This is a genomic window from Phycisphaerales bacterium AB-hyl4 (assembly GCA_041821185.1).
GTDB lineage: Bacteria > Planctomycetota > Phycisphaerae > Phycisphaerales > Phycisphaeraceae > Natronomicrosphaera > Natronomicrosphaera hydrolytica.
Genome location: JBGUBD010000009.1, coordinates 57,672 through 159,361 on the forward strand (window position 1 = coordinate 57,672; position 101,690 = coordinate 159,361).

At 62.3% G+C, this 101,690-nt stretch carries 75 protein-coding genes and 1 riboswitch; of the genes, 45 read left to right on the plus strand and 30 right to left on the minus strand.

The genetic code is table 11. The features are described from left to right. Positions 1-18 precede the first annotated feature (18 nt). Positions 19-495: a peptidylprolyl isomerase gene (locus ACERK3_14440; protein ID MFA9479484.1), complete on the minus strand. Its 477-nt coding sequence runs from the start codon at positions 493-495 to the stop codon at positions 19-21. Between the two features lie 34 nt (positions 496-529). Further along, complete coding sequence (locus ACERK3_14445; GenBank protein MFA9479485.1) at positions 530-931, minus strand: secondary thiamine-phosphate synthase enzyme YjbQ; 402 nt, start codon at positions 929-931, stop codon at positions 530-532. 191 nt (positions 932-1,122) lie between these two features. Between ACERK3_14445 and ACERK3_14450 the strand changes: the two genes are divergently transcribed. Further along, positions 1,123-2,052 carry a glycosyltransferase gene (locus ACERK3_14450; GenBank protein ID MFA9479486.1) on the plus strand — a complete coding sequence of 310 codons (930 nt, stop codon included), beginning with the start codon at positions 1,123-1,125 and terminating at the stop codon, positions 2,050-2,052. A 140-nt stretch (positions 2,053-2,192) separates the two neighbouring features. Here ACERK3_14450 and hflX read toward each other — a convergent pair whose 3' ends face one another. Beyond that, complete coding sequence (gene hflX, locus ACERK3_14455; protein MFA9479487.1) at positions 2,193-3,551, minus strand: GTPase HflX; 1,359 nt, start codon at positions 3,549-3,551, stop codon at positions 2,193-2,195. 119 nt (positions 3,552-3,670) lie between these two features. On the opposite strand from hflX, the gene ACERK3_14460 reads away from it, so the two are divergent. Next, entirely contained in the window at positions 3,671-4,783 is a 1,113-nt protein-coding gene (locus ACERK3_14460) for a PA0069 family radical SAM protein (GenBank protein MFA9479488.1), read from the plus strand. An 81-nt stretch (positions 4,784-4,864) separates the two neighbouring features. Here the strand turns inward: ACERK3_14460 and gyrB are convergent, their stop codons facing one another. From gyrB to efp, 4 genes are all read right to left on the minus strand, one after another. Further along, on the minus strand, positions 4,865-7,471 hold the full coding sequence (gene gyrB, locus ACERK3_14465; protein MFA9479489.1) for a DNA topoisomerase (ATP-hydrolyzing) subunit B: 2,607 nt from the start codon (positions 7,469-7,471) through the stop codon (positions 4,865-4,867). Positions 7,472-7,682: 211 nt separating this feature from the next. Beyond that, complete coding sequence (locus ACERK3_14470) at positions 7,683-10,004, minus strand: hypothetical protein (protein MFA9479490.1); 2,322 nt, start codon at positions 10,002-10,004, stop codon at positions 7,683-7,685. After that, on the minus strand, positions 10,001-10,456 hold the full coding sequence (gene dtd / locus ACERK3_14475) for a D-aminoacyl-tRNA deacylase (protein MFA9479491.1): 456 nt from the start codon (positions 10,454-10,456) through the stop codon (positions 10,001-10,003). The genes ACERK3_14470 and dtd overlap by 4 nt, the downstream gene beginning before the upstream one ends. Positions 10,457-10,597: 141 nt before the next feature. Continuing rightward, positions 10,598-11,158, minus strand: coding sequence for an elongation factor P (gene efp, locus ACERK3_14480; protein MFA9479492.1), 561 nt, complete (start codon positions 11,156-11,158; stop codon positions 10,598-10,600). 229 nt (positions 11,159-11,387) lie between these two features. Between efp and ACERK3_14485 the strand changes: the two genes are divergently transcribed. The 6 genes from ACERK3_14485 (at position 11,388) to ACERK3_14510 (ending at position 20,147) form a co-directional block, all read left to right on the plus strand. Then, positions 11,388-13,343 (plus strand): ArnT family glycosyltransferase, encoded by a 1,956-nt coding sequence (locus ACERK3_14485; protein MFA9479493.1) that lies wholly within the window; start codon positions 11,388-11,390, stop codon positions 13,341-13,343. Between the two features lie 69 nt (positions 13,344-13,412). After that, complete coding sequence (locus ACERK3_14490) at positions 13,413-14,645, plus strand: glycosyltransferase family 2 protein (GenBank protein ID MFA9479494.1); 1,233 nt, start codon at positions 13,413-13,415, stop codon at positions 14,643-14,645. A 36-nt stretch (positions 14,646-14,681) separates the two neighbouring features. After that, on the plus strand, positions 14,682-16,745 hold the full coding sequence (locus tag ACERK3_14495) for an ATP-dependent DNA helicase (protein ID MFA9479495.1): 2,064 nt from the start codon (positions 14,682-14,684) through the stop codon (positions 16,743-16,745). A 39-nt stretch (positions 16,746-16,784) separates the two neighbouring features. Next, complete coding sequence (locus ACERK3_14500; protein ID MFA9479496.1) at positions 16,785-17,417, plus strand: UbiX family flavin prenyltransferase; 633 nt, start codon at positions 16,785-16,787, stop codon at positions 17,415-17,417. A gap of 89 nt (positions 17,418-17,506) precedes the next feature. Further along, positions 17,507-18,706: an alginate lyase family protein gene (locus tag ACERK3_14505; protein MFA9479497.1), complete on the plus strand. Its 1,200-nt coding sequence runs from the start codon at positions 17,507-17,509 to the stop codon at positions 18,704-18,706. 76 nt (positions 18,707-18,782) lie between these two features. After that, positions 18,783-20,147 (plus strand): NAD(P)/FAD-dependent oxidoreductase, encoded by a 1,365-nt coding sequence (locus tag ACERK3_14510; protein ID MFA9479498.1) that lies wholly within the window; start codon positions 18,783-18,785, stop codon positions 20,145-20,147. 15 nt (positions 20,148-20,162) lie between these two features. On the opposite strand, the gene ACERK3_14515 is transcribed toward ACERK3_14510, so the two are convergent. The 3 genes from ACERK3_14515 to ACERK3_14525 all read right to left on the minus strand — a co-directional run bounded on the left by ACERK3_14515 (position 20,163) and on the right by ACERK3_14525 (position 23,293). Further along, on the minus strand, positions 20,163-21,299 hold the full coding sequence (locus tag ACERK3_14515; protein MFA9479499.1) for a 3-dehydroquinate synthase: 1,137 nt from the start codon (positions 21,297-21,299) through the stop codon (positions 20,163-20,165). 425 nt (positions 21,300-21,724) lie between these two features. Further along, positions 21,725-22,414 (minus strand): PEP-CTERM sorting domain-containing protein, encoded by a 690-nt coding sequence (locus ACERK3_14520; protein MFA9479500.1) that lies wholly within the window; start codon positions 22,412-22,414, stop codon positions 21,725-21,727. Between the two features lie 87 nt (positions 22,415-22,501). After that, positions 22,502-23,293: a hypothetical protein gene (locus ACERK3_14525; GenBank protein ID MFA9479501.1), complete on the minus strand. Its 792-nt coding sequence runs from the start codon at positions 23,291-23,293 to the stop codon at positions 22,502-22,504. Between the two features lie 613 nt (positions 23,294-23,906). On the opposite strand from ACERK3_14525, the gene ACERK3_14530 reads away from it, so the two are divergent. The 7 genes from ACERK3_14530 (at position 23,907) to ACERK3_14560 (ending at position 34,315) form a co-directional block, all read left to right on the plus strand. After that, a complete protein-coding gene (locus tag ACERK3_14530) occupies positions 23,907-25,244 on the plus strand; it encodes a M20/M25/M40 family metallo-hydrolase (GenBank protein MFA9479502.1) in 1,338 nt (445 codons plus the stop codon). A gap of 258 nt (positions 25,245-25,502) precedes the next feature. Further along, positions 25,503-26,708: a substrate-binding domain-containing protein gene (locus ACERK3_14535; protein ID MFA9479503.1), complete on the plus strand. Its 1,206-nt coding sequence runs from the start codon at positions 25,503-25,505 to the stop codon at positions 26,706-26,708. Between the two features lie 2 nt (positions 26,709-26,710). Next, positions 26,711-27,439 (plus strand): type II secretion system protein, encoded by a 729-nt coding sequence (locus ACERK3_14540; protein MFA9479504.1) that lies wholly within the window; start codon positions 26,711-26,713, stop codon positions 27,437-27,439. 110 nt (positions 27,440-27,549) lie between these two features. After that, positions 27,550-30,180, plus strand: a complete 2,631-nt coding sequence (locus ACERK3_14545; GenBank protein ID MFA9479505.1) for a heparinase II/III family protein — start codon at positions 27,550-27,552, stop codon at positions 30,178-30,180. A gap of 56 nt (positions 30,181-30,236) precedes the next feature. Then, positions 30,237-31,604: a hypothetical protein gene (locus tag ACERK3_14550; protein MFA9479506.1), complete on the plus strand. Its 1,368-nt coding sequence runs from the start codon at positions 30,237-30,239 to the stop codon at positions 31,602-31,604. Between the two features lie 39 nt (positions 31,605-31,643). After that, positions 31,644-33,011, plus strand: coding sequence for a DegT/DnrJ/EryC1/StrS family aminotransferase (locus ACERK3_14555; GenBank protein MFA9479507.1), 1,368 nt, complete (start codon positions 31,644-31,646; stop codon positions 33,009-33,011). Continuing rightward, positions 33,008-34,315 (plus strand): neutral/alkaline non-lysosomal ceramidase N-terminal domain-containing protein, encoded by a 1,308-nt coding sequence (locus ACERK3_14560; GenBank protein MFA9479508.1) that lies wholly within the window; start codon positions 33,008-33,010, stop codon positions 34,313-34,315. The genes ACERK3_14555 and ACERK3_14560 overlap by 4 nt, the downstream gene beginning before the upstream one ends. A 169-nt stretch (positions 34,316-34,484) precedes the next feature. Here ACERK3_14560 and ACERK3_14565 read toward each other — a convergent pair whose 3' ends face one another. From ACERK3_14565 to ACERK3_14625, 13 genes are all read right to left on the minus strand, one after another. Next, the gene (locus tag ACERK3_14565; GenBank protein MFA9479509.1) at positions 34,485-34,604 is read right to left on the minus strand and encodes a PEP-CTERM sorting domain-containing protein; all 120 of its coding nucleotides are present in this window, start codon (positions 34,602-34,604) and stop codon (positions 34,485-34,487) included. A gap of 74 nt (positions 34,605-34,678) precedes the next feature. Continuing rightward, positions 34,679-35,122 (minus strand): hypothetical protein, encoded by a 444-nt coding sequence (locus tag ACERK3_14570; GenBank protein ID MFA9479510.1) that lies wholly within the window; start codon positions 35,120-35,122, stop codon positions 34,679-34,681. Between the two features lie 451 nt (positions 35,123-35,573). Beyond that, on the minus strand, positions 35,574-35,633 hold the full coding sequence (locus tag ACERK3_14575) for a hypothetical protein (protein ID MFA9479511.1): 60 nt from the start codon (positions 35,631-35,633) through the stop codon (positions 35,574-35,576). Continuing rightward, complete coding sequence (locus ACERK3_14580) at positions 35,633-35,980, minus strand: LamG-like jellyroll fold domain-containing protein (GenBank protein MFA9479512.1); 348 nt, start codon at positions 35,978-35,980, stop codon at positions 35,633-35,635. Before ACERK3_14580 ends, ACERK3_14575 begins: the two co-directional genes overlap by 1 nt. Before the next feature lie 105 nt (positions 35,981-36,085). Further along, positions 36,086-36,547, minus strand: coding sequence for an HIT family protein (locus tag ACERK3_14585; protein MFA9479513.1), 462 nt, complete (start codon positions 36,545-36,547; stop codon positions 36,086-36,088). A 208-nt stretch (positions 36,548-36,755) separates the two neighbouring features. Further along, entirely contained in the window at positions 36,756-40,328 is a 3,573-nt protein-coding gene (locus ACERK3_14590) for a hypothetical protein (GenBank protein ID MFA9479514.1), read from the minus strand. 171 nt (positions 40,329-40,499) lie between these two features. Then, positions 40,500-41,960 carry a Tfp pilus assembly protein FimT/FimU gene (locus ACERK3_14595; protein ID MFA9479515.1) on the minus strand — a complete coding sequence of 487 codons (1,461 nt, stop codon included), beginning with the start codon at positions 41,958-41,960 and terminating at the stop codon, positions 40,500-40,502. Positions 41,961-41,965: 5 nt separating this feature from the next. Then, complete coding sequence (locus ACERK3_14600; protein ID MFA9479516.1) at positions 41,966-42,871, minus strand: prepilin-type N-terminal cleavage/methylation domain-containing protein; 906 nt, start codon at positions 42,869-42,871, stop codon at positions 41,966-41,968. Further along, positions 42,868-43,782 (minus strand): prepilin-type N-terminal cleavage/methylation domain-containing protein, encoded by a 915-nt coding sequence (locus ACERK3_14605; GenBank protein MFA9479517.1) that lies wholly within the window; start codon positions 43,780-43,782, stop codon positions 42,868-42,870. Before ACERK3_14605 ends, ACERK3_14600 begins: the two co-directional genes overlap by 4 nt. Before the next feature lie 3 nt (positions 43,783-43,785). After that, the gene (locus ACERK3_14610) at positions 43,786-44,463 is read right to left on the minus strand and encodes a type II secretion system protein (GenBank protein MFA9479518.1); all 678 of its coding nucleotides are present in this window, start codon (positions 44,461-44,463) and stop codon (positions 43,786-43,788) included. Then, positions 44,460-45,011, minus strand: a complete 552-nt coding sequence (locus tag ACERK3_14615) for a hypothetical protein (protein MFA9479519.1) — start codon at positions 45,009-45,011, stop codon at positions 44,460-44,462. The genes ACERK3_14610 and ACERK3_14615 overlap by 4 nt, the downstream gene beginning before the upstream one ends. Positions 45,012-45,131: 120 nt before the next feature. Beyond that, entirely contained in the window at positions 45,132-46,418 is a 1,287-nt protein-coding gene (locus tag ACERK3_14620) for a type II secretion system F family protein (GenBank protein ID MFA9479520.1), read from the minus strand. Between the two features lie 122 nt (positions 46,419-46,540). Continuing rightward, on the minus strand, positions 46,541-48,271 hold the full coding sequence (locus tag ACERK3_14625; protein MFA9479521.1) for a GspE/PulE family protein: 1,731 nt from the start codon (positions 48,269-48,271) through the stop codon (positions 46,541-46,543). A gap of 1,212 nt (positions 48,272-49,483) precedes the next feature. Here ACERK3_14625 and ACERK3_14630 point away from each other — a divergent pair. From ACERK3_14630 to ACERK3_14645, 4 genes are all read left to right on the plus strand, one after another. Next, on the plus strand, positions 49,484-51,334 hold the full coding sequence (locus ACERK3_14630) for a TrkH family potassium uptake protein (protein ID MFA9479522.1): 1,851 nt from the start codon (positions 49,484-49,486) through the stop codon (positions 51,332-51,334). A 106-nt stretch (positions 51,335-51,440) separates the two neighbouring features. Next, entirely contained in the window at positions 51,441-52,106 is a 666-nt protein-coding gene (locus ACERK3_14635; GenBank protein ID MFA9479523.1) for a TrkA family potassium uptake protein, read from the plus strand. 170 nt (positions 52,107-52,276) lie between these two features. Further along, positions 52,277-52,373, plus strand: a riboswitch (TPP riboswitch). An 87-nt stretch (positions 52,374-52,460) separates the two neighbouring features. Next, on the plus strand, positions 52,461-54,335 hold the full coding sequence (thiC, locus tag ACERK3_14640) for a phosphomethylpyrimidine synthase ThiC (GenBank protein MFA9479524.1): 1,875 nt from the start codon (positions 52,461-52,463) through the stop codon (positions 54,333-54,335). Positions 54,336-54,388: 53 nt separating this feature from the next. Continuing rightward, the gene (locus ACERK3_14645) at positions 54,389-54,574 is read left to right on the plus strand and encodes a CPXCG motif-containing cysteine-rich protein (GenBank protein ID MFA9479525.1); all 186 of its coding nucleotides are present in this window, start codon (positions 54,389-54,391) and stop codon (positions 54,572-54,574) included. Between the two features lie 76 nt (positions 54,575-54,650). Here ACERK3_14645 and ACERK3_14650 read toward each other — a convergent pair whose 3' ends face one another. Continuing rightward, complete coding sequence (locus tag ACERK3_14650; GenBank protein ID MFA9479526.1) at positions 54,651-58,232, minus strand: glycoside hydrolase family 2 protein; 3,582 nt, start codon at positions 58,230-58,232, stop codon at positions 54,651-54,653. Positions 58,233-58,462: 230 nt separating this feature from the next. Next, positions 58,463-59,899 carry a sigma-54 dependent transcriptional regulator gene (locus tag ACERK3_14655; GenBank protein ID MFA9479527.1) on the minus strand — a complete coding sequence of 479 codons (1,437 nt, stop codon included), beginning with the start codon at positions 59,897-59,899 and terminating at the stop codon, positions 58,463-58,465. Positions 59,900-60,056: 157 nt separating this feature from the next. Between ACERK3_14655 and ACERK3_14660 the strand changes: the two genes are divergently transcribed. The 7 genes from ACERK3_14660 (at position 60,057) to ACERK3_14690 (ending at position 68,684) form a co-directional block, all read left to right on the plus strand. Continuing rightward, positions 60,057-61,004 carry a Gfo/Idh/MocA family protein gene (locus ACERK3_14660; protein MFA9479528.1) on the plus strand — a complete coding sequence of 316 codons (948 nt, stop codon included), beginning with the start codon at positions 60,057-60,059 and terminating at the stop codon, positions 61,002-61,004. Further along, entirely contained in the window at positions 61,001-62,326 is a 1,326-nt protein-coding gene (locus ACERK3_14665; protein MFA9479529.1) for a DegT/DnrJ/EryC1/StrS family aminotransferase, read from the plus strand. Before ACERK3_14660 ends, ACERK3_14665 begins: the two co-directional genes overlap by 4 nt. A gap of 3 nt (positions 62,327-62,329) precedes the next feature. Then, entirely contained in the window at positions 62,330-63,547 is a 1,218-nt protein-coding gene (locus ACERK3_14670; protein ID MFA9479530.1) for a DegT/DnrJ/EryC1/StrS family aminotransferase, read from the plus strand. 4 nt (positions 63,548-63,551) lie between these two features. Continuing rightward, positions 63,552-64,475, plus strand: coding sequence for an amidohydrolase family protein (locus ACERK3_14675; GenBank protein MFA9479531.1), 924 nt, complete (start codon positions 63,552-63,554; stop codon positions 64,473-64,475). 68 nt (positions 64,476-64,543) lie between these two features. Continuing rightward, positions 64,544-66,037, plus strand: a complete 1,494-nt coding sequence (locus ACERK3_14680) for an ADP-ribosylglycohydrolase family protein (GenBank protein MFA9479532.1) — start codon at positions 64,544-64,546, stop codon at positions 66,035-66,037. A gap of 365 nt (positions 66,038-66,402) precedes the next feature. Continuing rightward, positions 66,403-67,578 carry a GntR family transcriptional regulator gene (locus ACERK3_14685; GenBank protein ID MFA9479533.1) on the plus strand — a complete coding sequence of 392 codons (1,176 nt, stop codon included), beginning with the start codon at positions 66,403-66,405 and terminating at the stop codon, positions 67,576-67,578. Positions 67,579-67,856: 278 nt separating this feature from the next. Next, on the plus strand, positions 67,857-68,684 hold the full coding sequence (locus tag ACERK3_14690) for a hypothetical protein (GenBank protein MFA9479534.1): 828 nt from the start codon (positions 67,857-67,859) through the stop codon (positions 68,682-68,684). Between the two features lie 45 nt (positions 68,685-68,729). Here ACERK3_14690 and ACERK3_14695 read toward each other — a convergent pair whose 3' ends face one another. The 5 genes from ACERK3_14695 to ACERK3_14715 all read right to left on the minus strand — a co-directional run bounded on the left by ACERK3_14695 (position 68,730) and on the right by ACERK3_14715 (position 77,420). Continuing rightward, positions 68,730-70,073 (minus strand): hypothetical protein, encoded by a 1,344-nt coding sequence (locus ACERK3_14695; protein MFA9479535.1) that lies wholly within the window; start codon positions 70,071-70,073, stop codon positions 68,730-68,732. 142 nt (positions 70,074-70,215) lie between these two features. Next, entirely contained in the window at positions 70,216-72,156 is a 1,941-nt protein-coding gene (locus ACERK3_14700) for a hypothetical protein (GenBank protein MFA9479536.1), read from the minus strand. A 144-nt stretch (positions 72,157-72,300) separates the two neighbouring features. Continuing rightward, positions 72,301-74,721 carry a DUF6785 family protein gene (locus ACERK3_14705; GenBank protein MFA9479537.1) on the minus strand — a complete coding sequence of 807 codons (2,421 nt, stop codon included), beginning with the start codon at positions 74,719-74,721 and terminating at the stop codon, positions 72,301-72,303. Positions 74,722-74,883: 162 nt separating this feature from the next. Further along, the gene (locus tag ACERK3_14710) at positions 74,884-76,434 is read right to left on the minus strand and encodes a TIM barrel protein (GenBank protein MFA9479538.1); all 1,551 of its coding nucleotides are present in this window, start codon (positions 76,432-76,434) and stop codon (positions 74,884-74,886) included. Beyond that, complete coding sequence (locus ACERK3_14715; GenBank protein MFA9479539.1) at positions 76,431-77,420, minus strand: Gfo/Idh/MocA family protein; 990 nt, start codon at positions 77,418-77,420, stop codon at positions 76,431-76,433. Before ACERK3_14715 ends, ACERK3_14710 begins: the two co-directional genes overlap by 4 nt. Before the next feature lie 232 nt (positions 77,421-77,652). Between ACERK3_14715 and ACERK3_14720 the strand changes: the two genes are divergently transcribed. From ACERK3_14720 to ACERK3_14810, 19 genes are all read left to right on the plus strand, one after another. After that, positions 77,653-78,549, plus strand: coding sequence for an AraC family transcriptional regulator (locus tag ACERK3_14720; GenBank protein ID MFA9479540.1), 897 nt, complete (start codon positions 77,653-77,655; stop codon positions 78,547-78,549). 462 nt (positions 78,550-79,011) lie between these two features. Further along, the gene (locus ACERK3_14725; GenBank protein ID MFA9479541.1) at positions 79,012-80,154 is read left to right on the plus strand and encodes a GntR family transcriptional regulator; all 1,143 of its coding nucleotides are present in this window, start codon (positions 79,012-79,014) and stop codon (positions 80,152-80,154) included. Positions 80,155-80,167: 13 nt separating this feature from the next. After that, on the plus strand, positions 80,168-80,974 hold the full coding sequence (locus tag ACERK3_14730; GenBank protein ID MFA9479542.1) for a PEP-CTERM sorting domain-containing protein: 807 nt from the start codon (positions 80,168-80,170) through the stop codon (positions 80,972-80,974). Positions 80,975-81,079: 105 nt separating this feature from the next. Continuing rightward, complete coding sequence (locus ACERK3_14735) at positions 81,080-81,892, plus strand: PEP-CTERM sorting domain-containing protein (protein ID MFA9479543.1); 813 nt, start codon at positions 81,080-81,082, stop codon at positions 81,890-81,892. 106 nt (positions 81,893-81,998) lie between these two features. Continuing rightward, complete coding sequence (locus ACERK3_14740; GenBank protein ID MFA9479544.1) at positions 81,999-82,772, plus strand: PEP-CTERM sorting domain-containing protein; 774 nt, start codon at positions 81,999-82,001, stop codon at positions 82,770-82,772. Positions 82,773-82,895: 123 nt separating this feature from the next. Further along, positions 82,896-83,594 carry a type II secretion system protein gene (locus ACERK3_14745; GenBank protein MFA9479545.1) on the plus strand — a complete coding sequence of 233 codons (699 nt, stop codon included), beginning with the start codon at positions 82,896-82,898 and terminating at the stop codon, positions 83,592-83,594. Between the two features lie 87 nt (positions 83,595-83,681). Then, positions 83,682-84,353, plus strand: coding sequence for a prepilin-type N-terminal cleavage/methylation domain-containing protein (locus ACERK3_14750; protein ID MFA9479546.1), 672 nt, complete (start codon positions 83,682-83,684; stop codon positions 84,351-84,353). 135 nt (positions 84,354-84,488) lie between these two features. Beyond that, a complete protein-coding gene (locus ACERK3_14755) occupies positions 84,489-86,720 on the plus strand; it encodes a glycoside hydrolase family 20 zincin-like fold domain-containing protein (GenBank protein ID MFA9479547.1) in 2,232 nt (743 codons plus the stop codon). A 369-nt stretch (positions 86,721-87,089) separates the two neighbouring features. Then, a complete protein-coding gene (locus ACERK3_14760) occupies positions 87,090-88,706 on the plus strand; it encodes an amidohydrolase family protein (GenBank protein MFA9479548.1) in 1,617 nt (538 codons plus the stop codon). Positions 88,707-88,837: 131 nt separating this feature from the next. Beyond that, positions 88,838-89,647: a M55 family metallopeptidase gene (locus ACERK3_14765; GenBank protein ID MFA9479549.1), complete on the plus strand. Its 810-nt coding sequence runs from the start codon at positions 88,838-88,840 to the stop codon at positions 89,645-89,647. 139 nt (positions 89,648-89,786) lie between these two features. After that, positions 89,787-90,983 (plus strand): ROK family protein, encoded by a 1,197-nt coding sequence (locus ACERK3_14770; GenBank protein MFA9479550.1) that lies wholly within the window; start codon positions 89,787-89,789, stop codon positions 90,981-90,983. After that, a complete protein-coding gene (locus tag ACERK3_14775) occupies positions 90,980-92,128 on the plus strand; it encodes a hypothetical protein (protein ID MFA9479551.1) in 1,149 nt (382 codons plus the stop codon). Before ACERK3_14770 ends, ACERK3_14775 begins: the two co-directional genes overlap by 4 nt. Continuing rightward, positions 92,118-93,092: a polysaccharide deacetylase family protein gene (locus ACERK3_14780; GenBank protein ID MFA9479552.1), complete on the plus strand. Its 975-nt coding sequence runs from the start codon at positions 92,118-92,120 to the stop codon at positions 93,090-93,092. The genes ACERK3_14775 and ACERK3_14780 overlap by 11 nt, the downstream gene beginning before the upstream one ends. Before the next feature lie 51 nt (positions 93,093-93,143). After that, a complete protein-coding gene (locus ACERK3_14785) occupies positions 93,144-94,277 on the plus strand; it encodes a hypothetical protein (protein ID MFA9479553.1) in 1,134 nt (377 codons plus the stop codon). Next, entirely contained in the window at positions 94,264-96,135 is a 1,872-nt protein-coding gene (locus ACERK3_14790) for a hypothetical protein (GenBank protein MFA9479554.1), read from the plus strand. The genes ACERK3_14785 and ACERK3_14790 overlap by 14 nt, the downstream gene beginning before the upstream one ends. After that, a complete protein-coding gene (locus tag ACERK3_14795) occupies positions 96,132-97,376 on the plus strand; it encodes a Gfo/Idh/MocA family protein (protein ID MFA9479555.1) in 1,245 nt (414 codons plus the stop codon). Before ACERK3_14790 ends, ACERK3_14795 begins: the two co-directional genes overlap by 4 nt. 12 nt (positions 97,377-97,388) lie before the next feature. After that, positions 97,389-98,384, plus strand: a complete 996-nt coding sequence (locus tag ACERK3_14800; protein MFA9479556.1) for a hypothetical protein — start codon at positions 97,389-97,391, stop codon at positions 98,382-98,384. Further along, positions 98,381-100,105 (plus strand): hypothetical protein, encoded by a 1,725-nt coding sequence (locus tag ACERK3_14805; protein ID MFA9479557.1) that lies wholly within the window; start codon positions 98,381-98,383, stop codon positions 100,103-100,105. Before ACERK3_14800 ends, ACERK3_14805 begins: the two co-directional genes overlap by 4 nt. A 105-nt stretch (positions 100,106-100,210) precedes the next feature. After that, complete coding sequence (locus ACERK3_14810) at positions 100,211-101,326, plus strand: sialidase family protein (protein ID MFA9479558.1); 1,116 nt, start codon at positions 100,211-100,213, stop codon at positions 101,324-101,326. Positions 101,327-101,690: the final 364 nt, after the last annotated feature.

Sequence of the window (101,690 nt, forward strand, 5' to 3'; positions counted from 1 at the left end):
AACTCGAACAGGCGAGCTTCACGCGCGCGTGGCTTTGATGATGCGTGGCGGGTTTTGCGGTCGGCCGGCTTGCGCGTCGGCGAGCGGGGTCTGGCCGAGTTTGTCGACGATGTCCAGGCCTTCGACAACTTTGCCGAAGGCGGTGTACTGGTTGTCGAGGTGCTGGCAGTGTTCGCGTCCGAGGCAGACGAAAAACTGCGAGCCGGCGGAGTCGGGGTCGGCAGTGCGTGCCATCGAGAGCACGCCCTTTTCATGTTTGCGATCGTTGAACTCGGCGTTGACGGTCCAGCCGGGGCCGCCCGTGCCGTCGCCGCGCGGGCAGCCGCCCTGGATGACGAAGCCGGGGATGATGCGGTGGAAGGTCAGGTCGTCGTAGAAGCCGTCGTCGACGAGCTTGAGGAAGTTGTCGGCGTGGCCGGGGGCGACGTCGTTCCACAGTTCGAGCAACAGTGTGCCTTCGGACGTTTCCAGTTTGACGCGAGGGTAGTCGGGCATGTGAAATCCAGGGTCAGGAGTCAGGGAATCGTAGTCAGTTGGTGTTGTGCACGGCGACGTGCAGCTTGCGTGTGCGCGGGCCGTCAAATTCGCAGAACCAGATGCCTTGCCACGTGCCGAGCACGAGTTCGCCGTCGCGGACGAGGACGGTGACGCTTGAGCCCATCATGGAGGCTTTGACATGCGAGGCGGAGTTGCCTTCGCCGTGCCGGTAGAACGGTTGGGACCAGGGCACCATTTTATCGAGTTGAGCGAGCATGTCGTGGACGACGTCGGGGTCGGCGTTTTCGTTGATGGTGATGCCGGCGGTGGTGTGGGGCACGTAGGCGAGGGCCTGGCCGTCACGGACGCCGGCGTCGCGGACGGCCTCGCGGACGTGGTCGGTAACGTCGAGCATTTCGTCGCGTTGATGCGTTTTGACCGAATAGCTGCGCATGGCCGACATGATACGCGCTTGCGGCGGGGCTTGCAGGCGTCGGGACGTCACTTCTTATCGGCCGCGGCAGAGGGGCGGGAATTTATGCCGAAAATGCCGTCTGGGGTATTCAGTCGGGTCACGCCGTTGCCGATAGATGGGTGGATCGAGCGTTTCCTGCGTTCTTTGTGTTCCTTGAGGGAGGTACAACCATGTCGACGCCCCGTATCAGTGTGATCATTCCGTGTCGTGATGAGGTGGTTGGGCTTGAGCGAACGCTTTGCAGCGTGATCGATCAGGGCTATGAAAATATTGAATTGCTCGTCGCGGACGGCGGATCGGTCGACGGCAGCGTCGAGCTGATCGCGGAGTATGCGGAGCATATCGCGTGGTGGCATAGCGGGCCCGACACCGGCCCGGCCGACGGGGTGAACCTGGCGATGCGACACGCGACGGGCGAGATCGTCGGCATCCTCCACGCGGGCGACCTTTATCTGCCCGGCGCGCTGGAAGCCGTGATCGAACGCATGGTCGGCGAATCGCGCAGCGACTGGGTGGTGGGCCACGGTGTCCGTACCGATGGACAAGATGGCGAGCAGGGGCGATACGATGCGGTCGCGCCGGCGTCGCCGGTGTCGTTTCTCATGCATGACACGGGGCAGTTGCCGACGTCGGCAGTGTTCTATCGAAAGAGCCTGCTTGAGCGGCATGGCCCGTTCGACGTGCGGTTCCGCTTTGCCTGGAGCTATGAGATGCATGCCCGGCTGATCATCGCCAACCGTCGGCCGACGGTGGTGGGGCGATTGCTGGTGGCGCATCGCGAAGACGATCGCGACAACGACTCTATCAATCGCACACTGCGCCAGGGCATCGAGTACATCGAAGTGGCCGAGCGCTTTGGTGAGCATCTGCCAATCAAGCAGCAGTATGCCCTCTGGCGAAACACGGACGAACGTCGACGCATCTACGCGCTGGCGGAAGCGGAAATGAAATCGGGGCTGGCGAGGCGGCAATTGTGGCAGCGGCTGCTGCGTCGGCCGTGGTGGCTGGCGAGCCCGAGCTACCGCCGTATGTTGCTGCATGGCACGGACAGCCGCGATGACAAAGGCCACGATCACGACCAGACACGCCACGCGGCGTAATGCCATGAGGCTATTGAATCATTGAGTGCTCGGGTGGTTTGGTGAAGTGAAACGGGACGAGAAAGCACCTACTTTGTATAAAATCTCCGCCGCCCGTTGAAGAGCTTCGCCAAACCACCAGATCGCTCAAAATGTAAAGGTCACCTTCCCCAGCCGCGGGTGGGGCCGTCGCCGGGCAGGCCGGCGTTTTGCGGTGCACCGGCGAGGCGGGCGGTTGTGCCCATCGCGCGGAGTTGATCAAGCTGACGGGCGCCGATGCGGACGCTCATGGTGACGTCGTCGCCTTCATATCGGCGGTTAATCACACTTGCCCGATTTTCGAGAAAGTTGATCGCCTTGCCGTCGCCGGTGTGCATGGTGATGTCGAGTTGATCGAGCTGGCCGCGCACGGCTTCGCGTACGCGTTCGACGAGCTGGTCGAGGCCTCGGCCGGTCTTTGCGCTGATGGCGATGCTGTCATGGTGCTCGCTTTGAAACGCGTCGATGTCGGAGGCGTGTTCGATCGCGTCAATCTTGTTGAGTACGAGCAGACGCGGCTGCGCGTCAGCGCCGATTTCATCGAGCACTTCCATCACTGTCTCAAGTTGCTGCTTTGCGCGTGGGTGAGCCACGTCGAGCACGACCAGCAGCAGGTCGCTGTGCACAGCTTCTTCGAGGGTCGCGCGGAAACTGGCGACGAGGTGGTGGGGCAGGTCGCGGACGAAGCCGACCGTGTCCGAGAGCATGGCCGTGTCGCCGCCGCCGAGGTTCCACTTCCGCGTGCGTGTCGAGAGCGTGGCGAACAGCTTGTCGTCGGCGTAGGCTTCGCCTTCGGTCAGCGTGTTGAAGAGTGTGCTCTTGCCGGCGTTGGTATAGCCGACGAGGCCGACGGTGAAGTAGTCGAGGTTTCGCGCGGCGACTTCGCGTTCCTTACGGCCCTGGATCTGCGTGATTTCTTTTTTGAGTTCGCTCTTTTTTCGCTGCACGATGCGGCGGTCGATTTCGAGTTGCTGCTCGCCGGGGCCGCGCGTGCCGATGCCCGCCGGCGCACCGCCGACGATGCGTTCGAGGTGGGTCCACATCGCGCGGAGGCGCGGGTAGGTGTACTCAAGTTGAGCGAGCTCGACCTGAAGCTTGGCTTCGTGCGTGCGGGCGCGGGCGGCGAAGATGTCGAGGATCAGCTCGCTGCGGTCGAGCACTTTGCGTTCGACGATCTTCTCGATGTTGCCGATCTGCGAAGGCGAGAGGTCGTTGTCGAAGATGATGACGTCGGCCTTGAGTGCGCTGGCCATGTCGCGCAACGCTTCGACCTTGCCCTTGCCGACGAAGGTGCTGGCGTTGGGCTTTTGACGCTTTTGCATCAGCTCATCGACGACGACCGCGCCGGCGGTGTCGGCCAGGGATCGCAGCTCGCCGAGCGGGTCCTGCGGATCGCGGCCGTCGTCGGGCAGCAGGCCCGCGGCGAGGATCGCGCGTTCGCGCTGGACACTGAGTTGTTCACGGTTGATCTGTGTGGGCATGGTGGAACTTCGCGTATCGTGAATCGTCTCGTCAGTGTAGCGAGGGATGCGGCCTTTCGCGGCGCTTTGGTCCGGTTTTGGGGTAGACGGGTTAAAGCAGTTCGGTTAATGTTTGGGTTATGGATGAGGCGTTTGAGTATTGCGACGGCCTGCCGAACGGCCCGGTGCGTGGGCGCGGAGCGGGGCTGAATCCGGGCAACCGGTTTGAAGACGTTCGGCTACACGTCCTCGGCGAGCACCTGGACGCGGTGCTGGTGGAGCATGATGCACAGCGGCAGGTGACGACGCGCGTGCTGCGTGACCAATCGCGCACGCTGATCAACTACGTCGACCCGGCGAAGAGCCCGGACATTGGGTTTCGATGGACAATCAATCCATACCGGGGTTGTGAGCATGGCTGCATCTATTGTTACGCGCGGCCCGGCCATGAGTATCTGGGGCTGTCGAGTGGGTTGGATTTTGAGACGACGATCTTGGCGAAGCTGGACGCGCCGGCGTTGCTGGAGCGTGAGTTGGACAAGGCGACGTGGCAGGGCGAGCCGATCGTGATGGCGGGCGTGACGGATGTGTATCAGCCGATCGAGGCGAAGCTGCGGCTGACGCGGGGGCTGCTTGAGGTGATGGCGCGGTGTCGGCAGCCGGTGAGTCTGATCACGAAGAACAAGCTGATCCTCCGCGATCTCGATCTGCTGATGGAACTGGCGAAGCATGATGCTGTGCACGCGGCGGTGAGTCTGACGACGCTGGATGCGACATTGGCGCAGCGGATGGAGCCGAGGGCGAGCCATCCGCGCGATCGGCTTGAGGCGATACGGCAACTCAGCGCGGCAGGCGTGCCGGTGACGGTGATGGCAGCGCCGATCATTCCCGGGCTGAACGATCGTGAGTTGCCCGCGCTGTTGAAGGCGGCGGCGGAGGCGGGCGCGACGTCGGCAGGGTATGTGCTGCTGCGGCTGCCGTACCAGATCAAGGCGCTGTTTCTCGATTGGCTCGCGCGGCATTACCCGCAGCGGGCGGGGAAAGTCGAGAGCTTCATTCGGCAAGCACGCGGCGGCGAGTTGTATGAGGCGACGCACGGCAAGCGCATGCGCGGTGAAGGGGCGATGGCGGAACAGATCGGCGACGTGTTCCGGCTATTCAGGCGGCGGTACGGGTTGACGGGACAGCGACACGCGCTGTCGAGCGATGCGTTTGTGCGCCCGAACCGCGATGGGCAGATGTCGCTGTTTTGACGTTTAGCGCACGCTGTCCACGACGCGGCTTTGCGCGCTCCGCGCCACCGCGTGGGCGCGGGGGCTAAGCCGTTGATGCGATCACACGTCGAGGTTCTTCACGTCCAGCGCGTGCTCTTCGATGTACTTGCGGCGGGGTTCGACTTCCTCGCCCATGAGAATGCTGAACAGCTTTTCGGCTTCGCTGGCGGCGTCCCAGGTGACGCGGAGCAGGACGCGATTTTCGGGGTTCATGGTCGTGTCCCAGAGCTGGTCGGGGTCCATTTCGCCCAAGCCCTTGAAGCGTTTGATCTCCATGCCGCGCTTGCCAGCGTCGAGCACCATCGGGACGAAGTCAGCCAGGTTGACGACCGCGTCAATGTGGGGGTTGCCTTTGAGGTCGATGGTGTGCAGTTCGAAGCGGGTGGGTTCGAGTTCGCCGGTGACGGATTCTTTGCGTCCGATGGTGTAGTCGTCGGCGGAGAGGCCGACCTCATCGAGACGGGCGAGCAGTTGTTCGAGCGGTTTGACCTCGTGCAACTCGTGGCGGACGGTGCGGCGGGCGGGGGCGGGTGTTGCATTGCCGTTGGATGATTGGCCGTTGGCCGATTCGCCTGTGACACGGTCGAGTTCGGGGTCGGCTTCGTTGAGGCCATGCTTTGCGCGGAAGGCGTCTTCGTCCTGTTCGGACCAGAAGAAGTAGTCGCCGCCGACTTCGGTAAATTCGAGGCTGTGGGGGACGGCGAGGTGGATGCGGGGGAAGCGGCGTTCGCCCTTGGGGTCGTTCTCGCGGAGGGTGAGCAGGTGCCCAAACACGACGCCGCGGCGTTCGAGGGTGTGCACGAGGTCATTGACGCGTTCGAGGGTTTTGAAGAGGGCGAGCAGTTTTTCGCCGGTGATGCGCTGCTCTTCCGTGCGATCTTCGCGGAAGGCGATCAGCGCGGCCTGGTCGAGGCCGAGCTCGGTGAGCACGTTCTTCATCGTCTTTTCGTTGAGGACGAACTCGCTCTTCTTGCCGCGGGCGATCTGGTAGAGCGGCGGCTGGGCGATGAAGATGCGGTTCTGGCGAATCAGGTCGGGCATCTGGCGGAAGAAGAATGTCAGCAGCAGCGTTCGGATGTGGCTGCCGTCGACGTCGGCGTCGGTCATGATGATGACCTTGCCATAGCGGAGCTTGTCGGGGTTGAAGTCGTCGGCACCGATGCCGCAGTTCAGCGCCTGGATGATGACGCGGATTTCCTCGAAGCCGAGGATCTTGTCGAGGCGGGCCTTTTCGACGTTGAGGATTTTACCCTTGAGCGGCAGGATGGCCTGCGTGCGGTGGTCGCGGCCGGCCTTGGCGGAGCCGCCGGCGGAGTCACCTTCGACGAGGTAGATTTCGGAGTTGGCGATGTCTTTGCTGGTGCAGTCGTAGAGTTTGCCGGGCAGTCCGCCGGCGTCGAGGGCGCCCTTGCGGCGGGTGAGCTCGCGGGCCTTGCGTGCCGCTTCGCGGGCTTGCGCGGCCATGACGCCTTTCTGGACGACGCGCTTCGCGTCGTTGGGATGCTCTTCCAGCCAGGCGGTGAGGCGTTGTCCGACGCTGGTGTTGACGAAGCCTTCGACCTCGGCGTTGCCGAGCTTGGTTTTGGTCTGGCCTTCGAATTGCGGGTCGGAGACTTTGACGGAGACGATGGCGACGAGGCCTTCGCGCAGGTCGTCGCCGGTGGGTGCGGAGTCGCCCTTGAGCAGGTTGGTGTTGCGGGCGTAGGAGTTGAGTGTGCGGGTGAGGGCGGTCTTGAAGCCGGAGAGGTGCGTGCCGCCTTCGACGGTGTTGATGTTGTTGGCGAAGGTCAGCAGCGTTTCGTTGTAGGAGTCGTTGTATTGCAGGGCGATTTCGACGACGAGGCCTTGTGCTTCGTCATCGACGCGGAAGTAGATCGGGTCCTGGTGGATGACGTTCTTGCCGTCGCTGAGGGCTTTGACGAACGCGGCGATGCCTTCGGGATAGTGGAAGGTTTCGGTTTTGTTGGTCGCTTCGTTTTCGAGGGTGATGGTCAGGCCGGGGTTGAGGTAGGCCAGTTCACGGAAACGGGTGACGAGGGTGTCGTAGCGGAAGGTGATGTCGGGGAAGACTTCGTTGTCTGGCTTGAAGGTGACTTTCGTGCCGGTTTTCGTGCGTTCGCCGATGACGTGAAGTTCTTCGGAGACTTTGCCGCGTTCGAAGCTCATGGCGTAGAGCTTGCCGGCGCGAGCGATTTCGATTTCGACGTATTCGGAGAGGGCATTGACGACGGACGCGCCGACGCCGTGCAGGCCGCCTGAGGTTTTGTAGGCGTCGTGGTCGAACTTGCCGCCGGCGTGCAGGACGGTGAAGACGATTTCGACGGTGGGTCGGCCGTTGAGGTTGGGGTTGGAATGCGAGTAGGGGCCGACGGGGATGCCGGAGCCGTCGTCGGTGATGGAGCATGAGCCGTCGGCGTTGAGCTTGACGGCGATGGCGTTACAGCGGTTGGCCATGTGCTCGTCGATGGCGTTGTCGGCGATCTCGTAGACGAGGTGATGGAGGCCGCGGGCGGTGGTGTCGCCGATGTACATGCCGGGGCGTTTGCGGACGGCGTCGAGGCCTTCGAGAACCTTGATGCTGGACTCGGAGTAGTTGTGGCCGTCGGCGTTGATGGCGGGTGCGGCTTGGGGGGTCGTATTGGTGTCTTGGGAGGGCCGGTCTTCCATGCGTGAGGCTGCCTCTGCCGCGTGATTTGCGGGGAAATTGGTTGGATGCCCGGCCGAAAAGACGCGGTCTGACCCGGCCAGGCCAAGACAGGTATTTTAGCCGAAAAAGGGGTGTTTCGCCACTCGCGAGATGGGCTGAGCAGGGGGGCACCCACGGATGGAATCCGTGGACTTCGATTGCAGGGCGCCGTGGTTGATGGGGGGATTCGTGTTAAACGGAGGCGGCACGCCAGATTCGAGCCTGGCGGGGGGGGAGGGTGAGGGTGCTGGTGGGTTTGGCGGCGGCGAGTTCCTGCCAGGGACCGGGCGGGAGCTTGAGGGTGGCGGGGGCGAGGTCGACCGCTGTGTCGGCGAAATTGGCGAGCACGAGGTAGCGGTGGTTGTCGAGGCCGCGGAGGAACACGCCGCGCAGCCGATGGCCGTCGGCGTCGTGCTGGATGGTGCGGTCGATGTGGCGGTCGGCGAAGAGGCGGGTGGCGGCGGCGTCGACGCTGGCGAGGGCGGCCCAGCCGACGTCGAGCATGACGCTGTCAGGGCTGAAGGACTGGGTGGCGGTCTGGCAGTGCCAGTTGAACTGCTCGACGTGCAGCGAGCGGAGGTAGGGGAGGCTGCCGGCTTGCGGTTGAGCGAATCGGCGGAGGGTGAGGCTGTTTGCGCCGTAGAGGCCGACGACGCCGAGGCGATCGTCGATGTTGGCCCATCGGCTGTTGAGCGATTCTTCGGCGTCGCGTTTCGGCGGGCTTTGGAGCGTGCTCTGGCCGACGGCGGTGGTGAGGCGACGTTGGCGGTCGTTGTATAGGTCGTTGATCAGTTGGAGGCCGAGGCCGCGGACCTCGGCGGCGAAGGCTCGCTTGTCGCAGGTGCGGGCGTACTGGAGGCCGACGAGGGTGTGGCCGTCGGGCAGTGCGGCGAAGGCGAGGTCGTGGTCGGCGAGGTCACTGCCTTGCCAGCCGTCTTTGAGGGTGAGGTTGACGCCTTCGCGGACGCGAGCGAGGGTGGCGAAGCCGGCGTCGTAGGGTTGGATGTGGTGGGCGGTGGTTTTGCGATAATTGGCGGAGCCGGCGGTGATGTTGTCGTCATCGCCGACGAATCGGATTCGGCCGGTGAGGTTGTATTGCCAATCGGACATGGCGCCGTCGTCGGGCGGCTGGCAGATGGCTTGCGTGCCGGAGTGGGCATGCCATGCGACGGAGGCGAATCGGGTGGGGCTGCGGTGGACGGCGTCGCCGTGCTCGGGCTCATGCCACGTGCCTGCGAGCGAGGCTTCGTAGCCGGGGTCGGCGAGTTCGCGCTGCGGCTGAGTCGGTTGGGTGAGCGGGGCGTAGGCGATGAGCTGGCTGAGTGCGCAGGCGCGGTCGGATTCGAGGCGGGTGTAGTAGTAGGGGCTGGCCTGGGCGAGGTGAGCGAGGCGTTTGCCGTAGAACGAGCCGTCGTCGTTGTCGTCGGCTTCGCGCTGTATGAGCTGGATCTGTGCGTCGAGCAGCGCGGCGGCGTAGGGCTCGTCGAAGCATTCGGCGGCGTAGAGCAGGGTGGGGACAAGGAATTCCTGGCAGTAGGCATAGCGGACGCGGCTGTCGCCGCCGATGCGGGCGAGTCGGCCGTCGGCGAAGACGAGCTTGCGGACGACCTGCCAGAGTTCGCGTTGTCGGTGGTGGAGGCTTTCGGGCGTGGGCTTGCCGAGCGTCTTGAAATCGAAGTGGAGCATGGCCGCGTTGGACTGGCAGATGACCATGTAGCCGACGTTGGAGTAGCCGTGGTGGTCGAGGGCGTAGTGGTCGAAGAAGCTTGCGCCGACGAAGCGGTCGCGGACGGGCTTGCCGGCGACGATGGTTTCGTTGTGCTCGTCGGCGGCGATGCTGACGCCGTTGATGAGAAACTGGTGGGCGCGCTCGCGGAAGGCGTCGGCGTCGGGCAGGTCGGGGTAAAGCTCGGCGACACGCCAGAGGAAGCAGCCGTTCCAGATGTTCGACTCCGGGTCGTTCATGCCGGTGTGAGCCCAGCGGTGGGCGCAGATGCCTTTGTGTTTGCCTCGGCCGTAGTCGTTCAGCAGGTAGTCGGCTTCGCTGAGCAGGACGCGGCGCCATGCGGCGCGGTCGGCGTCGGTGAGGTGCGGTTCGAGGGCGGGCATGACGTGCATCATGCGTTCGATGGCGAGGGCGGTGATCCAGGTCTGGCCCCATCGGTTGCCGTCGGTGAGGGTGACGTCGGGGTAGTCGCCGGGCTCGTTTTCGCTGGCTTTGTGGCTGGCGAGCGTGAAGCGAAAGGCGGCGAGGGCACGTTGGAGGGCACGGTCGCGTTTGATGTGTGCGGGGGTGTCGTCGGCGTTGGCGAGGGTGGCCATGGCGGCGACGTACTTGAGGTTGGTGTGGAGGCCCCAGTGGTTGTAGCCCGTGCCGTAGCAGCCGAGGTCGGGCTGGTCGGGGATGTCGTACCACCATTTTTCGCTGGCCTGTGCCCAGCGTGCGAGCAGGCGGAAGGCGGGTTCAAGGTTGAAGGCGGCGGTGCGATTGGCGTCGGCGTTGGACTGGGTCATGCGGAGAGCTCTGCGGAATCGAGCCAGAGGGTGACGGGCCCGTCGTTATGGATTTCCACGTCCATCATGGCGGCAAATCGGCCGGTTGCAACATGGCGGACGCCGAGGGCTTTGAGGCGTTCGGCGAAATAATCGACGAGCGGCTCGGCGTCGGCGGGGTCTGCGGCGTGGATGAAGCTGGGGCGTCGGCCTTTGCGGGCGTCACCAAAGAGGGTGAACTGTGAGACGACGAGGGCGTCGCCGACGACGTCGAGGAGGGAGCGGTCGAATCGGCCGCGGTCATCGGGGAACAGGCGGAGGTTGACGATTTTCTCGGCGAGGCGGTCGGCCTCGGCGCGGGTGTCGCCCTGGCCGACGCCGACGAGCAGGACGTAGCCTAGGCTGATCTGGCCGAGGGTGTCGCCGTCGACGGTGACCGACCCTTGGCTGACGCGTTGGAGCAGGACACGCATGGGGGAGGCTCGGGAGCGAGGTGACGGTTGGGGATGGAGCGCGCCCGTTGTGGGGGGGCGGGCGCGCTCCGCTGCGCTTCGCGGCTAAGTTGGCGTGCGTTCGTTCGTGTGCAAACTGTGGTTCCGGTCGCGTCGGCCGGGTCAGTTGGAGACGCGGCTGAGGTAGTCGCCCGCTTCGGTGTTGACGCGGATGACGTCGCCGATGTTGATGAAGGCGGGGACCTTGGTTTTCAGGCCGGTTTCGAGCGTGGCTTCTTTGAGCTGGTTGGTGACGGTCGCGCCTTTGATGCCCGGGGGCGTGTCGGTGACTTCAAGGTCGACGGCGGCGGGGAGGTCGACGCTGATGACGTTGCCGTTGTAGACCAGGCCGGTGATCTGGCTGTTGGGCTTGACGTAGAGGAGGCTGTCGCCGAGCACGTCGGTGGGGATGGTGTGCTGCTCGTAGGACTCGTTGTCCATGAACACGGCGCCGGTGGCGTCGGAGTAGAGGTACTCCATGTCGCGTTTGTCGAGGTTGATCTGGTCGACGTCTTCGCTGGAGCGGAAGCGTTTTTCGATGGTGCCGCCGGAGACGAGGTTTTTGAGCTTGACCTGGGCGTAGGCGGGGCCTTTGCCGGGCTTGACGTGGTCGTAGCTGGTGACGAGGAAGATCTGGCCGTCCATGTTGATGGCCATGCCGGGGCGTAGGTCCTGGGACTTCACGATAGCTGCTCCTGAGGGCGTTGTGGTGTTTCTTCGGATGGTGATGACGATTCAGCGAGCCGGGCATTATCGCGGAATCGGGGAGAATTATCAAAAATCAGATTGCCGCCCCTTGATCCGGGGGATGTGGCATGGAAAATCCCCGCGAGGCGTCGCAGTTCAAGAAGCTTGCGAGCCGTTGGGGTCGGGCGTTCAGGCGTGGGCGCATGATGCGGGGTAGATGCGGGACATGCTTAATAATGTTCGCCCGCTGACAAGGCGTGAACTGACGTTGCTGTTGCTGATCGTTTTCGCAGGCGTGGGCTTGCGTGCGGTGCATATGCCGCAGACCCGGTTGTGGGTCGACGAGGCGGAGTCGGCGATCAACGCGTTGACGATTCTCGAGCACGGCTACCCGGTCGATACGTATCAGGGCCTGCCGAAGTATGAGAACGTGCTGATTCGGCCGTGGGAGGATCATCCGGAGTACGAGTTTCGGGATGTGAGTTACTCCAGCCGGGGTGTGCCGGTGTATCACGCCTGGCTGCCGATGTATGCGATGGCGGGCAGTATGAAGGCGATGGGCGTTCGGCCGGACCCGGTGCACGAGACGCCGCGCGTGCTGCATTCGGCGGATGACATGCGATTGCGCACCGTCGCGGCGCGGCTGCCGGGGCTGGTGTTCTCGGCGGTGTTTTTGTTTTGCATGTTTCAGCTTGGCCGACGGATGGGCGGCGAGGCGGCGGGGTGGGCGGCGCTGGTGATCTGCGCGTTTGCCGCGACGAACGTTTATCTGGGTGTGCAGGCGAGGTACTACTCGGCGACGCTGGCGTTCACGGCGATGAGCCTGTTGTGCTTGTGGCTTGTTCTGCATCGTGGGCGCTGGCGTGATTTCGCACTGGCGGGGTTGGCGTTGAGTCTGCTGTTTCATACGCACATTCTCTCGGCGTTCATCGCGGCGGTGATGTTCGCGGTGACGTCGCCGTGGATGCTTCGACATGAACGTGTGCTGGCGAAGCTTGTGCTCTGCGGTGGGATGCTGACGGTCGCGGCGCTGCCTTGGATTGTGCTCACCGATTTTCTCGGCACGGCCACGGGGCTGCCGAGGGCACGGGAGTTGATGGACCTGCCGCGCGATCTGTTCGCGTTTCCGCTCGATCGGCCGTTGGTTTTTTCGGTGTTGATGTTCGGGCTGTTGGCGGCGGTGGCGAGTTGGTTGCTGCGTCATCGGCTGCCGTTGCGGTTTCTTGAGCCGTTTCATCGGAGCATGCCCGCGTACATGCTGTTGGCGGTGTGGAGCGTGACGGCGTATCTGGCGTTTACTTTGTTGATTCCCGCAGCAAGTTATTTCACGCAGCGACTGTCGTTGATGTTGCAGGTGCCGGTGTTCCTGTTGATGGCGATGGTTTTTGTGCACATGGCGGCGATGATCGTGCCGCGTTATGCGGGGTTGTTGGCGTGTGCGGGGCTGTTGCTGCTGTTGGCGACGACGGATCGCCTGGCGTTGCCGCATGAAGCATGGGGAAAGAATTCGGGGCCGATGGCGGCGCTGGTAAATCGGCTGAGCCTGGAGACGTTCGAGCCTGGCACGCGGATTTATTCGACGCCGAACAGTCACTTTGTTGTGGCGTATTACACGGGTTTGCCGGTGCAGAGCGTGGCGCCGGTGCGGCGGTCTTTTTTGAATGAGTATGACGGGCCGATCGTGCTCGTGGAGTTTACGGACGTGCCCCCGCGGCCGCGCGAGCGCGTGCTGGAACGCGATGCCGAGTCGGCAGGGCGTTCGCTTTCAAGCGACGAAATTGATCAGGCGATACGACAGATTCAGATTCATTTGATGCGCGATCAATGGGCGTCGCGGGTTGGCGAACTTGGCCCGCAGCTTGACCCGCCGCCTGAGTGGTTGAATGCCAGCGTGGAAGACGTGCGGCGACGGTGGGACCTGAACATTCGGCGCGACACGCGCCGGTATAGCCACGTGCTCGTGTTCCGCGGCTACACGGTTCGGCATTACCCGGACTGGTGGCAGACGTTTTTCTATCGGTTCGTCGAGCCGGAGCAGCGGATGGGGGAGAACGTCAACTATGCCGAGCGTATCCGTCACGGGCGTTCGATCATGATGCCGCACGTTGGATGCGTGCTGCATCTGGCTGACCAGCCTGTGCCCGAGGCCCGGCTCGCGGCGGACGACGTGAATGATGAATAACGAGTCGGTCGGCCGGATGCGTTTGCAGACAAGTTCGAAAACACCACGAAATGAAAATGGAGTTTTAACATGGTGGCGACGACAGTCACACGGAAGCAGACCGGTCAGCACGATACAGACGTCGACAACGAGCAGGGGAAAGACGCCGTGGAACTGTCGATTGTGATGCCTTGCCTGAACGAATCGCGGACGCTGCCGGTGTGCATCGGCAAGGCGCAGCGGTTCATGGCGGAGTATGGCGTGGTGGGCGAGATCGTCGTCGCGGACAACGGCAGTACGGACGGCTCGCAGAAGCTCGCGGCCGATCTGGGGGCGCGCGTGGTGCATGTGAAAGCGAAGGGCTACGGCGCGGCGCTGGCGGGGGGGATCGAAGCGGCGCGGGGGGAGTACGTCATCATGGGCGACAGCGATGACAGCTACGACTTTTCCGCGCTTGCGCCATTCGTGGGCGAGTTGCGGCAAGGGTATGACCTGGTGATGGGCAACCGCTTTGCCGGGGGTATTGCGGATCGAGCGATGCCGCCGATGCATCGCTACTTCGGCAACCCGGTGCTGAGCTTCATCGGCAGGCTGTTTTTCAAAAGTCGATGCGGTGATTTTTACTGCGGTCTGCGGGGGTTTCGCAAAGATGCTTACGAGCGGATGAAGCTTCAGTCGTCGGGGATGGAGTTTGCACTGGAGATGCTGGTTAAGGCGACGATGTTCGGCATGAAGGTGACGGAAGTGCCGACGACGCTTTCGCCTGACGGTCGAGGGCGCGAGCCGCACCTTCGACGGTGGCGCGACGGCTGGCGATCGCTGCGGTTTTACCTGCTGTTCAGCCCGCGGTGGTTGTTCTGGTATCCGGGGCTGGCGCTGATCGTTTTTGGGCTGGCGATGGCGGCGTGGCTGGCGCCGGGGTCGCGGAGTGTGCTGGGGGTGACGCTGGACCTGACGACGCTGGTGTTCGCGGCGGCGGCGGTGATGGTGGGCGGGCAGGCGGTGTTGTTCGGCGTCTTTGCGAAAATGCTGGCGATTCGAATGGGGCTGCACCCGCCGAACCCTCGGCTGGAGCAGCGACTCGGCAGGGCGACGCTGGAAGGCGGGCTGATCGTCGGCGGGGGGCTGATCGTGCTCGGCGTGATTGGCGCGGCGGTCGTCACCGGGCAGTGGTTTGTCAGCGGGTTCGGCGATATGGACCCGACGCAGACGCTGCGGCTGGCCATCCCCGCGACGCTCGCGGCGGTGTTGGGGATGCAGCTGAGCTTCGCTGCGTTTTACCTGGGCTTTATCGATGTGGTGGGGCGCGGCCGAGCGGGTTGAACGCAGCGGCGGCATCGTTGCGGCTACACTGTGGGGGTGAGTTTCAAACCCGGTGACATTCTCCAGCCCGACGGCCCGGTGGCGCGACGATTGGGCGATCGATTCGAGCAGCGAGCCGAGCAGGCCGCCATGATCGACGCGGTGCGCCGCACGCTGAGCGACGGCGGCAAACTGCTGGTCGAGGCGGGCACGGGGGTGGGCAAGTCGTTTGCCTATCTGCTGCCGGCGATCGAGCGCATCGTCGCGTCGCGCGAGGCGGGCAAGCGGAAGCAGCGCGTGGTGGTGTCGACGCATACGATCGCGCTGCAGGAGCAGATCGTCGAACGCGATGTGCCGCTGCTGCAATCCGTTCTGGGCGAAGAGTTCTCGGCAGTGCTGGTGAAAGGCCGGGGCAATTACGTTTCACTACGCAGACTGGCGAACGCGTCCAAGCGACAGGGCGACCTGTTCGCGGACGAGGAGTTGCTGCGCACGCTGCACGCGGTGGAAGACTGGGCGTATGAGACGGTTGACGGTTCGCTGGCGTCGCTGCCGCAGTTGGGGCGGATGCTGCCGAACGTGTGGGAGAAGGTGCAGTCGGACGCGGGCAACTGCATGGGTCGGCGGTGCCCGACGTACAACAAGTGTTTTTACCAGCAGGCCCGCAGGCGGATGGAGAACGCGGACCTGCTGATCGTAAACCATGCACTGTTTTTCAGTGACCTGGCGCTGCGTAGTGAAGGTGTGGGGTTTCTGCCACCTTACGATCATGTGATTCTCGACGAGGCGCACATGGTCGAAGATGTGGCGAGCGATCACTTCGGCTTGTCGGTGACGGAATCGCAAGTGCGGTTTCTGTTGAACGCATTGTTCAACGCGCGGACGGGGCGCGGCTTTCTTGCGGGTTTGAAGAAGGCGGAGCCGACGTTGTTGCAGCGATCGGTGGAGCAGGTGGGGCATGTGGAGATGGCGGCGAACGCGCAGTTTGACGACCTGGTGATGTGGCAGGGCAAGCACGGTCGATCGAACGGGCGGATCGATGAGTCGAACATCGTGAGCAATACGCTTGGTCAGCCGATGGAAGATCTGGCGATTCTGCTGAATCGGCTGCGCGAAAAGGTGGGCGATGAGGAGTCGGACCGGTATGAGCTGGCAGGCTACATTTCGCGCTGCCGATCGGTGGCGGGGAGTCTGACGGCGTTGTTGGAGCAGAGCGAAGCGGATTGCGTTTACTGGCTTGAGGCAAGCCGATCGGGGCGGTTTCGGCGGGTGGAGCTGGCGTGTTCGCCGGTGGATGTGGGGCCGCGTTTGCGCGAGCACTTGTTTGAAGCGACGGGGCCGGAGGGCGAGCCGGTCGGCGTCGTGCTGACCTCGGCGACGATGGCGACGCGCGAGCAGAAGGGTGCGGAAGGCAAGAAGAGCGACCCGTTCGGGCATGTGCGGTCGCGACTGGGGTGTGAGTCGGCGGAGGCGTTGATGCTGGGCTCGCCGTTTGATTACGCGACGCAGGCGGAGCTGGTGGTCGATCGCAGCTTGCCCGAGCCGAACGATCCGCAGTACATGGAACAACTCGGGCCGGCGATTCTTCGACAGCTTGACCATAGTGATGGCGGGGCGTTTGTGTTGTTTACGAGTTATCAGATGTTGCGTCGATGTGCGGAATGGCTGCGGCCGCATATCGGTGAACGGGACATGCCGATGCTGGTGCAAGGTGATGGCGTGCAGCGGTCGGCGTTGCTGGAGCAGTTTCGCGAGCATCGGCGGAGCGTGCTGCTTGGCACGGACAGCTTCTGGCAGGGGGTGGACGTGCAGGGCGATGCGTTGCGGAACGTGATCATCACGCGATTGCCCTTCGCCGTGCCGGATCGGCCGTTGATCGAGGCGCGGATGCAGCGGATACGCGATCGCGGGGGCAACCCGTTTGTGGAATATTCGTTGCCGGAAGCGATATTGAAATTCAAGCAGGGCTTCGGCCGACTGATCCGGTCGCGGAAGGATCGCGGCCGCGTGGCGGTGCTGGACCCGCGCATCGCGACGAAGCGGTATGGTCAGCAGTTTATTGAGGCGTTGCCCGAGTTGCCCGTGCGACATCTGGACGCGGCGGGCCAGAGCGGGGGATGAGCGGATGACAATGGGGTATTGGAGTTGAACGTGGCCGAAGTGAATCACCCTGAGCGCATTGTGGTCGGCATCAGCGGGGCGAGCGGTGCACCGTACGCGCGGCGGATGGTGCAGTTGTTGCTGGCGGCGGGTGTTGAAACGCACCTTGTCGTGTCGCCGTTGGGGCAACGGTTGTTGCATGACGAGCTTGGCATGGAAGGGCTGGACCTGGCGATGCTCGCCGGCGGCGAGGCGGGCGGGCCGACGCCGACGGGCCTGGTGCTGCACAATCATCGCGACGTGGGGGCGACGATTGCGTCCGGCTCGTTTCGACATGATGGCATGATCGTCGTGCCCTGTTCGAGCAATACACTGGCGGCGATCGCTTCAGGCAGTGCGCAGAATTTGATGCACCGCGCGGCGCATGTGACATTGAAAGAGCGTCGCCGACTGGTGCTGGTCCATCGCGAAGCGCCGTTGAGCCTGGTCGACATTCGCAACATGCAGGCGGTGACGGAAGCCGGCGCGATTGTCTGCCCGGCCAGCCCGGGGTTTTATCTGGGGCCACAGACGGTTGGGGATCTGGTGGATTTTGTCGTGGCGCGTGGTCTGGATCTGCTGGGCGTGCCGCATGAACTGCATGTTCGCTGGGATGGCAAGGCGCCGCCGCGGCCGACGGCTGAGCGGCCGTAGGTTGGGGAGGGGCTGTGTGTGCTCTGTTTGACGTGTGTGCAATTTGAAAAGAAGCGATGGCAGGCAAGCGAGATCCGTGGGAATCATCCATGAAAACTTTTACTGACCAGACGGATTCGACGGACCATACGCCGCTTGGTGTGTTGACCTTGCCGAGCGATTATGAAAGTGTGTTGGCGGCGAGTCGGCAGCGAATTGAGGCGGGGGACGCTGCGTTGCGGAAGGCGTACGACGCGTTGATCGCTCGGGCGGATGTGGCGTTGTCGGAAGGGCCTTACTCGGTGGTGGATGACGATGCGATCCCGCCCAGCGGCGACCCGCGCGATTACATGAGCCAGGGGCCGTACTGGTGGCCCAACCCGGATACGGACGACGGCTTGCCTTACGTTCGGCGCGACGGGCAAACAAACCCGGACTATTACGGCGGTGATCACTCGATCAGCTTGAAGATGGTTGCTGCGGTGTATCCACTGACGTTGGCGTGGTATTTCACTGGCAACGCGGCGTATGCCCAGCATGCGACGCGACTGCTTCGCACGTTCTTTCTCGATAACACGACCAGGATGAACCCACACTTGAACTACGGCCAGGGCATTCCCGGCATCTGCGAAGGCCGTGGCATCGGGATCATTGATACACACCACCTCATCGCCATTGTTGAAGTCGCGCCGCTGTTGGCTTCATCTGACGCGTGGACGGACGCGGACATGCAGGGGTTGCGGGCGTGGTTTCAGCAGTATGTAAACTGGCTGGACGAAAGCCCGCTGGGTAAGAAGGAGCGTTCGGAACACAATAATCACGGCACGTGGTTCGACGCGCAGTTCGTGGCGTTCAGCCTGTTCGCGCAACAACCTGACCGGGCCCGCGCGGTGCTGGAAGAGGTGGGGCCGCAACGGATCGTGAAGCATATTGGCCCGGACGGCCGACAGCCGCATGAACTGGCGCGCACACTGTCGTTCACCTATAGCGCTTATAACATTCAAGGCCTGGTGACGCTTGCATCGCTCGGTGAACGCGTTGGGGTGGACCTTTGGCAATATGAAGGCGAGGATGGCCGATGTCTTCGCAAGGCGATTGAGTTTGTCATGCCTTACTATGCGAACGTGGAGGCGTGGCCTTACCCGCAGATCAAGCCGGCAGTGCGGTACAAGCTCGCGGCGGTGCTGCGCGTGGCGAGGCATGTTTATCGCGATCCCGCGTTCGAGCAGGCGTTGTCGACGGCGAACGATGAGAATTGGCGCTCGCATCCGTTTGTGCTGCTCTACCCGCCGCTTGAATCCACGGAGTGAAGCCTACAATATGCCGATCGCGTCGCGGGATTGAGATCGTGTTCAGCAGGGTGGGGCCGCATTGGTAGCGAGAAGCATGTCGCAATCAACTCCCAGGGTGTTCATTGTCGGTGGCGGCTTCGCGGGCCTAGCCGCGGCTCGCGCGCTGGCGAATGCGCCTGCGCGGGTGACGATCGTCGACTATCGCAACCATCATGTGTTTCAGCCGCTGCTGTATCAGGTCGCCACGGCCTCGCTTTCGCCGGCGGACATCAGTGAGCCGATCCGCACCATTGTTCGCGATCAGCGCAACTGCCAGGTCGTCATGGCCAAGGTCGTCGGTGTTGATGTGGCGCGGCGGCGACTGCTCATCGCCGGCGGCTACGTGGAATACGACTACCTCATCCTGGCGGCGGGTGCGACGCACTCCTACTTCGGCCACGATGAATGGGCCAACATCGCACCCGGGCTCAAGACCATTGACGACGCGATCGAACTGCGTCGGCGTATCCTGCTTGCATTCGAGTCGGCGGAATACGAAGGCGATGACGAGGCCCGCCGGGCGGAGTTGACGTTCGCGATTGTCGGAGCCGGCCCCACCGGCGTCGAGTTGGCCGGGGCGATCAAAGAAATCGCCGGGAAGACCATTCCGCAGGACTACCGCTTCATTGATACGACCACGACGCGCGTCCTGCTTTTCGAGGGGGTCGACCGTGTGTTGCCGACGTTTCCGCCGAAGCTTAGCGACCATGCCAAACGCGACCTCGAACGGATGGGTGTCGAAGTTCGGCTGAATCAGATGGTGACGGATATCTCCGACAAGGGCATTACCGTTGGCGAAGAGTTCATTGCTGTGCGCAATATCTTTTGGGCAGCGGGTGTCAAAGCGAGCTCGATTGGCGAGTCGCTTGGTGTGCCGCTGGATCGATCGAACCGTGTCATCGTTGAGCCGGACCTTTCGATTCCAGACCATCCGGAGGTGTTCGTGACGGGCGACATGGCGGCAGCGCGATCGGCGGACACGGGGGAACCCGTGCCCGGCGTTGCGCAAGGTGGTATCCAGATGGGACGCTACGCCGGGCGCGTGATTGCAGACGAACTGGCCGGGCGATCCACACCCGCGGATCGCAAAGCGTTCGTCTATCGCGACAAGGGCTCGATGGCTGTCATCGGCAAGGCAAGTGCGGTTGCGGCAACGCGGCGGGTCAACATCGGCGGCTTTATCGCCTGGCTGTTATGGGCCGGCGTGCACATCGCGTTTCTTGTCGGCTTTCGCAATCGCTTCCAGGTGCTGTTGCGCTGGTTTTGGAACTGGCTTTTCAATGCTCGCGATGCCCGCTTGATCACGGGTGACGCTCCACTTGATGTGCATACGCCGCGCCCGCGAGAGTTCGTCTACCAGCCGTCGCCGGAGGATGGGGCAGACGCTTCGTCGCCACCGCGTGATGAAACGTCTTCCTGATTGTGGTTGCGTTGTTTACTTGTCAGCCGTCAGTTGTTTGATTGCGCGTTCCAGATGTTCGCGGTCTATTTCGTGTACATCTACCGTTCGTCCGATGGCGGTCGGCAAGGTGAGCGTGAGTTGGCCGCCGAGGTGTTCGCGGAATTCTTTCAGGCCGACCCATAGTGATTCAACGTCTTCCAACAAGGGGTTTGCCAGTTCAAACCCCAGCTTGGCCAGGCATTCGAAGATACGCTTCGCGTCATGTTCGCCGAGCAGATCGACCTGTCGTGCGTACGCGGTGTCAAGAGCGATGCCGATCGCCACGGCTTCGCCGTGCGGCAGGGTGTAGTCGCTCATGGTCTCCAGCCGATGCGCCGACCAATGGCCGAAGTCCAGCGGCCGGGCGTTGCGCAATTCGAATGGATCACCACCTTCGGCAATGTGCTTCACGTGCAGTTCGGCCGACCGTTCGATGATGGGAACGCCGCGTTCAAAACTCATCGCGGCGATCGCTTCTGCGTCCGCAGCGATGCGGTCGAACAATGCCGCATCCTTGAGCAACGCAACCTTTACCGATTCGCTGAACCCACTTCGCCATTGACGTGAACTCAAACCAGCAAGCAACGAAATGTCATTGATCACCGCATGGGGCACGGCGAACGTGCCGAGAAAGTTCTTCTTACCGTAGGCATTGACGCCATTTTTCACACCGATGCCCGCATCACCCTGCGCGAGTGTGGTGCTCGGCATGCGGATGAGTCGGATGCCCCGGTGGGCGATCGATGCGGCAAAGCCGACGCAGTCCAGGACAGCCCCGCCGCCGACGGCGAGGATGTATGACTGGCGGTCGATATCGTGGTGGTTGATCGCGGAGAGCACCTGCTCAACATGCTGCCAGTCATTCTTGCATGCTTCGCCGGCGACGATCGGCCGAACGTCAGTTGCCAGCGTCATCCGATCGCCATGAGCATCGGCGTAACCTTGCAATCGTGCCGAGAAGTCGGGAAAAGCCTGCAAGACGCCTTCGTCGACAAAGGGCAGCACTCTGACCGGCCCGGCAGTCGTGCTTTCGAATGAATCGCGCAGAACCGGGTTGGCGATCGCCAACGCATCGTCGGTGAACTGGATGCGATGCAGCAAGCGCAATGCGATTTCAACGTTCGGCTTCATGCGGTGTTCCCAACGCGTAACGACTTCGCTCAGCCGTTGAACCACTTGACGCGGCCGTCGCCGGGGACATGATGTTCACGCCCGGGGAGACCGCTTTCTCGGCCGTATCCAGGTCATGACCATGGACACTCCCCAGGCCCCCAGCCTCGGCTACATCCAGACCGTACGCGAAGCACTGGATATGACGCAAGCTGTCTTCGCGAAGGCGCTGGGTCGATTGGTTATCGGTGTGAAGAAATACGAAGTCGGCGACACACGCCCCGTTAGAGAGGTAAGGGATACGATCATAAAACCACAGCGCCCTCGCTCGTTGTGGCGAGCAAGGGCGCTGTTTGGGGGGGCAGTCTGTGATTGATGGCGACTCAGAAGCTTGCCGAGCGGGCCTGGCCGTACGTCGAAGGGGGTGGTCCACCCCGCCTCCCCCGTCATGCACGGCGTCGGCGTGCTGTCAGCAGGAGGACGCCGGTGCCGAACAGCACCATGCTCGCGGGCTCGGGCACCAGGACGAATCCGTTGATGAAATAGGAGTCGGTGGTATTCGGATCGAAAGCGAGGGTGATCTCACCATTGCTGTCTGGCGTCAGGTTGCTCCACGTCAGGACGACGCCGTCGACCCATCCGTCGTAGTACGAGTTGAAATTGACGCCATTATGGGGGGTGGCGTCCGCCGCGAGGCCGTTGGCTGTGATCGTTGCGACGCGTGCGCCGGAGCTTGCCCGGGCGCTGATCAGGTTGAGGCTGTATGACACGCTCGAGTTGAGATTCCCCAGGACGATGTACTTCGTGGTGGCAGTGGACCAGAAGTAGTCGCGGGCGACGTCTTCGTAGATCGTGTCGGCGTAGGGCGTGCCGCCGGTTGCCTGGTCCATGCTGCTGGTGGCCCAGGTCGCCCCCCCGCTGCTGGCGACGAACAGCAACGTCGTGCCATCGCTGAGCACGATCGGGTTGTCATGATCCGGCGCGGCGACGGTCTCCCAATCGCCACCGGCCACATGGGCGTCGTTCATGTCCACCATGAGGGCCGCTTCCGTCGAGGCGCTCGTCAAGCCAAGCGTGACGGCCAGCGCCAAGGCGAGACCACTTACAGACGATTTTCGCAAGATGCAGGTTTTCAACGTCGAATCCTCCATTGAGTAGTGAAAAGACGTGGCTGGGTCCAGTGGGTACGCAGCCGATCCCCCGAAATGCAGGCCGTAAGTCCGTTATTCCCCTGAGGGCGATGCGGGGGTGTCATCGGTGGTGTTGGAATCGTCGGCGTCGGAAGCTTCGGACGCGTTGGTGATGTTGATGTTGTCGATCGCGCCGGTGAGGTCGTTGGCGGCGCCGATCTTGCCGAACCAGATGGACTGGAGGGCCTTGTCGCTGTCGGCGTTGATGTCGAGGTTGTCGAAGCGGATGCGTGTGGGTTCGCCGTCGCTGTCGAGGATATGCCAGTCGAATCGGCCGGCGTCGAGGTCGATGGTGGCGTGAAAGCGGTACCACTGGCCGAAGGCGAGGGTTTGCGAATCGCTTGTGCCGCTGAAGCGGTTCACGTCGGCTTCCGTGCCAACGCGAAAGCGTTGGTCACTTTGTCGTATGGCGGTGAGCTTGAAGAGCGTGGTTTGTGAGCCGGCGTTCGCGCCGTCGGTGGCGTTCGCGTAGAAGAAGGAATTGCTGCCGGTGGCGCTTTCAAGGACGAAGTCGAAGGCGAGGGTGATGACGCCTTCGGTGAACGATGGGCTGTTGTCGATGGCGCTGGCACGATCGGTGTTGACGGTGCTGAAGCGGAGGGTCTGGGTATCGTTGCCGGGGGTGGCGCCGGCGGCGGCGGGTCCGATTTCCGACTGGCCGTCCATGAGCACGGTGCGCCAGTTGCCGAAGGCGTTGTTGGCGTTGCGGGTGAGGATGGTCGGGCTGTAGTCTTCGAAGGTTTCTTCGTACTGCGAACCGTGGGCGTGGCCGACCTGCTGTATCGACAGTAAAATAATCGAAATAACAACGATCAAATGCTTCATGGTTCACCGTGTTAATGCCGAAAGCGTGGTTGTCGCGTGGTAGCCTCGATCAATGGAAGTCGATCAGCAGGCGTCGACGGTTCCGCTAAGTCGGCGTGCTAGAAAAACCAACTCGCGTGCAGGGATCGAATTTTCCGGGGCTGGCCGACAGGGGTAAGGTAGAAGCCTCGATGCCATCCTTGGTTTCCTGGTCAGCTTCGCTCGTTCGGACTTCGCTCGTTCGAATCTGTCACGCGGTATCACAATTGCTGATGCTCATCCCTCGATGATTGACTCCAATCATGCCACGGAAATCTGATCAGGTCAAGAGTAAAATTTCAAGCCCAGAGCGGTTCGGCCGTAGCGACGAAAGTGGCGTGGACATCGCTTTGACCTTTTGTATATAACGCAAAACGCTTAAAAATAGTCATTTACGTGTATGTTTGCGGTTGGTTAGATGCGGTGCGAGGTGGCCTTCTTGTGGCAGTTTTGATACAACCAGAATGTAGGAAGATTCGCCATGGTGTGGTCTTTGGGGACTGGTGGTGGGTTGTTTTGCGTTTGCTGTTACAACAGTTGGCCGATGAGTTGCTGGAGATCTGCCCGGCCGAGTGCCTCATTGGGAAAGCTTCTCATGCCTGAAACACATTCCGGTTCGTCGATGTACATCGCGGCGTTGCAGGGGCGTTTGGAGCGGATGCTGCCTGAGGCGCTGGATGTGTTGCGCGAGATGGTGAACACGAACTCGTTTACGCGGAACGCGGCGGGGGTGGATCGTGTGGGCGACCTGACGTGGCAGTTGTTTGAATCGCTGGGGTTCACGGCGGATCGGCCGCAGGCGATCGACTGCACGATGGAGGCCCGGCCTGCGATGGGGCGACATCTGTTGATGACACGGCCGGGGCGCAGCGGGTTGCGAATCGGGCTCACGGGGCATCTGGATACAGTGTTCACGGAGCAGGAGGAACGCGAGCACGATTTCCGCTGGCGGGAAGAAGGCGAGCGGATCTACGGCCCGGGCACGGTGGATATGAAGGGGGGCAATGTGCTCAGTTGGATGGTGCTCGCGGCGATACGCGAAGTGCATCCGGCGTTGTTCGACGAAGTGACGTGGGTGGTGATGTTCAACGCGGCGGAGGAGGGGCTGGACAGCGACTTCGGCGTGCATGCGCGGCGGTGCCTGGGGCCGGGGGTGAGTCCGGGGGGGAATCCGGGGGTGAATCCGGGGGCGCTTGCGAACCTGGTGTTCGAAGGCGGGCATCTGGTGGAGGGCGAGCATCGCCTGCTGGTGAAGCGAAAAGGCAGTGCGCGACTGCGAATTCGTGCGCGGGGGCGGGGGGCGCATGCGGGGGTGTGGCATGAACGAGGGGCGAACGCGATCGTGCAGTTGATCGACTGCCTGGGGCAGACCGCGAAGCTGACGGACTACGAGCGGGAACTGACGTGCAACATCGGCGTGATTCGAGGTGGCATGGCACCTAACCGTGTGCCGGACTTCGCCGAGGCGCTGGTGGAGTTGCGTGCGTATGACCCGGCGGTGCTTGAACAGGCGATCGCGGAGGGGCTGCGGATCGACGGCATGTCGACGGTGTGCAGTGCGGCGGACGGCTACGCGGCGCGGGTGGAGGCGCATTGCGAAAAGCATCTGCCGCCTTGGGCGAGCAACGCAGGGTCGGATCGACTGGCGGCGATGTGGCGTGAGGCGGGTGCCCGGCTGGGCATGGCAGTGGTGGGCACGAGCCGAGGGGGGTTGAGTGATGGCAATCACACGTACGATGTGGTGCCGACGCTGGACGGGCTCGGGCCGGCGGGGGGCAACTCGCACAGTTGCATTCGGGCGGCAGACGGTTCGGTGGACCAGGAATTCATGCTGCCGAGCACGTTCGTGCCGCGAGCGGCGATGACGGCGCTGGCGGTGGAGCGACTGGTCGCCGAGGCGGGAAAGGCGGGCAGGGGTGGGGGCGTCGTCTGATACTATCAAATTTTGCGGGTGATCGGTCGCGTGTGGTCTGGGTGTAAGGCCCTATATTTTCAGGATTTTATCGGTATTTGGTGGCGGTTGTCGTTGGTGGGCGGTGGTGGCGATCTGTGAGAAAATGATTGCGGTGGGGCTGGTGGGGCAGTATGATACCACCAGATGGCGTCGCGGCCGGCTCAGTCGATATTGAGCGTTTGCGACGCGTTTGTGTGGGATGTCCGGTCGGGTTCTTAACGAGGAAGATGTCTGATCATGTCCAACGGCGAAGCGATAACCCGCTCGGAATCGGTCGCGGCGGTGCTGCGGACGGCGATCGAGCGCGGGACGTGGGCGGTTGGCGCGCGGTTGCCTTCGACGCGGCAGCTTGCGTCGGACCATCAGACGAGTTTGTCGACGGTGCACAGCGCGCTGCGTGAGTTGGAGATGCTGGGTATGGTCGAACGGCGGGCGCGCAGCGGCATTCGCGTGGCGCGTCGGCATCCGACGATGGCGGGGCCGCGGGGCGGGTCGGCGACGACGACGCGGCAGGTGGCGGTGGTGCTGGTGCGCTGGCGGGAAGATTACAGCGATTCGTGGTCGCATGAAGCGGTGATCGAGACGCAGCATTGCATCGCGGCGGCGGGGTTTCATGTTCTGCCATTGTTTGTCGATCCGCACGCGGACGATGCGCTGGACCAGTTGAAGCGGCATTTAAGTGATGCGTCGGCGTCGCTGGCGGGTGTGATCCTGATCAACTCGTCGTTGTTGCGGGACGTGCCGAGCTGGCTTGATGGGCAGGAGACGCCCTGGGTGTACCTGAACAAGCCGAGCGAGCAGGCGGTGTCGAATTATGTGGGGATTGATTACTCGGCGAGCTTTGCGTTGGGACATTGCCTGGCGCGGATGGAACTGAGTCGGATTCTGGCGTTGGGCTTGACGCCGACGGGTTCGCCGACGGGGCGGGCGAAGCTGACGGAGCTGATTCGCGGTTACATGGCGGCGAGCGGTCGGACGCCTGAGTTGCAATGCTGGTCGAGCGCGGATGATCCGGACCGGGCGGCGCGGTTTGCGTTTTTGTGTGATCGGCTTGAGCAGCCGAATCGGCCGGAGGTGATCTTCGGCAGTTCGGACGCGGCGGCGCTGCAGGCGTTGCGGGCCTGTCGGCAGGTGGGGCTGGACGTGCCGGGCGACGTTCGGCTGGTGGGCGGGACGGGGGTGAGTTTCTCGGCGCATACGAGCCCATCGCTGACGGTGATTGGTCAGACGGCGCGGCAAGCGGCGCGCGTTGCTTTGGACATGTTGCAGGAAATGGTCAAATCCGGCGAGAAACGTCTACCGGCGCGTGATGTGCCGGCTCGCCTGGCAATCCGTGATTCACTTCCCATTCCGGATGCCGTCCTCGAAGCGTTACCTGAAACGCTGCATTCATTGGTAGGCCTGCATCCACTCTCACGGCGTCCAGCGTCGAAAGGAGCTTGAGTATGTCTGTTCAACGAACTTCTGGTTTCACACTAATTGAGCTACTTGTTGTCATAAGCATCATAGCTTTGCTTATTGCAATTCTGCTGCCGGCGCTTGCCGCGGCGCGGGAGTCGGCGCGGCAGATTCAGTGCGTCAGTGGGATGCGCCAGATCGGGCTGGCGAATGTGATGTACCAGAACGATTTTGATGACCGTTTCGTACCTTACCAGGGTGAGCATGGTCCGATCGGGACCAATGCGCCGGGGCCGGATCACTGGACGTGGCCGGGCATGCTGACGTTGCGGTTGGAGTTGATATCCGACCGGGAGGTGATGGCGTGTCCGTCGAGCGAGCGTACTCGTCCTTGGGCGAATACGAGGTTGTGGCGGTCGGGTTTCTGGCGGTATGTGCATTATGGGGTGAATAATCGTTACCTGCATGGCGGGCATGATGTCAGCAGTCGCGATGATCATGTTTCGGCGCGGATTTCAGAACTGACACGGCCGTCGCGAACGATCAGCATGGTGGACTCGCGTCATGCGAGTAACCAAACGTTGGGCAACTATTATGCGAACCCTTACAACAACGGCAGCCGAGCGGAGGCCCGCCACGCCGGTGGTGCGGTCAGCGTGATTTGGGCCGATGGTCATGGTTCGACCGTTCGTACGCCGAACCCGAACAATCCGTATACGGAAGACGGCCTGACGCGGGCGCTGCACCACGATCCCAACAACTGGGAAGTGGAGTGAACAGCTCGCGAGGCGGCCTGCGACGGCGGGTATGTGCCGACGGCGGCCGTCGCGGGCGAGTGTGTGTGGTGTTTGCATGAACGGGGCAGATTGACTGTATGAGGAATGACATGGCCACGACGCGCGAACTGATTGTGGGCCTGCTCATCATCGTGATGATGGTGGCGGGCTGGGGGGATGTTGCGATGGCGACGGACACGCCGCGGCCGCGGTGGACGATGGAAGGCGATGTGGCGGAGGTGAAGTCGGAGCTGGCCGCGTGGCTGACGCTGGATGCGCGGACGGTGCGAGCCCGGGCGCAGGGGCGCGAGGCGGAGGCGTTGTTGAGCCTGGCGGAGAAGCTGCTGCTGCTGCGTGATGCGACGGACGAGGCGGGGCATGGCGAGCGGGCGGCGGCGTTGCTGGATGTGGCGCTGGCGGAAGTGGACGACGACCCGGCGGGGCAGATCACAACGGGCGGATCGCGCGATGAGGTGAACCTGGCGGTGCGCGATGCGGCGTACCTGCTGGCGTTGCGGTATTACGCGACGGGCGACGAGGCGGACGCGGACGCGGTGCGGCGGATCTTGCTGCGCTTTGCGGAGGTGGTGCCGGAGTGGCCGTTGTGGGATCGGCAGGGCGAGCAGCGGGCGCAGGATGATGCGCGATACTTTCGCGAATGGGACGGCCGGGGGATCTGGGGCACGTGGTTTCACATGGACCTGGAGCGGACGGCGGGCGTGTTGCGGGCGTATGACCTGGTGTATGACAGGCTGTCGGACGATGAGCGATCAGCGATTCGCGAGGGGCTTTTCGATCATCAGGTGCAGTTGATTGAGCGATGGCCGGTGGCGTATACGAATATGGTGGCGCACCGGATCATCGGGCTGGCGCAGTTGGGGCTGACGCTGCCTGAGCCGAAGTATGTGCACCTGGCGGTGAAGTATTACGAGAACATGTTGTATGTGTCGTTTTTTCCGGATGGGTTTTTCCGTGAGGCAAGCCCGTCGTATCACACGATGCCAGCGACGCGGATGCAGCGGCGGATACCGAGTTTGTTGAAAGGTTACAGCGACCCGCCGGGCTATGAGCATCCGGAAACGGGTCGGCGGTTTGATGAACTGGACCTGGTGGCGAAGTATGCGCGGCATCATGAGCGATGGTGGCAGGCGTGGGATGTGCTCACGTTGCCGAACCGGACGACGCTGGCGGTGAACGACGCGGTGGCGGGGCGGACGGCGTGGTGGTCCGAGCGCGATCTGGATGTGACTGAGCCGAGGCTGCTGGGCACGACGGGCATTGGTGTGCTGGGGCATGGTGCTAGTGGCGAGCAGATGGAGGCGTATTTGCTGTTTGCCGGGTCGCATGGGCATGAGCATTACGACGTGTTGAACCTTGCGTGGTGGGCGCATGGGCGGGAGGTTTTCAGCGAGACGAACTATCGGCCGGTATCGGGGTCGGACTCGACGCGGGAGTGGCATACGAGTAGCGCGGGGCACAATCTTGTGGTGATCGACGGTGCGAATCAGCACGGCCGATTCCGCGGTCAGCAGCGTGAGCTTACAGAAGATGACGGGCTGCGCGGGATGGATACGTGGCGGTGGCGAAACGCGTCGATGAACCAGGGCGAGCTGCTGCTGTTTGATCCGTCGGCCGACGAGATGCAGGTGATCGAGGCGGAGGGTGAGCGGGCGTACTACCCGACGGCGAAGCTGTATCGACGTACGTTGGCGATGGCGACGTTGGGGGATGGTGACGGTTACCTGCTGGACATCTTCCGGGCGCGCGGCGGCAGCGAGCATGATTATGTACTGCACGGCGGGTTGGATGAGAAGTATGAGCTTACGCATACCGTGGCGACCGAGCCGACGGAGGGGACGGCGCACAAGTACATCGCGTTGAAGGAGGCGGGATGGGCTGCGCCGCCGACGTCGTTCACGTTTGCGTATGAGGATGGTGTGCGGACGACGTCGCATGTGGTCGGGCCGACGAGTCTGGATGCGAAGGGTGAGTATGGCGTGCGATTTCTCGCGGGCGAAGCGCCGGCGATGCGGCGGGTCGGCTCGGCGCCGTTTGTGATGTTGCGTCGGCATGGCGGGCGCGAACTGGCAGAGCCGGGTGCGGAAAACACGTTTGTGCTGGTGCACGAAGCGCACCGCGATGCGGCGAAGGTCGCGTCGGCGGAACTGGTGTCGATGACATCGGACGACCCGGAGGCGGTGGTGGTGCGGGTAACGTTGGCGGATGGGCGGGAGGATGTTTTCTTCAGCACGCTGAGCGACGGTGAGATTCGACTGGCGGACGGGACTGTTTTTGAAGGTCGGCTGGGCTGGCAGCGGCGTGGCACGGACGGGCGCGAGACGTTGCGCGTGTTTGACGGTCGACGGCTGACCAACGCGGCGGGCGATGGTGTTCAGGGTGTGGAGCCGTTGCACGGTCGGGTGATGGCGACGCAGCGGGTGGAGGCGGGTGATGCGCGTGAAGCGCTTGTCGTCGATCGGCCGTTGCCTGATGACGGAAGCCTGGTGGGGCGAACGGTGCACGTTGCGTTTGGCGATGAGATGACGTGGTCGTACCGGATTCGGTCGGTGGAGAATGATGCGAACGGCTCGGCGGTGGTGGAGCTTGAGCACGAGCCGGGCTTTGAGATTCGTGAGGATGGGGCGCTGGCGAAGATGCTGTTTTATCCGGGGTGGGGCTTTCGCGAGGCGGCGACGTTTCGCATTCCGGTGGGCGGGGTGTGGAAATCGGATGGGGATTGAGCGTTGATGTGTTTGTTATCGCGAGTAGCGATTGTTCTGGAAAGGTGTGTTTGACCATGATCAGTTCGACATCAGACATTTATAGCGTTGGCATTGCCACCGTTGACATTACGCCGCCGGTGGGTACGCCGTTGGCGGGATTTGGTGATCGATCGATTCATTCGTCGACGGCGGTGTATCACCCGCTGCGTGCGGTGGCGGTGGTGGTGGACGATGGCGAAACGCCGATGTTGCTGCTGAGTGCGGAGTGGATTGCTTTCAGCGGGATGAGCGAGCGTGTGCGGGGCCGACTTGCGGAGGTGACGGGTTTGCCGACGTCGTCGATCATTCTGTCGGCGACGCATACGCATTGCGGACCGGTGATGAAGCCAAGGGATGTGGTGACGCACGGCCGTGTTGATAACGCGTACCTGGATCATGCGGTGGAGCGGATGGCGCATGCGGCGGAGATGGCGTGGAAGCATCGCATCGCGGCGCGGCTGCGCAGCGGCGTGGGGCATTGCAGCCTGGCGATGTATCGGCGTGTGCCGGACCCGGCGAACCCGGGGCGGGTGTTGCGAGCGATGCGGCCGAACCCCGATGGGCCGACCGATCATGAAGTGGGCATTGTGACGATCGAGTCGCTGGACGGGATCGTGCGGGGCATCCTGTTCAACTATGCCTGTCATCCGACGTCGCGAAACGGTTTGATGATCGGCGGCGACTATGTGGGTTTTGCGTACGACTATTTGCAGGAGGCGTTCCCCTACGCGCAGCCTTGCTTCGTGCAGGGGTGCGGCGGCGATCAGAAGCCGCGGCCGGCGGACTCGAAGGGTAATACGTTCGGCTTGCGCAAAGTTGAGCAGGTGCGTGAGATCGGATTTGAACTGGGGCAGGCGGTGGAGCAGGCGATTGCGAACGATTCGCTTGACACGGTGACCGGCGCGATTGCTGTCAAGCAGGCGATGGTCGAGTTGGAGACCGAGCCGCTTGACCGGTCGCTTGTGAAGTCGGAGTTGACGAACGACGCGCGGCCGACGAAGCAGCGGTGGGCGCGGTATCACCAGGAGCGGATCGAGCAGGGGCTGCCGGAGGAGCGGGCTGTGCCGTTTGAGGTGCAGACGTTGCGGTTTGGTAAATCGCTGGCGATGGCGACGTTCGCGGGTGAGATGAGTGTGGAGCATGGGTTGCGGTTGAAGCGTGACCTTCGGCCTTACTTCAAGCATGTGATTCCGATGGCGTATACGAATGAGCTGGTGGGCTACGTGGCGTCGAAAGACCAGTTTGCGGAGTATGGCTACGAGGTGCTGGATGCGAACCAGAACCGAAAGCGCACCGGCCGATTCGTTGAAGAGACTGAAGACCGGATCCACGACGTTTGTGCCCGGCAGTTGCTGGGCAAGACGTTGCCCGTTGCGTCTGCGATGGAGGCGGCAACGAGCTGATTGATATTGCAACGAAGTTTATGAAAGAGGAGCCGAGCGATGACTTCCACGACTGCTGCGCGCGCTGCGACGGGTGCGAAAGGTCTGGCGATACAGGGTGCTGAGCCTGCGCTGCCGCCGAGCGAGGGTGATGAACGTTTGTTTCATTGGCCCATCGTGACCGCGGAGGATGAGCAGGCGGTGCTGGACGTGATGCGGGCGGGCACGATGTCGGGCACGTCGATTACAAAGCAGTTCGAGGCCGAGTATGCGACGTGGCAGGGGTCGCGGCATGCGCTGTGCACGTGCAACGGCACGGCCGGGCTGACAGCGGCGATGTGGGCGTGTGGTGTTGGCGTGGGTGATGAGATCATCTGCCCGACGATCACGTACTGGGCGAGCGCTTCGCCGGCGTTGATGCTCGGGGCGACGGTGAACTTTGCGGATATTGATGCGAAGACGCTTTGCATCGATCCGAATGACATTGAACATCGCATCGGCCCGCGGACGCGAGCGATCGTGGTGGTTAATTATGCCGGGCATCCCGCGGACTACGACCGGATCATGCCCCTTGCTCGCAAGCATGGATTGAAGGTGATCGAAGACAACTCGCATGCGCAAGGCTCGATGTACAAGGGCAAGATGTGCGGATCGCTGGGGGATATTGCGGCGGCGAGCCTGATGGCGGGCAAGGCGTTTCCCATCGGCGAAGGGGGCATCATCACGACTGACGACCCGAAGCTGTATGAGCGGTGTGTAGCGTTCGGCCATTATGAACGCACGGGCGTGGCGAGCAACTACAACCCGGTTGATCAGCAGGTGCATGATGAAGGATTGCTGCGGTTCAAAGGCTTGCCGATGGGGGCGGCGAAGCATCGTTTGAACCAGATGTGTGCGGCGATGGGACGGGTGCAGTTGAAGTCTTACCCGGCTCGGATCGTGGAGATTCAAAAGGCGATCAACCGATTCTGGGATCTGCTTGACGGTGTGCCGGGGTTGCGGCCGCACCGGATCGACGAGCCGAACTCGTCGATGGGCGGTTGGTATTTTGCGCGTGGGCTTTACACGCCGGAAGAGCTTGGCGGACTGTCGGCCGAGCGGTTTTGCGAAGCGGTGCGAGCCGAGGGTGTGAAGGATTGTGCGCCGGTGTTAAACCGCTTGCTGCACACGCATGCTTATTTTCATGAGGCGGATGTGTTTGGCCATGGCAAGCCGACGGCGGTAGCGTTTGGTCAGCGCGATGTGCGGCAGGGGCCGGGCACGTTGCCGGTGGCTGAGCAGATGGCGGGGCGCGTGGTGGACGTGCCGTGGTTCAAGCATGATGACGCGGCGCGCATCGAGCAGTACGCCGCGGCGTATCGCAAGGTGGCCGAGCACGCGCATGAATTGCTTGAAGCGGACAAGGCTGCGCAGGGAGCGGCGGGATGATGCTTCGCGCGGGCACGGCCGACTTTGATGTGACGCCGCCGGTGGGCTATCGACTACAGGGGCATGCCAAGCGCATCTGTCCGTCGGCCAGTGTGCATGATCCGCTGATGGGCAGGGTGTTGACCCTGTCGGATGGATCGCGACGGGTGGCGATCGTGACGTTGGACCTGCTGTACTTTCTGCCGACGTTTTACGATCGCGTGAGGCGGCGCGTGCGCGAGAAGCACGGGGTCGCGGAAGATGCGCTGGTGCTGGCTTGCTCGCATACGCATACGGGGCCGTTCGTGATTCCGCCGACGGATGAGGCGTGTGAGGACTACTTGGAAGATTACGTCAGCCTTCTTGAGAAAAAGCTCTGCGGCGCGGTGGGGCAGGCGATCGGCGAAGAGCGGGCGTGTCAGCTTCGTTTTGCCAGCGGTGAGGTCGATATCGGCATTGTGAATCGGCGAGTGCCGACTGCTCGCGGCGTGCGGACAGCGGCGAACCCGGGCGGCCCGGTGGACCTGACTTGTCCGGTGGTGCGTGTGGATGACGCGGCCGGCCGACCGATGGCGGCGGTGTTTCAGTATGCCTGCCATCCGACGACGCTCGGGGCAACGGTGGATGCGATCTCCGCGGACTATCCGGGCGCGGCGTGCCGCGTGGTGGAAGCGAACTACCCCGGCTGCACGGCGATGTTCTTAAATGGTTGCTGCGGCGAGGTTCGACCAAGAATCGTCAATGAACAAGGCGACTTCGTGGGCGGCGGCTTTGATGATGTGCAGCGGCTGGGGTGGTTGCTCGCCGCCCATGTGATGGCGTGCATGGAAAACGCAAAGCCGATGCAGTCGACAACGCTTGAGAGTCGACTGGCTCGGCATCGTTATGCTTTTGATCCGGAACTGATGCCGGTTGATGACGCGTCGATGCAGCGCTGCCGATCGGTGTTGGGGGAGCGTAATCCCGGCGAAACGGCGGCGATTGCGCAATGGAGCGAGCGGTGGCGCGATCGTTGTGTGGGGCAGTCGTCGCTGCCGACGGATTACATCGAAGGCGACGTGCAGGTGTTACGCGTCGGCGACGCGTCGTTGGTGGCGCTGACGGGTGAGGTGATGGTGGATGTGGCATTGTCGCTGCGCGAGCGAAGCCCATCACCGCTGCTGATAGCAGGGTATGCGCAGGGCGCGATCGGCTACATCCCGACACGGCAGGCGCTTTTGGAAGGGGGGTACGAGACGCAGGCCTATCTCTGGTGCGATTATCCCGGTTGTTTCGCTGGTGATGTGGCGGAGCGATTGGTCGAGCGTGTACGGTCAATGTTGTGATTTCGGCTTCATGATTCCGGTATCGATCAGCGGGCGGATGTGCTTTCAGTCGGTTGATCGCGAATCGCCTGCATAAACACAGAGCGAACTGTTTCCGGCTCGCCCTGTGACTTCGTTCACTATCTGGAAACTGAGGATGACGAGCCTACTTGTCATAGGCCTTGTTACCTCATCGATTTCGACGTCGGCGCCCGCCGAGCATGACCAGCCCGCCGATCGCCAGCAGCCCCAGCGACGCGGGCTCGGGGATCGCGGTAGTGATGGTGGTGCTCTCAAAGCGAGCGCTCATGGAATCACCAATCCAACCCCGCTCGTTGCTGGCAGTCACGACGCGAGGGCTTCAACTCGTATCGGTTGAGCGCATCAACAGGCAGTTGCTCGCTCGTCCGCTGTACCGGGTACTTCTCGGGGCCTTCTACCGCCTTCCAGACGCTGGTTGACCATGACGGCGCGGCAACGACATGCTCCTGCACGCCGATCACCGAACGCCCCTTCGCGCACTTCGCAGGCCGTTACAGACTTGCCCGTATGATCGATCATGCCGATCCGCCGATGGCCCTGCTCCAATATATGTGTCAGTGCCACCCGGCCGAGTTTCACGCGATCGCTGACAACAGCGTCCACGTCCAGCGATGCTGGCAGCGTGTCCACGAGCACATACGACACCCCCCGCCGACGTAGCTCACGCAGTTGCTCCACAATCTCCGGCAGCGGTGGGGGATAAATGATCGCCCCGGCCACGAACGACGAGTCCAGATTTCGCAGCAGGTCGACTTCCTGCTTGAAGTCAAACTCCGCTGACTGCATCAACAGCCGCGGCGAACTGTTGCCGAGCCTTTTTCACGCCCCGGATGATCTTGGGCATCTGGTCGAAATCCAGGCCCGGGAGGACCAGCGCAATCCCCTGCCGTTCCTGCTTCGGCGAAGCGACGTAAATGCCATTGGCGATGCGATCGTTTTCTGAGCGATACTGTGGCGAGCCAGGTAGAAGTCTTCGCCGTTCATGGCCGTCGCAACTTACGCATTGGAACGCATTTCCAAGCGTTGAGAGGGGTGCTGCCACCTTCATCTGGTAGAAAGTGGTAGTCGTATTGGATCTGCTGCACCGCAGAGAAAAAACCAGCTTCGGTAGGGCAGCGGTGATGACTTTGTCTGGTGGTGAGAATCGCTGGCGAAATCCGCCAGTGGTCGAACCACGACAACTACCGATCAACAAAAGGCCCCCGCCACCGGTCGGCCGGCACAGCTTTCCGATTAATCAGGCAACTGTGCGCTTGCGTCGCATCAGGACAAGCAGGCCGCCCGTGCCGAGCAGCATCAAACTGGCCGGTTCGGGCACAGCCAGGAGTTGGTTCTGGTTCTCAGTGCTGTATTCGACAGTCGCACTTCGTCGATCAGGCCCTCCCACGATGACGCCGACCCGTTGTTCCAATTGCCGATCAGGAAAGTGCTGTCCGCATCATACAAGGAGGTATCGAACCCGCTCACCTCGCTGCTGACCAGTTCACCATCATCAGTCAGGTATTGCACCCAGAACGTGACCGTGCCGCTGTTGTACACAGCCGCCACGCAGTAATCTTTCCCTGCTTCGAGCGTATCTTCAGTCGCGAAAGTGCTGTTCTGATTAGTGCTCGAAACGCCGTCGGCACTGCTGCCGAATCGCAATTGGCCTGTATTTTTGTCACACCCAGAAACAGCTCCGATTGAGACGTGCTTGAACCCAAGAGGCAAGGACGAGGGGGCCTCATGTACCACACCTCCCGTTGCGAATCATGCCCGGCCAAGTCGCCCGGCGATCTTCGTCCGCAAATCCCGACCCATCTCATCGCCAAGCTGCCCCGCGTCCCACGTCAGGTCCAACCCACCGTCCGCCGACTTGGGGATGATGTGAAAGTGCACATGCTTCACCGCCTGGTGTGCCAGCTCCCCATTATTTTGAAGCACGTTGTACGCAGACGTGCCCGTCACGTCGCGGATCGCCCCCGCCAGCCGCGGCGCGATCTTCATGCACGCCGCCGCCAGTTCGCCCGGCATCTCATCCAGCGTGGCGTAATGCGCTTTCGGGATAATCAGCGCATGCCCCGCCGACAACGGCCCGACATCCAGAAACGCCAGCACCTCATCATCTTCATACACGCGATGGCAGGGGATCTCCCCCGCCGCGATCCGACAGAAAATACAATCCGCGTCCCGCCGCTGCTGCTGCTCACCCATCGCTCGATCCTTTCTCATACCCTTTCCCTATCAATCACCGGCCCATCATTCACCCGCCAAAGCCCACGGATGGCATCCGTGGGTCCGGCCGTGCCCCCATCGCCCGCGCCCGCCCGTTGCCTGAACAAAGGGCCCACCGACGACGTCCTCCCGTCACCGGCGGGCCCGCTGTTGTCATTCAACACACCCCCGGCGATTCGCAATCACCGCCGGGGGGCAGTCCACCTCACCGCACGGTATACGGCCGAGCCCCCGGCAACACCGCCCGCACCCGCACCTGACCATCGCGAGCGTTCCGCTCAAACACCGCAATCACTCGCGCCGCATCCGCAATCCCCACCTCCGGGGCCACCGCGAAACCATCTTCCTGCAGGTCATACGCCCGCACGTAGATGTACGCCGCAAAGTAGTCGCTCCGCGCCGACCCGACCTGACTCAACCAGCGAGCAAGCTCCATCCGGTCGGCCTGCGAAAGGTCTTCGTCGTCGTCTTCCAGCAACAGGAACAGTTCACCAATGTTGCCAATGCCAGGGTTCTCGCGTAGCTGGTCGACTTCGACATCTCGTCCCGATTGCGACAGGATAAGGTTGCGGCGATTAGCCGCTGTCCCTTCGCGGTATGTCACGATCCATTCAGCAATATCTTCACGCTGGGCCTGCTGTTGAAGTGGCAGCACCTGTTCCAACAGATGCTGCGGCATCGTGTTGAGGTTAACCAAGCCCGGCACCATTGCGCCGCCTTCCTGGAAACTCAACCCAGCGGCGACCGGGCTCAACGTCGTGAACCTGTCGATCATCATCGCCGCGTGTGTGACAAGCAGGTTGTTTTCCTCGGGAACATTCGGATCACCGATCACTCCCAATGCCGGATCGAAGTTGAGTTTGAACACCTTTTCAAAATCACTGTAGTCCGTTGTCGAGACCGTGATGCTGGGTGTATTGTTCCGGGCAAATTCCATAGCATCGTGCCATTGCTCCGCAAACGTCGAGTGGTCCCAATCGCCGGGCGTTGTCTCGAACGCGCTCGGCCCGATGACCATCAGGTTCACCAGATCGCCGATCGAGCGGAACTGCCCGCGATCGCGGTAGAGCAAGTGATCGTCCAGCGTCTCGTCATAATCTACGCCGTCCTTCTCCAGGTGGCCGAGACGCGATTCGTACTCATTTCGCTCCACTGGCGGATCGTCACCGTTTGGGTCCGGCTGCATCTCCGGCACTACCTCGGTTTCTTCCGGATCGTTTGGATCGCCCGGCACCCAGACAGGCTCGAAGTAATCTTCATCGAACATGTCTTGGTCACGGAACACCAGCGGGTTCAACCCTTCACCACCGCCGCGAACACTGTGTTGCCAATACGCAATCGGCTCGCCCGACACCGGGTCGGTCTCCCGTTCTAAGTCCGTCACCACACGCTCGGTGGGGAAGCGATAGGCCGTCATTTCAAAGTACGGCCAAGGCGCCAGTTCGTATAGATAATCGTTGTCGTCATCATCCACGTCATCCCAACGAATCACACCGCGCAACTCAATTTCAACGTCTCGCAGCGTCGTATCGACACTCGTGACGGAAGGCCAAGCCGGTACGTGGTCCGGAATCTTCACCGGGATGATCGTGCCATCAGTGCCACTGATGTGCTCCAGCAGGTTGTCACGCCAATCATCGCCCTCCACACCAATGCGCCACTGCAATGGATCCGGCGGATCAGCAGGTGAAGCATGTGGCGGCGTTTCCTCCCAATGGTAATCTTGCGCGTTATGCGGCGGGTCGTACTGCGACGTCCAGTTTGCGCCTACATCTGAATGTCGATAAAGCACCAGAACTTCACCCACATCAAGATATCGCCGCTCGTCTTCTCCCGGTGCGGCGGCCAGATGGCTGAGCATGACCTGTGAATTTTCCCAATCTTCCCAATCTGCCGGACTGTTTGCGTCCTGGTCTTTCCGCACAGGTTCGCCATCGATCCAGAGCTGTATGGTGTACAACGCCACCGGTTCATCAAACGGGTTGCGAATCTCGATGGCATAACCCGTGTCTCCTTCCTGGTCCCACCTGATTTCCCAGATGTTGTAAGGCACGTCTGGATCACCTCCCGGGTCTGCGGGTGTATCCAAAATGCTTTCCGCTTTGTACTTCGCCTGTGTGTACACTTCCGTGATCACCGGCAGCGGTGGCACGCCGTAGCGACGAGGCAATACCTCCGGGTCATTATCTGGATCGTCGCGTCGCGGCTCGACCTCGATCATGAACGGTACATCCGAACGATAGGTTGCCACGTTCGCAGCGAACTGTGCCGCCGCCATTCGCAAATCGTCATCCGTCTGTCCGAAGCCGCCTGGCAGCATCTCAGGCATTCGGTCAATCAAAGGCGGGTCGCCTGAATTACGATACCCCCGGTACACCTCCTCAAACGCACGCTGAACATTTTGTCGGCTGCTGTTGTTCAGATCGACCTTGTAGTAAGAAGTAATGTCGTCGTGCGTCTGATCGCCCACGTTGAACCCGAACGCCTCATCCACCATTGGCCACCGGAAGATCGACGCGCCGCTGAGGGTGGTGAGTTGCTTGCGCGGCTCGGCTTCGTAGAACATTTGGAGCGGGTTCGTGTCGTCAATGCCGCCGGGGTAGTCCGTGTAAACGCTCGCATCCCAGCCGTCGGGGGTCGTATGGTCATAGAAACGCTCTGCATAACCTTCGTCGCCGTTGCGCAGAAACTCCGGCATGCCGTCGGCTGCACGCACCAGCGGGACCGGTGACGGTCGGCCGCTGTTCAAACCATCGCGATGACGCAATTCATACTCGTTGGCCAAGCCGTAGCGACGATGGTCATTCGTCACGCTATACCGCCCCTGATCGCGCCAGTAGCTGCGGCGAGCCCCCGCTGCGACAGGCCATGTGACCTGGGTGTCGTCGTCAAAGCGGTAGCGAACCTGCCGTTGCAGTTCGTCTGCGATATCGTTGTTAGCGCGTCGGTTGAAGACGAAGGTACTCAGGTCCAGTTCGCTGGGATGTTCCCAGTTTGCCTGGTCGAGGTTGCCGCTTCCGATATTCAGCAACGTCATTGCTGAGTTGAGGTTGAGTTTGGCGCTCAGGTCGACAATGCGTACCGCCATCACGTACGCGATGTCGTCCATCTCCTGAATGGGCGCCCACGCCCATCGGCTGTCGGGCACGCCGTCGCCGGAGACGTCGACGAGGTTCATGTTGTTCCAGATGTCCAGAAGGCTGTCGGAGTTGTTCTGGGCGTTAGTGAAGTCCACCACGTCCGGCACGGGGATCGCGACACCGTCAACGGTGTTCGTAGTGAAGCGGTTGTTGTTCGCTTCATACCGCAGGAACAGGCCGCTGAGGTTTGTGATGTGAGGCCATCGTGGATTCGCCGCATCAAGGTCGATCGGCTCAGACGAAGCGAGCCACATGTCGTCCTGGTAGCCGCCTAGCGCGTCGCCTTCCTCCGCCCCTTCCCAGCCAAGTGCGGTGAAGATGTTGTCGTCGTTCTGATCATCCTGATTCGTCCACGGGTAGTCGTACAGTTCGAGTGCTTCGGGGTTATCGGGGTTGTATCGCAGGTCATCGCGGAGGGTGTCCTGGATCTGGCTGAGGATGGCGTCGATGACCAGGTTCATGTCGCCGCGCGGCGGGGCGGTGGCGAAGCGTTGGACGCGGGTCTGCTGGAGGTACGCCGCGCCGATCAGGGCCATGAGCACCAGTGACACGACGACCAGAATCACCGCGCTGGCTCGTTCACGTTGGCGGGCCGACGACTTGCGGGACGCGACATTGCGGGTAGCGGTTCGTTTCATGTTCATATCCTTCATCGCTCTCTCCTTCTTCCATGCGGTGAGCGGGCTTCGCCCCATCCCTCTGGAAGCCGCATTCCCTGGACCTTGCCCCCCGGTTGTTCCGGTCATCGCTCGGCTGCCAACCCGCGCACACATGCGGACCGCTTCGCCGAGCCAACATCATCACCCTCACTACGGCCGCGGCACACGAATAATGTGCTCAAACCATCGGCCGGAAATCGCGTATTCTTCGTACCTGTCGAGGGGTGGTGGGTTGTAGCCTTCCGTCAAGCTGGTCACCATGCCGCGATGATCGTGCAGCCGATAGCGGATGCGAATCAGGTGCGGCCACTTGCATTCATCCGGATCATCGTTGTCATGCCGAAACACAAACACCGCGTCTGCGTTGTCGGTGCTGTACGAATTTGTGGAATTGATGTGCTGAAAGTGGAATTGATCTTCATCGTTGCCATCAAGGTCTTGGAAATAGCCGTTATCGATCTGTGTCGCATCGTAGCTGCGCGGGATCGCGGCATCGTAGTCGTACGCTGACAAATTGAGCTCTTCATCCCAATTGATCGGAAAATTGCGTCCCTCGTCTGGATTGTTGAAGTGGTAGCTGTACCACTTGATCCGGTTGTCGGCGTCGCGGTCGATTCGCCCCTCACTCGTACTGTCGTAATCCCCCGCAAACTCCACGATGAAATCGCTGACGCCCATCGCGAGGATGGCGTGCATCTGCGCGAGTTGCCAGGAGGCGAGGTATTGATCGTTATCTGTCGGTTGCGGGTTGACGTGCAGGCGCTCGTTTGCGTCTCGTATGAACGTCATGGCAGCAGCACGAGGGCCGTAATCATTGGGATCCGCTTCGAGGTACGCGATAAGACTATCTGTGCCAAACAACGGAAAATCTGCCACGTCGGTCAGTCCGTGGTAAAGCATTGGCTGCGGCGAGCTGTACGGGTATTCAGTGGTTGGTGTTGCGGCCTCAAGAACGTTGGCGTCGTAAGTGAAGTGCTCCGCTATTGTCCCATCCGGCCCATCCGCGAGCAGCAGTTGCTGTCGGCCGAGGATCCAGTTGTTGGCGATGTCCGTGTTGGGCAGCCATGCGTCGTCGTTGTTAGCGTAGGGGGCGCCGGAGGAAGGGGTGCGGAGGACGTGGCCGTACCAGACGCGAGCGTGGGGGGCGGTATTTTCGTTGTGAAACTGGACGTCGGACTGTGGCGTGAGCGGGGCGAACGGGTCGTCGTCCTGGTTCAGCCGAGTGATGAAGGAGATCTGGTCACTTCGGATGGATTCGAGGCGTTCGGTGCCTTCGAAGTTGACGCGGACACCTTCGTAGCCTTCGTCGTAGCGGAACAGTCGGTTGACGATGACGAGCACGCCGGGCGGGTGTGTTTCGTATTCGGTGGGGTCTTCGTCGTCTTTGTTGGGGCCGGCCATGCGTTCGGCGTCGCGGCGGATCTGTTCGCCGATGGATTCGCTTTCGACGAGCATATCGCCCGTGCGAACGCCGACCTGCACGGCTCGGCTGGTCTCGAAGAACAGACTGTTGACCAGAAACGCCAGCAACGAGGCGAGCACGATAGAGATGATCAACTCCATCATGGTGAAGCCGGCGGACCGTCGGGTTGGTTGGGTGTGCATGTGCATGGTGTTTACTCTCCCCATCCCGCAGGCGGCGTGACCTTGAAGACCCGCAACGCAGGGCTGCGCCGGTCGCGCAGCTGATTGCTTGCGGGGGCGAACCAGATGGCGTCGGGCAGTACCGTAGGTGGGGTGGTCGGGGTACCGTTTTCGAGTTGTTCTGTTTCGCGGATGTTGCTGGTGACGATGATGTCGTTGCCGTCGATCCGTTCGATGCGATGGATGCCGCCGGCATTGTCGACGATCTGGTCGTTCGGGCTCAGATATTCTTCCAAGTCCGAGTCCAAGCCGGGATTGGTTACGCGGAAAGTGAGTTCGTCGGGCCGGGTGACTTCCCGCCGGAGGAGGCCGGGCAGCAGGTTGCCTTCGGGCTCGGGGTATTGATAAGTCAGGTAATCGCCCACACGGTTCTGTTGCCGTCGGAGGACGAAGACGACAAGTTCCCAACGGGGGTTGTCCTGATCGCCGTTGGCATCGCGGATCAGCGGGACCCAGTAGAAGCTGCGTTCGGTCAGGAATTCGTCGTTGACGCTTGAGGGGAAGCTACGCAGATCCCGAGGCCAGATGTCTTCGAGGGAGGGGTCCGCTGAAGTATCGATCGGGAAGGGGACGAGTTCCGCGCGGGTCGTGTTTTCCTGGTTGCCGGGATCGGTGAAGTAGCCGGACGGCGGCCCGTCGTAGTAGAACTCAAGATCTTCCCCACTGACGGGCGTGCCAAGGATGATGGCGTAGGCGTTCTGCTCAACGTGTCGGGCCTGCACGTCGTCGGCGGTCTGGCGCTGGAGCAGCGCACCGGCGGGGAAGATGGCGGCGACGGCGGCGAAGCCGATGGCGAACAGGCCGATGGCGACCAGCACTTCCATGAGGTTGAAGCCGGCCTGCCGACGAGGATGGGGTAGGCGATGGGTCATGTTCATCGTGACTCTCCTCGCAGGGCGACGCCGGTCTGCGGGCTGAAGAAGACGGCGCGGCCGTGGTCGCGGAACCATTGGCGAATCTCTTCGTTTGCTTCGGCGTCCATGTCGACGTTGAGGGCGCTCCAACCCCATGCGGCGCGGAATGCGTTGGCGTCGAAGAGGATGACGGCTTTGACGGTGGGCATGCCGTCGTAGGGGTAGATGTAACGGCCGTCGCCGATCGTAAGCAGGTTTGCCCCGCGTCGCGGGTCCCCGGAGTCGGGGTCGTAGCCTGGAGCGGGGAAGCTACCGGGGCCGACGTTGTAGCCATCGCCGGCAAAGTCGTAGTAAATATGTGCCTGGCGGGTGGTCAGTTGTCCTTCGCGGTTGAAGCGGACGGCGAAGGGGGGCGGGACGAACCGCAGACCGACTTCCAGATCGTCGTGAGTGTCGCGATAGATGCCGACGATACCGGTGCGTCGCGGGAGACTGATGTAGTCCGTGCCGTCGACGTCTTTGAAGCCGACGTATGTCGGTTGCAGAAGGTTGTCGCTGGTGTCGAGGGCGATCTGGTCGGTTTCGGTGAGGATGAGTTCGCCGCCTTGGGTGAAGATGACGGCGGTGCCGTGGTAGCGGAGGTATTCGCCGTAGCCGAGGTCGCCCATGTCGCGGCGGTTGAGTCGGTGGTTGAGGACGCGTGCGGCGTTGACGGCGGAGGAGACGGTGGTAACGCCGGCGTCGCCCTGGCCGATCTCGGTCAGACGGTTGAGCACGGGGAACGAGACGGCGACGACGGCGGCGATGATCACGATGACTACGAGCAGTTCGATGAGCGTGAAGGCGGCGCGGTGGCGCAGGGGGGGCGACCCGGACTTGCGCTTCGCTTCAGTCCGGCGTGGGGGAGCGTGATGATGGGGGGTGAAGGTGGTCATGGTTCAGTCCAGTTCGAAGCTGTAGATGTTGTCGGCGGCCTGTTCAGCGAGATCGGCGTCGTGGGGCTCGCCGCGCTCGCGGTTCTGCCATTCTTCGTAATCACCCCATTGCTCGTCGGGGCCGGCGGAGGCGAAGTAGGGACGGTGGCGCGGTGGGAGGTAACGAATGGGTTCGTCGGTCATGTTCGCGTCGGGGTGTCGATAGACGATTGCCGTGCCCCAGTTGTCGTTGGCGGCGATAGGGCCGGTGTCGCCGTTGACATTGCCGTATTCCAGCTGCTCGCGGAGGGCGGCGATGATCTGGTAGACCTCGGGAACGCGTTGTGTGCCGCGAAGGAACCAGCCGATGGTGTTGTCCGGATCGTATACGTTAGTGGGATCGTTCCAATGGTTTGGGCGGTCGCCCCAGGCGTAGCCCATCTGGGCCTGGTATTCGGTGGAGGCGTTGTGGAGGGTTTGCAGGAGGACGGCGGTTTGTCGGGACTGGGCGGCGCTGCGCATGTAAGTGCCCGCGGCGAGGGTGATGGCGACGAGGCCGACGATGATGAAGACCACGATGAGGATCTCCATGAGCGTGAAGCCGGCGTTGCGTTGATGGCGGGGGCGCGGTGGGGCGGCCGCAGCGCGACTGAAGTTGCGCTGCCTTGGGGGGGCGGAGGTGGTGGGGTTTGAGTAGGTCATGGGTTGGGGGTCTCCAGTTCGTAGCCGTAGAGATTGTCGGCGGCGGCGCGGCGGTGGAGGGCGTGGGCGCTTGGAGTGTCGGCAGCAGCGCGACTGGAGTCGCGCTGCGTTGGTGTGGCGCCGAACTGGCCGCTGCGGCCGGCGGAGACGAAGCTTGCGGGGAGGCGGCGGTCGTGGTCGGGGGCGTGGTATCGCAAGGGTCGGCCGAAGCCGTCGAGCACGTGGGCAGCGTCGTTGTCGTCCGTGCGGACGAGGCGGACGCGAGCGAGTTGCTCGGCGGTGTCGGGGTCGGCCTGCATGAGGGCGAGGGCGTCGGCGGCGCTGCCGGGGGGCATGGCGTCGTGGGCCTGGGCGTAGGTGTGCAGGGCGGCCTGGAGGGTGAGCAGGGTGTGACGGGTGCGGGCCTCGGCAGCTTCGTGGCGGAGGGTGCGGTTGACGAGGGTGAGCGTGCCCAGAACGCTGGCGAGCAGCGCCAACACCGCGACCAGCTCGACCAGCGACATGGCTGGGCGGTGGTGGTGGGGCGGGTTGGTGAGGCGGTTGGGCATGGGTTGTATGGTCGGTTGAGGGTTGGTTCGGCGTTGGTTGGGCGTACTGGGGGCGCGGCGGTAGGTAAGGCGCGAGGCAAGTGCGGCCGAAGCCGCACTGCCTTCGCGACGCGTGGGGGGTTACATCACGGACTGCATCAGTTCGACCAGCGGGAGGAACAGCGCGATCACGATGAAGCCGACGATGCCACCGAGCAGGACGACCATGACCGGCTCGAGGAGGGAGACGAGGCTGGCGACGGCGACGTCGACTTCTTCGTCGTAGTTGTCGGCGATTTTGGAGAGCATTTTGTCGAGGTCGCCGGTCTCTTCGCCGACGTCGATCATGTTGACCACGAGCGCGTCGCAGACCTTTGCCTGGCGGAGCGGATCGGCGAAGCTTTCACCTTGCCGAACGGAGTCGTGGACGTTGGCGAGCGCTTTGGCGTAGATGACGTTGCCGGTGGTTTCACTGGTGATGGTGATGGCGTCGAGGATGGGGACGCCGGCGTTGATGAGCGTGCCGAGGGTTCGTGTGAACTTGGCGATAGTTGCTTTGGAGACGAGTCCGCCGACGATGGGGGTGGTGAGCAGGATCCAGTCGGTGACGTATCGTCCGCCTTGGCTTTTTCGGATGAGTTTGAGTCCGAAGAAGATGAATATGGGCGATAGCAGGATCCAGACGATGCCGGGTATGAGCATGTCGGGTCGAATGCCGAACAGCGGGCCGGCGATCCACGAACTGGCGTCGATGAGCACGAGTGTCATCGTGGGCAGCGTGGTGTCGAAGTCGTCGAAAATTTCGATGAATGAGGGCACGATGAAGATCATGATGCCGAGCACGATGATGGCAGCGACGGAGAGGACGACGCTGGGGTAGATCATGGCGCTGATGATGCGTCGTCGGAGTCGCGCGGCTTTTTCGAGGAAGTCGGCGAGTCGTTGGAGGATGAGGTCGAGCACACCGCCGACTTCACCGGCGGCGATCATCTTGGTGTAGAGGCGGTCGAAGGCTTTGGGATGTTTGGCCATCGCATCCGAGAGCGTGGCGCCGCCGGAGACGTCTTCGTGCACACCTTGGAGTGTGTCTTTGAGCAGGCCGCTTTTTTCCTGCTGTTCGAGGATGGAGATGGAGCGGAGGATGGGCAGGCCGGCGTCCTGGAGTGTGGACAGCTGGCGGGTGAAGAGGGTGAGCTGCTTGTTGCTCACGCCGCCGATGTTGATGGAGATATCGCCGGCGCCCTTTTTCTTTTTCGTCGTGCCGCCGGTGCTGCCGCGTGATTTTTTGGCTTTCTGCTCGCGGACGGCGGTGGGGAAGTAGCCCTGACTGCGAATGCGAGCGATAGCCTCTTCGCTGTTCTGGGCGTTGATCGTTCCCTTTTGCGGCTTGCCGGACTCGTCGAGTGCTTCATATTGAAAGGCGGGCATGGCGGAACCTCTTTATTACATTTGGAATTTGGAATTTCGGATTTCGAATTTTGGATTTTCGGAATCGGGGTTCGGTTTCAGGCAAATTCGAAATCCGAAATCCCACATCCGAAATTCCCCAATCAATCTTCGATCACCGTTTCACGGACGACTTCGTCGATGGTGGTCAAACCGTCGTAAATAGCGAGCAGCCCGGACTGCCGCAGTGTTCGCATACCGCGTTTGCGGGCCTCGGCCTGGAGGACTTGCGTGGAGGCGTTTTGCATGATCAGCTCGCGCATTTCATCGTCGAGCACCATGATTTCAAAGATGGCCAGCCGACCCTTGTAGCCGGACTGGTTGCAGTAGTCGCAGCCTTTACCGTGGTAGAGTTCGCGACCTTGCAGGTCTTCCGGCGCGAGGTTGAGCCGCATGAGCTCTTCCTCGCCGGGGGTATAGGCTTCTTTACAGCGCTGGCAGATTTTTCGCACGAGTCGCTGGGCGACGATGCCTTCGAGCGTCGCGGTGAGCAGGAAATTTTCCAGGCCCAGGTCGAGGAGTCGGGCGATGGAACTGGGCGCGTCGTTGGTGTGAAGCGTGGTGAAAACGAGGTGGCCGGTGAGCGACGCTTCGACGGCAATCTTGGCGGTTTCCAGGTCGCGTGTTTCGCCGACGAGGATGATGTCTGGGTCCTGTCGCAGGAAGCTTCGCAGGGCGCGAGCGAAGGTGAGGCCGACTTCGGTATTGACCTGCACCTGGAGGAGACCGTCGATATCGTATTCGACGGGGTCTTCAGCGGTGAGGATTTTGACGTCGATCTGGTTCAGCTCGTTGAGCGCGGCGTAGAGGGTGGTGGTCTTGCCCGAGCCGGTGGGGCCGGTGACGATGACAATGCCGTTGGGCTTTTGGGCAAGTTGGCGGAACTGGTCGAGATCGTCGTGGCGAAGGCCGACCTTGTCGAGGTCGAGCTGGACGTTGCTGCGGTCGAGGATACGCATGACGACGGATTCGCCGAACATGGTCGGGAGCACGGCGACGCGCAGGTCGACCGGCGCGCCGTTGACGACCAGCTCGATGCGGCCGTCCTGCGGCATGCGGCGTTCGGCGATGTCGAGGTTGCTCATGACCTTGATACGACTGACGATGGGCATCGCGAGGTGTCGCGGCGGGGGGATCATTTCATAGAGCACGCCGTCGATGCGATAGCGCATCTTGAACTCGTCTTCGAACGGCTCGAAGTGGATGTCGGAGGCGTGGTCCTTGATCGCCTGCATGAGCACGAGGTTCAGCAGCCGTTTGACCTTGTTGTCTTCCGCCGCTTCGACGAGGGCGTCGAGGTCGATCGAGGCGCTGTTGGCGTCGAACTCCTCGAAGTCGTCGACTTCGCTGAGCTCGGCGACGAGTGAGCTGAGCGACTCCTCGTCTTCGCCGTAGTAGCTTTGAATGCGTTTTTCGACCTGATCGGCGGGGGCGACGACGGCCTGCACTTCGAAGCCCATCAGCAGACGCAGGTCGTCGAGAGCGCGGAAGTTGTCGGCGCTTTTGAGCGCGATGGTCAGTGTCTTGCTTTTTTCATCGTACTGAATGGGCAGGACCTGGTAAGCCTGGGCCGTCTCCGCCGGGATGATGTGGATGACCTCGTCGGTAAGGTCGAAGTCATCGAGGTCGACCACTTCCATGCCCGCCTGGGCGGCGAGCGCGAGGCTGATGTCATCCTGATTGACGTAGCCGAGCTCGACGAGCAACTGCCCGAGGGCCGGTCGTCCGCGGCCTTCCTTCTGGCGGGCCTCCTGGATGTCCAGGGCTTCTTTGACCTGGTCCCGGGTGATCTTGCCCATCTTCGTGAGAATGCGGCCGATGCGTCGGCCTTTCATCTCCGAAAGCGCGGGGCCCTTCGACTTCGTGCGTGTTTCCGCCATCGTGTGTCACTCCACGCCCCGGCCCGCCCCCGAAAAAAAACGTTACCAGGCAATACGCCAGCCTTTATAAGGGCCGGCCTCATGCCCACCGTCGGCAATGATGCCACCAAACGGCAGGCGAATCAAACCTCAGATTACGTCAGACTCATTCCCGTCAACACTTTAAAAGCCAGGCAGCCCGCCCGACCGTTTCTTCGCCCGGCTATGCATCGCGGCCTCGCGACCGCCGAGCCGCCTGTCCGTTGCCTGCCCGCACCGGTTCATCTGCACGGCTCGCAGCCATGCCCGATTCGCAACACGCCACATCAACACACTGCGTTACATCCACCGTCGGCCGATTCGTCGCTCGCTTTAACTTGCTCTCATCAGGCCGACGCTGCGAAACCCTCGCGTCGGGCTAGCCTGCTGGAGAGAAGCGGCCTGGGTTGATGCGTCCATTTCCATGTGTCGATTGCCTTGTGCTCCGTTACCGGCTTCGTTCTGGCAGTCAACGCTGATCGGTTATCCGCGAGGGAATGAAAAAAAGGATGGATGAGATCATGGTCGCGGATACCTGCATCAGGATCATCGTTCACGGCTCATGGTACCAGCCATCGACCATGTGGCAAGGGCTTCTATAGCATTGTATTGTATGTGACACATGGAATTCGGTTCTCCTTGGGCGAGGGATCGTTGCGAATCCTGAGCCGTCAGGTGGTCGACGGGGACAGCTTGGCGGCTGTTGAGCGGGGGCTGCGCGAGATTCGAGTCGTGTTTGCGGTGTGGCGGGGAGACTGCGCGCCGGCTGGGGCAGTGCGGGTAATGCCCGGTCGGGTTGAGGTCGCGCGTCAAGTTGCGTTGCAGTTCATCTTCAATGTGAGGTGAAGACGCCCACGGCGTGACGCCGTGGGCGTCGGATGGATGTTACGGGCCGAGGGTGCCCCTGGTGGTTTGTCCACCAGTGTTTCATGGATGGCCTACGACACTGGTGGACAAGCCATCAGGGGCACCGCACGCCCGACGTTCACGGGGCGTGCGTATTCGGGGCGTGCTCCGCGCGACAGCGTGCTCGCATGTCGCGGCGGCCGCATGATCGCTCGCGGCTGGCTTACGCCTTTGCCACATCTTCGCTACCATCCTCGGTTCATGACGTCGCTGCCGCCCCCGCCATCCGCGTCTTCGGATCAAATGCCCTACGGTCGGCTGCCTGAGCCGCCGAAGGTTCGGCTGCGCCCGATGGTGCATCGCGTGGGGCTTACCGCGGCGGCGGCGGCGTGCATCGTGTTCGAGCACGGCTTCTACGAGCCTCGGATTCCGCTGTGGCTGATCCATGGCATTCAGGGGTTGATGCTTGCACTGTTCGCGGGTGACATGTTCTGGCGGGCGAGGCGGCGGCGTGAGCCCGTGCCTGGTGCCAGTGCGACCTGGTTTGATGCATCGCTGCTGGTTGGCGCGGCGGTGGGGGGCGTGGGCGCGTTGGTGGGCATCGACATTGCCTGGCGGCTGGTGGAGGTGGCGGCGGGCGTGCTCTTCTTTATGGAACTGTGGCGGCTGAACGTGGCGCTGGCGCGCGTGCTGCGACGGCCGGGGCTGCTGCTGCCGATGTCGTTCTTCGTGTTGATCCTCATCGGCACGGTGCTGTTGAAGGCGCCGGTGGCTGTGCCGGCGGGTGAACGGCTGAGCTGGCCGGACGCGATCTTCACCATGACCTCGGCGGTCTGCGTCACCGGCCTGACCGTCCGCGACACGGCCACGACCTTTACGCCCTATGGCCACACGGTGATCGGCATCTTCATTCAGCTGGGGGGGCTGGGCATCATCATCTTCGGCTCGGTGCTTGCGCTGATGTTCGGCCGAACGCTGTCGCTGCGCGAAGACGTCAGCCTCAGTCAGATGCTGCACGACCAGCCGTTGCAGGACATTACGCGGTTCGTGCGGTTCATCGTGGTCGCGGCGCTGACGGTCGAGTTGCTTGCGGCGTTGATCATGATGCCGATGTGGGAGCCGCCGCCGGGCGAAACGTACACCCTCCAGCAGCGGTTCGGCATGGGCATGTTTCATGCGGTGAGCGCGTTCTGCAACGCCGGGTTTGACCTGACCGGCGACAGCATGGTGCCGTATCGGTTTGCACCGTTGGCGCACTTGGTCATCATTCCGCTGGTGATCTTCGGCAGCATCGGGTTTCCTGTGCTGGACAATCTCTGGCGGGTGGGCAAGGCGAAGGTGGTGCTGTGGCTGCGTCGGCCGCGGGTGGTGTGGCGACCGTTGACGCCGTTCGAGCGACCGGTGGCGCTGTCCGATCGGCCGCGGTTGAACCTGCACACGAAAATCGTGCTTGCCACCTCCGGGATCGTGTATGTCGTCGGCTTCGTCGTGCTCATGGCGGCCAAGCTGATTCCCTACCTGCACCCGGACCTGACCCACGGCGTCCCACACGGACCGGACAGCAGCCAACCGCTGACACTCGCTATCGTCTGGCAAAGCTTTCTGGACGCGAGTTTCCTCTCGTTCAGCTCACGCACCGCCGGGTTCAACTCGATGCCCATGGAAGAGCTGAGCATGGCAGGGCGGTTCACGACCATGGTGCTCATGCTCATCGGCGGTTCGCCGGGGGGCACGGCGGGCGGGGCGAAGAGCACGGTGGTGGCGTTGCTGGTGCTGTCGGTGTTTGCGACATTGCGCGGTCGGCGGGAGACTGAGGCGTTCGGGCGAACGATCAGCGACTCAATGGTCCGCCGGGCCGCGACGCTGGGCATCTGTTATATCGCCCTGGCGAGCGTCGTGACGGTGCTGCTGAGCATCAGCGAAGGCGACCGCCACACGTTTGAGGCGATACTCTTCGACTCGATCAGCGCGACCGCTGTCACGGGCTTGTCGCTGGGCGTGACGGACGATATCACCGAGTTCGGCAAGGGTGTGGTTATTGTGACGATGTTCCTCGGCCGTGTGGGTCCGCTCACGCTGCTGGGCGCGCTGATGCTCACGGGACGCAAACGAAGGCCCTACGGCTACGCCCACGAAGACGTGGTGCTTGGATGAAAAACAACAAGACATGACAAGGTGAGTGAGTGACAAGGTGCCGAAGGTCGGCAGACCCTTCACCTTGTCACCCCGTTACCTTGTCAGGCTTCACCGGAGACGCGACATGCGATTCACCATCATCGGGCTCGGCCGATTCGGTTCGCGATTGGCGGCACAGTTGGCCGACAAGGGGCAGGAGGTCATCGGCATTGACCGCGACCCGCGCATCATTGAAGAGATGCGCGATCGCGTGACGCTGGCGATCAGCCTCGACGCGACCGACGAGCAGGCGCTGATCATGCAGGGCATCGACAAGGTCGACGTGGCGGTGGTCGGCATCGGCACGGACTTCGAAGCGATCGCGCTGACGACGGTGGTGCTCAAGGAGATCGGCGTGCCGCATGTGGTCGCCCGGGCGGTGTCGCCGACCAGTGCGCGTATTCTCAAGAGCATCGGCGCGGACGATGTGGTGAACCCGGAAGACGAGGCAGCGGACCGCTGGTCGCACAGATTGGTCGCGCCGAAGTTCATGCGTCAGTTCGAGCTGGATCAGGGCTTCAGCCTCGTGGAGATTCCCACGCCGCGCAAGTGGGTTGGCCAGTCGTTGGCGAAGCTGAACCTGCGTGTGACGGAGGGGTTGCACGTGGTCGCGGTTCGGCGGCGCAAAGATCAGGACGATCCGCAAAGCCCGATCAGCTTTCAAATCCCCCAGCCCGGCGAGCCGTTGCGGGCGGAGGAAGTGCTCGTCGTGCTCGGCCAGGACGAAGACGTGGCGCGGTTGCCGAGGTAGGTATTTGGCGATCTGGTGATTTGGTGATTTGGTGATGTGCCCGAAGGGAACGGAGGTTAGGCCGTCATCAAGCCTCCCGTCCCGTCTTGCACTTCACCAAATCACCAGATCGCCAAATCACCAAATACCCAAATCCTCTTGCATCGCAAGGGTTGCACATCTATGCTGAACCTGTTCGCCAGGGGTGCCCGCACGTAAGTGGGCTGAGATCACACCCTGGAACCTGATCCGGCTCGCACCGGCGTAGGAAGGCGAACCCCCGCTCACGCGTGCCTCATCCTTCCTGACGTTCTCAGTGCGACATTCCGCTTGCTTGATGGTTCATCCAGTCGCAAGCTCTGGAAGGAATCGGCTATGACTCGTCCTTACACCCTCCCGCCCATCGGCAGCAATCCCGCGACGACGCCTAACGTCACCACGCCCGGCAGCTTTGCCAACCGGCCCGACATCGGTGGCCCGCTGAGCTTCAGTTCGCCTGACACGCCGGGCATGCCCGCGCCCAGCGACAAGACCGCGTGGGACTTCCTGCCCGATGGCTGGCAGACGACGACGGACGACAGCAAAGCCCAGGCATGGCCATGCCTGGGCTTTAAGGTCACCCAATTCCAGCAGGCCGACGGCTCGACGCGCCACGTGCTGCATCCCGAGCACTTCGAAGCCAGCACGCAACTCGAACACGCTCGGCTGGGCGTGGTTACGCCGCAAATGGCGCGGGTGGCCGAGCGAGAGGGGCATCTCACGGCCGAGCAGGTGCGTGACGAGGTCGCGGTCGGACGGATGGTCATCCCCGCGAACAAGACGCATTTGGGTTACAAGCTCGACCCGATGGCGATCGGGCGTGCGAGCAAGACGAAGATCAACGCGAACATGGGCGCATCGCCTGTGAGCAGCGGCACGGATGAGGAAGTTGAAAAGCTCAAGTGGGCCGAGCGTTGGGGGGCCGACACGGTGATGGACCTGTCGACGGGTGGCAATCTTGACGAGTGCCGCGCCGCGCTTTGCCGGAACTCGACGACGCCGATCGGGACCGTGCCGATCTACTCGATGATCATCGGCCGCAAGCTTGAAGACCTCGACGAGTCTGCCGTGCTCGAAACCGTCCGTCACCAGGCGGAGCAGGGGGTGGACTATTTCACCATTCACGCCGGCCTGCTGCGCGAGCACCTCAAGCTCGTGAAGAATCGACTCATCGGCCTGGTCTCGCGCGGCGGCTCAATCCTCGCCAAGTGGATGCTGATGGACCCGACGGGCCGCCGTGAAAACCTGATGAATACGGCGTGGGAAGACATCTGCGACATCATGCGCGAGCACGATGTCACGTTCAGCATCGGCGACGGCTGTCGGCCGGGCGGCCTCGCGGACGCGACCGACGAACTGCAACTCGCCGAGCTGGTCGAAATCGGCAAGCTTACCGAACGCGCCTGGCGAAAAGGCGTGCAGGTCATGGTCGAAGGCCCCGGCCACGTGCCGTTCGATCAGATCGAATACAACATGAAGCTCCAGCGCACACTCTGCCACGGTGCGCCGTTTTACGTGCTCGGCCCGCTGGTGACCGACATCTTCCCCGGCTATGACCACATCACGTCGTGCATCGGTGCGACCAGCGCTGCCTACCACGGCGCGTCGATGCTCTGCTACGTCACGCCGAAGGAACACCTCGGCCTGCCGAAGAAAGACGACGTCAAGCAAGGCTGCATCGCGTACAAGATCGCTGCTCACGCTGCGGACGTCGCGCTGGGCATCCCCAACAGCCGCAACCGCGACGACGAACTCACACAGGCCCGCGCTGCGCTGAACTGGCAGAAGCACTTCGACCTCAGCTTCGATCCGGACACGGCTCGTGCGTATCACGACGAAGACCTTGATGTCGACACCGACTTCTGCGCGATGTGCGGCCACGACTGGTGTAGCGTCCGCATTTCCAAGGAGATTCAGGACTGGGCCAGCGGCAAGGCCGACGGCTATGAGCGTGGCAAGCCGGTGAAGTCCGACGCGCTCACCGCCGAGCAGCAGGCGATTCTCAAGCAACGTGGTTACTTGAAGCCTGAGGAAATCCACAAGCTCGCGAGCAAGACGAAGAAGGTTGTCGACGCGGATGAGGACGGCAAGGCGAGTTGCCACAGCGATTACGTCGACGCCGACGAAGCGAAGAAGTTGCAGGAAGAAAAGCTGGTGCAGGTTGACGTGCGTCCCGCGCTGGGGTTGCGCAAGGAAGACTCGGTGATCTGACCGCGAAAACCCACGGATTCAATCCGTGGGCTTCGTGGATCGACCGCAAGACGATGGACGAAACTGCAGAGTACATATGCCCGCACTGTGGCGAGTCGATCCAGATCATGGTCGACCCCACGGGCGGCGATGAGCAGGACTACGTCGAAGACTGCCCGGTGTGTTGCAACCCGAATCAGTTGAGGATCATGTTTGATCGCGCCGGCTATGCGAGCGTGTCGGCACAGCCGGCGCAGTAACGTCGGCGCGGGTCGGGACTGGCGAGGCCTTCTTTGCAGCCGAACTCCAAGCTTGCCTGAAACCTGACCCCGGTCGTCATTCGTGCCGACTCATGTTTTTCCAAAGGGTTCCGAAGAAATAGCGTGCCTTTTCATGGCTTTCGCTTGAACGGTTTTGCATCGTGGCATCCCAGCGAAGCTGATCAATGAGGATGGTTCCTTGGCCGAGCTTGTGCATTGTCATCCCGATGCCAGGCGACTCGTTGCGCGGATGCGTTTCGAGTGAGCGGAGGATTTTCTGACTCAACGTCCCTTGGGCGCTGCTTGTAACGTCCCACTTTCCAAGCCAGTCAGGTTCGTACAGCAACGCTTCGCCGTTGTGGCCGTCGGGCTCGAGAACGTAGTCGGCGATGGCGGTGGTCCGGACGGAGAAATCGTTGCCATTCGTCCACCCGAAGGTCGCCCAGCAGGTGTGGTAATCGCTGATGCCGTCCAGCAACGGATGGTCGAACTGCTTTGGTTCGATTTCAAATTGCTGTAGCCACATTTGAGGCGGCCTGAGAGAGATGGGTTGCCCCAGCCAATCCGTTAACGTTGCAAGGTAGGGCGTCTGGGGTGTCAGGCGGTGAACCCAGAGCGTGCCTCCTCCGCGGACGAACTGTTCTAATGCCTGAAGTTGCCGTGCGGATGGGCTGGCGTTGCCCGTCAACAGCACGTGATGCACGCCGGGTCTAAGGGGTTGCTCATCAGCCATTCCGCCGAAGAGAACCCTTGCCTCACGCATGCGTGCTTCCCAGTCGGCAAGCTCCTCCGGCCGAGCGAGCAACATAAGCTTGCGATCGACATCGTTGTCGTCGGCTTCCCGCAACGTGTCAGCGTATGCGGCAAGATTGTTGAGCAACTGTCGGGCGACTGGCTCGGTGGCCACGGCTTCGTTCAGCTGAAGAGCGCAGGCGACCAGCGCGCCCCGGCCGTATCTGGCGATAATCAACGGGGTGTATCGTAATCCGCCGATCCCGCTGGCAATCAGGGGGATTTCGAACGCCGGGTCGAACGGTGCTGCGTAGTTGGCTCGGCTAACGTAGTGGTCCGGTTGCCAGAACTGCCACTGTTTTTCGGGGATGTTGTCTGTCAAGGGGTGGCTACGTTGCGTGAACAGCCTGGTGGCATCGCTTTCGCGAGTGGCTTGAAGGTTTACGCCCGCGGCAGAACCTGAACCTACGTTTAACGTCATCACCACACCGCCGCGGTCGATGTACCGCTCAAGCAGGGGTCCGGTTTCAGAGCCCAATGCGTTGAACACCGACTGGTCGACCAGCACGAAGCGGACTCGTTCCGCGTCAAGTTGACGCACCACATCGGGGCCATGAACAGTCAGGCCACTCCATTCGGCGATCTGCCCCAATTGGTTGGTGTCTCCGATCAGCCGAACACGATCTGCATGCCAGCCCGAGGACGCAGGTTGTTCGGGGAAAACTTCCCAGTCTTGTGTGAAGCCTGAAACGAGTTGTCCCTGTGCATCGTTCAATTCGACATGGAACTGGCAGCCGGTCGTCTGCTGGACGTCGGGCAATTGGAACGACCAGTCGACGTCGTGCCGCTCGCCGGCTGGGATCGTCAGTTTTTCACTTTGGCGGTCGATGACCCGGCCGTCTTGAGTCAGCGTTGTGACGAGGGTCACATCGTGCGGTTCAAAAGAATCATTGAGCACGACGAGCGGACGTTGTGCCGTTGTGCCGCCACGCCAATGGCGAAGTCGATCGCGTGTGAAAACGGTGACAGGCTCCATGGCGCTTCGCATGTAAGGAGCCAGATGCTCGTTGCGCGTGACATCCCATGGGTCCATGCCTGCCAGTCCCATGTCGCGAAAGCCCTGGATCTGCAACTTCATGGTTTCACCGATGCCGCGCACCAAAGGCTCAGCTTGGCCGAAGAGGTCGCGATAGGCAGCCGGGCCGGTCCAGAACGCAAAGTGATCGGGGTAAGCGATGGCGGTGGCCGGTCCGAATTCGCCTGCAAACCAAGGGCGATCGCGGTCGGGCAACTCTGCACCATATTTGAACGCGCCCGGGATCTCTTCGGGGCGGCTGATGTCCTCCATCGCCCACGCGACGGGTGGGAACTCAGTGGCCCATAGCGGGTTTTTGGTGGGGCTGACGTAATAGAAATGAATGTTGATGATGTCGATGGGGAACCCGTGCGAATCGGGCTTGTAATCGCGCAAGTCGCCGTCGCCTTCCTGCATGATCGGCCGGGTCGGGTCGACCTGCTGAAGGTGACGGAAAGACTCGTAGAACTTCTCGCCGATAGGCTGGTTCGGGGCGGTAATAATGGCTTCGTTGGCCAGACTCCAGATCACAATGCTCGGGTGATTCTTGTCCCGAGCGACCCGTTCGCTCCACGTCCGCTGAAAATGGGTCCAGAAGCTGGGCTGGTCATAGGCATAATTGCGATTGAACGTCAGTTCAGATTCGCCGATGAGCATCATGCCCATCTCGTCCGCCAGAAGGGCGAAACGTGTGGGCGGCGGCATGGTGGTTGGCCGCACCGTGTTGATGCCCACGTCGTTGAGTTGTTTGAACATCGCACGCAGCGCGTCCACGCCGGCTTCCGTGTCCAGCGTGCCGTGCGTGAAAGCGCGCATGGCAACGCCGTTGATCATGATGTTTCGGCCGTCGATCCAGACCTCACGAAACCCGAATCGTATATGCCGCTGATCGAGAATTGCCTGTGTGCTCGCGTCGACAAGTTGAACCCGGGCGACGTAGAGGTGGGGGTCGCCGGGCATCCACAACGTGGCATCGGGCCAGGCCTGCTTCAACTCGACCTGGCCCGGCCCGGCCGACAACTCGACTTGACGCTCCACGCGGAGCACTGGGTCCGTTCCGATCTGGCCGGTGGCGATTTCGTAGGGCAGCACGTCCATGCGAATGTTGACCGGCCGCGCTGCGCCTGTCTGATTCTGCAGGCGAACGTCCGCTTGGATCTGCATGTCACGAAATGAGGACGTCATCGTCACGTCCGCTACGCGCAGCAGCGGTACTTCGCGCACATGAACGCTGTGGCGAATCCCTTCGCGCCTGAAGTAGCCGTAGCCGATGATCGCGCGGTTGGCGGCGCGGGCAATGGGCAAGCTTGCTTCGGTGAAACCTTGCTCGGTTCCCACGGCATCGCCTTCTTCGGGATTCAAGAGCGTGCCGATGACGCCCAGGAGAAGCACGACGAGTTCGTTGTCACCCTCGCGAACGTGCTCGCTGACATCGAACTCAAATGGGGTGTAACCGCCCAGGTGCGAGCCCACCGGCTGGCCATTTACGAAAACGCGACAGTGGTAGCCGACGGCGCTGAAGTGCAGGATCACACGCTTGGCACCCGGCTTGGAAGCGACAGAAAACGTTGTCCGAAATGCGCCGTCTCTCCCTGGGGCTGGCACCTTTACGGGGCTGGCGTCTTCAAACGATGGCGGCTCATCCAGGCGCTGCCATGGCACATGCTCCCAAACGCCGTCCAGGCTACGTAACTGATTGTCGACGTCCAGCGTCGTAGCGTCCCAGAATTCATGGTGCCGAGCGTTAGCATCAGGCGACGCGAGGATTGACGAAGGGTCGTACATCAGTGTTACCATTGCGATCAAGACGAAAGTCGTGACATTGCCCAACGCGTATCGTTGTTCAAACATGCACGATACTCCTGGAAATTGCCCGCGGTCGCTTCGGATGGAACGCTTCGGGCCTCGCGGCCCGCCGTCGACCGTCGGCACATGTCAGCATGCGGTGGCGTAGCATCATATCGATTGCTTACGGCTTGCCCTGAGTCTGATTGCTAATCCCCCTCCACCGGAATTTCAATGGAGATGATCCCGGTTTGCAAATAGTGGCCATTGAAGCATCGTCAAGTAACGGCTTGGGGTCAATTCGAATCCTCCGTCGTCTGCCGAAGGCCGAGGTGGCGGATGCGATAGTGGAGGGTGGGGCGTTTGACGTTGAGCAGGCGGGCGGCGGCAGCGAGATTGTTGCCGGTGCGGGCGAGCGCTTTGCTGATGATACGGCTTTCCACTTGCTCCATGGCTTGGCGCAGGTCGAGTTGGCCGTCGAGCGAGACGCTTGTGTCATCCCGGGTGAGGCCGAGGTCGGCGTGACGGATCTGCGTACCGTTGCACAAAATCAGTGCCCGCTCGATCACGTTTCGCAACTCACGCACGTTGCCGGGCCAGTCGTGGCTTTCCATGGCTTCCATTGCGGCAGAGGTGAATCGTGCTTCTGGCTTGCCGTAGTCGGTTTTGATGCGATCGAGGAAATGCTGGGCGAGGATGGGGATGTCCTGCCGTCGCTGTCGCAACGGGGGAATTTTCAACTGGAACACATTGAGTCGATAGTAGAGGTCCTTGCGGAACTTGCCTTGTGTCACCATGTCGGCAAGATCGTAGTTGCTGGCCGCGAGAATCCGGCAATGCACGTCGTATTGCTGTCGGCCGCCAATGGGTCGCGCGGCGCGCTCCTCTAACACACGCAGCAGCGTTACTTGGAATGCGGCGGAAACGGTGGCGATTTCGTCTAGAAAAAGTGTGCCGTGGCCTGCCTGGCGAAGCAGGCCGGGGTGCGACGCGTCGGCACCGGTGAATGCGCCGCGCTCGTGGCCGAACAGCTCACTTCGCAGCAGCGTATCTTCCAGTGCGCCGCAGTTGATGCCCAGGAACGGTTGATCCTTCCGCCCGGATGCATCGTGGACCGCCCTCGCCACCAGTTCTTTGCCCGTGCCCGAATCGCCTGTCACCAGAACGGTGGTTGGCGTGGGAGCGACCTTCTCGATCAACTGCGTCACCCGCTGGATGGCGGCAGATTGTCCCAGGATGAGTGAACGGGCTTCGGTGCGAGCACTTTGCCGCAGCCGATGATTCTCCAGCACGAGCTGCCGCCACTTCACCGCACGCGACACAGCCATGGCCAGGCGCTGGGTGTGGCGTTCCCGCTCCTTGCTGGTAACGGGTTGCAACGGCTCGGTCACATAATCGAAAGCGCCGCGCTTGATGAGGAAGACGATCGCCTCCGACTCGGCCATGCCCGTGGAGACGATCACGGGCAACTCGGGGTCGATTGCCAGCGTCTGGGCCAGCATCTCGTGCGCCGGCAGGTCGTATGACGTCGGCGTGGGTTCGGGCGGCAGGTCGTCCTCGCCGGGCTGCGGCTGTACGGCGTAGCCGATGACGACCGCCTCGGGCAGTTCAGCGCACTGCCGTAGCCAGGCCAGCGCTTCACGGTGCTCGGGAATGTCGACGACCTCCCATCGCTGCCGCATGGCTTGAAGCGTGTCCGTCGCAAATCCGCTGGTGACCAGGACGCGTGGCATTGTCGGACAGTCTCATCGACCAGCGTGGAAATGTCAATATTCTGCCGGGTCGTCAGTTTGCTGACGGCCCGGTTGCTCATGGGTCGCTATTTCGACACTCGTGAGCGGCATTTGGCGCGGCACGCCCCTTGCTTCAGGAGCTGCCGAAAGGAATCCTATGACACAAGAGCAATCACCGCGACGGATCGGCTTCATCGGACTGGACACCTCGCATGTTGAGGCGTTCGCCCGGCTGCTGATGGACGAGACGAACGAACATCATGTGTCCGGCGGGAAAGTGGTGATCGCCATGCCCGGCGGGTCGCCGGACTTCGAGCTGAGCCATTCGCGCGTGCCCGGCTTTACTGAAAAGCTGCGTGACCAGTTCGGTGTGCAGATGGTCGACACGCCCGAAGCGGTGGCCGAGGCGTGTGACCTGCTGTTCATCGAATCGGTGGACGGGAGGGTGCACCGCGAGCAGTTCGAGCGGACGATCAAGTTTGGTAAGCCCACATTCATCGATAAGCCCTTTGCGACCACCTCGGCCGACGCCCAGGTGATGGTGGACTTGGCGGCTGAGCACGGCGTGCCGTTGATGAGCTGTTCATCGTTGCGGTATGCCGACAACTTCCAGGCAGCACTGGCGGACGGAGCCGCGGGCGAGATCGTGGGGATCGACACGGCCGGGCCGATGGCGATTCAACCGACGCAGCCGAGCTACTTCTGGTACGGCATTCATTGCTTCGAGATGATCGTCGCGGCGATGGGTGTTGGCTGTCGTCGCGTGACTGCGAACGTGATCGGCGATCACGACATGGTGACCGCCGAATGGGATGATGGCCGCGTGGCTACCTACCGCGGCCTGAGCAAGGCCCATAGCAAGTTCACCGTGGCGTTGCATCGCGAGCGTGACGTAGCGCTGATCAACGCTTCCGACCCCGGTCGGCCGTATTACGCGAGCCTGCTGGAGGCGATTCTTCATCATCTGCCGCACGGCCGCTCCGCCATCCCATCGGCGGAGATGCTGGAAGTCGTCCGCGTGATTGAGGCGGCCAACGCCAGCCGCGAGACCGAGCAGGTGGTCGAACTGGACGGCGAGTCCCTCTCCTCAGGAGCACGACAATGACCGCGCATCAGACAACACGCAAAAGTGGGCTCGCCATCCACGGCGGCACCCCGGCCGTAACTGCGGCCGAGAGCGATCGGCGTCTGTTCCACTGGCCGATCGTCACCGATGAGGATGTCCAGGCGGTGGAGGCGGTGATGCGGTCGGGGCAGATGTCCAGTACGGATCTGACCAAACAGTTCGAAGCCGAGTATGCCGCCTGGCAGGGGTCGCGCCACGCGTTGGCGACCTGCAACGGCACGGCCGGGCTGCTCGCGGCGATGTGGGCATGCGGCGTCGGGGCGGGCGATGAGATCATCTGCCCGAGTATCACTTACTGGGCCAGCGCGGCGCCGGCGCTGACGCTGGGAGCGACGGTCAACTTCGCCGAGATTGACCCGGCTACGCTGTGCATCGATCCGGACGACATCGAGCACCGCATCGGCTCGCGCACCAAGGCGATCGTCGTCGTGAACTACGCCGGCCATCCGGCCGCCTACGATCGCATCCTCCCCCTCGCGCGCAAGCACGGCGTGAAGGTCATCGAGGATAATTCCCATGCCCATGGCTCGATGTACAAGGGGCGGATGTGCGGAACGCTGGGGGATATCGCCGCTGCCAGCATGATGGGTGGTAAGAGCTTCGCCATCGGCGAAGGCGGCATGATCACCACTGACGATCCGAAGCTTTACGAGCGCTGTGTGGCCTTTGGGCATTACGAACGTACCGGCGTGCCGAGCAACTACAACCCGGTGGATCAGCAGGTCCATGACGAAGCGCTGTTGCGTTTCCAGGGCCTGCCGCTGAGTGCAGCCAAGCACCGCATGAACCAGATGTGCTCGGCGATGGGGCGTGTGCAACTCAAGCACTACCCCGCACGCATCGCCGAGATTCAAAAGGCGATCAACCGTTTCTGGTCGCTGTTGGAAGGCGTGCCGGGCCTGCGGCCGCATCGGATTGACGAGCCGAACTCGACGATGGGCGGCTGGTATTTTTCCCGTGGTCTGTATGTGCCGGAAGAGCTTGACGGCCTGCCGGTGGAGCGGTTTTGCGAGGCGGTACGGGCAGAGGGCGTCATGAGCTGCGGCCCGGGCCTGAACCGTCTGCTGCACACGCATCCCTTCTTCCATGAGGCGGATCTATTCGGCCAAGGCCAGCCCACCGCCGTGGCATTCGGCCAGCGCGACGTGCGACAGTCGGCCGATGATTTGTCCGTGAGTGCCGGCGTGGGGGAACGGGTGTTGGGCATCCCTTGGTTCAAGCACGACGAGGCCGATCGCATTGAGCAGTATGCCGCCGCGTATCGCAAGGTCGCGGAGCATGCAGGCGAACTGAAAAGGTAATCCATGTCCATTTACGACGCGAAAGACACAGTGGACGCAACGCTCGCCCTTGATGGTGGGCCGAAGGTCCGCACGACGCCACTGCCAGTTCGCAAGCTGTTCGGCCAGGCCGAGCGCGACGCCGTGGTATCGCTGATGGACCGGGCGATGAGCGAAGGTTCGCACGCGCTCGGCTACGGCGGACCAGAAGAGGAGGCTTACTGCAAGCTGTTCGCCGAGCAGCTTGGCGGCGGCTTTGCCGACGGCGTGAACTCAGGCACGAACGCGGTGTATGTCGCGTTGGCGGCGCTGGACCTTGAGCCGGGCAGCGAGGTGGTCGTGCCGCCGATCAGCGATGCGGGCGGTGCGATGCCCGTGGCGATGCTCGGCTGCGTGCCCGTGGCGGCCGACAGTGCGCCGGGGTCGTTCAACACGGATGCCCGGCAGATCGAGCAAGTTCTCACCGACCGCACGGCGGCGATCCTCGTGGCTCACATCGCCGGTCTCCCGATCGACATGGCTCCTGTGCTCGAACTGGCAAGAAAGCACAAGCTCGCGGTCGTGGAAGACTGCGCCCAGGCGCATGGCGCGAAGTACCAGGGGCAAGCCTTGGGAACGCTGGGCGACACGGCAGCGTTCTCGACGATGTTCGGCAAGCATCACGCCTCCGGCGGGCAGGGGGGCTTGGTCTTTACCCGACGTGAAGACCTGTACTGGTCCGCGCGGCGACGGGCCGACCGAGGCAAGCCCTTCGGCCTGGAAGGGCAGCATCAAAATGTCGTTGCGGCGCTGAACTGCAACATGGACGAACTGCACGCGGCGATCGGCCGGGCGAATGTGGCGAAACTGCCAGGCTTTGTGGCCCAGCGGCGGCGGATCGCTCATCGGATCGCGGAGGGCTGCCTTGGGTTGGCGGGCGTGTCCATTCAGACCGAACGAGCGGGTGACGAGGCAAGCTACTGGTTCCTGCTGCTGAAGCTGGACTTGGCGCGGCTCTCGGTCGACACCGCCGGCTTTGCCGAGGCGGTCACGGCGGAAGGCGTCGGCTGCGCTGCAGGTTATCCTTTCTTTCCGGCGCGGATGCCATGGGCCAGTGAACGCTGGCCCATGCCGGAACTGCCTAACGCCCGGGCCGCGGAAGCGAGCCATTGTCGCATCATGATCCACGAAGGTTGGACGGACGCCGAGGCCGACGATACGTTCGCGGCGATCCACAAGGTTGCATCGGCCTACGGAAAGTAACTGAATGATCATTGATACCCACCAGCATGTGTTCTGGCACGGCCGCGATGACGCGGGACTCATTGCCGACCTCGACGAGCATTCCATCGATCTGGCGTGGCTGCTTACGTGGGAGATTGCTTCGACGGAAGACTCGCCGGCCTATCACCATGTGCTCAATCCCGAGCACCTGCGGCCGGACGGCACGCACGCGGGCATCGTGCTCGCCGACCTGATCAAGGCACGTGACCGCTACCCGGATCGCTTCGTCCTCGGCTACTGCCCGCACCCGTGTCTCGGCGACGCGCCAGCGCTGTTGGAAGCAGCCCATCGCATGCACGGCGCGCGCGTGTGCGGCGAGTGGAAGTTTCGCATGCTCTTTGACGATCCACGTTGCCTGAATCTCTACCGCAAAGCCGGCGAGCTTGGCATGCCCGTGGTGCTTCACCTGGATGTGCCCTATCTGAATGACAAGGCGACCGGCCGACCGGTCTACCAGCCCAACTGGTATGGCGGCACGGTGGCCAACCTTGAGCGGGCGCTGCAGGCGTGCCCGGAAACAACTTTCATTGGCCATGCACCGGGTTTCTGGCGCGAGATCAGCGGCGACGCCGATCAAGCCGCCTCTCACTATCCGGAAGGGCCGCTTGCCCCCGGCAACCGGATTGAACACCTTCTGGAGCGTTACCCCAACCTGTACGCCGATCTCTCCGCCGGCTCGGCGCTGCGGGCACTGAAGCGCGATGTCGCGTTCAGCCGTAACCTGCTCGAGCGGTTCCAGAATCGCTTTCTGTTTGCACGCGATTACTACGGCGGTGAGTTGATGGCATTTCTCCGGCAAATGGACCTCAGCGACTCGGCATGGTCGGCGATCGTCCATGGCAATGCACAACGTCTGGTACCGCTGGATGCAGAGACTGTGCCGGCATCGACAATGACGCTTTCCTGATCGCCGACCAACGAAAGCCAAGCAAAAGCATGGCAAAGTGGCGAGTCGACTTTCATATGAAAAACCACATGATGAACGATGAACAACTACGTCGACGGATGATGGGCTGTTGGCTGGGTAAGGCGGTCGGCGGCACGCTGGGTATGCCGTACGAAGGTGTTCGGCAGCCGCTGAACCTGAGCTACTACGATCCCGTGCCGACTGAAATGCTGCCTAATGACGACCTCGACGCGCAGGTGGTCTACGCCTTTCTGCTGGACCAGATGAGCGAGCCGCGCGTGGATCGGCATGTACTTAGCCGGGCGTGGCAGCACATCGGCATGTCGCCGGATGAGTACGGCATCTGTAAACGCAATCTCAAACTGGGGCTGGTACCGCCGGCCACGGGCAGCTACGACAATCCGTTCACTCGCGGCATGGGCGCGGCGATCCGCACGGAGTTGTGGGCCTGCTTCGCTCCGGGGCAGCCGGAGTTGGCTGCGGCCTATGCCTGGGAGGACGCCTGTATGGATCATGCGGGGGAGGGGATTCACGCAGCTGTCTTCCTGGCGGTGCTGGAGAGCCTCGCCTTCGTGGAGCAGGATCGCGAGGTCCTGCTGAACCGCGCCCTGGCGTTCCTCCCCCGCGACAGTGAGGTTCGCGAAGCCATCGAGAACACCCGTGCCTGGTGGCGTGAGACATCCGACTGGAGCGCGGTGCAGAAACGCCTGGCCGAGCGGTACCTCAACGACAACTTCACCGACGTCGTGATCAACCTTGGCTACATCGTTCTGGGTTGGCTGGCGGGTGAGGGCGATTTCGGCAAGTCAATCTGTGCCGCCGTCAACGCGGGGCAAGACACTGACTGCACGGGCGCGACGCTCGGCGCGCTACTGGGCATCCTCGATCCGACGAGCATCGAGGCGAAATGGCTGGAGCCCATCGGCAATGAGCTGGTTCTCAGCGAGTCGGTGACCGGGGTGGATCATCCTGACACACTCGAAGAGTTCACCGATCTGGTGCTTGACCTGCGTCGCCGGTTGGCGAATCGCGCACCGGCGGTGGACGAGCCGCCGCAGGCGACCAGCCACTTGGCGATTGCAGCGGAAATGAGTTTTGTCGACGCGGCGGCGCTGCCCACGCTGAGCTCGCAGCCTTCGATGCCCGCCGATGCAGAACCCGTGCTGCTGCCGGGCCATGACATACACTGGCCACGGGAACAGTGCCGCGGTGAGCAGGTGTGGGTGCGTTACAGGGTGCACCTGTCCGAGTCGGGGCCGGTGAAGTTGCTGTTTAACACGCCCGAGCCGATGCGCGTGTGGTTCGACGGCCGAGGTGTACTCGCACGCGACGGCGGGGCGTTCGTACCGGCAATGCACCGCGCGCCGGCCGATCAGGTCGTCATACTGGAAACGGAGGCGGGACCGCACGAGATCGTGGCTGTGATGCGACGGCCTTCGGCCCCACAGGCGCTGAGGTGGTGCGTGGGGCTCGCCCACGTCAAGCCCGAACCGTTGCGCGACGACTGGCTTGTCGATGCCTTCGTCCGACCACAGCATCACGCGATCGCCTCCCAGGGGTGAGCGAGGTGTAAAGGGGGGCGATTACTTTTACCTATCCGAGTGGGCCCGGCCGGTGGTTGATGACACCAGATCCCCCCGCAGGTATTTGGGTACCACCCTTACACATCGAGTAATTGATTGACGGCGGGAAGCGTTGAGATACGATCATACAGCCACTACAGTTGGCTACGGTTGGATGTGATACCGGGATGCCGAGGAGGGCTGTCGAAGCAGCGAGATTGCTGAAGCCGTGTACCAAGGTCTGTTTTCGTTTGAAAAGCTGGCTTCAGGTCTTCGCGAGGTGCGGGTTTGAGTTTGGTACGGCGGGGGGGCAGTGCGCGGCGTAAACTGTACTACTCGTCTTTTTAATCGGATGGAGTAGTGTGATGGCGCAGATCGTCCAAGGAAACAAAGTACCACTCTACCGCCAGGTGGCCAGTCGTATCATGCAGCGGATTCGCACCGGCGACTACAAGCCGGGCGATGCGCTGCCGTCCATCCGCAGCATTTCCAGTGAGTTCAAAGTCAGTATCAACGTCGTGCAGCGAGCTCTTCGCGAGTTGGAGAGCAAAGGCATGGTGGTCACACAGCATGGCAAGCAGGTGCTCGTGGCGGACACGGCCAGGGGAAAGCGAGCCGCGATCGTGTTCGGCATGATTCACCCCTACTCCGGCGGCTTGGCGTTCGGACGGGACGTGCTCTATTTTGCGGGGCAGACCTTCAGCGATCGCAGCAACCTGCTGTTTACCGTCTCATCCGAAGGCAATGCGGCCCGCGAGCGCGAGCTGGCCGAGCACCTGGTCGCCAATGGCGTTCGGGGTTTGATTGTCTGGCCCGTGGAGAGCGATCACAACGCCGAGTTTTTCGAGACCCTGGCCCGCCGCGTGCCGACGGTGCTGGTCGACCGGATCATTCCCGGCTGTTCGCTGCCTGCGGTGATTCATGACACGCATGCCGCCGGGCGGGATATCTGCGAGCAGTTCCTCGTTCGTATGAAGCGCCGGCGGTTGCTGGTACTGGCGGACGACCTGGACATCTCGCCGTACCAGAGCCTGTTGCAGGGAATGAGGGAACGGGTGCAGGAACTGGACCGTTTTGCCGACCTGACCATCGTGCAACTGCCTTTGTCGGAGACGGTTGGCCAGTTCAATCGGGCTGATTTCTCCGCGGTGAAGCGGTTCGAAAGCTACATCGAGCGGCTGATCCGCGAAGACGATTATGACAGCGTCTTCTGCTATCAGGACGATTTTCTGGATTACGTGGTCATCGAAACCGGCCTGATCGATCGCCTGCCCGGCGTCAAGTTCGGCTGCACCCGCAGCGCGGGTGTCAACACCCGCTCGCGAAGGTTCGTCGAGGCCGATCCGATCGGATGGTCGATCGACCACATGAAGGCCATTTCTCTCGCGGCCGACCGCCTGCAGGAATGGGTCCTTTCCAAGCGGCCGTTCGATAAGGTGATCCAACTCGAGTTCATTCGGCACGATTCCGCAGGAGGTTATGGGTTGTCTAAAGGTGTGTTGGGGGAGGGCAACGGGTCGCTTTCGCGAGACAGATTTTGAATGATAGCGATCGGTTGCCGCTTACCGGGACAGGGCGAGGGGAGGCGATAGCCCCTGCCAATCCCGGTGATTTGATGTGGCCCTTCTTGCTTCGGTCCTGCTTCGGGGTCGACGCCGCGATCCACCCGAGCGAATCGACTGACTTTCCGATGTCCCCCTGTAGGCGATCGACGTTCCGCGACTACTATGCTGACCGGTGATGAATCCCCCTGTCGTAGACGCTACCTTCACGACGTGTTGGTTATGGTGCTTCGGCAATTGAGCAATGGTGATGCAGTATGAGCAGTGGCGCAAAGCGATTAACCCTCAAGGCGGAGTACTACCAGCAGTTCGATATGGACTTTGCGTGCAACGTCCCTGCCGAGGGGGCTGGCGGCTGGGCGCAGCGGGATGTGACGCTTTCGGTTGACCACACCGCAGTCGTCGTGATGCACGCTTGGGATACTGGCACACGCGAGCAGTTTCCCGGCTGGCACAGGGTGGTGGAATACATCCCGCGCGCGGACCGGATCGTGCGTGAGGTTTTCCCGCCGCTGCTTGAGGCGGTGCGCCGCTCGCCGTTGCGGTTGTTCCATGTCGTCGGCGGTTCTAGCGACTACTACACGGATCTGCCGGGCTATCGCCGTACTTGCGAACTCGACGTACCCCCACCCAACAGGCCCGCGGGCGTGGCCCCGGACGAGACGTGGGACGCGATCCAGCAGTTCCGGCAGAAGTGCGTCCTGCCCGGGCTTCATAACGTGGCGGATATCGACAGCGGCTTTCGGAGCGTCGGCTTTCCTCCTGAGGCCAGGCCCCTCGATGGTGAGTACATCGCTTCAACGAGCGAACAACTGCTGGCGGTGTGCCGGGCGACTGGGGTGAATCACCTGGTCTACATCGGCTTTGCCATCAACGGCTGCCTTGTATTCTCGCCCGCAGGCATGCTCGACATGAGCCGCTACGGGTTGATCTGCTCGACGCTGCGACAAGCGGTCACGGCGATTGAAAACAAGGAAACGGCTCGGCATGAGTTGGCCAAGCAGATCGCGCTGTGGCAGGTTTCCATTATGTTCGGCCTGGTGTTCGACGTCGATCGTTTCACCACAGCGCTGCGGAATGCATGAGACTCGCGACCGCGAGTGAAGGGTTCTGAAAGTTTCGTGTGACGCTTACGGCGCACTCTCCCAACTGAAGATGCGAATTCCGCTCGGGGGCATGATCTGATGAAAGTATGTTTCTTCAATGGGCTCCCACTGTCCGCATTCAGTCATGATCTGGACTTGACGCGAGCCATCAAAATGGACCTGTAGAACCATCGCGTGAGCGTAGTCTTTATTCACGACCACCTGAAAACGCCTGCCATTCTTCTCAAGGTTGGAAATAACGGCCCCCTGACTGCCTTGGGTAACGACTTCCGTAAAGGGCGCGGCCGGGACATAGGGTCTCGTGCCGGGTGGAAGTGGCCCTTCTTCCTGCACCCACGGCTGGGGATTGTCGACCGATCCGGGGCGCCATTGAGCCTTGGAGCCTGTGTGACTGACTTCAAGGACAGTAGCGTTCTTGAAGACAGGCGCCATTGTCTGTACTTCGGCATTCATGGTTTTTACATGCTCAAAGAGTTCGCCCCGTGTCCCATCAACATTAATCGGGCTGTACCAATGGTCGCGATTCGGCGCCCAGTAGGGGAAATATTGCAACCCCTGAGCGCCATAGGCAAGATTGACATGCATTTGAAGGCGCAAGTGGTCGAGTGTTGCCGGCGTGTAGCTGTAATGAGTCGACGTGAGCGCAAATGCCCAGAACGGAATACCCCGTTTGCGGGCGGCAGCGGAAATCGTCTCCAGGTTCTGGTACCAATACTCACTCACGCGATAATTGGCAATCGGATAATGATCGAACGACAACATCCTCAGATCGGGAACTTCTTCGATGAGGCGGTTTACATGTTCTTCGTAACTTGATGTCCCCAGTTGCTCGGGGCTGGCAAAATTAGGAAAAAGGTTGATGTAGGCGGGATGTTCGGGTTCAACGGATTGAAGCCGACTGACGATATCCCCAAGCGAAACATTGTGGATGGGCTTTGCCACAAAATGCGTTTTGCTCCATCCCTCGGGACCCCATGTCGGCTCATCGATCACAAAGTAACCTGCCAAGCCGGGGTTCCCTCTGAAATATTCAGCGACTCTTTCAGGCTCCGTTAACGTTTCATCAACATTGACGAATAGCTTGAGCCCCGCCTCGTGGGCCATGCGCAGCATCTTGTCGGTGCTTTCCATGTCGTAGATTCGCTCGGCGGGAATGCCTGCGGTAAACCCACATTCCACCATCTCACGGAAACGCTCGACGGACATCTGATCAATCGGCGGGGTGCAGTAGGCAATGATATCCAACTGCTCGGGCGTGGCAGAGGAGGCGTCTGGTCCCGCGTTTCCCTGAGCAGGTGACATATTCAACGCGAAAAGTGATAGCGTGAAGACCATCGTCGAAACAAGTAGATGAGTTGATGAATTCATAATGAGGTACACACCTTTAAAGTTGAGGAGTTGCTTACTGTACCGCCGACAGTGCGAACTGCTGGGCTCAGTCAGCTACACTCGGAGCCGAATCGAATAACAGGGACTTACACCGACGCACGTCGATGAATTTGCCACCGCCTCACCCCGCCACTGTCTCCGCCGCACCTTGCCCGACCTCCACTGCGCACACCTGCGTCGCCGTCGCGTAATAAAGCCGATCACCCACCACCTGAAGATGGTTGCCTGGCTCGTTGACCATCGGCTCATACGTGAACTGATCATCCGCAAACCATAATCGTCCCACAGACTTGTCATCCGCCAGCCATAATCGGCCCTGCTCGTCGGACGTGATGCAACACACATTCGCCGGCAGCGGTCCCAACTCCCGAATCGCCCCCGTCGTCGGCTGCCACGCCCACGGCTGTGCATCGTCCGCCACCAGCACCTCGCCCCCTGGCAGCGCCGCATGCACCGAAAGCCCCTTGCTGCCCGTCTGCACCGACAACTCCTCACGCAACGTCAATGTCTTCCGATCAAACACGAACAGCATCGCTGCATCACGCGTCGGCGGCGTCGAGTTGCAGTCGGCAAACACCCACGTCGACCCCAACAACCACTCGTGCTCCGCATCTAACAGCAGCGACTTGGGCGTCTGATCCTCAATCAGATTCCGCCACACACGCATCTCACCCGTCAGCGGGTCCACGCGCGACAATGCCCCGTCCAGTTTGCCATACTGCGGCCCGCTCGCCATCCACACATACCGGCCGTCGTGTACCAGCGCCTGCGGACGCATCTGACCTTCCGACGCCGCCGACGCAAGCACGCGCGGGTTCGCGGGCCAACCCGTGGGCTTCGAGGGGTCATACGCCGTCACCGACGCCGACGTATAACTGCTCATCAACACGCAACGCGTCTGCGGCTCCCACAACATTTGGTTGATCTGACCGCCCCCCGGCGCAGCCCGCCCGGCATCCGCGCCCTCCCCCGTACTCAGCTTCATTGTCGAAAAACGCTGGTTGATGAACGGCGCGGTCACCGCCAGATCCAGTTCCGGTACGACGCACATCGCGTGCGCCACAAGCTGACCTTCCGCCTCCGCCAGATCCATCACTTCACGCTCGCGTTTCGCCGCGTTCCACCGCAACGCCCGACCACCCACCGTGACCCCGCACAAATCACGCTCGCCCCAACGACTCATGATGCAAGGCTCGCTGTCGGCCCAACCCTCGCAAACCACCGACCACTGCTGCGCCGCACGGTCGTAACACCGCAACGTATCGTCTTTCGTCATGTAGCCGTACAGCCGACCATCCACCATCGCCATCGCCGACTTGAAGCCCACCCCCTTCGCCTCCACCGCCTCGATCAACGACAGCTCCGGCCACCTCAGAAACTGAGTTGCGACCTTGCCGATCGACGTGTTGTAGGCCTCGAGCATCAGCGTTTGATCATCCACAAACCTCGCTCCATACGTCGCATCACAGCCCGCCAGGCTCGGCGCGTCCAGCGTCTTCGCCTCAAGTGTCTCCAGATCAAGCAATATCAGTCGGGCCTGTGGGACGTTCATCGCCACCAGCACGCGACCCTCCGGCGTGACAGTCGCCCGGTGCCCATACAACGACGGCGGCTCAAGCTCATCCAGCGGTTTGAACGTCTTCACCAGCCGACCCGCATGCCAGTCATACACCGCCACCTCGCCCGGCGAGGCGCACCACACCACATAACGATCCGTCACACACCCACCCCAGGTGATACTGCTCATCGCATCATTCACCAGCACTTCGAACGCGTCCGCCTCCGAGCAGTAACGCACTAGTTCACCCCGACCGCAGCCGACGTATAGCCGACCGTCCGGCCCGGTCTTGAGCATGTACGCGCCCGGAATATCGTCAGGCAACCGCCGCCTGCCCTGCGAGCCCGTCTCCGGGTTCCAGAAAAACAGGTACCCCTTGCCCTCCCCGCCCCAGACACTGCTCACCAGGTGCGGCTCGCCCCGGAACGTCGTCGTTTCGATCTCGGTATTGATAAACGGCAGCCGTGTCGGCGGAATCGCATGTCGTATCTGTGCCTCAATCATGAAAAAAACCTGTAAAAGATATTGTCGAATCATTCAATGCGCGGAGCAGTGAAAATCAGTCCCCATCCGTTCGCAACCTATTTCGCCCCACTCGCGCGCATCAGTATCTGGTCACATCACAAACCTGCCGCCTGCCGTCTGGTCTCAGGGGTAGATCCGGTAAGTCGGCGGCGCCAGGCCAGTGATGGTGTAATAGCTTCCACTGACGCCGGTCCAGAACAGGCCCATCAGCAATTCACCGGCGATGACGCCGATCATCAGCGGCAGCACATGCCGGTAGCCGCGCGACCCGGCGCACTGCACCACGGCCAGCTTGATCGCCCAGCCGATCAGAAACGAGACCGCCAGCCGTGAGGCAGGCATCGTGCCCCATACCAAGAACAGCACCGGGTGAATCGGCCACCATGGCAGGCGCAGCCGCGCAGCGGCGGTGCCCACCAGTAACAGTAGGCCCAGGCCCATCCAGCCCCAGACGGCAGGGGAAAACTGCATGGCGGCCAGCCGGCCGAGCCCCCCGACGGCGGTGGCGGAGGCGAGGGTATCCTGCACGGCGCTATGGGTGATTTGCAGCGTCGCCTGATCGAAAGGCATGTTCGGCAGCGTGCGAACGTCCCAGTCAATGGCCGCGCCGTGGCCGTGGTTATACGTGAGGCTGAACAGCGCGGCGCCCGAAACCAGGAAGCCGGCCAGAAGCATCACGATCAGCCATGGGGCCAGCCGTCCCGGCTTCGTTGCCCCGGACCGCTCGACCATCTGCAGTCCGTTGGCCAGGTACGGCATCAGCAGCGTGCGCGGATCGCCCACCAGCAGCACGCTGGCGATGGCCAGCACGAGATAGGTGGTCGGTCCCAAGGCTTCGAAGCCCAGCAACCCGGTGAGAACGCCTACCGGCAGCCAGTACACCTGTACGAAGAACGTGCCGGTCTCGACGACGATCCGTGTCGCCACCAGGAATATCAGCAGGACCAGCAGGACGAACAGGCTGGCCATCAGCCAGTCCAGCCCCGCGCTGCGGAACACTAGGACGGCGAGCACGAACACGACGATCAGCCCGCGCATCGCCCAGACCGCCGAGGTCGAAACGTCGGCGGTCCGTCTGGTTCCGAACGCCGAAACGAGCACGCTCAGATAGTAGCGCCGGCCGATGTAGGCGATGATGCCCGCCATGCCCAGGTAGGCCCCGAAGCGGAGCATGTTGCTCTTCGCTGCGCCCATGTACTCCGTCTGGAAGCTGACGCCCGCGGTCAGCAGCATCGCACCCAGCAGTCCGTACACCACCGCGGCTATGCCCAGCGAAAACGAGACGGGGGTGGTCAGGAAAAAGCAGAAGGCGATCACGGAGAAGTAGAGGTAGGGGTAGAAAAGCTCGTTCGTGCCCCACACCCGGCTAAAGGTGGGCGCCAGTTCCTTCATTGGCTGGAAGTCCAGGCGCAGGGGAATCGCCGGCACCTCGGGAAACCAGATGTTAAGGCCGTTTATCCCGTGCACCAGCGCCATCGCCCCTACGCCGAACCAGAAGGTCTGCTGCCGGGTGATGTCCGGCAGCCATGCGGTTTCCTTGCGGGCGATGAGTTCATTCACGAAGCGAGCAATCGGGTAGGGCAGTAGCTCGCGCCGGGACCATTGCGGATGGACGATCAGCGTCAGACAGAGGCTCGCCATCGCCAGCAGCAGCCCCGCCGCGCCCCAGAGGCGCAGAGTGGGCCACCACACCCCCCAAGGCAACTGCGTCAGCCTCATCGGCGTATCGCTGCCGACCAGCACCTGCTCCAGTGCCGGGGTGTCCGCCCGGCCGCCGGCCAGCAGCAGACCCCCGCCCCGCGGCGGTGGCAGTACGGCGTCGGGCAGCGTCACCGTCAGCCACCAGCGGTTCAGCCGGATCTGGTCACGCTCGCTCAACGGCGCGTCGCGCCGGGCCTGCAGCAAATCGCGCATCGGGGCCGGCAGCGCAGCCACCTCGGGCGGCGGCTGCGGCGTCAGGTCGCCACTGACCAGTGCCTCGTTGACCACGCGCAACAGGCGCTGTCGCGATTCGATGGGCACAGGCTCGCCAGCGTGGTGTTCGATGAGGCCGCGTTCGTTCGGCTGCAACTGGGCCCACATCCGCTCGAGCACTGGCTGCTCCTGACGGCGTTGTGGGTCGGCCAATGCCGCCGTCAGGCCGGGCCAGTCCTGAACGTGGCCCTCCGCCAGTTGCGGGTCGCCGCCGGGCAGATATCGCATCACGCCGGCCGCATGCCAGTTGGCCTGCGGGCCCTGCCAGTGGTTGGGCATGGCTGTAATGGTGATGAAAGTGCGGAAGTAGCTGAAGCTCGGCCATCCGCAAGCCGCCAGCCCCAGCGCCACGATCACCGCCAATTCCGCGCCGCTCAGCGTCCAGCCAGGCCCGATGGCCCGCAGTAGCGGGTTGAGTGTGAACATCAGCAGTACGAGCAACCCGAGCACGCTGATCGGCAGGTGGTTGCTGATGAACCAGCTGCCCTGGATGAACATGTCGTTGAAGTGCGTGAAGGCGGAAACGAACAACCCCAGCGCCAAACCGCAGATAATGGCTCGAATGGTCATTAAACAGCCTTGTCAAAGCGACGTTGAACGTCTGGATCACCAACTACAGAAACGAATGAGAAATCCGACATCAATTCGTCGACGGTGAGGTTTTTCAAAAGCTACCAGATCCATTTGGCACCCACGCGCGGCGCTTTCGTGTCGATCAGCCAGCCGCCGCGGTCAGTCGTCCGCGTCCAGCGCCCAGCCGGCCATGCGGTCGTAGCGGTAGGTCATGCGCTGCGGGTCGAACGCGTTCATCGCTGAGACGTGACCGTCGGCGAACAGCACGTTCAGCGAAGAGCCAGTGTGATGCGGCTTCCACAGGTCAGGGTCGGAGGCAATGCGGGCGGGGTCCCACACCAAGCACTCCTGCGTATAGTCGTCCTTGTCTGCATCATCTTGCACGAAACGCCGGTTGTTGTCGCCGCCAAGCACGAACGCGCTGGTGATCTGGATGCGGCTGCGCTGGACCGGGGCGTACCGGAATGGCAGGCCGCGCTGATGCTGATCGACCCATACGGCGCGGGTGCCCAGGAAATAGTGAAAATCGCGTTCGTCGGGGTCCCCATAGGTCGGGCAGCCGGAGAAAAATTCCTTCACCGGCTGATACTGATGCAACTGCTGCGTCCATGCATACCACTGTGTGCCTTGCGGCGGACCGGCGCTGTTGTCGATTTCGTTCCAGGGAATCATCTGGCCCGCCAGCGGGTAGTTCTCGCGATGGTCCGTTGCATACATCTCCAAGGCCAGGCCGATCTGCCGGAGATTGGACGCGCACTGCATGCGCTGCGCGATCGCCCGCGCCTTGCTGAGCGCCGGCACCAGGATGCCGATCAGCAGCGCGATGATGCCGATGACCACGAGCAGCTCGATGAGCGTGAAGCCGGTATGGCCGTAACGGCTCGCCCGCGGCGAGAGGGATGCATCGCGTGCAGGAGTTGATGCGCGATCCGGTGTCGGCGGCCGATCCGTGGCCGCTGTCAGCAGCTCGCGCAGCATGCGCGACTCCGCCGCGTGGTCGACGCCGGGGATAGCCGACACGTACTCGACGCTCATCGCGCCACTGTAGCCGACCGCTTCCAACTCGCGTACCAGCTGCACCGGGTCGATCACACCTTGCCCCACCGGTAATTGGATCTGCTCCCACTGCCGTCCCCCCGGTCGCACGTGCACGTGCTGGACCCACGGCAGCAGATTCGCGTAATCCTGCTCGGGGCAGGGCCCGGCGGCAAAATGGCCTGGGTCGAGGGTGATCCCGAGGCCGGGCACGCAATCGACGTAACGTCGCGCCACACGCGGGTCCTCGGTCAGCGTGAAGCAATGGGTTTCCAGACACAGCTGGACATCATGCTTGCAGGCCTGCGCGGTCAGGGCGGTTAGTCGCGCCGCGTCGGCTTCGAAATCGCCGCCACGCTCGGCGGCCGCAATGGTGACCGTACGGGCTCTCGTGCGGTGCGCCAGTTCGGCCAGCGCATCGACCTGGGCGAGTTGTTGGTCGAGCGTCCCCGATAGCCCTGCGTTGAATGCCACCACGCGCAGGCCCGTGGCGTCGCAGCATGTCTGGATGGTGTCGGCCGCTTCGGCCACACGCCCCGGGAGGTCCGCCGGGCAGAGGTGGGCCCACGGGTGAGCGCCCAGATCGACGGTATCAAAGCCCAGTTCCGCCAAGGCGGCGAAGGCTTCGGGCATCGGGCGGCCGCAGAAGATCAGTGACGATCCCGCAAGGATCATAGGGTCGGCTCCAGTTGCATGTTCACGGTGTGTCTTTCCGACGCCGACCGCACGACCGCGTTCTCGAGGGACATGGTGGCGAGGCCGTCATGTCCGCTGGTGGGGGGGGCGTCACCCCGCTGGAGATGCGTAAGCAGCGCGTGGATGGAGGCGGTAAAGCTGTCATCAAGGCTCATCTCCGGTAGCGATCGCAGCGTGTCGGCGAACGGACCGGGGGCCGGTTCGCCGCGCGTGTCGGCGGGGCGGATTCGGTTGACGACGACTCGGGCCTGGGTGCCGTAGAGGCTCAGGTCGATCATGTGCTCGTGCAGCGGCGTGTGCAGCGTCGCGCTCAACGAGGCCGAAACCCCGTTGGCGAATGTGAACGTGGCCGAGCACGACCGCGTGGGGATGTAGAGCAGTTCGTCAGCACAAGGCCAGAAGGCCGGACGTTGGTGGGGCCGGTCGTCGAGGTGGGCGTTTACGGAGAGCGGCTCGCCGAGCAGGAACCGAACCAGGTCGAGCGTGTGGTGCCAGCAGAACGCATGCACCTGCGCGACGAGCATTACCGGCTCGCCGAGCTCACCTGCTTTTAGCAAGCGATTGATCGCGGTGAAGACGGGCATGTGGCGATAGTTGTAGTTCACCGCCAGGTACCGACCCGCCGCCGCGGCAGCCTCGAGCATTCGGCGGCCGTCCGCGAGGCTCGCCGCCATGATCTTCTCGCACAGCACATGGGCGCCGCTGGTCAGGGCATTGATTGTCGGTTCCGCATGGTGCGCCTCCTGCGTGGCCACCGAGACCAAGTCCGGACGCAGCGCTTCGAGCATCGCCTCGACGCTTGTGAATCCGGGGACCCCAAACTCATGGGCCGTGGCGTCCGACCGGGCTTGGTCGAGATCGCAAACACCGACGAGCATGGCGTCGGCTGCCTTGGCGTAGGCGCGGGCATGGTTCCGTCCAGCTCCGCCGCAGCCGATGACCGCTGTCCTCAATGCTTCGACCATGCGGTTTTCTCCGGTGCGGATGTGCGGGGGACGTGACTTTCGTTTAAGCGGGTGGGGAAGGATGCGGTGAGAGTGATCTTCAGATTCTTATTTACGCTCGCTGCCAGTTTCCGTCGTCGGTGCCGATTGTTCGTGGCGGAAGCAAGCGATCATCGGCTATCTATCCGCATGTTACCCCATGCTTGGACTGCCGGGCGTGTACCATCTCAGCATGAAGTTGTATGATTCCGGCATGGCATCGAAATCCACCTATACGATCGGGCAGCAGGCGGTACATCTGAACAGGCACATGCCGGTTCGGGCCGTAATGATGGCTGTGGATCGCGATGTGGCGATGCACGACCACGAGTTCCACGAAATCGGCATCGTGCGCAGCGGCGAGGCAATTCACCGCACGGCCGGGGGGACACGCCGCATCAGTCGCGGCGATGCCATCGTGGTCTGCCCCGGCGATGCGCATGGGTTTTCTCAGCACCGGAACCTGAAGATCAGCAACATCTACTACCTTGGCGCGTGGCTCATGGCCGACGTGCGCAACTTTTGGGATGCGGCGGGCGTGGTGCCGTTATTCGTGCGCCGATGGCTCGCCGCCCAGCCCATCGGGGACGTCGCGGTGGCTCGACTGTTGCCGGACGAGTTGCAGTGGTGTGAACATGAGTTGTCGCAGCTTCATGCCGCGGAAGATGACGATCATGCGTCCCTGCTGTACGCGCGGGCATGCCTGACGAAGGTGCTCGTGTTGGTGGCCCGCGCCCACGCCCGCAGCGTGCCTGGCGTGCAAACCATGAGCTTTCGCAACGAGGTGCGCGTCATGGTGGAGCACATCGAACGCATGGTTGAGCAGGGGGGGGTGCTTCATATTGGCAAGCTGTCGCGCGCCGCCGGTGTCACGCCCGACCATTCCTCGCGGCTGTTCCGGCAAAGCCTGGGCGTGAGCCCTATGCAATATTTCCAGTTGCGCCGCGTCCAGCAGACGGCCGTGCATCTGATGGATCCGGGGGTCAGCATTACGCAGGTTGCGATGCGGATGGGTTTTACCGATGCGTCTCACTTGTGGCGCAGCTTCCGCAGGCACATGAGCGTCTCGCCGCGCCAATACCGCCGCCGCTTCATTGCTGCGCCCAAGTGAGTGTTCGAGCACGTGCAGGCAGTTACTGAATTCAAGCTGCGTTGGCTTCGTACGTTATCAACGGGACACGTTTGTCAGCTTCATCGACATGGAGGAACTCTCCTCTGGCCAGGGAGTTGGCGAGGCACCGCAAAAATCGCCATTGGCTCAACGTTTCCTACGTTCACCACTTTGATGTGAGTTCCACGGCGGCCGCCGAAGTCGAAAATCTCAGCTTTTGCAAATACTGCCGAAGGTGCGAAAAAAAACACTTGACAGTCCGCAGAAAACAAGGATACACTAATACGCATCTGGCTTGCGGTCATCCGTACACGGTTTGTTGATCATGTTTCGCGATTTTATGGTTGGTTTTCACTAAAAACAGGCGGCTATTCAAAAGTGTCGAGAAGTCATCCGGGGGCGGTATGGCCTGTTTTTGCGTGTTGGATGTATTACTCTAATGGCGTATGGCCCGATTGAGGCATGATGTCGAGAGTTGTCGAAGGAAACAAGGTGCCGCTGTATCGCCAATTGGCGACGACCATGATGCAGCGGATCCGCACCAGCGATTATCGGCCTGGGGAGGCCCTTCCGTCGATTCGCACGATCTCCAGCGAATTCAACGTCAGTGTCAACGTCGTACAGCGGGCCATTCGCGAACTAGAGAGCAAAGGCATGGTGCTCACGCAACATGGCAAGCAGGTGCTTGTGGCCGAATCGAAGCGGGCCGGTCAGGCCGCCATCGTGTTTGGCATGATTCACCCCTACGCTGGCGGCATGGTCTTCGGCCGTGACGTGCTCTATTTCGCCGGGCAGACCTTCAGTGGCCGAAACAATCTCTTGTTTACCGTTTCATCCGATGGCAGCACCGCCCGCGAGCGCGAACTGGCCGAGCATGTCGTGGCCAATGGCGCACGCGGCCTTCTGCTCTGGCCGGTTGAAAGTGATCTCAACGTGGCGTTCTTCGAAAACCTCGCTCGCCGCATTCCGATCGTGCTCGTCGACCGCCTCATTCCCGGCAGCAAGTTGCCCGCCGTCGTCCACGACACCCAGGCCGCCGGCCGCGACATCGCCGAGCAGTTCTTTAATCGCATGAAACGCCGACGGCTTCTGGTCCTCGTTGACGACCTCGATATCTCGCCCTACCAGAGCTTGCTTCACGGCTTGCGGACGCACGCCGACGAACTGGGCCGATTCACCGACCTGACCACCATCCAACTGCCCATCTCCAAAGCCGTCGCTCAGTTCAATCAGTCCAATTTCAGCATGGTCAGCCAGTTCACTCAATACATCGAACGCCTCGTCCGCGAAGACGACTACGACGGGCTGTTCTGCTACCAGGATGACTTTCTCGACTACATCGTCATCGAGACCGGCCTGAGTGACCGACTGCCGGGCCTGCAACTCGGCTGCACCAACAGCGGGGGCCTGAACACGCGATCACGCCGCTTTCAGGAGTCCAGGCCCGTGACCTGGACCATCGATCACATGGGCGCGATTTCGCTCGCCGCCGATCGTTTGCAGAACTGGGTGCTTTCCAAAAAACCGTTCGATGGTGTCATCGAACTTGAACTGAAACGGTGTGATCCCGTTCAAACGCCTGCACGTCCCTTATCACCTTTTTGATGGAGTAGAGAACATGAAGTTAGCCACAAAGACAGCATTGACCGCAGCACTGTTCAGCCTCGCAGTCGGCACGGGCGCAGCCCATGCCGCGCCGATGGGCGGCATCCCTGGCGGTGATTTCGAGTCGGGCTTCGCCAGCGGTGGCACCGAGCCTCTGGCTTCCTTTTACGACAATGACAGCAACCTGATCGGCCAGTGGAACTGGGCTGCGTCCGCAAACGCCAGTTCGACGATCGTGACGCGCAATGACAGCAAGGTGCTGCGCCTCTGGCAAGAGTGGCAGCCGAGGTCTGCCCATGCCTGGTTCACCGCATCGACCGCGTATGCCACGCCCACCGACAGCCCGTGGGAAATTGGTGCTGATCTGGCCTACCAGCGCACGTCCGGCAACGGTGCGAACAAGGCCTTCCGGCTTCGGTCGGGCGATCAGAACAGCACCGTGCTGTTCCAGATGCGATTCAACTTCCAGGGTATCTGGTATGCCACCCCAGGCCAGGCCGAAGTGCTGGTCGCCAAGCCAGTTGGATCGCCGGCGAACTGGTCCGCCCTCACGGTCGACATGAAGCGCGCCGCGTTCCACTATGACCCGATCACCGGTGCCGCCTCCGGCTACTTCGATGGCCAGGAAGTCTTCAACGTGACCACGACGACCGGCCTTAGTGTCCGGAACGTGCAGTTCAGCCACTACACCGGTGGTGACTGGGACCCGGGCCAATTCTTCGTCGACAACGTCTACGCCGTGCCCGAGCCCGCGTCGATGGCGCTGCTGGGCCTCGGCTCCGTGCTGATGCTCGCCCGCCGACGTCGGCAGATGGCCTGAATCGAGTAATCCCCGTGATGCGGATGCGAAAGCCTCCGCGTCATCTTCGTGATCGATCTTACTGCGTCGAATGAAAATGTTCTAAAAATCTAACGAAGCGAGAATATGAAATTGGCCACGAAGACAGCATTTACAGCAGCACTGCTAACTTTCACCGTCGGCACCGGCGCATCCCACGCCGCGTACGTCTCCGACTTTGAGGCCCCGACGTACACGGCCGGCCAGACGGTCATCGGTCAGGATGGCTGGGCCGGATGGCCAAACGCCGTTACGACCGCGAATAGGACTCAAGTGACGTCTGACTCGGCTCGTGTACTGGACGGCTCACAAAGCGTTTTCCTCAATAGCGCAGGATTGACAGCGCCAGGGGCCGCCGATCGACGCGTCTCGGTGTACCGGGACATCAGCAGCGCCGGGGTGTGGGGCGACGGCATGACCGCCTCCGTCTGGATGCGAAAGGACGACGCCACTGCGGGTAGCTCGATCAACTGGGCGCTCTCGCCAGATCCGGCAGTGGGAGCAAGTCCGGTCTACGTTGAGTTCATGGACGGTAACGTTCAGGCGTTCACCTACAGCGGTGGTGCGTACACGTTTCCGGTCCTCGGAAGCTATATCACGGGCAACGCCTACGAGGTGTCGGCGGAACTGGACTTCACCGCCCAGACGTACACCGTGAGCATGCGGAACGTCACGCTCGGTGAGACCGAACTATCTGAGCTCGGCACGGTGGCGTTCGCATCGCCGGGGACGTTGACCCCTGCCGACTTCGAAGATGCTGGCGCATTCGCGATCCGAGCCAGGGAGGGCGGCGAAGGTGTCTTCGACAACGTGAGTATCATCCCCGAGCCCGCGTCGATGGCGCTGCTGGGTGCCGGCTCGCTGCTGATGCTCGCCCGCCGACGTCGGCAGATGGCCTGAATCGAGTAATCCCCGTGATGCGGATGCGAAAGCCTCCGCGTCATCTTCGTGATCGACCTTACTGCGTCGAATGAAAATGTTCTAAAAATCTAACGAAGCGAGAAACATGAAAAGTATTTCGAAAACCCTGTCGGCCACAGCCGTCGTAGCACTTGCCATGACCACCGGCGCGGTGCACGCCGCGCCACTGGGCGGGACTCCCGATGGCGATTTCGAGGCATTTACCGCTCCCGGTCCCATTAGTCTCATCAACTCGTTCGGCACTTGGAGCGGCGTAGAATCCAGTAATGCCGGTGCCGCGGTGGTGGCCGATACGCCCGGTGGCAGCCAGGAAGCCCGGCTGACGCTCGTCGGGTCGGGAAGCGCAAACGCCCTCGCCATCTACACCGCCAACAACAGTGTCCCTGAGTCATTCGAACTATCCGCCGACCTTCGCAACGTTTTTTCGAACGGACCGGTCGATACTGGCATCAGCGCACGCTTCATCGCGCTTTCCCTTGACAACGGCACTCCCCAGTCCCAGGACGTTCTCATCGTCTTCCGTGATAGTGGCAATGTCGACTGGTACGTGCCTGGAGACTCCGGCACCGTGACCGACATCGGCACCCTCACGACCGACTACAAGACGGTCGGCATCAGCTACGACGTGGTATCCGGCGCCATCAGCGGCACGTTTGACAACGCGTCGGTTTTCAGCACCACCACCACCCCCGGCCTCGCGTTCAACCAAGTCTACTTCCAGAACTTCCGGTCTGAAGGTACGAGCACCACTGAGTTCTACATCGATAACGTCAATCTCATCCCCGAGCCCGCGTCGATGGCGCTGCTGGGCGTCGGCTCGCTGCTGATGCTCGCGCGTCGGCGTCGGCAGACGGCCTGATCCGAACCTTCGCGAGGCGGGCCCGACCCGGCCTGCCTCGCTTTTACCCGAACGGCTTTCGCCAAAGCGGGTATCCCTTTGATGAGCCCCTGCCTGCAAGTAGTACAGAAAGGACCTTCACAAATGTCTCACTTCCCTACCCGGACTCGTGGTTTCACGTTAATTGAGCTTCTGGTGGTGATCTCCATCGTAGCTCTACTGATCGCCATACTCCTGCCGGCACTCTCGGCGGCACGGCAGACGGCGAGGCAGATCCAGTGTCTGTCCAATCAGAGACAACTCGGCATCATCCAATCAATCTACGCTCAGGACGATGATGATCAGCTTCCAATGAGCCTGCACGGTGCCGAAACGGATGGGTACTCGTGGGTCTATTATCTTCGGCCTTACTTCGGCGTGAACCCGGCGGCCGTCCACCGCAATAACTCCCCCGATTACGAAGCGTTTCATTGCACCAACACCGGTCTTGCACCCGGTACCCGTCACCCGGGCCTGATCTATGCGCAGAACATGCTCGTTGCCGGTGTTTTCGTCCCAGGCGTGATCGGCCGGGGTCGGGTGCCGCTGGGTGCGGTTGACCGTCCTTCGCGAACGATCAGCATTGCCGAGACAGACTATGCGGATCGCAATCTGAGTCTCGTCCTCAGCAACCATTTTGATGGTGCGCAGCAGGACACGGGTACGCTTTTCAGCGCCATGACGGTTTCAACGAAATGGCATACTGGAGCAATCAACGTCCTCTGGCTCGACGGCCATGCCGGCAGCGAGGTGAACACGCCTGAACTCAGGAGTGAGACCCACTACCTGAGGGCCACCAACTAAAAAGCGCGTAGTCGGCCAAGTGGATTCACGCCGGCGGGACGATGGCTTGGCAGTCCCGGGAGTCACGGCAAGAGAGAGCGTGAAACTATGAACCAGACCATGCCGCGCGGTGGATTCACCTTGATTGAGCTACTAATTGTGATTTCCATTATCGCTCTGCTGATTGCTCTTTTGATGCCAACCCTGGGGGCGGCTAGACAGCAGGCTCGAGCGATCCAGTGTCTCTCGGGTCAACGGCAGATCGGGTTGATGTTTGCTGGCTATATACAGGATGGTGACGGTTGGTATCCGCACGCGGCCGTGGCGACGCCGGGCTGGGCGTCGCTGATCTCCACATGGACTAGCACGCTGGACACATGGAATGGGGCTCCGGCAAACCAGGCTGGCACGTTCCACAATCCGTTTTTCAGGTGCCCGTCCGATGACAACCCCACCTGGTTGATTTATACGCACAGCTATCGGGTGAATCAGGCGTTCATGTGGCAGGTGTTCAACAATGCCCCTGCATCGATCCGGCGGGAGCGGACGGTCAATGATGTGGAGATCCTCAAGCCTGCCAGCAAGATCGCCGTCGCAGAGGCCAGCGGTCAGTACACAGGCGATCACTTTGCGATTCCTTCGTGGCGGGCCACGCAGCCGATGCAGGTGGGCGGAATTGACAAACGGCATCGTGACAGTGCGAACTACCTTTATTTTGATGGCCACGCAGCGACGTCGCGCGACGTGCCGGCGCTGCGTTATTGGAGTCGAAGCGACTGAGCGTCGCGATTGACAGAAGTATGCGTGGTGAGGACTACCGCGTGAAGGTGGCATTGGCCGAGGACCGGTTGATGTGACGGTTCCCTTAGCTTGCTGCTGGGGATGATTGACAGGAACGCAAAACAGGAAAATTTCATGATCCAGGAATTGCTGAATCCGGTGGTGGCTCGTATTTCGTGGTTTGCTATGCCGGGGCTGGTGGCAGTGCTGACGCTGCTGGGCGTGGCGGAGATGACGCAGGCGCAATTGAATGCGTATCGCCATCGCACGGGCGTGCTGCCAGAGCCGCAGCGAACATTCAGTTTGCAAGGCGAGCGAGCCTTTCAGTTTGACGAGCAAACCGTCCTGGTTGTGCTCAACGAGGAGGACCGGATTGGGGCCGAACTGCTGGCCGACGATTTGAAGCATCGCGCGGGCCTGGCGTTGGCGATCGTGGACGATCCTGCCGAGGCCGAAGGTCGTTCGCATGTGCTGATCAGTCGGGCGGACAGCGAGTCGGCTTCGTCACGCGATGAACGTCTTCGGCGGCAGATCGGCGAAACGCAGGCCGAGGGCTACCGATTGTTCGTGCAGCGCAACCGCGTGGTCATCGAAGGCCACGACGCCCGCGGTGCGTTGTACGGGGTGCAGACGCTACGTCAATTGGTGCGCGGCGACCTGTCGGTGCCGGCGTTGGCCATCCGCGACTGGCCGGAGATGGAATGGCGGATGGCGTACGGGAATTTCGCCGGCCGAGTGGCGACGAGCAAGGAACTGATCGATCTTTACCTTGAAAGTGCATCCGCGGCGAAGATGAACGTCGTCATCATGGAGACGTTGTGGAATCATCACCAGAACTGGTGGTTCAACCCCACGGACGAACGTCGGCGATTGGGTGAGTATTTCTTCAAGCGGGCGAGGGAACTGCATATCGAACCCGTGCCGTTGGTACAGGGGCCGGGCTGGGGCTATGGCGTGACCGACCTGGATCCGATGCTCAGCGAAGGCATCTGGATCGAAGACGAGCCGGTGCAAATCAAGGTTGCGGAACCGACGGCGCTATCGAAGACGAACGTGGTCACGAACGAACACGCGCCGATCATCGTGAAGAGCGAAGATGGCGAGACGCGTTACGAAGAAGGCGAAGATTTCCGCATCATCCGCGGCCACACGGTCCGTCCGTATCATGCTGCTCACGAGCCTTGGAAGGTTCAGGCGCTGGAAGGCGGCGCGATAGAAGACGGCCAGACCGTGCTGGTCAGTTACAACCATGTGACACCGCACGCGCACAAGGCGTACTGCCTTTCGGACCCGGGCAGCTATGAGATTGTCGACCGCACGATCGACAACGTGATGGAGATCTACCAGCCGGAGATGGTGCACATCGGCCACGACGAAGTGTGGGACCTCGGCACGTGTTCGCGCTGCCTGGAAAGCGGCAAGGAAGGCGGCGAGCTGGTGCTCAAGCACGTGCTTCACGTGTATGAACGATTCAAATCACACAACCCGGATGTTGTGATTCTGCTGTGGGACGACCTGCTCCGCCATCAGCGAAGCGGCACGAGCTACGGCATTCTTTATGAGCATGCGGACGAGCTTCCCAAAGACCTGATCGTGTGTCCGTGGATCTACCATACGAGCGATGAGCACTTCCAGCAGATGCAGGAGCGACTCCGCCATCAGACCGCGATGGGCTTCGAGGTGGTCGGCACGCCGTCGGGTTACTGGATGGAAAACAATCTGCTGTGGTATCAGGCGCTACAGCCGTACGTGGCAAACGGCACGGCCCGGGGGATGATGTTCACCGAGTGGGAAGCGGCGTTGAATGGATCGAACATGCCTGCCGCGGCGGAGTTGATGTGGTCGGGGCGGCGGACGTCTCGGCCGGTGTTCGACTACCTCGCCGCCCTCACCGCACGGCTCAAATCGCAGGGTTTCGCATTGACCTATCCGCTGGACAGCGTCCGGCAGCGTCAGGCCGTCACCGCTTTGTTTACCAAAGCCGCCGAAGCAGGGCAGTCGTCCGTCGAAGCCGTGAAGGCGTTCCGGACGAACGTGATCGGTGACACGAGCATTCTCCAGGAAGCCTACGGCCGTACCAACTGGGCCAACATGGCGCAGAGCCCGATCCATGTGCAACAAGTGGCGATGGTGCAGCGAATCCCAGCGTTCCTCGAAGCGGTGGCGTATTACATCGAAGCTTCGCATCGTCATCATCGTGGTGACCGCCGGCAGGCGGACGAGATGCTGAAGGAGGCGATCAGCCGCCTGCACACGGTGGGCTACCTCTCGTTTGAGGAAGCTGAAGCGTTCCGCGAACAAGTCGGTGAAGGATGGATAGCTCCGCAGGATCTGCTCGGTTTCGAGGTGCCTGTCGGCACCGAATAATGCCCGGAAACCATGCAACTGTTCAGCCATCATCAAACCGCGAAGCAACAAGTGCCTGCCGTCTATTGACAGGACGCCGCATGGGGTGTGGCGGGCCGCTGCGAGTCGCAGCGGCGGTCGAGTTGCCCCGGCTTACGGGAAGCCGGGATGGGCGTGAACAGAATCAATCGGTGTGCAGGCCGCGTGACATGCAGCAGCCAGATTGCGATCTCCGGGCGGAGGTTCGCCCACCTTCGGCCGGCGGAGGCGGAAAAGCAGGTTCGATGGGTCAGGGCAGCGGCGGCGAGGTCATCATAGAATCGTGGCGAACGAGGCTGCGAGAGGCATCGTGATGGCAGCACGGCCGCACAGAAGGCAGAGGGAATCGACATGAGTGACGGTCCGACATTCTTCGATGCATTCACCCGCTACGGCCCCAAGCCATTTCAGCATGGTGCGCAACCCTGGCGGCTGGAGCACCTGATCGAGGAGATGGATCATTGCTCGATTTCAGGGGCGTTGGTGACGTCGACAGCGTGCACGTTGTACGACCCGATGCGCGGCAATCTGGAACTGGTGGAGACACTGGCGCCTTACGACCATCTGTTCCCCCTCTGGAACGTGATGCCCCACTGGACAGGTGAGATGCCCGAGCCTGAGGCGCTGACCGCGCTGAGGCAGGAGTATGCGGTCGCGGCGGTCACCCTGTCACCCACGACCAACGGGTGGCGGATTCCCGCGGCGACCAGTCGGCCGTTGCTGGACGAGTTGCAGCGCACCGCGACGCTGACCATCCTCGACATGCGCGACGCGGGCGAGGCCGATGTGGAATATCTCGTCGAGGCATACCCCAAGCTGCCGATCCTGATGGTTGGCCTGGGTTGGTCGCGGCAGCGGTGGGCGCTGCCGATGTTGCTGCATCATCGCAATCTGCACGTCGCCTTCGACCACTTCCAGATCAACTGTGGCTTGGAATGGCTGGCGCAACGCGGATGCGAGGACCAGCTTGTTTATGCCTCCAACGCAACGGACATGTCGATGGGAGCCCACCGGTGCTACGTTGACTATGCCGACGTCAGCGACGACGTGCGAGCCAAGGTGGCCGGGGGCAACCTTGTTCGGCTGCTCCACGGTGTGAAGCCGCCGCGCGTCCATGTTAACGGGCGTGAGGACGAACTGATGACCGCGGGGCGGCGGGGGGAGCCGTTGCCCACGCCGGTGCTGGACATGCACACCCACATCCTCGACGAAGGGTTGAACGGCGCCGGCGGCGCGTACACGATGTTCGAGGGTGGGCCGGCCGGCGTCGCGCGACTCGCCCGGCGGATGGGCGTCGACGCGATGGGCATGATGAGTTGGCATGGCCCGGTGGCAACGTTCGCTGACGACGGGAATCGTTGCGTGCGTGCGGCGCTGGATGCCATGCCCGACGACTACTGGGGGCTGGGTACGTTCGACGTCGTCCATGACAGCCCGGAGCAGATGCGCAGGAACATGGAAGCCTGTTTCGCCGACCCGCGCATGCTCGGCCTCAAGCCCTATCCGCATTATGGCAAGCACTACGACCATCCGGACTACGAGCCTTGGTGGCATTTCGGCGAAGAGCACGGGCTTTATGCGCTGCTGCATGTGAATCGGCAGGATCTTTCGGAAATCGATGCACTGGCGCCGGCCTGGCCTGGCCTTACGTTTGTCGTAGCGCACTGCGGCAGCAGCTACGTCATGGCCGACCACGCTATTCGCGTGGCCCGGGCGTGGCCGAACGTGATGCTGGAGATCACATTGACACCGGTCTGCATGGGAATCGTCGACCATCTGGTGAACGGTGCCGGTGCCGACCGCGTGGTGTATGGCAGTGACCTGCCGATGCGCGATCCGCGGCAGCAGATGGGCTGGGTGGTCTTCTCCCGTTTGGGGCTCGAGGCCAAGCGGCAGGTGCTGGGCTTGAACGCCCGTGGCATGATCGACGCCATCAGGCGGCGACGCCGATCCGCAGTACGCCCCTGAGCGGCATGTTCCCACCGCTTGCCATTGTGCGAGCCGGGGCGGTAGCCGAGTCCTTTGATGTTGTGTTGCGTGATGGCCAATTGAAGGCCTGATTGGCAACCCGTGATCGGGAATCACAAAAGGGTACCTGAATGATCGTCTGGATTTGTACCGACATGGAAGGTCTTGCCGGCGTTGACGATTGGGAGCAGTGCTACGCCACGGACGACGAAGCGCCGATCTACCTCGATGGTCGGAGGCACCTCACCGATGAGGTCAATGCGGCGGTCGCCGGCTGTTTTGATGCCGGCGCCACCGAGGTGCGTGTGCTTGATGGGCATGGCCGAAACCGGTTCAAGGGTTTCGTGACGGACCGTCTTGATCCGCGAGCGAAACAGATGGGGGTCAGGTCGTGGCGGCCGCTGCGCTGGGAGGGGCTCGACGAATCAGTGAGCGCGCTGGCGATCATAGGCCAGCACGCCATGGCCGGGACGCTCAACGGCTTCCTCGATCACACGCAGATGCCCAAGGAAATCTGCCGCTTCACCCTCAACGGTGAAGAGCATGGCGAGATGAGCCAGATGGCACTGTACGCAGGGGCGTTCGGCGTTCCGCTGGTCTACACCTCGGGCGACGAGGCCCTGTGCGAGGAGACGCGCCGGTTGTTCCCCCATGCCCTCACCACACCGACCAAGCGCGGAACGGGGTGGGCCACCTGTGAACTCTATCCGCCGGACGAAGTGCGTCTGAACATCCGGCGGGACATTGCCACGGCCATGCGGGCCATCGATCCCGCGCAGGCCTGGAAGCTTTCGCTGCCGATCGAGGTGGGCTACGAGTATGCCTACAGCGGACTGGCGGACCGTTTCAATAACGTTCCCGGCGTACGCCGTCCGCATGCGAGGTCGGTGGCTTGGGACATTCACGATCCGCGCGACGTGTTCACGGCACCCACAGCATGATTGTGAAGCGGAATCGGCGGGGCAAGCCCCTGTGGTGCGGCGACGACCCTCACGTCGCCTTCCGCGCATAATGACATTTTCTTCGAATTTCGAAAAAATACAATTGAACTCATGTGTTAATACGTTATTTTAAGAATTAATGAGCGGTCATAGCCTGATTGATAACGCGATTTTCGGCGTTTTAGTCACCAGTGGCGACCTCAGCATTCCGGCTGTGGCCCGGTCGCTGGAAATGCCGACGTCTACCGCCAACGGCATCGTGCAGCGACTGGTCGAGGAAGGCCGGATCGAGCGTGAGTCGGTGGTATCGGCCGGCGCTACCCGACGGGGCCGACCGGCGGCTCGCTACCGGCCACGTCTTCTGAAGCCTGTCGCGGCTTGCGCGCTTGATGGTTCCTCCTTGAGCGTCGGCCTCGTCGACCGCGACCTGTCGCTGGTCGGCCGTCACGATCGCCGATTCCGCGCCCGGGAGATGGGGCAGGTGCTGGAATTGATTGTTGAGAGCTTCGACGAGGCGTGCGCTGAGGCCGGGATGAAGCGGAAGCAGTTTGCCGGCCTGGCGCTTTCGGCCAATGTCTTGACGATGGCCCAGGGGGTGGTGAGCAGTTCGGTCCTGCCGTGGATTGGTGTGGAGGCCATCCAGCATTGCCGATCGGCGCTGGGTATGGAGGTTCGCTTACTTCAGCATGCCCACTTGATCGCGGCCTACCAGGGGATCGAGCCGCCGCGGCCGCGCATGATGGTCCGGTTCAACGTCGGCGACGGGGTCAGCGCTCACCAGTTGACCGGTGGGCGGCCGCATGCCGGAGCCTCGGGCATGGCGGGCGAGCTCGGTCATACCATTGTTGATCCGGACGGGCCGTTGTGCGGCTGCGGCCGGCGCGGCTGCCTGGAAGCCCTGGCGAGCGGGCCGGCGATTTGCCGGGCACTCATCGAGCGAGCGACCCCGGCGGTCATGACCCGCCTGGACCGGGCGTGGCTCGCCGCCACACCGCCCTCGCAGGCCTTTGACGCGGTCTATGAAGCATGGCTGGCCGGGGATGGTGCCGTGGTCAGTGTCATGGAAAAGGTGCTCGACGATCTGGCCCGAACGTTGGCCACGGCCTTGAACATGCTGGATCCCGACCAGGTGCTTGCCAGCGGCTATGTGCTCCAGAATCATCCGCAATGGCTCGACCAACTCGAACAGCGGATGCGGCGATGGGTGTTTCAACTCGACCGGCGAAACCTGCGCCTTGTTCCCGAACACACCGATGTCGAACAGGTTCTGCGCGTTGCGGCTTTGCTTTTTTCTTATCCCGCGTGTTTCGATGCTTTTACTGGAAGATGTCCATGACGATCAAGGCTCACAAACTCAAGGATCACGACTTCGGCGATCAATGGAACCAGCAGGTGCATCATCGCTGGAACTATGCCGACATGATCGCTGACCCGCACTGGCGCGCAGACTGGATCAGCTTCGACGGCGTGGTTCATCACGCCGCGAGCGATCGCGTCTATTGCGGCATCACGAGTTTCGCGGCCGACATTTTCAAGGCTTTCGACCGCACGACGGGTACGTTCATTGACTTGGGGTTCGACGCGGTGGTTGACCAGTACGATGCGAAGTTTCACCGATCCATGCAGATGGATTCGGCAGGCGAATACCTCTATACAGCGACGGCGCTGCTGCACGACGTCGACCGCTATTACGAAGCGCCAGGCGGCGGGCTGTTCCGGCATCACCTGCCCACCGGACGAACTGAAAAACTGGGCATTCCACTGCCGCACATCTACATCCAGTCGATCGCGCTGGACGAAGCGCGAGGCAGGATCTACGCGATGCACTTCACCCCCGAGCGACTTAGTGCATACGACCTGGCCACGGGTGAGACGCGAGATCTCGGGCCGATCAGCAGTGGTATGGCGATGGCGCAGGGCGAGAACGTCTGCCTCGACAACGTCGGCCGGGCGTGGGTCGGCTGGCATGTGACGCGGGCCTGGCAGGCCGAGTCCGGTCCCGAAGCGCATCGCCTGGCGTGTTTCGATCCCGAGGCCGACCGCATTGTCTATCACAAGCATGGTCTGCCGCGGCGTGACGGAACCACTGGCCATGCCAAGGTGGAGGGCCTGTTTAACCTCGGCAGCGAACTGTTCGCCTCCGGTGATAACGGTTCGCTCTACCGCGTGGACACCGACACCGGCAGGGGGGAATACCTCGGCACGCCCATCGCCGACCGGCCATCGCGGCTGACGTCGCTGGTGATGCACTGCGACGGCTATGCCTACGGCGTGGTCGGCCGTGCGGGGCATTGCCGTTTGCTCCGCGTCGATCCGCGCGACGGAGCGTACGAGTCAGGCCCGCCCGTCGTCACGGCCGAGGGCGACGAACTCTGGCAATGTCACGACGTGACCATCACGCCCGACGGCGTGCTCTTCGCCGCCGAAAACGATCACCCTCGCCGTCCGGGTTACCTGTGGGAGATTTCTCTTGAGCAGTAAACAGCCCAACGACGCCCCGCCTTCGCGGAAGGAAGCTGCGTCCACCATCGAGCCGGTGCGTCTGGTGATGTCCATCGACTGCGAGGCTCTGCAGCAGTCGATTGCCGACCCGGCCTTGGGAGAACGATCGACGCGCGGGTTTGCCGATGTGCTTGAGGCCAACAAGTTGCGCGGCACGTTTTACGTCATCAGTCCAGACCTTGAGGCCCATGCGGCGGTCTATCGGGATCTGGATCGGCGGGGCCATGAAGTCGGCGTGCACATCCATGCCGGCGAGCATGATGCGCCGGAGTTTCTCGGCCTGCTGTCGGCGGAGGAGCAGCGGCGAGTGATCCAGGACAACGTTGATCGCTTTGCTCAGGTGATGGGGCGGCCGCCGCTGAGCGTCTGTCTCGGATATGGATCGGCTAACGACGCCACCTATCCGCTACTGGCCGATGCCGGCTTCCGCCACGGGGGGGCGAGCATTCCCGGCCGCCGACTCCCGCAGTGCGCTTCGTGCTGGGACGGAGCGCCCCTGGATGTGCACTACGCGCACCGCTGGTTCCGCATGCTCCCGGGCGACCTGGACTTCGTGGAAATTCCGCCGACAGTCGACCCGGACTCCCGAATGTGGGGCGGGAAGCATTGTCAGGATCTTCGCATCGAACTGGTCGATGCTAAATCGCATTGGCACTTGATGGACAAGACGATCGCTCGGCAGGTGCGCGACGGCGTGGCCATGCCAGTGGTTCGCGCGACCACCCACAACATTTTTGAATATGACGACCCGCGCAACTTCCGACGCCAGACGCTTGAGGGCACCATTCAAGGCTTTCTGGACATCTGTCAGCGGCGAGAGTTGTCATGGCAGACGGCGACGTCTGCCGATGTGGCCGAGCGATTTCGCGCATTGCACTCGCTGCCGACCACAGCAGCAGTGCCTGAACTGGACACCCGGGGCCGGCAATTCACGAAGGCGTGACGCACCGTTTTGGAGTCAACCACCACGACGCCGCCCCTGTATGAGCCGACCATGAAGGCAAGCCCGCCGCTGTATCTGGAACTGACCGATCGTGTCCGCGAAGCGATTGATGCGGCGCGAGGTGGTGCGCCTGCGGCACTGGCAAGCAAGGGGGCGATGCGGGACGTCATCCCGGGCCTCAGTGACGTTGACTACCGCTTAGTGTTGAGCACTGATGCGCCGGAAATCTGGCGGCGCGTCGGCGCTGCGTTCGCCGAGGCGATGCTTGCTTTCGCCAATGCTCATCCCGATGGTTGGCGATTGATTGAGCACATGCCGGCCATTGGCTGCTCGTCCGACGCGCTCGACGCCCGGCCCGTGTGCTGGGAACGGCTGACCTGGGAACCGCTGTGGGCCAGCTCGGCCGATCTGCTGGTGACGCCGACGTCGCCGACCAACGACGGGCTTGCCGGTTGGTGGGCCGGCAAGCTGGCCGGATACCAGCCGCCGTACGATGCGCGTCGAGATCCGCCGATTAACGTGGCGTCGGCCGAGTTGCCGCGTTTCCCTGCCTTCAGTCTGATCTGGCATTTCTACGCCCCGGCTGTGCTTGCCGCTACGCAGTTGCTCGGCCAGTCGCAGGTACGAACCAAGTGGGACGCGCTGCGGTGGCGGGCGGAGCAGGGCATCGAGCCGGCGCAGCAGGCGCTGGCCATCGCGGAGGCGGATTTCGTGAATCCGACGTCGGCGACGCTGGCACGAGCATGCGAGGCTGACGTGCATCAGCTTGCGCAGCTGGCCACCGACGACGCGCGCCCCTGGGATGCGCTGAAGGTGATGGCGGATGGCCTCACCTTGTCGTTGCGCGACCGCCGACTGTGGGCGCTGGCGACCGCGCGAACCTATGTGCATCGCTGGTGGTTTTACGCTCATGCGCCGCAAGGTTTCGATGTGGTCGCTGTGCTGCGGATCGACCGCGGCCATGTCGGCCGGTTCACCCTCGGCCCCGTCCGCGACAGTCGCGAGGCGATGGAGGCGATGCGCGGCCACGCACAAGATGGCGCGCGGTTTGATGCGGCGATCGAAGCGCTGATGGCCGAACATCGCAACACGGACACGAGCCGACCGCGCGACACCTTTCTCGCAATGCGCGAGCAGTATCTCGTCGTTCTCGAAGCCTTGGAGAGATGGCATGCTGCAGCCTGAGTATCACACCCCCGGCTTGATCGAGCTGCCGCGCGGCCGACTTCGGCTGCCGACCCGGCTTGTCGTCGGTGCGGATGACATATCGCACGATGTCCAATGGTCGGCCTGGCGCGGCGAGGGTACGGCGCGAATCTGCGAGGGGGTATGCGACGCGCTGCGTTTGACGGTGACGGTGACCGGTGACATCGCCGCGGCCGAGGGGCTGCACTGTCGAAGCGAACTGCTGAACACGGCGGAGCAGGCGTGCGAGTTGCGGGAATGGGCGTGGACGCTGGAACTTGAGCCGCCCGATCGTGTGGCACTGGTGGCAGACGCCGACGAGCAGGGGAAGCGCGCGTTACGGCACGTGTCCGACGAGCCGTGGGACTACAACCTGACTGCCGACATGCTTGCTGCCGACGGTCGCTGCTGGTCGCTGGCGCTTGCGTATGGCCGAGCCAGCATGTGCGTCGGGTCGGATGATCCGCTGGTGTTCGGCGACGGCTTGGCGCGGTGCGAGCCGGCGGCGATGGACAGCGACCGGATCAAGGTCGCTTGGCACCGCATCGAGCCCCATTGGGACTACAACGGCCTGCTCTCGACGCGGCCGTTGCATGGCCTGTGGGTCTATGAGGGCCAGACGCGCGAGGCCAATCTGCGACTGGCAGAGCATTCGGAGGCTGTGCCCGTCCCGCCGCGAGGGTGGGGGGCTTCGCCGCTTCCGCCACCGCCATCGCTGCCGGAAGGCGCGGCGTTGCCGTTGTGTATTCCCGCTGCTGCGGGATCGGCCGACACCGTTCGTGTGCTGGCGCAGTTGGATCGCTTCCACATTTCCCGCGGCGAGTACGCTGGCCTTTACGCCGGTGGCGTGGATTACCGCAACCGCCGGCACCTCGAGCCGCACGTCTGCCGAGCCGAGTACGGCGAGTTCCTGCTTCACGCCCATCTGCGCGGCGATGGCTCGGACCTTTGGCCGGGCGTGGTGACCTATGCCGAACGATTCCAGCAGACCGCTGTCAATCGCGGCGGTCATCCCGAGCGGTGCGGCGCGGTGCGCGGCCGCTACGGCGACAACCAGTCGGCCCACCGCATTCGTTCCATGCGCGGGGCCGCCTTCTTCTGGGACATGCACCGGCTGACCGGCCGTGAGGATTTCCGCCGCACTGCCGTCGGCATTGCCGACTACCTGACGCGCAGCTTCCCGTGGAATAATGCGCGGCAGGGGGCCGCGATCCGCGATCTGGTCTACCTTCACCAACAGACCGGCGAGGCCCGCTATCGCGACACGGCCCAAGCCATCCTGCGCACACTCCAAGAAAACCAGCACGACTCGGGCGGCTGGTACGAGTATTGGAACAAAGCCGGCGAAGCGTTCGCGTACGACCCGCCCGGCCACCACGGGGGCCAGTGGACTGCCTGCGCGAGCCTCAAGCCGGAGATGGCGTCATACAACGTCAACGCGCTGCTGGACGTCCTGCTACTGCTGAATGGGTGCGACCTGCTTCCGGGCGTCGAGCCGATGGTCCGCAAGGCGGCCGACTGGCTTTGCGCGGTGCAGGATAAGCGGGGGGGCTGGCGGTTCCCCAATCACGACAGCCGCGGGTTGTATGGCTACGGGCTCTACCTCGACGCTGCCGCCATGTTCAAGGCCGGCTGGTTTTTCCGCGACCGCGCGTTCATCGACGCCGGCACACGCGCGGTTGCGTTCGGTTTCGAACTGCTCGATACGCTTGGACACGTACCGTCCGTCACCGATCTGCCGGACATTGATCAGACAGAGTGTTCGCTCACCTGGTTCTTCGCCATCGAAGCCCTCGCCGCACAGTCGGCCGCGGAGCCGGCGATGTTGGATAAAACCCTCAAGGATTCCCGGCCATGAAAGCCACACTGATTGCCCACACGACCCCGCGCAGCCTGGAAGACATGCCAGCCGTCGAACCGATCCGCCTCGGGGCCATCGGGCTTGGTCATCGCGGCGCGAGCGTGCTCCGGCTGGCCACCGGCTGCGAGGAGTACCAGCTCGAAGCGGTCTGCGACCAGCGGCAGAATCTGATTGATCGCGCCAAACAATGGGCAACCGACGATTTCGGTCTGAACGTGCGTGGCTACACGAACGCAGCAGAGATGATTGCGAATGAATCGCTCGACGCGGTGCTGGTGACGATTCCGCCTCACGAGCAGATCCCGGTCTGCTGCGCCGCGATGGAAGCGGGACTGGACGTGATGGCCGAAGTGCCCGTGGCGTACAGCTTTGAACACTGCTGGCAGGTGGTGCTCACCGCCGAGCGTACCGGGCGGCTGTTTCTGCTGCTGGAGCAGGTGCGGTTCAGCGGCATCGCGCGCACCTGGCGCGACATCGTGGCCAAGGGCGTGATCGGCCAGCCTGTTTTTGCGGAGGGCGAGTACTTCGGGGAGAAGACCGATCCATGGTTCACCAATCCCCAAGGTCTGCATTACACCCCCGCGCAGGCTGCTGGCGCATCAGATGCATCGCTGGCATGGCGTGGGCAGGTCCCGCCGATCACCTACCTGCCTCACGAGCTTTCGCCGCTGCTGTACATCATGGACGACCGCGTGACCCGCGTCACCGGCATGTCCACCACGACGCCGAGTCACCGCTACGACAACCTGCCGCTACCCGACGTGCAAGCGGCACTGATGCAGACGCAGAAGGATGCGGTGATGCGCATGGCCACCTGCTGGACAAGCCCGTCGGTACCGCGTGGCCCGATGGTCACGCACTGGTGGCACATCAAGGGCACGGAGGGGGTGCTCGAAGCACCACGCAGCCCCGGCGACAAGTCCAAGCTCTGGGTCGGCGGCTGGCACACCCGCGAGCCGGTTGAACTGGACCTGGGCACGCAGAATCTTCGCGGGCCTGCTGCCGCGGCCAGTACGGGCCACGGCGGCCTGGATTACTACCCGCTCGCTCAATTTGCCGATGCGCTGCGCCGGGACGTGGCCCCCGAACTGGACGTGTACCGCGCCGTCGAGACGGCCGCCCCCGCCATCGCGGCGGCCATGTCGATTGCGCAGGGCAATCAGCCAATCGACGTGCCGGACTTTCGGCCTGGCCCACACCGCCGCGCAGGCGAACCGCCAGCCAATTTCGCTGACTGATCGGGAGAACCAATGATGCCATTCGAACACGACGACATCGAAGCCTGGCACATCGACCGACAAGGTCTAAGCGCATGCGAGACCGCGCCCGCCGACGCGATGCCGGACGCGCTGGCCCCCGGCGACTTACCGCTGGTGGTGCGGGAGCCGACGCGCGTGCGCTTCGGCGACCAGGCGCTTCTGCTGGATCAGCAGGGGCTTTATATGTTCCACGATCGCGGCAGGCTCCGTTGGAGCGATCCTGATGCGTTGCCGACCGTCCAGCAGCAGAGACACAACGACGCTTCGGTCATCCTTTTTCAGGATGACGTCAATACCTTGTTTGCCGGCCTCGCGACGCTGCATGTCCACGGTTGGGTGCATGCTGACTTTGACATGGAAGCGCGGTTGGCGTGGATGAAACGTGGCCTGCTTTCGTGTACCTGCGGCACCATCGCCCAGGTCGGCGTCCACTTGCTGACGTCATTCGGCTATGGGGCAAGGATGGTGAGCGGTTTGCGGGTCCGCGGCCCCTACGACGCTCGCGACAACGGCCACATGTTGTTTGAATATTTCGATCCGCAACTTGGCCGATGGGTGCTCGTCGACCTCGATACGCACAGCTGTTTTGCCTGGCAAGGCCAGCCGTTGAGCCTTGGCGATGTTGCCGACTGCATTCACCGGGGCCAGCGGTTCGAGATCGTGCCGCTCACGCCGCCGGGCTTTGCGATTCCCGATACCACCGGCTACGTGGCGCCGCAGACCGGCACCACCTACATGACCTTCAAACTGCTCAGTGAGCCTCACCTGCGCCAGTGGTTTGAGCTGGTACTCGAAGTGCCGGTCATCGAAGCCGACGGCCGACGCTGGTTCTGGCATCCCGACGACGACCTGGCCCAACGCGCGGCGAGCTACGCCCAAGGTGCCGAGCGACTCGGCCGTGAACAATGGCTATCCCGCTTTTATGGCGACAACCTCACCGCGAGTGCGACCGGAATCACCACCGACACCACTGGAAACCAATCATGACCACTATCACTGACCGCTGGCATTCGCAGCCCATGCTCCTGCTGCAGAGGGCGACGCATCGGCCCATGCGCCGCTTCGTCGAGGAACTGCTGGTGCAGGAGGGCTATTTCTGCGCCGAGACCGTCGAGATGGACGACGCGACGGATGCCGGCGAGCAGTTGGCCGGGCGGGCGCTGGCACTGATCAATGCCGACACGTTGACCGACGCCCAGCAGACGGCGATCGCGGAATGGCTCGGCCGCGGCGGGCGGGCGATCCTGCTGGCTCCGCCTGATGCTCTTGTCGAGCGGCTGGGGCGATGGACCTCGCCGGTGCACTCCGTCTACAGACGAACGCCCCCGTGCTACGCGCGCTTCGCTGACCATGAGGCAAGTGGCCCTCATGCCGGAACGGTGGTGCAGGTGACCACGCCCACCGTGTTGCGTTCGCTGGAAGGGGCGCAGACCGTCGTGGAACTCGGCGCGCGGCGAGACAACTTCACCACATGGCCGGCGGTTGTGGAGTGTGAGCTCGGCCAGGGCCGCGCTGCCATCTATTGGTTCGATCTGGGCACCTGCCTCGCGCTCATGCGCCAGGGCGATCCACGGATTGCAAGTACCGGCCCATTGGGTGAGCCTGAGGAGCCGACGAATTACAAAGCCGGTTTTCTTGATCGCCAGATCGTGGACCCGCACCTGTCCGACATACCCCAGGCCGACGTCTGGGCCGACCTGACGGTGAGCCTGATTCGCAGGCTTACTGACGACCTGCTGCCTCTGCCTCGCGTGTGGCAATTTCCTCACAATTATGTCGCCATGACGCTGCTCGACGGCGATTCAGATTCGTACGACTGGGATAACTACGCTCATCTTGCCGAGCCGGCCGGCAAGGCTGGCGTGCCCTACACGCTGAACGTCATGGCCATGCACATGCCCGACTTTGATCGCGGTGCCGCCAAGCGCTGGATGGAGCAGGGGCACGATTTCCAGCTGCATTATTGGCCAGGCACTTCGACGCCCACGCCCGCAGTGATGCGTCAAGCCCTCGTGGAACAACAGGCCCTGTTCGCCGAGACCTTCGGTCACGCCGCGGTCGGCGGACGGGCGCACACCTGCGTCTGGCCCGGCTACACCGACACCGCCGAGGCGCTCGCCGACGTGGGGCATCGCATCGAGACCAACTTCTGCCCGCTTTATGGTGGATGCGGCTACCGGGGCTCGGCCAGGGCCGCGCGGTTCATCACACCAGACGGCCGGATGGTCCCGATTTCCCAGCAGCCAACGGTGTTCATGGACGACATGCTCTGTCACGACAAGGGGATGGTCGCACCATCCACACCGGAGGCGGCCCATGACTGGATCGAACGCACTTATGCTGCCTCCGTTACGCACTACCACGGCGTGATCTGCACCTGCCTGCACCCGGTTCCGATGGGCCCCGAAGCGCTCTACCGACAGATTCAGGATGCGGCGCTTGATGCTATTCTCACCGCCACGGCCGACCCGGAGGTCGGGGCGCTGAGCTATCGCGCATGGGTGGAATTCCTCGAAGCTAGGCGCAACATCCGCATGACGTGGAGCGACGGCTGGCAACTGCACGCCTCATCGCCCGTGGTCGGTTGCACCGTGCTTCAACCCGACGCCGCAGCTCATGCGACTCGACGTCAGGGGCTATCGTGGGAGGCGACCGTGATTGAACTTGCCCGCGGGCCACACCAACTGACAATGGCTAAGCAGGCATGAGCGGCAGGGGGGGAAGTGGGGGCTGGCTGGCAGCCTGCGTTTCGTTTCTGCAGCCGGCCCTCCGCGCTTCTTGAACAACTGGGCCGCATCTTCGAAGGACTCAATATGCATACGCCCGAATCCGAGAATGGACGCTTGATCACCACGGTTGCCGCCAGTTCCGTCACGTGGCCGCGCAACAGCGAGGGCGACGTGGTCGAGCTTGCTGACGGACGACTGCTCCTGATTTATATGGAATTTGGTGACACGGGCAGTGACTTCTCGACCACGCGCATCGTGGCTGTGGAATCCAGCGATGGCGGCTGCAGTTGGGCACGGCACCGGGTGGTGACCGAAACCGCGCCGGGCGATGTCAATGTGTATTCACCCAACCTCATCCGCGCGTCGGACGGCGGCATTCTGCTGATTTTCATGCGCCGGCACAGCCGTTCGCCACTTGCCACGACGCAATACATTTGGAAATCGACTGACGAAGGCGAACATTTTGCGCCCTATGCCGAGATCAGCGGCGACGCGGTTTACAGCCTGTGCAACGCCGTCGTGAAACGCCTGCGAACGGGTCGGCTCGTGTTGCCGGTAGTCACGGTTCTCCAGGCTATTGAAGGCAAGCCTTTTGCGGGCGCCGTGCTCTACAGCGACGATGACGGCCTGACGTGGCGGGAGGCAGAGCAACGGATTCAGCTTCCCATGCGTGGCGTAATGGAGCCACACGTCGAGGAATCGAGTGATGGACGCCTGTTGATGGTGATGCGTAGCCAACTTGGTTCGCTGTTCATGTCCGATTCCGCCGACGGCGGTGTCACCTGGTCAAAGCCGCAGACCACGGGGCTCCGCAGTCCCGAGTCCTGTCCGGAGCTGGCTCGCATTCCCGGGACGGGCGATTTGCTGATGATCTGGAACAACAGTCCTTACGATCCACAGTTCGCCTCCCACTACGGCAAGCGCAGCCCCCTGACCGCTGCGGTTTCCACCGACGACGGCCGGACCTGGTCCCATGTGCACGACATCGAGGACGATCCCACCCGCGCCTTTTCCAACCCCGGCTGCCGGTTCACCGCCGACGGCAGGGCGGTGATCAACTATTGGACGTGCCCTTACAAGCCCGAGTGGAGCATGCAGGGGATGATCGACTTGCGCGTGGCTGTCATCGACACGGCCTGGTTCTATGAAGGCATCAGCGCAGCATTGCGCGGCACGGAGTCGGCCCACTTCCAGCTGTAGCAGGGATGGGTTTGGCGGGGTGCCAGCCACCCCATTGTGGTGTGATGCACATCGCAGCTATGAGACTGTCGACCACACGATCGACAACGTGATCTACCAGCCGGAGATGGTGCACATCGGCCACGACGAAGTGTGAGGCCTTGGCACGTGTTCGCGCTGCCTGGAAAGCGGTAAGGAAGGTGGCGAACTGGTGCTCACTGACGATTGCACGGTCGTCTGAAGTCTGGCGTGTCATCGTAAATCCACTGGGTCGTCCAGCAAATTTGAAGCAAAGTAGTCATCCAACGCCGCGATCGAGCTGTCGAGCAGCTTGCGAGCATAGCATTCGGCTTGCTCGCCCTGCCGCGCTCCGATCAACTCGGCC

Excerpts from the sequence above, each read along its gene's own strand:
- ACERK3_14440 (MFA9479484.1), bottom strand. The coding sequence starts at position 495 with ATGCCCGACTACCCTCGCGTCAAACTGGAAACGTCCGAAGGCACACTG.
- ACERK3_14445 (MFA9479485.1), bottom strand. The coding sequence starts at position 931 with ATGCGCAGCTATTCGGTCAAAACGCATCAACGCGACGAAATGCTCGAC.
- ACERK3_14450 (MFA9479486.1), top strand. The coding sequence starts at position 1,123 with ATGTCGACGCCCCGTATCAGTGTGATCATTCCGTGTCGTGATGAGGTG.
- hflX (MFA9479487.1), bottom strand. The coding sequence starts at position 3,551 with ATGCCCACACAGATCAACCGTGAACAACTCAGTGTCCAGCGCGAACGC.
- ACERK3_14460 (MFA9479488.1), top strand. The coding sequence starts at position 3,671 with ATGGATGAGGCGTTTGAGTATTGCGACGGCCTGCCGAACGGCCCGGTG.
- gyrB (MFA9479489.1), bottom strand. The coding sequence starts at position 7,471 with ATGGAAGACCGGCCCTCCCAAGACACCAATACGACCCCCCAAGCCGCA.
- ACERK3_14470 (MFA9479490.1), bottom strand. The coding sequence starts at position 10,004 with ATGACCCAGTCCAACGCCGACGCCAATCGCACCGCCGCCTTCAACCTT.
- dtd (MFA9479491.1), bottom strand. The coding sequence starts at position 10,456 with ATGCGTGTCCTGCTCCAACGCGTCAGCCAAGGGTCGGTCACCGTCGAC.
- ACERK3_14485 (MFA9479493.1), top strand. The coding sequence starts at position 11,388 with ATGCTTAATAATGTTCGCCCGCTGACAAGGCGTGAACTGACGTTGCTG.
- ACERK3_14490 (MFA9479494.1), top strand. The coding sequence starts at position 13,413 with ATGGTGGCGACGACAGTCACACGGAAGCAGACCGGTCAGCACGATACA.
- ACERK3_14505 (MFA9479497.1), top strand. The coding sequence starts at position 17,507 with ATGAAAACTTTTACTGACCAGACGGATTCGACGGACCATACGCCGCTT.
- ACERK3_14510 (MFA9479498.1), top strand. The coding sequence starts at position 18,783 with ATGTCGCAATCAACTCCCAGGGTGTTCATTGTCGGTGGCGGCTTCGCG.
- ACERK3_14515 (MFA9479499.1), bottom strand. The coding sequence starts at position 21,299 with ATGAAGCCGAACGTTGAAATCGCATTGCGCTTGCTGCATCGCATCCAG.
- ACERK3_14525 (MFA9479501.1), bottom strand. The coding sequence starts at position 23,293 with ATGAAGCATTTGATCGTTGTTATTTCGATTATTTTACTGTCGATACAG.
- ACERK3_14530 (MFA9479502.1), top strand. The coding sequence starts at position 23,907 with ATGCCTGAAACACATTCCGGTTCGTCGATGTACATCGCGGCGTTGCAG.
- ACERK3_14535 (MFA9479503.1), top strand. The coding sequence starts at position 25,503 with ATGTCCAACGGCGAAGCGATAACCCGCTCGGAATCGGTCGCGGCGGTG.
- ACERK3_14540 (MFA9479504.1), top strand. The coding sequence starts at position 26,711 with ATGTCTGTTCAACGAACTTCTGGTTTCACACTAATTGAGCTACTTGTT.
- ACERK3_14545 (MFA9479505.1), top strand. The coding sequence starts at position 27,550 with ATGGCCACGACGCGCGAACTGATTGTGGGCCTGCTCATCATCGTGATG.
- ACERK3_14550 (MFA9479506.1), top strand. The coding sequence starts at position 30,237 with ATGATCAGTTCGACATCAGACATTTATAGCGTTGGCATTGCCACCGTT.
- ACERK3_14555 (MFA9479507.1), top strand. The coding sequence starts at position 31,644 with ATGACTTCCACGACTGCTGCGCGCGCTGCGACGGGTGCGAAAGGTCTG.
- ACERK3_14560 (MFA9479508.1), top strand. The coding sequence starts at position 33,008 with ATGATGCTTCGCGCGGGCACGGCCGACTTTGATGTGACGCCGCCGGTG.
- ACERK3_14565 (MFA9479509.1), bottom strand. The coding sequence starts at position 34,604 with ATGAGCGCTCGCTTTGAGAGCACCACCATCACTACCGCGATCCCCGAG.
- ACERK3_14570 (MFA9479510.1), bottom strand. The coding sequence starts at position 35,122 with ATGCAGTCAGCGGAGTTTGACTTCAAGCAGGAAGTCGACCTGCTGCGA.
- ACERK3_14585 (MFA9479513.1), bottom strand. The coding sequence starts at position 36,547 with ATGAGAAAGGATCGAGCGATGGGTGAGCAGCAGCAGCGGCGGGACGCG.
- ACERK3_14590 (MFA9479514.1), bottom strand. The coding sequence starts at position 40,328 with ATGAAACGAACCGCTACCCGCAATGTCGCGTCCCGCAAGTCGTCGGCC.
- ACERK3_14595 (MFA9479515.1), bottom strand. The coding sequence starts at position 41,960 with ATGCACATGCACACCCAACCAACCCGACGGTCCGCCGGCTTCACCATG.
- ACERK3_14600 (MFA9479516.1), bottom strand. The coding sequence starts at position 42,871 with ATGAACATGACCCATCGCCTACCCCATCCTCGTCGGCAGGCCGGCTTC.
- ACERK3_14605 (MFA9479517.1), bottom strand. The coding sequence starts at position 43,782 with ATGACCACCTTCACCCCCCATCATCACGCTCCCCCACGCCGGACTGAA.
- ACERK3_14610 (MFA9479518.1), bottom strand. The coding sequence starts at position 44,463 with ATGACCTACTCAAACCCCACCACCTCCGCCCCCCCAAGGCAGCGCAAC.
- ACERK3_14615 (MFA9479519.1), bottom strand. The coding sequence starts at position 45,011 with ATGCCCAACCGCCTCACCAACCCGCCCCACCACCACCGCCCAGCCATG.
- ACERK3_14620 (MFA9479520.1), bottom strand. The coding sequence starts at position 46,418 with ATGCCCGCCTTTCAATATGAAGCACTCGACGAGTCCGGCAAGCCGCAA.
- ACERK3_14625 (MFA9479521.1), bottom strand. The coding sequence starts at position 48,271 with ATGAAAGGCCGACGCATCGGCCGCATTCTCACGAAGATGGGCAAGATC.
- ACERK3_14630 (MFA9479522.1), top strand. The coding sequence starts at position 49,484 with ATGCCCTACGGTCGGCTGCCTGAGCCGCCGAAGGTTCGGCTGCGCCCG.
- ACERK3_14635 (MFA9479523.1), top strand. The coding sequence starts at position 51,441 with ATGCGATTCACCATCATCGGGCTCGGCCGATTCGGTTCGCGATTGGCG.
- thiC (MFA9479524.1), top strand. The coding sequence starts at position 52,461 with ATGACTCGTCCTTACACCCTCCCGCCCATCGGCAGCAATCCCGCGACG.
- ACERK3_14645 (MFA9479525.1), top strand. The coding sequence starts at position 54,389 with ATGGACGAAACTGCAGAGTACATATGCCCGCACTGTGGCGAGTCGATC.
- ACERK3_14650 (MFA9479526.1), bottom strand. The coding sequence starts at position 58,232 with ATGTTTGAACAACGATACGCGTTGGGCAATGTCACGACTTTCGTCTTG.
- ACERK3_14655 (MFA9479527.1), bottom strand. The coding sequence starts at position 59,899 with ATGCCACGCGTCCTGGTCACCAGCGGATTTGCGACGGACACGCTTCAA.
- ACERK3_14660 (MFA9479528.1), top strand. The coding sequence starts at position 60,057 with ATGACACAAGAGCAATCACCGCGACGGATCGGCTTCATCGGACTGGAC.
- ACERK3_14665 (MFA9479529.1), top strand. The coding sequence starts at position 61,001 with ATGACCGCGCATCAGACAACACGCAAAAGTGGGCTCGCCATCCACGGC.
- ACERK3_14670 (MFA9479530.1), top strand. The coding sequence starts at position 62,330 with ATGTCCATTTACGACGCGAAAGACACAGTGGACGCAACGCTCGCCCTT.
- ACERK3_14675 (MFA9479531.1), top strand. The coding sequence starts at position 63,552 with ATGATCATTGATACCCACCAGCATGTGTTCTGGCACGGCCGCGATGAC.
- ACERK3_14680 (MFA9479532.1), top strand. The coding sequence starts at position 64,544 with ATGATGAACGATGAACAACTACGTCGACGGATGATGGGCTGTTGGCTG.
- ACERK3_14685 (MFA9479533.1), top strand. The coding sequence starts at position 66,403 with ATGGCGCAGATCGTCCAAGGAAACAAAGTACCACTCTACCGCCAGGTG.
- ACERK3_14690 (MFA9479534.1), top strand. The coding sequence starts at position 67,857 with ATGAGCAGTGGCGCAAAGCGATTAACCCTCAAGGCGGAGTACTACCAG.
- ACERK3_14695 (MFA9479535.1), bottom strand. The coding sequence starts at position 70,073 with ATGAATTCATCAACTCATCTACTTGTTTCGACGATGGTCTTCACGCTA.
- ACERK3_14700 (MFA9479536.1), bottom strand. The coding sequence starts at position 72,156 with ATGATTGAGGCACAGATACGACATGCGATTCCGCCGACACGGCTGCCG.
- ACERK3_14705 (MFA9479537.1), bottom strand. The coding sequence starts at position 74,721 with ATGACCATTCGAGCCATTATCTGCGGTTTGGCGCTGGGGTTGTTCGTT.
- ACERK3_14710 (MFA9479538.1), bottom strand. The coding sequence starts at position 76,434 with ATGATCCTTGCGGGATCGTCACTGATCTTCTGCGGCCGCCCGATGCCC.
- ACERK3_14715 (MFA9479539.1), bottom strand. The coding sequence starts at position 77,420 with ATGGTCGAAGCATTGAGGACAGCGGTCATCGGCTGCGGCGGAGCTGGA.
- ACERK3_14720 (MFA9479540.1), top strand. The coding sequence starts at position 77,653 with ATGGCATCGAAATCCACCTATACGATCGGGCAGCAGGCGGTACATCTG.
- ACERK3_14725 (MFA9479541.1), top strand. The coding sequence starts at position 79,012 with ATGATGTCGAGAGTTGTCGAAGGAAACAAGGTGCCGCTGTATCGCCAA.
- ACERK3_14730 (MFA9479542.1), top strand. The coding sequence starts at position 80,168 with ATGAAGTTAGCCACAAAGACAGCATTGACCGCAGCACTGTTCAGCCTC.
- ACERK3_14735 (MFA9479543.1), top strand. The coding sequence starts at position 81,080 with ATGAAATTGGCCACGAAGACAGCATTTACAGCAGCACTGCTAACTTTC.
- ACERK3_14740 (MFA9479544.1), top strand. The coding sequence starts at position 81,999 with ATGAAAAGTATTTCGAAAACCCTGTCGGCCACAGCCGTCGTAGCACTT.
- ACERK3_14745 (MFA9479545.1), top strand. The coding sequence starts at position 82,896 with ATGTCTCACTTCCCTACCCGGACTCGTGGTTTCACGTTAATTGAGCTT.
- ACERK3_14750 (MFA9479546.1), top strand. The coding sequence starts at position 83,682 with ATGAACCAGACCATGCCGCGCGGTGGATTCACCTTGATTGAGCTACTA.
- ACERK3_14755 (MFA9479547.1), top strand. The coding sequence starts at position 84,489 with ATGATCCAGGAATTGCTGAATCCGGTGGTGGCTCGTATTTCGTGGTTT.
- ACERK3_14760 (MFA9479548.1), top strand. The coding sequence starts at position 87,090 with ATGAGTGACGGTCCGACATTCTTCGATGCATTCACCCGCTACGGCCCC.
- ACERK3_14765 (MFA9479549.1), top strand. The coding sequence starts at position 88,838 with ATGATCGTCTGGATTTGTACCGACATGGAAGGTCTTGCCGGCGTTGAC.
- ACERK3_14770 (MFA9479550.1), top strand. The coding sequence starts at position 89,787 with ATGAGCGGTCATAGCCTGATTGATAACGCGATTTTCGGCGTTTTAGTC.
- ACERK3_14775 (MFA9479551.1), top strand. The coding sequence starts at position 90,980 with ATGACGATCAAGGCTCACAAACTCAAGGATCACGACTTCGGCGATCAA.
- ACERK3_14785 (MFA9479553.1), top strand. The coding sequence starts at position 93,144 with ATGAAGGCAAGCCCGCCGCTGTATCTGGAACTGACCGATCGTGTCCGC.
- ACERK3_14790 (MFA9479554.1), top strand. The coding sequence starts at position 94,264 with ATGCTGCAGCCTGAGTATCACACCCCCGGCTTGATCGAGCTGCCGCGC.
- ACERK3_14795 (MFA9479555.1), top strand. The coding sequence starts at position 96,132 with ATGAAAGCCACACTGATTGCCCACACGACCCCGCGCAGCCTGGAAGAC.
- ACERK3_14800 (MFA9479556.1), top strand. The coding sequence starts at position 97,389 with ATGATGCCATTCGAACACGACGACATCGAAGCCTGGCACATCGACCGA.
- ACERK3_14805 (MFA9479557.1), top strand. The coding sequence starts at position 98,381 with ATGACCACTATCACTGACCGCTGGCATTCGCAGCCCATGCTCCTGCTG.
- ACERK3_14810 (MFA9479558.1), top strand. The coding sequence starts at position 100,211 with ATGCATACGCCCGAATCCGAGAATGGACGCTTGATCACCACGGTTGCC.